The organism is Massilia putida (genome assembly GCF_001941825.1).
Lineage (GTDB): Bacteria > Pseudomonadota > Gammaproteobacteria > Burkholderiales > Burkholderiaceae_D > Telluria > Telluria putida.
Map to the genome: position 1 here is coordinate 4,406,696 of NZ_CP019038.1, position 111,552 is coordinate 4,518,247.

The following is a 111,552-nucleotide window of genomic DNA, read 5'->3' on the forward strand; positions in this document are numbered from 1 at the left end:
GTGAAGTTCATGTCCTGGATGACCAGGTCGACCGGCTCGCGCGCGAGGAGGGCGAGGCCTTCCTCGGGCGAGGCGGCACGCAGCGCGGCGATGTCGTGCAGCGAGAACAGGACGTCGAGCGCGATGCCGACGGCGGCGTTGTCATCGATGATCAATACGGTAGGCATGCCCGCTAGCATATCACTGCCGGATCAGACGCTGCGGGTCGCGGTGGCCGGCGAGATGCTGGCCGCGCGCCATGCCGGACCGTACGCCGCCAGCACGCCCAGCAGCCAGAAGCCGAGGGCGCCGAACACGAGATAGCCGGCCGGCAGGCGTGCCATCTCCAGTTTGCTGACGAGGAGCTGGTTCAGGGCGAGACCCAGTGCCACGCCGCCGAACACGCCGGCGCTCGTGATCATGAAGTTCTCCGTGATGAAGTAGCGCAGGATGTCGGTCTTCTTCGCGCCGAGCGCGCGGCGCACGCCGATCTGCTTGCGGCGCTGCGTGACCCACAGGCTGGCCATGCCGACGATGCCGCTGGCCGTGATCAGCAGGAGCAGCACGCTCACCGTGATCAGCATCCACTGCAGCGCGACGTCGGCGCGGTAGCGGTCCTTGCGGTCGTCGTCGGACGTCTTCATTTTCGTGATCATCGGCGTGGCCGACGATTTGCGCAGGGCTTCCTCGACTTCCTTCATCACGCGGTCGCGCTGGCCCGGCTCCGTGCGGATCACATACAGCTCGACCGGGCCGCCGCCGTACAGGCGCGCCGGGACGATGACGGAATACATGGCCGATTCGCCGACTTCGGCCTGGGTACTCATCAGCGTCTCGACGACGCCGACCACCAGGGCCGGCTGGGCATCGTTGCCGGTGCCGAAGAACATCGTCTTGCCGACCGCGGACTGGCCCGGCCACATCTTCTCGGCCAGCGCCTTCGTGACGATGACCTGCGGCGGCTGCTCGGTACTCGTGCTCTCGTTGTAGTCGAGGAGTTCCGCGGGCAGGAAGTCGCGGCCTTCGACCAGTTTCAGACCATAGGTCTTGATCAGCGAATCGCCCGAATAATAGACCGACGCGATGGCGGTGGCGCGGGCCTGGCGGCGGTCGACGGCCACGCTCGTGTTGCTGCCGCTGCGGCCCATCGGCATCTGGGTCGTGTGCGCGACGGAAGCCACGCCGCCGACGGCACGCAGCAGCGCGGTCTGGCGCTTGATGTTGGCCAGCTGCTGCTCGGGCGTGTCGTTCGACAGGGTGCGCACCGTGATGTAGAACGTCGAGTGTTCGTCGGCCAGGCCGGACGGCCGCGCGGCGACGGCGCGCCGTTCGTTGACGATGTGGGCGGCGTTGGCCAGGATCGCCAGGCTCAGGGCGACCTGCAGCGCGACGAGGATCGGGCCGGTCTTGTTGCGCAGCAGCGCCGACAGGATGGGACGGATTTCCATGGCTTCTCCTTATTGCGATCTCATTGCGACTTCAACTGGATGGCCGGCGTGACAAGGCAGGCGCGCCAGGTCGGCAGCAGGCCGGCAAGGATGGCGGCGCCGACCGACATCAGGAACGTGAGGATCAGCATCTGCCAATCCATGTGCGCCACGGCGGCAGTCTGCTTGCCCTGCATAGCGATGAGGGCCAGCGCGCCGAATGCGAGCACGAGCCCGAGCACGCCGCCGACGAGGCCCACGACGGCCGTCTCGATGAGGAACTGGCGGAAGATCTCGGCGCGCGAGGCGCCCAGCGCGCGGCGCACGCCGATCTCGGACGCGCGCACGGAGAACTTCGCCAGCAGCAGGCCGACGGTGTTCACGAGGCACAGCACGAGGAAGCCGAACGCGAGCCAGGTCTGCAGCTTGCTGTCCTTGCCGACGACCTTCGTGTACTCCAGCCATTCCGGCACGTTGAACAGGCGGTTCGGCGCGTTGCGTTTCAGGCGCCCCAGTTTGCGCTGGTCGGCGGCGTAGTTGTCGAGCCACGTCTGCAGATCGGCGCGGTCGCTTGCTGCCGCCGTCTCGAACCATGCCGTGATCCACGTGCATTCGGACGCGAGGCGGGCCGCGAAGCCGGCGCCGGAATTGCCCGAGCAGCTCATATTGCCGTTGTGCGTGACCTCGTGGCGGATGGCGCTGGCGAACGGGATGAAGAATTCCTCGCCCTCGCCGTAGCGCACCCCGCCGGCCAGGCGGTAAAAGCGCGGCAGCGCCATCCAGGTGTCGGTCACGCCGACCACGGTGAATGGGGCGCCCAGCAATGTCAGATGCTGGCCGACCGGATCGACGTTCCCGTACAGTTTTTCGGCGATGGCGCGCGACAGCACGACGACGTCGGCGCCGCGCGCATCGTCCTGTTCGGTCCAGGCCTGGCCGCGGATGAACGGGATGTCGAGCATGGCGAAGAAGTCGCGCGTGGGCGCGAGGCCCGTCATGTTGAACGGCGGGATGTCCTTGCGCGGCGGCTGCACGGGCGCCTGCAGGCCGTACAGCGCCGTGCGGCGCACGCCCTGGCCGCTTTTCAGCATGTTCTGCGCATCCTTGTACGTGATCTGGATGTCGATCGGTTCGTCGCCCGGCGCGTAGTCCTCCGGATTGCCCGGATCGAGCAGGGGCACGAACAGGCGGCTGCTCTTTTGCGGGATCGGGTCGCTCGACATCATGTGCAGGATCGTCAGCGTCGACACGCTGGCGGCCACGCCCACGGCCAGGGTGAGGATCATCAGTGCCGTAAGAAAGGGGTTGCGGCGCAGGCTGCGTACCCCGAGCTTGAAGTAATAGCCGAACATGGCGCGCTCCTTATGCGTTGACCGTGGCGGCCTTGGTGTCGACGAGCGTGGGCCCGCGGCGCACGAGGTCCGACACCTGGCCGTCGATGATGTGCACGTTGCGCGTCGTGCGCACGGCCAGCTCCGGGTCGTGCGTGACCATCAGGATCGTCGTGCCGGCCGCGTTGATCTCTTCCAGCAGCTCCATCACGCCGCGCGCCATCTGCGTATCGAGGTTGCCGGTCGGTTCGTCCGCCAGCAGCAGCTTGGGCGAACCGGCCAGCGCGCGCGCGATGGCCACGCGCTGCTGCTGGCCGCCGGACAGCTCGGCCGGATAATGCTTCATGCGCGAGGCCAGGCCGACCTTGGACAGCGCGTCCTCGATGCGTTTCTTGCGCTCGCTCGCATTGAAGCCGCGGTAGCGCAGCGGGACGTCGACGTTGTCGTAGAGGTTCAGGTCGGGGATCAAGTTAAAGCCCTGGAAGATGAAGCCCAGCTTTTCGTTGCGCAGGCGCGAGCGGGCGTTGTCGTCCAGGCCCTTCACGTTGACGCCGTCGAGGATGTACTCGCCCGACGTGAATTCCTCGAGCAGGCCGGCGATGTTCAGGAAGCTCGTCTTGCCCGAGCCGGACGGGCCGGTCACGGTGACGAATTCGCCTTCCCTGACTTCGATCTCGAAGCCGCGCAGCGCGTGCGTCTCGATCATGTGGGTGCGGTACACCTTGGAGAGATTGGTCATGCGCAGCATGGCTTGTCCTTTGGGTTCGTTATTGATTGATCGAGATACGCTGTGCGTTGTTGAAGGCGTCGGTGCCGGCAACGACGACCTTGTCGCCCTGCTTGAGGCCCGAGAGGATCTCGACGGCCGAGATGCTCGTGGCGCCCATGCGGATCGGCGTGCGCGTGGCGATCCCGTCGCGTACGACATAGGCATAGCGTCCGCCCTCGCTTTCGACGAACGGGCCGCGCGGCAGTGTCAAGACGTTCGGCTTTTCTTCGATGAGCAGGCGCGCCGTCACGCGCTGGCTCTGGCGCAGGCCCTTGGGCTGTTCGCCGTCGAAGCGCACGCGCGCCAGCACCATGCTCTTGACGACTTCCGGCGACAGCGCCGACAGCTTGCCCGTCGCGGTGCCCGAGGGCAGGGTAACCTCGGCGTTCATGCCCAGACCCAGGTCGGCCGCATACGTCTCGGGCACCTCGACCTCGACCTCGAGTTTCGACAGGTCGACGAGCGTCATCAGCGGCGCATTGGCCGCGACGACCATGCGGTCCTGCACGTTCAGGGTCCCGATGAAACCGTCGACGGGCGCGCGCACCGTCAGTTCGTCGACGCGGCGCTGCGCTTCTTCCATCGACAGGCGCGCGCGTTCCAGTTCATTGACCTTCGTCTTGAGCGCGAGCGCGACGTCCTCGCCCTCCAGCACGGACGCCTCGCTGGCGTGCTTCGCGCGGATCTGGGCCGACTGCAGCGCGTCCTTCGCTTTCTGGTAATCGATCTTGGCGATGACGCCCAGCTGGCCCACGCTGTCGTAGCGCTCCAGCGTGCGCTGGGCGGACAGGCGGTCGATCTCGGCGGTGTCGGCCTCCTTCTGGGCCAGCAGCTTCTGCTTGCGCGACAGGATCTGCTGGCGCGCCACCTCGGCCTTCAAGCCTTCGTAGGCCGACGTCTCGCGTTTCAGGACGTCCGTCAGGTCGGGCGATTCCAGCACGGCCAGCACCTGCCCCTTCTTGACGGTGTCGCCGGCGGCGACCTTCAGGTTGACGGTGGACGGCGCCTTGGCATACAAGGTCGGGCTGACGGCGGCGACGACGCGGCCGTTGACGGAGGCGTCGCGCACGAGGGTGCCGCGCGTGACCTCGGCGATGCGCAGGCGCGCCGCGCTGACGGACGCCTCGCTGCCGCGCCAGGTCGACACCAGGCCGGCGCACAGCGCGGCCACGATGACGGCGCTGCCGACCCACAGCACGCGGCGCTTGAGCCTGTAACCTGCCGGCGGAGCGATGACGGCGTCTTGTTCGGATGTATCGCGGATCATGATGTGGACACGGGTTGTGGACAGGGTTTGTATTTGCACGATCCATGCCAGAGGATAAACCGTTGATTTCATTGGGATCGAGCGCGGACACGGCCGCGTCCGCAGATGTCCGCGCGCGGCCCGGCCGGACAGTGCGGACGGTCTTGATATTCTGGAAAGTGGCCATAGTTTCTTGCCAATAATCATACGGTGCCGCCGTGGAAAGTCTGCATGACATCTTTCTTTTCCCGTCTATTGACGCTTCCCGACCCCGACCCCGACGACCACCCGTTCACGCCGGACGAGGTGACCGCCTTGCGCGCGGCCGTGCCGCCCGACGCCGACGATGTGCTGGACGACGCCACGTGGCGCGACCTGCTGCTGCACCGCTACACGGCGGCCATGCTGGCGCCCGGCACCAGCATCTTCGGCCGCCAGGTGCTGGAGCGCGACTTGCGCGGCGGCGTGAGCGACGACGCGGTGGCGGCGCGGCGCGCGCGTGTGCAGGCCCTGGTGGACGATCCCGCGCAACTGGACGCCCTGCGCCGCACGCTGGCGTGCCTGCGCCATGCCGACATCGACGTGGCCACCTTGCTGTTCGCGGACACGCAGCCGGTACGCCCTGGCTGGGTCGGCAGGCTGCTCTGGCTGCCCGTGCTGCTGGTGGCGTCGATCGCAGCCGCGCTGCTCGTATCGCCGTGGGGCTGGGTCGGCGTCGGCGTCGCGATGTACTTCCTCGTGATGGTGCACATGCGCTACCAGGACCGCATCGGCCGCTGGAGCCGCACCTTGCGCGCGCTGCAGATGCTGCTGCGGGCCTGCTCTCTGCTGGACGGCAGCGGTCTCGCGCTGGCGCGCGCGTTCGCGGGCCGCGCCGCGCCGGCGGGGCGCCTCTCCCGGTTGCTGGACCGCTCGTTGCTGGCCGCCTCCGGCGTGCCCGGCGCGCGCGAGTACGCGGACTGGTTCGCGGCCGCCGACGTGCGCCATTACTATCGCACGCTCGATGTCGTGTTCGGCCAGCGCGACTTTTTGCGCGCATGCTTCTGGCTGTGCGCGGAACTGGAAGCCGACGTGGCGCTGGCCCGTCACCTGCGCGGGCGGCAGGTCTGGTGCTGGGCGACGCGTAGCGATGCGCGCACGGTGGCGGTCGAGGGCGGCGTGCATCCGCTGCTCGACGAAGCGCGCGGACTGTCCGTAACGCTGGACGGCAAGGGCGCATTTTTGTCGGGCCAGAACGGCGTGGGTAAAAGCACTTTCTTGCGCATGCTGGGCCTGAATCTCGTGGTCGCGCGGGCGTTCGGCTTCGCCTACGCGCGCAGCGCGAGCCTGCCGGCGCTGCCGGTCGTGGCCAGCATGCAGAACGAGGATTCGCTGCTCGGTGGCCAGAGCTTATACATCGCGGAACTGGCGCGCGCGCGGTCGCTGCTGGCGCGGGCGCGCGGGGAACGGCCCGTCATCTGTCTGGTGGACGAAATCTTCCGCGGCACGAACCACGAGGAATCCGTATCGGCCGCGACGGCCGTCATCGACGAGTTGGCGCGGCATGCGCTGGTGGTCGTGTCGTCGCACAATCTCGTGCTGGGTTCGCTGCTGGCGCACGCGCTGGCGCCGTGGCGCATCGTGCCCGGCCCCGACGGCCTGATGATGGAGCGCGGCGTATTGGGCCGCACGAACGGCGTCGCGCTGCTGGCCGAGCACGGCTTCGACGCCGCCGTGCAGCGCAAGGCCGAAAAGGTTGCCGGCTGGCTGGCCAGCCAGCGCCAACAACTGGGGTCAGAGCCCGATTTTTGGAAATTGTCCAAAATCGGGCTCTGACCCCGGTTTGAGATGGCGCAATTAGTCGCGCGGCAGGGGCTTGCCTTTGGCGATGACTTCGTGGCAGTCGCCCTTGATGGTGGCGTTGTCGTAGTCGGTCCAGCCATAGCTGTCGACGTAGCGCTTGTGCTGCTTGAAGGCGGCGTTCACGAAGCTCCAGTCCAGGTGCTCGTCCGGGTAGCGGACGTCGCCCAGGTCGAGGAGCGTATGAAACATGTTTTCCGTCGCCAGCTTGGCCTTGCGGTGGCGGCGCAGCTGCGCGATCTTGTCCGGGAAGCGTTCCGCGTACGAATCCGAATACCAGGCGAACGCGGGGACGTGGAATTCGTATTGCGTGTTGTGGCCGTGGAAGGCGAGGCGGCAGCTGTTGTCGTACAGCGTCTGGCCGTGGTCGGCCACGTACAGCATGGCGGCCGGCTTGTCGGCGTCCTTCAGCGTCTTGACGACGTGGTCGAGGAACCAGTCCGTGTACAGGATCGAGCTGTCGTAGCTGTTGTTCAGCTTATCCTTGATCTTGATGTCCGTGTAGACGGGCTTGTCGACGCCGTACAGCGAGGGCAGCCATTTGTCGAACTGTTTCGGGTAGCGGTGGCTGTAGTTCCAGTGGCTGCCCAGCGTGTGCAGCACGATCAGTTTCTTCGGCGCCGGATCGGTCACGGCGTGTTTCAGCGGGCCGAACAGCACTTCGTCGTAATTCGAATTGTCCGTGAAGCCGCCCAGGTTCAGGAAGTCGACGACATCGGCCTCCTTCGCGAACACGGAGACCGGCGTGTCGAACTTGCCGAACGAGATCTGGTTCGACAGCCAGAACGTTTTATAGCCCGCCTCCTTGAACGCGGTCAGGAACGATTTTTCCGAGAACCCATCCTTGAGGCTTTGCGTGGCCGGCTTGCGCGAGATGATCACGGGCACCGACAGCCGCGTGGCGGACACGGACGTGATCACGTCGCGCAGCGGGACGACGTTCGCTTCCTGCGACAGCAGCGGGTTCGTCTCACGGTCATAGCCGTTGAGACTCCAGCGGTCGTAGCGCGACGATTCGCCGATCACCATGACGACGATCTGCGCCTCGTCGTTCGGCTCGGCCAGGTGGGCGTGGAAGCGGAAATGGGCGCTTCTGCGGTTGAGGTCGGCCAGGTAGACCCGCTCCTTGTAAAAGTCGACGCCGCGCGCGGCCAGGCCGAACGGCCAGGAATGGGCGAACATGTCGAGGTCGAACGGCAGCCGCATCCAGTGTGCCAGCGGCGGCAGCGATGCCGGACGGGGGACGCTGGACGCACGCGGCGGCACGGTCTCTTCGCTGGCGGAGTCGACGCTGTCGGGGGCGGACGCCTTCACGAGCCGGACGGCCGCCGCCGCCGGCGCGGCGCCTGCCAGCGGCGGCGGGGCGATGCCGTATTTCAGGCCGTAAGCGAACACGGCGGCCACCAGCGCCAGCACGCACAGCACGACGGGGCGGGAAATGTCTGCCCAGTCGAGGTCGCGCGTGCGCCAGCCCGCGATCCAGCTCGTGACGAACCACGCGAGCACGCCGATGAAGACGCCGATCAGCAGCCAGATCTTGTTGCCGAGGAATTCCATCGCTTCGGCCGGGCTCGTCTCCGCGATGATGCCGAGGTGGTGCGTGGAAATGCCCTGGCCGTAGAACACAAACAGGTAGAGTTCGACGGGCAGTGCCAGGAAGGCGGGCAGCAGCAGCCAGTGAAAATAAGCGGGGCGCTTGCACACGGCCCACACGCCCAGCCAGGCCAGCAGTTCGATGCCGGCCACCTGGCCGGGGTGCACGAGCGGCTGGCCGAACAGCGGCGCCACGTACGGTACGCAGGACAGCAGCAGATAAGTGAGCGCGACGTACAGGTTGCGCGGGCGTAGCAGAAATGACATCGAAGCGTGCGTGTGCGGCAGGGAGGGGGACGAAGTCGGCTATTATCCGATTTTTTTTGCCACAGGTAACGCTATTCCCTCTGCACAACGGATGAAATCAGGCGTACACTGGTTGTGTCGTTATCACGACAATCACACGGCCATTACACATTCTTCCGCCGCTGTCGCAGTGCCCAGTCAGCAAGTTTGTTGACCCGGCTCCGCTTCAGGTCTATACTCGCGAGTTCTCGAATTATTCTGCGCATGGTTTACGCATAACAGCCGCTCCCGCTGGTGAGTGGCTGTCGTCGCCTGTACGGACCCTGTCGGGACAAGGTTTCAGCCCCCGGGAAGCAAGAGCCCCGGGTCATCAACTAGTAGTCATTTTGTTGGATTTTTGAACGATGCCAACCATCAATCAACTGATTCGCAAGCCGCGTGAAGCCGCGGTTGTGAAGAGCAAGTCGCCGGCACTGGAAAACTGCCCGCAAAAGCGCGGTGTTTGCACCCGTGTCTACACGACGACCCCGAAGAAGCCGAACTCGGCACTGCGTAAGGTCGCCAAGGTTCGCCTGACCAACGGTTTCGAAGTCATTTCGTACATCGGCGGTGAAGGCCACAACCTGCAGGAACACTCGGTCGTGCTGATTCGCGGCGGTCGTGTGAAAGACTTGCCGGGTGTGCGTTACCACATGGTCCGCGGTGCACTGGATACCCAGGGCGTGAAAGACCGTAAGCAGGCCCGTTCGAAGTACGGTGCCAAGCGTGCCAAGGCTGCCAAGAAGTAATCTTCTTGCAATCTGGGTAAATTAATATTGAGTTAGTTGAGGCGGCCGGAAGGCCGAGTAAGTGAAGGGTCATGATGGCCTTTCGCGAGTGCGCAAGCACTCAACTGAAGACAAAAAGGAATTGAAATGCCACGTCGTCGTGAAGTACCTAAGCGCGAGATTCTGCCGGATCCGAAATTCGGCAACACCGATGTCGCCAAGTTCGTCAACGTTCTGATGCTGTCCGGTAAGAAGTCGGTCGCCGAACAGATCATCTACGGTGCATTCGACTACATCCAGTCCAAATCGGGCAAGGACCCGCTGGAAGTGTTCGCAACCGCCATCAACAACTGCAAGCCGATGGTCGAGGTGAAATCCCGCCGCGTCGGTGGCGCCAACTACCAGGTGCCGGTTGAAGTGCGTCCGGTCCGCCGTATGGCTCTGTCTATGCGTTGGTTGCGCGAAGCCGCAAACAAGCGTAGCGAGAAATCCATGCAGCAGCGCCTGGGTGGCGAGCTGATGGAAGCAGCCGAAGGCCGCGGCGGCGCGATGAAGCGTCGTGACGAGGTGCACCGTATGGCTGAAGCGAACAAGGCGTTCTCGCACTTCCGCTTCTAAGCAAGTGGCCAATCTCCTTGGGGGCAGAACGCCTCCGGGGTGGTGCGGCCATGCAGTATCCGTTGTTCAGGCCGAGCTCATTTTGATCACCAGAATGCTGCTCGGTTTTGTCCATTCAAAAGTTAGGAAAATTTATGGCACGCACTACCCCTATTGAGCGCTACCGTAACATCGGTATCTCCGCTCACATCGACGCCGGTAAGACCACCACCACCGAGCGCATCCTGTTCTACACCGGCGTGAACCACAAGATCGGTGAAGTGCACGACGGTGCAGCTACCATGGACTGGATGGAGCAAGAGCAAGAGCGCGGCATCACCATTACCTCGGCAGCGACGACCTGCTTCTGGAAGGGTATGGCCAACAACTTCGAGCCGCACCGCTTCAACATCATCGACACCCCGGGCCACGTCGACTTCACCATCGAGGTGGAGCGTTCGATGCGCGTCCTGGACGGCGCCTGCATGGTCTACTGCGCCGTGGGTGGCGTGCAGCCGCAGTCGGAAACCGTGTGGCGTCAGGCTAACAAGTACAAAGTCCCGCGTCTGGCATTCGTCAACAAGATGGACCGTACCGGTGCGAACTTCTTCAAGGTGTACGAGCAGATGCGTGCCCGCCTGAAGGCCAACCCGATCCCGCTGCAGATCCCGATCGGCGCCGAAGACAACTTCAAAGGCGTGGTCGACCTGGTCAAGATGAAGGCGATCTACTGGGACGACGCGTCGCAGGGCATGAAGTTCGACTACCGCGACGTGCCGGCCGAGCTGCTCGATCAGGCCAACGAATGGCGTGAAAAGCTGGTCGAGACCGCTGCTGAAGCGAGCGAAGACCTGATGAACAAGTATCTCGAAGAGGGCGAACTGTCCGAAGAAGAGATCAAGAAGGCACTGCGCGCACGTACCATCGCCGGCGAAATCGTCCCGATGATGTGCGGCACCGCGTTCAAGAACAAGGGCGTGCAGGCCATGCTGGACGCGGTCATCGAATACCTGCCGTCGCCGGTCGACATTCCGCCGGTCGCAGGTACCGACGAAGAAGACCAGCCGGTCACCCGCAAGGCCGACGACAGCGAGAAATTCGCTGCGCTGGCATTCAAGATCATGACCGACCCGTTCGTCGGCCAGCTGATCTTCTTCCGCGTGTATTCGGGCGTCATCAACTCGGGCGACACCGTCTACAACCCGATCAAGGGCAAGAAGGAACGCGTCGGCCGTATTCTGCAGATGCACGCGAACCAGCGCGAAGAGATCAAGGAAGTCCGTGCAGGCGACATCGCCGCAGCCGTGGGCCTGAAAGAAGCGACCACCGGTGAAACGCTGTGCGACCCGTCGGCACCGATCATCCTGGAAAAGATGGTGTTCCCGGAGCCGGTGATCCAGCAGGCCGTCGAGCCGAAGACCAAGGCCGACCAGGAAAAAATGGGTCTGGCACTGAACCGTCTGGCTCAGGAAGACCCGTCGTTCCGCGTGCGTACCGACGAAGAATCGGGCCAGACCATCATCGGTGGTATGGGCGAGCTGCACCTGGAGATCATCGTCGACCGCATGAAGCGTGAATTCGGCGTGGAAGCGACCGTCGGCAAGCCGCAGGTTGCCTACCGCGAAACGATCCGCAAGGCCGTCACCGACGTCGAAGGCAAGTTCGTCAAGCAGTCGGGCGGTCGCGGTCAGTACGGTCACGCCGTGCTGAACATCGAGCCGCAGGAGCCGGGCAAAGGCTTCGAATTCGTCGACGCCATCAAGGGCGGCGTGGTTCCGCGCGAATACATCCCGGCAGTCGAAAAGGGTGTGCGCGAGACGCTGTCGACCGGCGTGCTGGCCGGCTACCCGGTCGTGGACGTGAAGGTCACGCTGGTCTTCGGTTCGTACCACGACGTGGACTCGAACGAAAACGCGTTCCGCATGGCCGGTTCGATGGCATTCAAGGACGGCTGCCGTAAAGCCAACCCGGTCATCCTCGAGCCGATGATGGCCGTGGAAGTGGAAACGCCGGAAGACTACGCCGGTACCGTGATGGGCGACCTGTCGTCCCGCCGCGGCATGGTGCAGGGCATGGACGAGATCCCGGGCGGCGGCGGCAAGATCATCAAGGCCGAAGTCCCGCTGTCGGAAATGTTCGGTTACTCGACCGTGCTGCGTTCGGCAACGCAGGGTCGTGCGACCTACACGATGGAATTCAAGCACTATGCTGAAGCACCGAAGCATGTGATGGACGCCATCGTGACGGCAAAAGCCAAGTAATACACACCAACAGGCCGGGTGGTATCCCGCCCGGCCTGAACATGAGTTAGTTGAGGACGGCGCAGAAGGCGTAAACCCTGCTCCGTCCCACAATAAATAAAATAATTGTTCTTTTAAAGGAAGATCAAAATGGCAAAGGAAAAATTCGAACGGACCAAGCCGCACGTGAACGTCGGCACCATTGGTCACGTTGACCACGGCAAAACCACCCTGACGGCTGCAATCGCAACCGTTCTGTCGAAGAAATTCGGCGGCGAAGCCAAGGCGTACGACCAGATCGACGCGGCTCCGGAAGAAAAAGCACGCGGCATCACGATCAACACCGCGCACGTCGAGTACGAGACGGCCAACCGTCACTACGCTCACGTCGACTGCCCGGGCCACGCCGACTACATCAAGAACATGATCACCGGTGCTGCCCAGATGGACGGCGCGATCCTGGTGTGCTCGGCCGCTGACGGTCCGATGCCGCAGACCCGCGAACACATCCTGCTGGCGCGCCAGGTGGGTGTTCCGTACATCATCGTGTTCCTGAACAAGTGCGACCTGGTCGACGACGCGGAACTGCTGGAACTGGTCGAAATGGAAGTGCGCGAACTGCTGTCGAAGTACGAGTTCCCGGGCGACGACCTGCCGATCATCAAGGGTTCGGCGCGTATGGCGCTGGAAGGCCAGCCGGGCGAAATGGGCGAAGAGTGCATCATGCGCCTGGCCGAAGCGCTGGACACCTACATCCCGACGCCGGAACGTGCCGTTGACGGCGCCTTCCTGATGCCGGTGGAAGACGTGTTCTCGATCTCGGGCCGCGGTACCGTGGTGACCGGTCGTGTCGAGCGCGGCATCATCAAGGTCGGCGAAGAGATCGAAATCGTCGGCATCACCGATACCGTCAAGACGACCTGCACCGGCGTGGAAATGTTCCGCAAGCTGCTGGACCAGGGTCAAGCTGGCGACAACGTCGGCCTGCTGCTGCGCGGTACCAAGCGTGAAGACGTCCAGCGTGGTCAGGTTCTGGCCAAGCCGGGTTCGATCAAGCCGCACACCGACTTCACGGGCGAAGTGTACGTCCTGTCGAAGGACGAGGGCGGCCGTCACACCCCGTTCTTCAACAACTACCGTCCGCAGTTCTACTTCCGTACGACTGACGTGACCGGTTCGATCGTGCTGCCGGCCGACAAGGAAATGGTCATGCCGGGCGACAACGTGTCGATCACCGTCAAGCTGATCGCGCCGATCGCGATGGAAGAAGGTCTGCGCTTCGCAATCCGCGAAGGCGGCCGTACCGTCGGCGCCGGCGTGGTTGCCAAGATCCTGGCCTAATACGCTGAGGAGCCTGCCCTTGCAAGGGCAGGCCGCTACGCGGGCGCGGGACATGTCCCGCGAATTCCCCTCTGCGCCGTGGTTGCCAAGATCCTGGCCTAATCGCCTGATCAAGTAGTCGCAATGAGACAGAAGGGGCAGAGCGCAAGTTCTGTCCCTTCTGTCTGTGCAGTTCGAGGTGAAACGGTGTTATACTGCCGTCCCCTCCGCAGTACACGCAGTACCTAATACATGATTGCCGGCCCCGTGCCGGTTCGTTCTTTTTTAAGGAAATAGCATGTCCGCTCCGAATCAGAAAATCCGTATCCGCCTGAAAGCGTTCGACTACAAGCTGATCGACCAGTCCGCCCTGGAAATCGTCGACACCGCCAAGCGCACCGGTGCAGTCGTCAAGGGCCCGGTTCCGCTGCCGACCCGCATCCAGCGTTTCGACGTGCTGCGTTCCCCGCACGTCAACAAGACCTCGCGCGACCAGTTCGAAATCCGTACGCACCAGCGTCTGATGGACATCGTGGACCCGACGGACAAGACCGTTGACGCGCTGATGAAGCTGGACCTGCCGGCTGGCGTCGACGTCGAAATCAAGCTGCAGTAATAGTTTCAGCGCCACGGCGGCCTTGCCGCCGGCGCATGCAGAACGGCCCATCTGTTTCGGCAGATGGGCCGTTAGCATTTGTGGCGCCGGATTCGATGATCAAGCGCCATGCCTGCGGGCAATACTTTGCTGTCGGAATTTTTTACATCTTTTCGCTCCGCCCAACCGTGCGTTTCGTAACGTGCTGAATATCAACATTTTTTTCCTTGGATCAATTTTTGCTACATCGTAAATACCAAACCTAGTTTACGAAAGGAAAAAAATGAACAAGACCCTTCACACCCTGTTCGTCGGCGCCGCCCTCCTGCTGGCGGCGTCCGCCCAAGCGACGCCGCTGCTTAACAGTACCGGACTGAGCGGTACTGTGACTCACGAAAACTTCAATGTGAATGCCGGTGCCAACACGGCAGCCGCCGGCCAGTTCGGCAACATCACGTTCGGGCCCGGCGACTATATCAGCAATGACTACGCCGGCTCCTTCGCGAACATGAATGGAAGTGTGATCGCCAATTTCTACCCTTGCTGCACCGCCTCGACTTCTTTCACGTTCAACGCACCTGTGTCGGACGTCGCGTTTGCCTTCGTGACCAACCCGGGCACGTCGATGTTCTCTGCCTATCTGGGCAGCACGCTGGTCGAGACGTTCACTGCCGCAACCGGCTACAGCGGCACGTATTACGGCTTCGAAAACACCGTGTTCGACACCGTGCGTATCGACACCTCCGGCGCCGGTAGTAACATGGCGTACATCCTGGACGACATGCAATATCGCGCCGCCGCCGACGTACCCGAGCCGGCTTCGCTGGCCCTGGTCGGTCTTGGCCTGGCCGGTGTGCTCGTCGCCCGTCGCCGCCAGCGCGGTTGATTTCATACCACGCCCGACGCCCGCACCACAGGCCGGGCGCCGGCGAGCGCCGCCGGGGTGTCAACCCGGTGGCGCCCTCGGGTTGACTGGCGGATTACGGTCTATGCTGTGCGCATCCCCGCCGCCTGGGCCAGATCGGCCGCCAGCCGGTTATGCCGCTCCAGCACGACCGCCAGGTCGACCGTCCGCAACACCCCATCCTTCACGACCACTTTCCCGTCGATGACGCTGTGATTCACGTTGGCCGGCGTGCAGAACACGAGCGCCGCGACCGGGTCGTGCAGCGCGCCCGCGAAGCCGACGCCATCCAGCTTGAACATGACGATGTCGGCCGACATGCCCGGAGACAGGCTGCCGATGTCATCGCGGTTCAGCACTTTCGCGCCGCCCAGCGTGGCCAGTTCCAGCGCCTGGCGCGCCGTCATCGCGTCCGGACCGAAGCCTACGCGCTGCAGCAGCATCGCCTGGCGCACCTCGCCCAGCATGTGCGCGCCGTCGTTCGACGCGCTGCCGTCCACGCCCAGGCCCACCGGCACGCCCGCGTCGACCATCTTACGCACCGGCGCGATGCCGGACGCGAGGCGCATGTTCGAGCACGGGCAGTGCGCGACGCCGGTGCCCGTCCTTGCGAACAACCGCACCCCCGCGTCGTCCAGCTGGACGCAGTGCGCATGCCACACGTCGTGGCCCACCCAGCCGCAGTCCTCCGCATATTCCGCCGGCGTCATGTTGAATTTCTCGCGGCTGTAGGCGATGTCGTTGACGTTTTCGGCGAGGTGCGTGTGCAGCGACACGCCGTGGCTGCGCGCCAGCAGCGCCGCTTCCTTCATCAGGTCGCGCGACACGGAGAACGGCGAGCAGGGCGCCACGACGATGCGCTGCATGGCGTGGCGCGAAGCGTCGTGGTACGTCTCGATCAGGCGCTGCGTGTCCTTCAAAATCGCGGCTTCGTCTTCCACGACGCTGTCCGGCGGCAGGCCGCCTTTCGAGCGGCCCACGCTCATCGACCCGCGCGCCGCGTGGAAGCGCATGCCGATGGTGTGCGCGGCCTCGATGCTGTCGTCCAGGCGGCAATCGTTCGGGTAGATGTACAGGTGGTCGCTGCTCGTCGTGCAGCCGGAGAGGATCAATTCGGCCATCGCCGTCAGGGTCGACACGTGGACCATCTCGCCCGTCAGGTTCGCCCAGACGGGATACAGATTCGTCAGCCAGTTGAACAACTCGCCGTCCTGCGCGGCCGGGATCACGCGCGTGAGGCTCTGGTACATGTGGTGGTGTGTGTTGACGAGGCCGGGCATGACCACGTGGCCGCGCGCGTCGATCACCTCGTCGGCGCCTTGCGGGAGGTCGTCCGTCGTGCCCACCCGTTCGATCACATTGCCGCGCACGAAGACGGCGCCATCTGGAATTTCGCGGCGTTGTTCGTCCATCGTCACGAGGACGCGCGCGTTCTTGATCAGGAGAGTTTTGCTCATAGGTTTTCCACTTTTTGGTTTTCAACACTGCGGAAACAATGCGCGGGCACTGCGGAAACAATGTCGGAATAAAAAACCGCGCCGGCGCATGTCGATGACATGGCCGGCGCGGAACCGACTGCCGGACAGGGGCAGTATTCTGTTACGCCACCTCCAGGTCTTTCACCAGCAGGGGCTGGGGCACGTCCTCGTCGTCGTCGTGAACTTCGACCGGGCGGTTCGGCAGGATCAGGTTCAGCACGACGGCCATGATGGCGCCCGTGCTGATGCCGGAACCGAAGATTTCGTTGACGAACGCCGGCAGCTTGGCCAGCAGTTCCGGACGCACGCTGACGGCCAGGCCGCAGCCGATCGACACGGCGATGATGAGGCCCGTGCGCTTGTCGTGCTCGACCTTGCCCAGCATCTGCACGCCGGCCGCGAGAATCATCGCGAACATCATGAGGCCGGCGCCGCCCAGCACGGGCTGCGGGATCGTGACGACGACGGCGCCCAGCACCGGGAACAGGCCGGCCAGGGCCAGCATCACGCCCGTCAGCGCGACGACGTGGCGGCTGGCGACGCCCGTCAGCGAGATGACGCCGACGTTCTGCGCGAACGTCGACATCGGCGGCGCGCCCAGGGTCGAGGCGAAGGCAGAGCCGACGCCGTCGCACAGCACGCCGCGCTTGAGCAGGCTGCCGCGCATCTTGGTCTCGGTCGCCGCGCCCAGCGCCATGAAGGTGCCGGTCGTTTCGACCATCGTGACGACGTAGGCGAGGCCCATCGCGAGGATGCCGCTGACCGGGAAGGTCATGCCGAAGTACAGCGGCTGCGGCAGGGCGAACACGGCGGCGCGCCGGACGCTCGAGAAGTCGACCAGCCCCAGGCCCAGGCAGATGGCGTAGCCGACCGCGATGCCGATCACGATGGCGGATGCAGAGATGATGCCCTTGCCGAACTGGACGAGCGCGACGACGACGGCCAGCACGAACAGCGCGATGCCCAGATTCGTCGGGGCGCCGTAATCGGCGGCGCCCTTGCCGCCGGCCGCCCAGTCGACGGCGACGGGGACGAGCGACAGGCCGATCATCGTGACGACGACCGCCGTCACCTGATGCGGGAACAACTTGCGGATCTGCGGCATGAAGAAACTGCCCACGATCATGATCACGGACCCGGCGAGCGACGACCCGAGAATGCCCGCGACGCCGTGCTCGAAGCCGATGCTGATGGCCGCGCCGACGAAGGCGAAACTGGTGCCCATCACGCAGGGCAGGCGGATGCCGATCGGGCCGACGCCCTTGCACTGGATGATCGTGACGATGCCGGAGCCCAGCAGCGCCGCGTTGACGAGGGCGACGACCTGGTCCGCGGGCAATTTGAGGATGGCGCCGACGACGAGCGGTACCGCGATGATGCCGCCGAGCGCGGCAAGCATGTGCTGGGCCGCAAGAAGCGTCGTGGTGATGAGGGGCGGCCGGTCGTCGACCTTGTACAGCAGATTGTTCATGTGTGTCTCCGTCGAATGTTGTCCTGAGTACGTCGAGGTGATCCGGACAGTGGAGTACAGTCAACCACGGCAGGCAATCCGGGATCCGGATGCAACCGAAGTGCGGGTGGGGCCGGGGTGCGGCCGGGAACGCGATGACGTCTCCACAAAAGCTTAAGGCCACTCTGCGGCGGCTTTCTATTCAAATGATGATGCCGCCGCGTGCCGGCACTGTCAACGAATTTGTATACAGTTTATATCTGGGCGAAAGGTGAAGGATTCGCCCATTCACAGAGGGGAAATCGGCGATTTGTGTGCCTGTTGTATACAATTATTCACGACGGTTTTGCGTGAAAATATCAGATCGACGTCCCGTGCCGGCCTGTTAAGATGTTGCTTCGACATTAAGAAGAGCCGTTGCCATGTCTAAATCGCAGGCACATCGACTGCGTATCCGGCAAGGCTGGCTGCGTAATCGGGTAATCCCGATCAGTCGGTCCGGCAAGGTGATTGCATAGGTTAGCCACCTCGGACTGAATGCTTTGCGCTGTCTCGATGACGTGCAAAGGAAGGAGGGCGCAGCCGATACTCAGGACTTGCGCTCGATGCCGGCGGCGCCGCTGGCGCGTGCCAGGCTTGAGCGCGCGCCTGCCACCGCGCGCAGGCGTTCTTGAAGGTAGGCGCTCACGCGGGGATGCTGGCTGAAGGCGACGTTGAAGCGGATGTGCTGGTCGGGCGTGTCGTTAGCCGAGAACGCGGCGCCGCGCATCATCAGGATCTTGTTGCGGTAGGCGTCCTGCACCAGCAAGTCCACGTCCAGCCCTTCGGGCATGGTGCCCCACAGGAAAATTCCTGCGTCGCCGGGCTGCTCGAACAGCACGCCGGCCGCGCTCAGTTGCTGCATGCTGGCGTTGCGCGCGACCATGATCTTGCGTTGCAGCCGCTCCAGGTGCTTGCGCAGGTTGCCGGCCTTGAGCACTTCCAGCAGAACGTATTCGTTCAACGCAGGCAAAGTCATGATGGCGTGGATCTTGGTTCGCATCAGCAGCTTGAGCAGGGCGGGCGCCGCGGCCAAGTAGCCCATGCGCAGGGCCGGGCTCAGCGCCTTGCACAGGCTGGAGTAGTAGATCACGCCGTTCAGGCCGGACAGTGATGCCAGCCGCGTGCTGTGGCTCTGTTGGAAATGCCCGTGCACGTCGTCTTCGGCGATCAGGAAGCCATACTGCTGCGCCATGATCAGCACCTTGTGCAGGTTGGCGGCGCTACTGCTCCACCCGGTGGGATTGTGCAAAGCCGTCTGCACGAACAGCAGGCGCGGACGGTGCGCGTGGCAGGCGGCTTCCAGTTCGTCCAGGTCGAGGCCATCGGGGCGGCGCTTGATGGGCACCAAGCGCACGCCGTCCTGGCCTAGCCTGCCGAACATCAGGAAGTATCCGGGGTCTTCCACCAGCACCGTATCGCCGGGCTGTAGAAACGTGCGGCAGATCAGATCGATTGCATGGGTGCCGCCGAAAGTGGTGAGGATGTGGCTGGCGTCCGCAGCGATGCCGATCCCGCGCAACAGCAGCGCGATCTGCTCGCGCAGTTCGGCCAGCCCTTGCGGCGGACAGCGCGAGGCCATGCCGGCCGCGCTGCGCGCCAGGCCACGTTGCACGGCGGCCGCCGGTACCGCGTCCTGCAGCCAAGTGGGCGGCAAGGCGCCGCTGCTGGCCAGCAGCACGCCCGGCCGCTGGTCGTTCACTTGCTGGATCAGCCAAACCGGCTCCTGCTCCTGGCCCGCTTCCAGCGCCACCTCGTCGGGAATGGCGCGGCTGGCGTCAACTGGTGCGCGGACGAAGAAGCCCGCCGTGCCGTGCGTATCGATGACGCCTGCGGCCACCAGCCTGTCATAAGCCGCCACCACGGTGTTGGTGCTAACCGCGAGCTGCGTGGCGAGCTGGCGGATCGACGGCAGCTTGGTCCCGCCAGGCAGGACGCGTTGCGCGATCTGCTGGCGCAATGCGGCCTCAATCTGCTCGAACAGGGCGATGGGCGAGGAGCGGTCGATGGGAAACATGGTCGAAGTCTAGCGTAAAAGCATCACGGCCAGGAGCAGCAGGATGGCACCCATCACCAGATTGAATATGCGCTGGTTGCGGGGCGCTTGCAGCACGCTGCGGATCGAGACGCCGAACAGCGCCCACATGGTGTTGCACGGCATGCCCACCACGGTGCCGATCACGGACACCAGCAGCGCGCTGGCGAGCATGTTGCTCTGCGAAGGCATGAAGACCGATGCCACGGTGATCGCCTTGAGCCAGCTCTTGGGGTTCAGCGCCTGAAACAGCCCCGCCTGCGTAAACGACACGGCCTTCGGTGCGCTGGTTCCCGCCACCGAGACACCGGCAAGCTTCCAAGCCAAAAACATCAGGTACAGCGCGCCCGCGATCCGCAGTACCTGCTGCGCCATCGGGTACGCGACGAACACGCTGCCCAGCCCCACGCACATGAGCATGGTCTGCACGAAGATGCCGACCTGGATGCCGAGGATAACCGGCAGCGCACCGCGATAGCCGAAATTGGCGCCGGTGGTGGCAAGCATGACGTTGTTCGGTCCGGGCGTTGCGGACATCACAAAGCAATAGCTCATCAGGGGCAGGAGTTCGGTCATGGTATGCAGTCGTAGCGTTGAGAAAGCCCGAGTCTAGAAGCGTGGCACGGCAGGGACAAGGCACAAGGCGCCGTGTACGAGCACATGCTGTATCGGTCGAACCACTGCTACAGCGGCGATACAGGCCGCCCCGCCCGGACAAACCTCAGAAACGTCGTTTCATCTGTTACGGCCGCGTCGCCTCTTGATAAGCCAAATGCCGTCCTGATCTTGAATGACAGCCGTCCCGTGCGCCTGACCCATTGGGGCCCAACGCGGCGGGCTGGAATGCGTGTTCCTGTACGTGGGCCGTCCGGACGCGCTGGCCGCGGCGCCGGGCCACGCATAAGCAGCTGTTGTAATTACTGAAACACATCGGTGATAATCGCGCCTCAGGAGGAATCGCGATGGCGACCATGAAGCAGGTAGCGGAGCGTGCCGGGGTGTCGATCTCCACGGTGTCGCACGTGATCAACAACACGCGCGTCGTCAGCGATGACGTGCGTCAGCGGGTGCTGGGCATCATCGACGAGATGCGCTACATCCCCAGCGCCGTCGCCCGCAGCCTCAAGAACGACAAGACCTACACCATCGGTGTCCTCGTGCCGAACTCGTCCAATCCATATTTTGCCGAACTGATCCGCTGGATCGAGGACGCGGCATTCGAGCTCGGCTACAACATCATCCTGTGCAATGCGCACGGCGGCGGGCACAAGCAGACGGCTTATCTGCGCCTGCTGATGGAAAAGCGCATCGACGGATTGGTCCTCGTCGCCAGCGGCGCCGACGACGAACAGGATCTGCTGTTGCGCCACGAAGCCGTGCCCATCGTCCAGCTGGAGCGCGCGCTGCCCGGGCTCGATGCCGACCTGATCCAGGCCGGCGAGGAAGAGGGCGGCTACGACGCCACGCGCCATCTGATCGAGCTGGGGCACCGGGACATCGTCTGCGTGTCCGGCCCGGCCGACCTGCCGCGCACGCGCGAACGGGTGGGCGGGTTCATGCGCGCGATGGCGGAGGCCGGCCTGGCGCTGACGCCTGACCGCATCGTGCACGAGGAATTCACGAGCGCCGGCGGCCACGCAGCTTTTACGCGCCTGCTGGCCCGGCCGCAGCGGCCGGCGGCGGTGTTCGTCACGAGCGACCTGATGGCGCTGGGCGGCCTGTGCGCCGCGGGTGCCGCCGGCGTGCGTGTGCCGGCGCAGATGTCCGTCGTGGGCTTTGACGACATCGCCGGCGCCGGCTATGCGCTGCCGCCGCTGACGACGGTGGCGCCGCCCAAGCGCGACATGGCGAATCTCGCCATCGAGCTGCTGATCGACCGCATACGGGGCGAGCGCACGCCGCTGCGCAGCACGGCGCTGGCCAGCACCCTGGTCGTGCGCGCGTCGACGGCGCCGCCGCAGTAGTTACGCCGCGGCGCCGTCGGTGCCGGCCGGCGCGCGCGCGTCGTGCAGATGCAGCGTCTGCGTCGGGAACGCGAACTCGATCTCCAGGGCCGCGAACCGGTCGATGATCTGCAGATAGATCTCCTGCTGGATATCCATGTAACGGTTGAAATCCGCCGTCTCGACCCAGTACACGACGTCGAAATTCAGCGACGACGCGGCCATGCCGCTGAAGTGGGCGCGGTCGAACGTCACGGGCTCCTGCGCCTTGACGATCTCGGTCAGCATGGCCGGAATCCGGCGCAGCTTGGCCGTCGGCGTGTCGTAGGTGACGCTGACCGTGAACGCGGCGCGGCGCCGGTTCATGCGCGTCATGTTCTGCAGGCGGCTCTTGAGCAGGTCGGCGTTCGAGAACACGAGCTGCTCGCCGCCCAGGCTGCGCAGCCGGGTCGTCTTGAGACCCACGTATTCCACGGTGCCCAGGTATTTGTCGACGATGATGAAGTCGCCGATGACGAAGGGCTTGTCGAGCACGATGGACAGCGAGGCGAACAGGTCGCCAAGAATGTTCTGGACGGCGAGTGCCACCGCGATACCGCCGATGCCGAGCGAGGCGACGAGGGTCGTGATGTTGACGCCGAGATTGTCCAGCACCATCAGCAGCAGCACGGTCCACAGCACCGTCTGCGCGATGAAACCGACGGCCGCCGCCGACGTGGCGCGGGCCGGATCGCCGGCGCGGTTCTGGTAATAATCCGTCAGCCAGGCGCGCAGCGCGCGGTGGCCCCACAGGGCGGCCTGGATCAGGCCGGTGACGATGGCGACCCGCGTCGCGAACAGGTGCGCCTCCGGCGGCAGGACGAGGAACTTGCTGCCGGCGAACAGGCCCATGATGACGATGGACAGCAGTCGGGTGCCGTCGAGCGCTTCGACGGCGATGTCGTCGAGCCGGGTCTCGGTGCGGGCGGCCAGCTTGCGCATATGGTGCACACCCAGCCGCTTGGCGACGTACAGGGCCAGCGCCACCCCGGCCGCGATGCCGAGGGCCGTCATCCAGGCCAGTGTCGTGTTATTGAAGAACACCAGGTTCATCCGATCATCCTTTCGTGATACTTGCCGGGCCTCATTGTAAGGGCACCCTGTGACGCACAAGTTTTTTCGGATGGGTATTGCGCTTTGCTAAAACATGCTCGTATAATGCGGCTCCCCGGGCGGTTAGTTCAGCTGGTTAGAATACTTGGTCGACATCCAAGGGGTCGCAGGTTCGAATCCTGCACCGCCCACCAGAATTCCTCCAAATCGCAGGCCTCGAGCCTGTAGAGAAAAGACGCCAAGGTGTCTTTTCTGTGCCGTTCAGCTCGAACGGATTCTTTGATCTCCATGACTCTAGCGTAAAACGCAACAGGCCGCGTCAACTTCGCATTCTCTTGTTGCGTCGATCCGTGGCGCGCGCTATACTAGCCGGCTTCGGTGTGGGCCTATCTTTTTTCGGCCCACGCGTTTAAGAGGAAGTGTAAAAGCTTCCGATAGTCAACTAGCCCGCCCAATCGTAGGTGGGAATGGAGAAAAAATGAGCCTGGGCCTTCTCGGTCGCAAGGTTGGCATGATGCGCATCTTCACGGACGACGGCGATTCGATCCCCGTTACCGTGCTGGACGTGTCGAACAACCGTGTTGCGCAAATCAAAACTCCTGAAACTGATGGTTATGCCGCAGTTCAGGTCGTCTACGGTCAACGTCGCGCTTCCCGCGTGAACAAGGCCGCTGCCGGTCACTACGCCAAAGCTGGCGTCGAAGCAGGCACGATGCTGAAGGAATTCCGTATCGACGCCGCACAAGCCGCTGGTTTCAAAGCCGGCGACGCAGTCAACGTCTCGCTGTTCGAAGTGGGCCAGAAGATCGACGTGCAAGGCACCTCGATCGGTAAAGGCTACGCCGGTACCATCAAGCGTTACAACTTCTCGTCGGGTCGCGCCACCCACGGTAACTCGCGTTCGCACAACGTGCCGGGTTCCATCGGTATGGCACAGGATCCGGGCCGCGTGTTCCCGGGTAAGCGCATGACCGGTCACATGGGTGACGTCACTGTCACCACGCAGAACCTGGAAATCGCCCGTATCGACGCCGAGCGTCAACTGCTGCTGGTTAAGGGTGCCGTTCCTGGCGCCAAGAACGGTCAAGTGATCGTCAAGCCGGCAGTCAAAGTCAAAGCCAAGAAAGGAGCGTAAGAGATGGAACTGAAGCTCCTGAATGAGCAAGGCCAAGCTGGCGCCGCAGTCAACGCCGCCGACACCGTGTTCGGCCGTGACTACAACGAAGCCCTGATCCACCAGATCGTGGTCGCCTACGCCGCCAACGCGCGCAGCGGCAACCGCAAGCAGAAGGATCGTGAAGAAGTCTCCCACACGACCAAGAAGCCGTGGCGTCAAAAAGGTACGGGCCGCGCTCGTGCCGGTATGTCGTCGTCGCCGCTGTGGCGCGGTGGTGGTCGCATCTTCCCGAACTCGCCGGACGAGAACTTCACGCACAAGGTCAACAAGAAGATGCATCGCGCAGGTATCTGCTCGATCTTCTCGCAGCTGGCCCGCGAAGACCGCCTGAACGTCATCGAGAACCTGACCGTCGAAGCACCGAAGACCAAGCTGCTGTCGCAAAAGCTGCAGGGCATGGGTCTGGACTCGGTCCTGGTGATCACCGACACCATCGATGAAAACCTGCTGCTGGCATCGCGCAACCTGCCGAACGTGCTGGTTGTCGAGCCGAAGCATGCCGACCCGATGTCGCTGGTGTTCTACAAGAAAGTCCTGGTCACCAAAGCTGCTCTGGCCAAGATCGAGGAGATGTACGCATGAGCGCCGCAATCAAATTCAGCGAAGAGCGCCTGATGAAGGTGCTGCTGGCTCCGGTCATTTCCGAAAAGGCGACCTTCGTCGCGGAAAAGAACGAACAGATCGTGTTCAAGGTCCTGCCGGACGCGACCAAGCCGGAAATCAAAGCCGCCGTCGAACTGCTGTTCAAGGTGGAAGTGGAATCGGTGCAGACCGTGAACCGCGAAGGCAAGCAGAAGCGTTCGGGCCGTTTCACCGGTCGTCGCAACCACACCAAGCGCGCTTTCGTGGCCCTGAAGCCGGGCCAGGAAATCAATTTTGTCGAGGAGGCTAAATAATGGCACTCGTAAAGATGAAGCCAACCTCCCCAGGCCGCCGCGGCATGGTGAAGGTTGTGAACGCCGACCTGTACAAGGGTCGTCCGTTCGCAGCCCTGGTTGAGAAGAAATCGAAGACCGCCGGCCGTAACAACAACGGTCACATCACCACCCGCCACATCGGCGGTGGTCACAAGCACCACTACCGCGTGGTCGACTTCAAGCGCAACAAGGACGGTATCCCGGCCAAGGTCGAGCGCATTGAATACGACCCGAACCGCAGCGCGCACATCGCTCTGGTGTGCTACGCCGACGGTTTCCGCGCGTACATCATCGCCACCAAGGGCATGGCCGTGGGCGATACCGTCATGAACGGCTCGGAAGCGCCGATCAAGTCGGGTAACTGCCTGCCGATCCGTAACATTCCGGTCGGTACCACCATGCACTGCGTCGAAATGCTGCCGGGTAAGGGTGCTCAGATGGCCCGTACCGCAGGCGCCGGCGTCGTGCTGATGGCCCGCGAAGGTACCTACGCTCAGGTTCGCCTGCGCTCGGGTGAAGTGCGCCGCGTGCACATCGAGTGCCGCGCAACGGTTGGCGAAGTCGGCAACGGCGAGCACAACCTGCGCAAGATCGGTAAAGCCGGTGCAATGCGCTGGCGCGGTGTCCGCCCGACCGTTCGCGGTGTGGTGATGAACCCGATCGACCACCCGCACGGTGGTGGTGAAGGTCGTACGGCTGCCGGTCGTCACCCGGTGTCGCCATGGGGCCAGCAGACGAAGGGTAAGAAGACGCGTTCGAACAAGCGCACTTCTTCGATGATCGTTTCGCGCCGCGGCAAGAAATAAGGATAAGACATGACTCGTTCATTGAAAAAAGGGCCGTTCATTGACGCCCACCTGGTGAAAAAAGTCGAGACCGCGCAAGCGAACAAAGACAAAAAGCCAGTCAAAACCTGGTCGCGCCGCTCGACGATCACCCCGGACTTCATCGGTCTGACGATCGCCGTCCACAACGGTAAAGTGCACGTGCCGGTGTACGTGTCCGAGAACATGGTGGGTCACAAGCTGGGCGAATTCGCCCTGACCCGCACGTTCAAGGGCCACGCCGCTGACAAGAAGGCGAAGAAATAATGGAAACTAAAGCTATCCTCAAAGGCGTCCGCCTGTCGGAACAGAAAGGCCGCCTCGTCGCCGATCTGATCCGCGGCAAGAAAGTCGACGCCGCGCTGAACATCCTGCAGTTCAGCCCGAAGAAAGGCGCGACCATCATCAAGAAGGTGCTGGAGTCCGCAATCGCGAACGCCGAGCACAACGATGGTGCCGACATCGACGAACTGAAAGTGGTTCAGATCTATGTCGAAAAGGGCCCGATCCTGAAGCGCTTTACGGCACGTGCCAAAGGCCGCGGTGATCGCATTTCGAAACAATCCTGTCACATCTTCGTGACTGTCGGTAACTAAGGAGTCACACGATGGGTCAGAAAATCCACCCAACCGGCTTCCGCCTGGCGGTCACCCGTAACTGGGCATCGCGCTGGTACGCTGGCAACGGCAACTTTGCCGACATGCTGAAGGAAGACCTGGAAGCCCGCGCTTTCCTGAAGAAGAAACTGAAGAACGCCTCCGTCGGCCGCATCGTCATCGAGCGTCCGGCCAAGAACGCGCGCTTCACGATCTACTCGTCGCGTCCGGGCGTGGTCATCGGCAAGAAAGGCGAAGACATCGAAGTCCTGAAGTCGTCGCTGACCAAGATCATGGGCGTGCCGGTGCACGTCAATATCGAAGAAATCCGCAAGCCGGAAATCGACTCGCAGCTGATCGCCGACTCGATCGCCCAGCAGCTCGAAAAGCGTATCATGTTCCGCCGCGCCATGAAGCGCGCGATGCAGAACGCGATGCGTCTGGGCGCTGTCGGCATCAAGATCATGTCGTCGGGCCGTCTGAACGGCATCGAGATCGCACGTACCGAATGGTACCGCGAAGGCCGTGTGCCCCTGCACACCCTGCGCGCCGACATCGACTACGGCACCAGCGAAGCCTCGACCACGTACGGCATCATCGGCGTGAAAGTCTGGGTTTACAAGGGTGACCGTTCGCCGACCGGCGAAGCACCGGTGATCGACGTCCCGGCCGACGAGAAGAAGCCGCGCGGCCCGCGTCGCGACGACGGCAAACCGGCTGGCCGTGGCCGCCCGGGCGCCAAGCCAGGTACCGCACCAGCAGGCCGCCGCGCTGCCAAGCCGGCTGCTGAGAAAGCAGGAGAATAAGCATGCTGCAGCCATCCCGCAGAAAGTATCGTAAAGAGCAGAAAGGCCGTAACACCGGCATTTCGCACACCCGCGGCACCGCGGTCTCGTTCGGTGAGTTCGGCCTGAAGGCGGTTGCCCGCGGCCGTATCACTGCACGTCAGATCGAAGCTGCACGTCGTGCCATGACCCGTCACATCAAGCGTGGCGGCCGTATCTGGATCCGTATCTTCCCGGACAAGCCGATCTCGAACAAGCCGGCTGAAGTCCGTATGGGTAACGGTAAGGGTAACCCGGAGTACTACGTGGCCGAGATCCAGCCGGGCAAGGTCCTGTACGAAATGGACGGTGTCGCCGAAGAACTGGCGCGCGAAGCATTCCGCCTGGCTGCCGCCAAACTGCCGCTGGCGACGACGTTTGTCGTGCGTCAAGTCGGCCAATAACAGGAGTTAAGAATGAAAGCAACGGAACTCCGCGGCAAGGACCAGGCAGCTCTGCAACAAGAGCTGAATGAGCTGCTGAAGGCACAGTTCGGCCTGCGCATGCAAATCGCTACGCAGCAACTGACGAACACCGCCCAGCTCAAGAAGGTGCGCCGCGATATCGCGCGTGTCAAGACCGTGATGACCCAGAAGGAAGCCAAATGAACGACACCACTAAAACGGCGCTGAAGCGTACGCTGGTCGGCAAGGTCGTGTCCGACAAGATGGACAAGACGGTGACCGTGCTGGTTGAGCGTCACGTCAAGCACCCGCTGTACGGCAAGATCATCGTGCGCTCGAACAAGTATCACGCGCACGACGAGACCAACCAGGCCAAGACCGGCGACACGGTCGAGATCATGGAAGGTCGCCCGATCTCGAAGACGAAGGCTTGGACTCTGACCAAGGTTGTGCAGGTCGCACAGGTTCTGTAATGCCTGAAGAGGCGTTTTTTACAACGCCTTCAAAAAATTAGTCTTGCGTGGCCCGCTGGTATGTGGAATACTAGCGGGCTTCGTTCATGTGTTGCCGCAGTTCGTCCTTCGGTAACTGCGGCCTGCAACGAACATTGGAAAGTCCAATCACCCAAACGTACGCGCTTGCAATGAGTGCGGACGGCGGGACCAAGACTGACCGCAGGCCTACGGTTTTCCGTGGGGTTTCTTCGGCTTAAGTTGGGAAAGAAAATATCATGATTCAAACCGAAAGCCGGCTCGAAGTGGCCGACAATACCGGTGCAAAAGAAGTTCTGTGCATCAAGGTATTGGGCGGCTCCAAACGCCGTTACGCCAGCATTGGCGACGTGATCAAAGTCACCGTGAAGCAAGCTGCTCCGCGCGGCCGCGTCAAGAAAGGTGAAATTTACAACGCCGTGGTCGTGCGTACCGCTAAAGGTGTGCGCCGCCAGGACGGCTCCCTGGTGAAGTTCGACGGCAACGCCGCCGTCCTGCTGAACAACAAGCTGGAGCCGATCGGTACCCGCATCTTTGGACCGGTGACGCGCGAACTGCGTACCGAAAAGTTCATGAAGATCGTGTCCCTGGCACCTGAAGTTCTGTAAGGGAGTCGCAATGGATAAGATTCGTAAAAACGACGAAGTCATCGTTCTGGCCGGTAAAGACAAGGGCAAGCGCGGTGTCGTTCAGCAGCGCGTAGATGCTGAGCACGTCATCGTCGAAGGCGTGAACGTGGCCAAGAAGGCCGTCAAGCCGAACCCGATGACCGGCGTAACTGGTGGTATCGTCGACAAGACCATGCCGATTCACGTGTCGAACGTCGCGCTGTTCAACGCAGCGACCGGCAAGGCTGATCGCGTTGGCTTCAAAGAAGTGGATGGCAAAAAAGTCCGCGTCTTCAAGTCGAACGGCGAAGTAGTGAAAGGGTAATGAGAAATGGCCCGTCTCCAACAACTGTATAAAGACAAAGTCGTTGCCGAACTGACCGAAAAATTCGGTTACAAGTCGGTGATGGAAGTGCCGCGCCTGACCAAGATCACCCTGAACATGGGTCTGTCGGAAGCTGTCGCCGACAAGAAGATCATCGAGCACGCTACCGGCGACCTGACGAAGATCGCCGGCCAGAAGCCGGTCGTGACCAAGGCTCGCAAGGCAATCGCAGGTTTCAAGATCCGCGAAGGCTACCCGATCGGCACGATGGTGACCCTGCGCGGCGCCCGCATGTACGAATTCCTGGATCGCTTCATCACCGTGGCTCTGCCGCGCGTGCGTGACTTCCGTGGCGTGAGCGGCAAATCGTTCGACGGTCGCGGCAACTACAACATCGGCGTCAAAGAGCAGATCATCTTCCCGGAAATCGATTACGACAAGATCGATGCGCTGCGTGGCATGAACATCTCGATCACCACGACCGCTAAGACCGACGAAGAAGCCAAAGCGCTGCTCGCCGCATTCAAATTCCCGTTCCGGAACTAAGAACATGGCAAAACTTGCACTGATTAACCGCGAACAGAAGCGTGCAGACCTGGTGGAGAAATTCGCCGCAAAGCGTGCCGCTCTGAAAGCAATCATCGACGACCAGTCGAAGACCGAAGAAGAGCGTTACGAAGCACGCCTGAAGCTGCAGGCCCTGCCGCGTAACTCGGCCCCGTCGCGCCAGCGTAACCGCTGCGCCATCACCGGCCGTCCCCGTGGCACTTTCCGTAAATTCGGTCTGGCCCGTACCAAACTCCGCGAATTCGCCATGAAAGGCGAAATCCCGGGTATGACCAAAGCTAGCTGGTAATAGGAGAATAAGCAATGAGTATGAGCGATCCTATCGCCGATATGCTGACCCGTATTCGCAACGCGCAAGGCGTGCAGAAGACCACCGTCGAAATGCCGTCGTCGAAGCTGAAAGTTGCGATTGCCAACGTCCTGAAGGACGAGGGTTACATCGAAGATTACGCCGTGTCCACCGAAGGTGGCAAGGCTGAACTGAAAATCGGTTTGAAGTACTACGTCGGCCGTCCGGTTATCGAGCGCATCGAGCGCGTCTCCCGTCCTGGCCTGCGCATCTACAAGGGCAAAGATGAGATCCCTCAGGTCATGAACGGCCTGGGTGTGGCGATCGTCTCGACCCCGAAGGGTGTGATGACCGACCGCAAAGCACGCGCAACCGGTGTCGGTGGCGAAGTGATTTGCTACGTGGCTTAAGGAGTAGACGATGTCTCGAGTAGCTAAGATGCCAATCGCCGTCCCGGCCGGTACCGATGTCGCGATCAACGCGTCGTCGATCACCGTCAAGGGCCCGCTGGGCACCCTGACCCAGTCGCTGAACGGCATGGTCAAAGTGGAAAACAACAATGGCACGCTGACCTTCGACGTGATCGACGATTCCCGCGAATCGAACGCCATGTCGGGCACCCTGCGTGCACTGGTGAACAACATGGTGACCGGTGTCACCAAAGGTTTCGAAAAGCGCCTGACCCTGGTCGGCGTGGGTTACAAGGCCGCCGTCCAAGGCAACGCCCTGAACCTGTCGCTGGGCTTCTCGCACCCGGTCCTGCACGCGATGCCCGAAGGCGTCACCGCAGCGACCCCGACCCCGACCGAGATCCTGATCAAGGGTATCGACCGTCAAAAGGTCGGCCAGGTTGCCGCAGAAGTGCGCGCTTACCGCTCGCCTGAGCCGTACAAAGGCAAGGGTGTCCGTTATGCGGACGAAGTGGTGAAGCTTAAAGAAACCAAGAAGAAATAATCGGAGCTGACGATGGACAAGAAAGAATCGCGTCTGCGTCGCGGACGCCAAACCCGCATCAAGATCGCGCAGCTGGGCGTGAACCGCCTGTCGGTGCATCGCACCAACCTGCACATCTATGCGAACCTGATCAGCCCGGATGCGAAGGTCCTGGTTTCGGCTTCGACGCTGGAAGCAGAAGTGCGCGCCGAACTGGCTGGCAAGACCGGCGCGGGCGGCAACGTCGCCGCCGCTGCCCTGGTTGGCAAGCGCGTCGCAGAAAAAGCACTGAAAGCAGGGATCACCGAAGTCGCATTCGACCGTTCGGGTTTCCGTTACCACGGCCGTGTGAAGGCGCTGGCAGATGCCGCGCGCGAAGCTGGTCTGAAGTTCTAAGGAAGAATCGTCATGGCAAAAATGCAAGCGAAAATGGCAAGCGACAAGCCGGATGATGGCATGCGCGAGAAAATGATCGCGATCAACCGCGTCACCAAAGTGGTGAAGGGTGGTCGTATCATGGGTTTTGCAGCGCTGACCGTTGTCGGTGACGGCGATGGCCGCATCGGCATGGGCAAAGGCAAGTCGAAGGAAGTTCCGGTCGGCGTGCAGAAAGCGATGGAAGAAGCCCGCCGCAACCTGATCAAGGTGCCCCTCAAGAACGGCACGCTGCAGCACAGCGTCACCGGCCGCCACGGCGCGTCGTACGTGATGATGTCGCCGGCCAAGCCGGGTACCGGCGTGATCGCAGGTGGCGCAATGCGCGCAATCTTCGAAGTGATGGGCGTGACCGACGTCGTCGCCAAGTCGACCGGTTCGTCGAACCCGTACAACCTGGTTCGCGCGACCCTCGACGGTCTGGCAAAAATGAGCACTCCGGCCGACATCGCTGCCAAGCGCGGCAAGTCGGTGGAAGAGATCCTGGGTTAAGGGGAACAACTATGGCAAACACCATCAAAGTCAAGCTGGTCAAAGGCCTGATCGGTACCCGCCAGGATCACCGCGCCACCGTGCGCGGTCTGGGTCTGCGTCGTGTCAACTCGGTTTCCGAGCTGCAGGACACCCCGGCGATCCGCGGCATGATCAACAAGGTCAACTACCTCGTGAAAATTGTCGACTAAGCCGCGGCTTGGTCAACGGAGAAAATAATGCAACTCAATACCATCCAACCCGCTGAAGGCGCGAAACACGCCAAGCGCCGCGTCGGTCGCGGTATCGGCTCGGGCCTGGGCAAGACCGCCGGCCGCGGCCACAAGGGTCAGAAATCGCGTTCGGGCGGCTTCCACAAGGTCGGTTTCGAAGGCGGCCAGATGCCGCTGCAGCGCCGTCTGCCGAAGCGTGGCTTCAAGTCGCTGAACGCTACGTTCAAGGCTGAAGTGCGTCTGTCGGACCTGAACAACCTGGCCGTCGCCGACGTCGACGTCCTGGTGCTCAAGCAAGCCGGCGTGCTGCCGGTCGTGGCTCGCGATGTGCGCGTGATCCTGTCGGGCGAAATCACCAAAGCGGTGAACCTGAAAGGCATCAAGGCGACCGCTGGCGCGAAAGCAGCCATCGAAGCAGCTGGCGGTTCGGTCGCCTAAACGCGGCCGCTGCCTGATCGGAGCAAAAATTGGCGACTAATTCACAACTTGGTAAAAGTGCTGCTTCCGGCTTCCCATGGGGCCGGTTGTGGTTCTTGCTTGGCGCATTGGTCGTGTACCGTATCGGAGCTCACATCCCGGTCCCCGGGATTGACCCGATCGCCATGGCCCAGCTGTTTAAGCAGAACGAGGGCGGCATCCTGGGCATGTTCAACATGTTCTCGGGCGGCGCCTTGTCCCGCTTTGCCGTGTTCGCTCTTGGCATCACGCCTTACATTTCGGCTTCGATCATCATGCAGCTGGTGTCGATCGTCTCGCCGCAGATGGAGGCACTGAAGAAAGAGGGCGAGTCCGGACGCCGCAAGATCACCCAGTACACCCGTTATTTCACGGTCGTGCTGGCTCTGTTCCAGGCGTTCGGCATCGCCGTCGCGCTCGAGGCGCAGCAAGGCCTCGTGCTCGATCCGGGCGTGGCGTTCCGCTTCGTGACCGTCGTGACCCTGCTGACCGGCACCATGTTCCTCATGTGGCTCGGCGAGCAGATCACCGAACGTGGTCTTGGCAACGGTATCTCGATCATCATTTTTGCCGGTATCGCAGCGGGTCTGCCGAATGCACTGGGTAGTCTGTTCACCCTGGTGTCGAACGGTTCGATCGGCAGCTTCTCCGCGATCATCATCGTGATTCTGGTAGCCCTGGTGACTTACGCTGTCGTGTTCGTCGAACGCGGTCAGCGCAAGATCCTGGTGAATTACGCGAAACGCCAGGTCGGTAACAAGATTTACGGTGGCCAGACCAGCCACCTGCCGTTGAAGCTGAACATGGCCGGCGTGATCCCGCCGATCTTCGCTTCTTCGATCATCCTGTTCCCGGCCACGATCGTCGACTGGTTCACGCGCGGCAAAGATGTCAACAACCCGTTCATCGGGTTCTTGAAAGACCTCGCTGCCTCGCTGAGCCCGGGCGAACCGATCCACGCGTTGCTGTATGCGGTGGCCATCGTGTTCTTCTGCTTCTTCTACACGGCGCTGGTATTCAACAGCAAGGAAACGGCGGACAACTTGAAGAAGAGCGGCGCGTTTGTACCGGGCATCCGTCCGGGCGAGCAGACCGCGCGCTACATCGACAAGATCCTGATGCGCCTGACCCTCGCCGGTGCGGTCTACATCACGCTGGTATGCCTGTTGCCGGAGTTCCTGCAGAGCCAATGGAAAGTACCTTTCTACTTTGGCGGAACCTCGCTCCTGATCATCGTGGTCGTCACGATGGATTTCATGGCGCAAGTGCAGAACTACGTCATGTCGCAGCAATATGAATCGCTGCTGCGCAAGGCTAATTTCAAGGGCGGTATCCCGTCGCGTTGAGCGGCCGGCGCCTCCAGGAGTGAATAGACCGAATGGCAAAAGACGACGTCATCCAAATGCAAGGGGAGATTCTGGAGAACCTCCCGAACGCGACCTTTCGCGTAAAGCTGGAAAACGGGCACGTGGTGCTTGGACATATCTCGGGTAAAATGCGAATGAATTACATCCGCATTCTTCCGGGTGACAAGGTAACGGTGGAACTGACCCCTTACGACTTGTCCCGGGCCCGCATCGTGTTCCGCACCAAGTAAAACTAATCAAGTTATCGAATCTGGAAGAGAGTGCAAAATGAAAGTTAACGCTTCAGTCAAGCGGATCTGCCGCAACTGCAAGATCATCAAGCGCAAGGGCGTGGTCCGTGTGATCTGCGTCGAGCCGCGTCACAAGCAGCGTCAAGGTTAATTTCGAGGAATAACGAATGGCACGTATTGCAGGGGTCAACGTCCCCAATCATCAGCACACCGTCATCGGCCTGACGGCAATCTATGGCATCGGCCGTACCCGCTCGAAGCAGATCTGCGAATCGACCGGCGTTGCGACCAACAAGAAGGTCAAGGACCTGGACGACAACGAACTGGAAAAGCTGCGTGATGCAGTCGGCAAGTTCGTCGTCGAGGGCGACCTGCGCCGTGAGCTGTCCATGAGCATCAAGCGTCTGATGGATCTGGGTTGCTACCGCGGTATGCGTCACCGCAAGGGCCTGCCGGTCCGCGGCCAGCGCACCCGTACGAATGCCCGCACCCGCAAGGGCCCGCGCAAGGCAGCTCAATCGCTCAAGAAATAATCTAGGAACTGACCATGGCTAAGCAACAAAGCTCGGCGGCTGCAGCCCGCATCCGCAAGAAAGTCAAGAAGAACGTCGCGGAAGGCATCGCACACGTCCACGCATCGTTCAACAACACCATCATCACGATCACCGATCGTCAGGGCAATGCTCTGTCGTGGGCGACGTCCGGCGGCGCAGGCTTCAAGGGTTCGCGTAAATCGACCCCGTTCGCGGCCCAGGTCGCAGCCGAAGCAGCTGGCAAGGTTGCTCAGGAATACGGCGTGAAGAACCTGGAAGTGCGTATCAAGGGCCCGGGCCCGGGCCGTGAGTCCGCTGTGCGCGCGCTGAACAACCTGGGTATCAAGATCACCGAGATCCAGGACGTGACGCCGGTTCCGCACAACGGCTGCCGTCCGCCGAAGCGTCGTCGTATCTAATACTGCCCGGGCGGTTTGCGCCGCCCGTCGTAGTCGCGATACGCCACACGCCGTGGTGTAAAGAATCGCCGGTGCAGTTAACCCCGAAATGGGTTATACTGCCCGGCTATTGTCGCCTTGGGCCGTCCTGGTCCCGAGGTATTTTGTAAGCCACGTCCGGTCTCATCGAAGAACTGGACTAGCGCCTGTTGTGGTGTCAAGCCGCATCCGGGGCGTGATCATTCAAACAAAGGAAGTTTAACGTGGCACGTTATATCGGACCTAAAGCAAAACTGTCGCGCCGTGAAGGCACCGACCTGTTCCTGAAGAGCGCACGCCGCTCGCTCGATTCGAAGTGCAAACTGGACGTCAAGCCGGGCCAGCACGGCGTCAAGTCGGGCCAGCGTACGTCGGACTACGGCAACCAGCTGCGTGAAAAGCAGAAGGTCAAGCGTATCTACGGCGTGCTGGAGCGTCAGTTCCGCCGCTACTTCGCCGAAGCGTCGCGCCGCAAGGGCAACACCGGCGAGACCCTGCTGAAGCTGCTGGAATCGCGTCTGGACAACGTCGTCTACCGCATGGGCTTCGGCTCGACCCGCGCCGAAGCACGTCAGCTGGTCAGCCACAAGGCCCTGACCGTGAACGGCAACGTCGTGAACATCGCTTCGTACCAAGTCAAGACCGGCGACGTCATCGCCGTCCGCGAAAAGGCCAAGAAGCAGACCCGTATCGTCGAAGCCCTGTCGCTGGCCGACCAGGTTGGCTTCCCGAGCTGGGTGTCGGTCGATGCCAAGAAGATGGAAGGCACCTTCCGTACGTTCCCGGAGCGTAACGAGATCGCTGCCGACGTCAACGAAGCGCTGATCGTCGAACTGTACTCGCGTTAATCGACGACCCCGGGACGGCGTACGCCGTCCCTTGTCGTCTCCGCGCAGGCGGGGATCCATGCTGACGGGCCGAAGTCGGCTCAGTATGGATTCCCGCTTTCGCGGGAAATCAGGTCCGGCAGTGCCGGGCATGACGAAGTTTTATGCTTCGTCATAACACCGAATTCGCCTTACCGCCTGCTCGCAGAAGCAGGCGTTTCTACTGATGCCATCAGCCTTATCGGTGTAACGAGCCGAGGGTATTGAAGAGGACACTCATGCAAAATAGTTTGTTGAAGCCACGTATTATCGATGTCGAAACGCTCGGCGCCGGCCACGCGAAAGTCGTGATGGAACCGTTCGAACGTGGTTATGGCCACACGCTGGGTAACGCGCTGCGCCGCGTGCTGCTGTCGTCGATGATCGGCTACGCGCCGACCGAAGTGACGATCGCCGGTGTCGTGCACGAGTACTCGTCGCTGGACGGCGTGCAGGAAGACGTCGTCGACCTGCTGCTGAACCTGAAAGGCGTCGTGTTCAAAGTGCACAACCGCGACTCCGTGACGCTGACCCTGAAAAAGGAAGGCGAAGGCCCGGTCCTGGCATCGGATATCGACCTGCCGCATGACGTGGAACTGATCAACCCGGAACACGTGATCGCCCATCTGACGGCTGGCGGCAAGCTGGACATGCAGATCAAGGTCGAAAAAGGCCGCGGCTATGTGCCGGGTAACGTGCGCCGCCTGTCGGAAGACACGAACAAGACCATCGGCCGCATCATCCTGGACGCATCGTTCTCGCCGGTCCGCCGCGTGTCGTACGCCGTGGAATCGGCCCGTGTCGAACAGCGTACCGACCTGGACAAGCTGATCATCAACATCGAGACCAACGGCGTGATCACGCCGGAAGAAGCGATCCGCCAGTCGGCCCGCGTCCTGGTCGACCAGCTGAACGTGTTCGCTGCCCTGGAAGGCACGGAAGCCGCCGCCGAAGCACCGTCGCGTGCACCGCTGGTCGATCCGATCCTGCTGCGTCCGGTGGACGACCTGGAGCTGACCGTCCGTTCGGCAAACTGCCTGAAGGCCGAGAACATCTATTACATCGGCGACCTGATCCAACGTTCGGAAAACGAACTGCTCAAGACGCCGAACCTGGGCCGCAAGTCGCTGAACGAGATCAAGGAAGTCCTGGCTTCCCGTGGCCTCACGCTCGGCATGAAGCTCGAGAACTGGCCGCCGGCTGGTCTGGAGAAGTAATTTCGGTTGGGGCCGCGAGAAACCTACTGCGCGGGCGCATTTTGAGTCTGCGATGCTCGCCGTACCGTAAGTACGGCTGTGCTTCTCGACTCAAGCAGAGCCCGCTCGCTACGGTTTCTCGCGACCCTGATACGCTAGCTGTTTTTTTGTAATACCCGCCGAGAACAGGTCGTTCAAGGCGTTAACTCGAACCGGCCCGCGCCTCAACGGAGGCGATCGAAGAGCTCGGATTTAAACTTAACTCGAAAGGAAATACCATGCGTCACCGTCACGGCCTTCGCAAGCTGAACCGTACCTCGTCCCACCGTCTCGCCATGCTGCGCAACATGACCGTTTCGCTGCTGCGTCACGAAGCGATCAAGACCACCGTTCCGAAAGCCAAGGAACTGCGCAAAGTCGTCGAGCCGATCATCACCCTGGGCAAGAGCGACACCCTGGCCAACAAGCGCCTGGCATTTGCCCGCCTGCGTGACCGCGAAATCGTCCAGAAGCTGTTCGCCGAAATCGGCCCGCGCTACAACGCGCGTCCGGGCGGCTACATCCGCATCCTGAAGATGGGCTTCCGCGTTGGCGACAACGCGCCGATGGCATTCGTCGAGCTGGTCGACCGTCCGGAAGTCACCTCGGCTGAAGACGCGCCGACCGCCGAGTAATCGCGGTTCGAGCAACATGAAAAACCAGGCTCCGGCCTGGTTTTTTTTCGCCTGCAGCGCACTAAGCGCACCCGGTGTACCATGCTGATGCGTTGAACCAATAATCCGACCATGTTCCGATCTCCCTTCCTGTCGATTGTGCGCCTGCTGGCCGCGCTGCTGCTGGCCTGCTTCGCCTTCGCGCCCGCGGCCCAGGCCGATGACGACTTCCTGCCGCCCGACCAGGCATTCAAGTTTTCCGCGCACATGGCGGACGCGCACACGATCGTCGTCAACTATGCGATCGCCGACGGCTACTACATGTACCGCGAGCGCTTCCACTTCAGTGCGAACGGCGCGACGCTGGGCGAGCCCGCCATCCCGCCCGGCAAGATCAAGTTCGACGACACGTTCCAGAAAAACGTCGAGACCTATCACAACGGCATCGAGATCCGCATCCCGGTCGAGGCCACCGGACCATTTACATTGAACGCCACCGGCCAGGGTTGCGCGGACAAGGGCCTGTGCTATCCGCCGCAGGACACGTCCATCCAGCTGACGCCTGCTGGCGGCAGTGGGCCGCAGATGAGCGTCGCGCCGGGGCAATCGCTGCCGGCCGGGCAGGGCGGCTTCGCGTTCCCCGGCAAAGCGCCCGGGCCGGTGCCGCAAGCCGACGCGCCCGTCGCGCCGGCACCAGCGCAGGCACCAGCGCCGGCAAGCGGCAAGCCCGCCGCGCCGTCCGAGTTGTCCGGCATCGCTTCTCTGCTGCAGGGCGGCCGCCTGCTGGCCATCGTCCCCGCGTTCATCCTGCTGGGCCTGGGCCTCGCGTTCACGCCGTGCGTGCTGCCGATGGTGCCGATCCTGTCGTCGATCATCGTCGGCGAGGGTGGTCAGGTGCACCGCACGCGCGGCTTCGTGCTGTCGCTTGCCTATTCTCTCGGGATGGCGATCGTCTACACCGCGCTGGGCGTCGCCGCCGGCCTCGTCGGCGAGGGACTCGCGGCCGCGCTGCAGAATCCGTGGGTCCTGTCCGCCTTCGCGCTGCTGATCGCGGCGATGTCGCTGTCGATGTTCGGCGTGTTTCAGTTGCAGGTGCCCGCCGCGCTGCAGACCCGCCTGGCCAGCGCCTCCGGCCGCCAGGCGTCGGGCAAGCTGGCCGGCGTATTCGTGATGGGCGCCATCTCCGCATTGATCGTCGGCCCGTGCGTGGCCGCGCCGCTGGCCGGGGCGCTCGTGTACATCAGCCAGACGCGCGACGTCGTCATCGGCGGCGCCGCGCTGTTCGCGATGGCGATCGGCATGAGCATTCCGCTGCTGCTCGTCGGCGTGTCGGCCGGCTCGCTGCTGCCGCGCGCGGGCATGTGGATGGAGGCCGTGAAGCGTTTCTTCGGCGTGCTGATGCTGGCGATGGCCCTGTGGATGGCCGCGCCCGTGCTGCCGGGTCTGGTGCAGATGCTGCTGTGGGTCGCGCTGTTGCTGGGCTATGGGTTCTATTTGCTGCGCGGACGGGGACACTGGGCCGGCCTCGCCCTCGGCGCCGCCTGCGTCGTGCTGGGCGCCACGCAATTGGTCGGCGTGGCCAGCGGGGCGCGCGATCCGCTTGCGCCGCTGGCCCGCTTCACCGGCGGCGCGCCGGCGCAACCGCTCGCGTTCACGCGCATCAAGACCGTGGCGCAGCTCGATGCCGCGCTCGCCGCGACGGGCGGCCGCACCGCGCTGCTGGACTTTTATGCCGACTGGTGCGTGTCGTGCAAGGAGATGGAAAAGCTGACGTTCGTCGATCCGGCCGTCAAGGCACGGCTGGCGAACACCGTCCTGCTGCAGGTGGACGTGACGGCCAACGATGCGGACGACCGCGCGATGCTCAAGCGGTTCGGGCTGTTCGGGCCGCCGGGAATCATCCTGTTCGACCGGCAGGGGACCGAAGTTGCGGACAGCCGGGTGATCGGCTATCAGGATGCGAACAAATTCCTCGGGTCGTTGAGTAAGCTGCAGTAATCAACCGCAGCAAGCAACGTCGTCCTCGCGAAAGCGGGGCCATACTGCGCCGGCCCGGGATGCTCAGCATGGGGCGGAAAGAGCCTGGGGGGCTGTTCCCGCCCGTGCGGGAACGACGGTGATTCGTCAGCCTTGTGCAGTATGGCCGCGGTGTTGCCACCCGCCATGGCCGTGGCCGAAGCGCGCCGCCTTCTCGTCGAACGTTTTTTTCTGATCCGCGCTCAGCACGGAATAGAAGGTAGTCAGCGCACCTTGGCGCTGTTCCAGCGCCGCCGTGCGCTGCTTCTGCAACTCGATCATCTTCGCCATGCGTTCCGGCGCCGTCAGGTTGGCCCAGGCGGCGCGATCGTGCGACTGGCGTGTCGGCGGCTGCATCGACGCGACGAAGGCGTTCCACGCGTTTTCCTGGGCCGGCGTGATCTTCAGTTCGTCATGCAGCTTGGCGACACGTTGAGCGCGCAACTGGGCACGCTGTTCCGGCGTCAGTGTCTGGTGCTGCATGCCGTGGCGGGCTTGCGGTGCGGCCTGGTCCGTCGTCTGTGCATGGGCGCCCAGCGCGGCAGCGCCCAGGGTCAGCGCGGACAGAGCGGCAAGAAGGTGTTTGCGGTAGGTTTTCATCTCTGGTTTCCTAGTCAGGGGTCAACGTGGCAGACGGCCACACGTCGTCATCATGGGCGGCAGATGTAAGCGCAGCGTTTCCGCTGTCTCGTTCTTTGTATCAATTTGTTTCCCTGGAAGATCCATATACAAGCCGATACAAAGTGGCTGTTCAGGGCTCCGACAAGTCGCGATAATGACGACATGGACAATCCATCTACCATCCTGATCGTCGACGACGACCGCGATATCCGCTCGCTGCTGGCCGATTACCTGGAAGCGAACGGCTACCGCGCGCTCGCCGCGGCCGACGGCAACGCCATGTGGAAAATCCTGGACGAGTCGCGCCCGGACCTGATCGTGCTCGACCTGAACCTGCCGGGCGACGACGGCCTCACGCTGTGCCGCAAGCTGCGCGCGCATTCGACCATGCCGGTCATCATGCTGACCGCCCGCAGCGAGCCGCTGGACCGCATCCTCGGCCTGGAAATGGGCGCCGACGACTACCTGCCGAAACCGTTCGAGCCGCGCGAACTGCTGGCGCGCATCCGCAGCGTGCTGCGGCGCAGCCACGCGATGCCGCCGAACTCGCAGGCGGAAAACGTGCAGCAGATGAAATTCTCGGGCTGGACGCTCGACCTCACCGCGCGCCACCTCGTCAATCCGCAGGGCGTGATCATCATGCTGTCGGGCGCCGAGTTCCGCCTGCTGCGCGTGTTCCTGGAACACCCGAACCGCGTGCTGAACCGCGACCAGCTCCTGAACCTCACGCAGGGCCGCGACGCCGATCCGTTCGACCGCTCGATCGACATCCAGATCAGCCGCCTGCGCCAGAAGCTGGGCGAGGATGCGCGCATGCCCCAGATCATCAAGACCGTCCGCAACGGCGGCTATGTGCTGGCCGGCCAGGTTACGGTGGAGCCGAGCGCGTGAGAGCTTTCCTCGGCTCGATGACGGGCCGCGTGTTTGCCACCCTGCTGCTCGGCATCCTGCTCACGGCCGCGCTGACCCAGCTGCTGGCCGACGCCGAGCGCCAGCACGTCATCGACGAATTCCGCGACCTGCACAATCTCGACCGTGCCGAACAGCTGATCATGGCCACCGAGATCGTCCCCGAGTCCGCGCGCAAGGCCTACCTGGACGTGGCCAACCGCCCCGGCATGCGGCTCGTCGACGTCGACACTGTCCCGGCCGCGCTTGCGCCGGGCAATTCCGAATTCACCCAGGCCCTCGCGGCCCGCATGGGCAAAGGCTATGTGATGCGATCCCTCGCCGCGCGTCCGGCGGCGTGCGCGACGGCGCGCGAACAGCCCGTCGTATTCGGCCTGCTGCGCATGAAGTGGCGCGGCACGTGCGAGAGCATCAGCGTGCGCCTGCGCGACGGCGACGAGCTCGTGCTGTCCGTGCTGCCGCCGCGCTCGGCCACGTCGCCGCAGCGTACCGACTACACGTGGACCATTTCGATCTTCCTCGTCAGCGTCGCCTTCCTCGCCTACCTCGTGGCGCGCATGACGACGCGGCCGCTGAAGCAGCTGGCGCAGGCCGCGAAAGACCTCGGCAACGACATCAACCACCCGCCGCTCGACCTCACGGGCGCCGACGAGATCCGCCAGGCCAGCGCCGCGTTCAACGCGATGCAGGCGCGCATCCGCCAGTACATCTTCCAGCGCACGCAGATGCTGGCCGCCATCACCCACGATCTGCAGACGCCGCTCACGCGCATGCGCCTGCGCCTGGAAAAGGTCAGCGAGCCGGAATTGAAGGAGCGCCTGATCGGCGACCTGTCGGCGATGCAGGCGATGGTGCGCGAAGGCCTCGACCTCGCGCGCAGCATGGACACGACGGAAGCCATGCAGATGCTGGACCTCGACTCGCTGCTGGATTCCGTGGTCGCCGACGCGGCCGAGAGCTGCCAGCGCGTGACCCTGTCCGGCCATGCCGGCATGGCGCTGCTGGGCCGGCCGATGGACCTGCGCCGCTGCCTCGTCAACCTGATCGACAACGCCGTCAAATACGGCTACACGGCCAAGGTCAGCGTCGACCGCATCAACGGCGCGGCACGCATCCGCATCCGCGATACCGGCCCCGGCATCCCGGGCGGCGAGCTGGCGCGTGTGTTCGACCCGTTCTACCGGGTGGAAACGTCGCGTTCGCGCGAGTCGGGCGGGACGGGTCTGGGGCTCACGATCGCGCGCAACATCGCCGAGCAGCACGGCGGCAGCATCAGCCTCGTCAACCACCCGGAAGGCGGCCTCGAAGCGACCCTGATGCTGCCGGAATACTACCCAGGCAAGTAAGCAAAAAAATCGTCCCGACAGAAACAATGCTGTTACACCCGTGTGGGACAATTCTTGACGGAGGCTGGGCCTTGCCGGCCGGCGTCATCCTCATCGCATAAATAATATAAGAGATCGACCGCCGACGGCGGCACAGGGAGTGGAATGAAAAGCAAGAATATCGCGATTGTCGTCGGCATCGTCGTGGCCGTCGGCGCCGGTACATGGACCGTGAATCACGGGCCCGATTCGCACGCCGACGGTGCCGCCGCCCCGGGCGGCAAGGGCAAGGGTGAGCAGCCGCCGGCGGTCGTCAACGTCGTGGCGCCGCAGCGCGAGGACGTCGCCGTCGTGCAGCAGGCCAACGGCACCGTCACGCCGATCCGCACCGTCGACCTGCACCCGCAGACGACGGCCACCATCCGCCAGGTCCACATCAAGGAAGGCCAGTTCGTCAAACAGGGCGAGCTGATGTTCTCGCTGGACGACCGCGCCGACCGCGCCAACCTCGACAAGGCGCAAGCCCAGGTCGAGCGCGACCGCGCGTCGCTGGCCGACCTCGAGCGCCAGTTCAAGCGGAGCCAGGATCTGTTTGCCCAGAAATTCATCGCCCAGAGCGCCGTCGACACCCTGCACGCCCAGGTCGACCAGGCCCGCGCCACCCTGCAGTCCGACGTCGCGGCCGCGCGCGCGAGCAGCGTCGCGACGAGCTACACGGCCATCCGCGCGCCGATGTCCGGCCGTGTGGGCGGCATCAACGTCTATCCGGGCAGCCTCGTGCAGCCGGCGACGTCGCTCACGACGATCACCCAGCTGGACCCGATCACCGTCGCGTTCACCTTGCCCGAATCGAGCCTGCCCGGCCTGCTGGCCGCCCAGAAGCGCGGCAAGGTCGAGGTCGAAGCACTGCCGGGCGCCGACCTGCCTCCCGTCAAAGGCACGCTCAGCTTCGTCGACAACACCGTCGACCCGGCGGCCGGCACGATCAAGGTGAAGGCCGAGTTCGACAACCGCGAAACGACCCTGTGGCCCGGCCAGTACGTGAACACGAAGCTCATCGTGCAGACGCTCAAGAATGCCGTCGTGATCCCGCAGAACGCCATCATCACCAATGCCCAGGGCACGTTCGTGTACGTGCTGGAGAAAGACCAATCCGCACGCCTCGTGCCCGTGCAGCGCGTGTACGGCGCCGGCACGGTTGCCGCCGTGAGCGGTCTCGCCGGCAGCGAACAAGTCATTACCGAGGGCAAGCAGAACGTGCGTCCCGGCGCCCGGGTGCGGCTCGCCTCCGAGCTGGGCAAAGGTAAAGACGTCCACGTGGCCGACAAGGGCTGAACGCGATGAATCTGTCCGAACTGTGCATCCGCCGGCCCGTGATGGTCGTGCTGCTGTCGATCAGCCTGATCCTGGTCGGCATCCTGGCCTATTCCCACATCCCCGTCGCGGCGCTGCCCAGCTATAACACGCCCGTCATCAACGTCAATGCCAACCTGGACGGCGCCAGCCCCGAGACGATGGCGTCGTCCGTCGCGCTGCCGCTCGAAAAGCAGTTCTCGACGATCGCCGGCATCAACCTGATCACGTCGACGAGCACGCAGGGCAGCACGTCGCTCACGTTGGAATTCGATCCGTCGATCGACGTCAACGCGGCCGCCGTCGACGTCCAGGCCGCGCTGCTCGCGGCCCAGCGCCAGCTGCCGCAGGAAATGACGACGATGCCGTCGTACCGCAAGGTCAACCCGGCCGACGCGCCCGTGTTGTTCATGACGATGACGTCGCCGTCGATGAATCTGTCGGAGCTGAACGACTACGCGGAAAACCTCGTGTCGCCCGCGATCTCGACCTTGCCGGGTGTCGCCCAGGTGTCCGTCAACGGCGGCAAGCGCTTCGCCGTGCGCGTGCGCGCGAAGACCGACCTCATGAATGCCCGCAACATCACGATGGACGAGCTGGCGACGGCGCTGCGCTCGGCCAACTCGAACTCGGCGCTGGGCATCCTCGACGGTCCGCAGCAGACGCTGACCATCCAGGGCCCCGCGCAGATGATGAAGGCGGCCGATTTCGAGCACCTGATCGTCGCCACCCGCGACAACCTGCCGGTGCGCCTGAAGGACGTGGCCACCGTCGAGGACAGCTACCAGTCGACCCGCGCATTCGGCGCCTACAATGGCGAGCGCGCCATCGTGCTGCTCGTGCAGCGCCAGCCGAACGCGAACACGGTCGAAGTGGTCGACGGCGTGCGCCGCCTGCTGCCGCGTTTCCAGTCGCAGCTGCCCGCGTCCATCAAGATCAACCTCGTCAACGACCGCTCCAAGTCGATCCGCGAGGCGATCCACGACGTCAACTTCACGCTGGCGCTGACGGTCGGCCTCGTCGTGCTCGTGATCTTCCTGTTCCTGCACCGCGCGTCGGCCACGTTCATCCCCGCGATCACGATGCCGATCTCGCTGCTGGGCGCGCTGGCGTTGCTGTTCTGGCTCGGCTACAGCCTCGACAACATTTCTCTGCTGGGCATCACGCTCGCCGTCGGCCTCGTCGTCGACGATGCCATCGTCGTGCTGGAAAACATCGTGCGCCACATCGAGATGGGCAAGAAGCCGCTGCGCGCGGCGCTCGACGGCTCGCGCGAGATGGGTTTCACCATCTTGTCGATCTCGGTGTCGCTCGTCGCCGTGTTCATTCCGATCTTCTTCATGCCGGGCGTGATCGGCCTGCTGTTCCACGAATTCGCCGTCATCGTCGGCCTGGCCATCCTGGTGTCGGCCGCGGTGTCGCTGACGCTCGTGCCGATGCTGTCCTCGCGCTTGCTGCCGTCGCACGGCCACGACCACACGGAAGAGAAGAGCTTCATCGGCCGCCATTTCGAACGCGGCTTCACGCTGCTGCGCAACGCGTACGAAACGACGCTCGACGTGGCGCTGAAGCACCGCTTCGTCGTATTGATCATCGCGTTCGGTACGTTCGCGCTGACCGTCGTGCTGTACACGACCATTCCCAAAGGCTTCTTTCCGGAGGAAGACATCGGCCAGCTGCGTCTGACGACCGAGGCCGCCGAGGACATTTCGTCGTCCGCGATGGTCACGCTGCAGACGAAGGTCGCCGATGTGGTCCAGGCCGACCCGGCCGTGCAAGACGTCACGTCGTTCTCGGGCGGCGGCAACAGCGGCCGCATGTTCATCGTGCTGAAACCGCGCGACCAGCGCGACAAGATGCCGCAGGTGGTCGACCGTCTGCGCAAGGCCACGCACAAGATCCCGGGCGTCAACGTCTACATGGCACCGGTGCAAAACCTGCAACTGGGCGGCCGCCAGAGCAAGAGCCGCTACCAGTACACCTTGCAGAGCGTATCCGGCGCGGACATCAGCCAGTGGGCCAACGAGTACATGGAGCGCATGCGCAACAACCCGTTGTTCCGCGACGTCACCAGCGACACCCAGGACAAGGGCCTGCAGGCCAAGCTCGACATCGACCGCGACAAGGCCAACCTGCTGGGCGTGCAGCTGGGCGACATCCGCACGGCGCTGTACGCGGCGTTCGGCGAGCGCCAGGTGTCGACGATCTATTCGAGCGCGGCCAGCTATTACGTGATCCTGGAAACGGCCAACGAAGACCGCCAGTTCGAGGACGCGCTGTCGCGCCTGTCGGTGCGCAGCAAGACGGGCCAGCTCGTGCAGCTGTCCAGCGTGGCGACGGTGAAACGCACGGTCGGCCCCATCGCCGTCAACCACCAGGGCCAGTTGCAGGCGATCACGCTGTCGTTCAACCTGGCGCCGGACGCGCCGCTCGGCGACGCCACCGCCGCCATCGAACAGATGGGCCGCGACATGAAGCTGCCCGCGTCCGTCATCACGAAGTATGGCGGCGACGCGGCCGTGTTCCAGGATTCGCAGTCGAGCCAGCTGATCCTGATCGTGGCGGCCGTCGGCGTGATCTATGTGCTGCTGGGTGTGCTGTACGAGAGTTTTATCCACCCGATCACGATCCTGGCCGGTCTGCCGTCCGCCGCGGTGGGGGCGCTGCTGACGCTGCGCCTGTTTAATCTGGACCTGACGATGATCGCCATCATCGGCATCCTGATGCTGATCGGCATCGTCAAGAAGAACGCGATCATGATGATCGACTTCGCCCTCGACGCCCAGCGCAACCAGGGCATGACGCCCGAGCGGGCGATCCGCGAGGCGTGCATCCTGCGCTTCCGCCCGATCATGATGACGACCATGGCGGCACTGATGGGCGCGCTGCCGATCGCCCTCGGCCTGGGTGCCGGCGCCGAGCTGCGCCAGCCGCTGGGCCTGGCCGTGTGCGGCGGGCTGATCTTCTCGCAAGTGATCACGCTGTACATCACGCCGGTGATCTACCTGTACCTCGACAAGTACAGCGGCAGCGGGCCGATGACGGATGCGCAGGTCGTCGAGATGGAGCAGGGGCCGAAGGTGATGCTCAGCAAGGTCGCTTAACCGCGCCCCGCGAAGGCGGGGCCCATACTGAGCGGGCCAAGACACTCAGCGTGGGTTCCCGCGTGCGCGGGAATGACGTGGCGATGTGAAATGAGGGCATAACCCATTTCACATCGACCGATTCCTTGGCGCAAGGTTGATACACACTGTAACAACCTTTAAGCTACCCAGCTTGTACTCTGATTACAGATCCTTAACAGCGCGTGCGCAGAAAAACCAAACGGGTTAGACTGCGCCTCGTCAATATCTTTTTACTGCCCCCTGACCAGGGGCCTTCACTATTTTGCGTGACCATTCCCACATCCCCATGGAAGACAGCGATGTCTGCGTACATTGCGGCCAACCGCTGCCTGGACGGAAAGTGGTCACCTATGGTGAAAAAGGCCCGAACCGCACCGGTATCGCGATCACGATCGCGCTGCACCTGCTGCTCGTGGCCATCTGGTTGGTCCAGCCCAAGACGGAACGCCATGCGCCGCCGAAGGCCGGCGAAGCCGTCGTCTGGCTGCCCCCGCTGAAACCGAACAAGCCCGCCGCCAAGCCGGCCGAGCAGGCACCGAAAAAGACCGCGAAGGAGGCGCCATCGAAGCTGGCGCCGCCGCGTGTGATCCGCATGCCGCGCCTGCCGAACACGATCACCGTGCCGGACGTTAAGCCGGCGGAGGAAAAGCCGAAGCCGACCAAGGAAGAGACGAAGGCGCCGCCGCAGGAAGTCGACATGCAGGCCTATATCGACGCCCAGCGCAAGCGCCGCGGCGCGCCGGCCCAGACGGACCAGGCCGAGGAAAGCGAAGCGTCACGCGGCACGCGCAACGCGCTCGCGAACATCGCCGCCATCAACGGCCGCGGCGGCCAGGACCCGAACGAGACGGGCGGCGTGTTCAGCGTCACCAACAAGACGTTCAGCACGGCCGACCTGAAATTCCGCGGCTGGAACCCGAACTTCAAGCGCCGCTGGCTGACGGCCGTGACGGTCGAGCGCGGCAGCGAGCCGGACATCGAGACGGCCATCGTCAAGAAGATGATCGAACTGATCCGCAAGGAAAAGAGCGGCGACTTCGAGTGGGACTCGCATCGCCTGAACCGCGTCGTCACCTTGTCGGCAAGGCCGCAGGATACGCAGGAACTGATGAACTTCCTGTACAAGGAAATGTTCCCGGAATACAAACCGCCGCGATAAAACAAAAAACCGCGCCTCGGCGCGGTTTTCGTTTTACGCCGCGGCTTTCAAGCGCCGCGCCACATCCATCGCGAAATACGTCAGCACCCCATCCGCCCCGGCACGCTTGAACGACATCATCGTTTCCATGATGACCTTGTCCGGATCGAGCCAGCCGTTCTGGAACGCCGCCTGCAGCATCGCGTACTCGCCGCTGACCTGGTAGGCGAACGTCGGCACCTTGAACTCGTCCTTCACGCGGCGCACGACGTCGAGGTAGGGCATGCCCGGCTTGACCATGACCATGTCCGCGCCTTCCGCGATGTCCAGCGCCACTTCGCGCAGGGCTTCGTCGCTGTTGGCCGGGTCCATCTGGTACGTGTTCTTGTCGGCCTTGCCCAGGTTGGCCGCCGAGCCCACGGCTTCGCGGAACGGGCCGTAATAGCCCGACGCGTACTTGGCCGAGTAGGCCATGATGCGCGTGTGGATGAAGTCCTTCTCTTCCAGCGCCATGCGGATCGCGCCGATGCGGCCGTCCATCATGTCCGACGGCGCCACGATGTCGACGCCGGCCTCGGCCTGCGCGAGCGCCTGGCGCGTCAGCATGGCGATCGTCTTTTCGTTGACGATGTAGCCGTTCTCGTCCGGCAGGCCGTCCTGGCCGTGGGTCGTGTACGGGTCCAGCGCCACGTCCGTCATGATGCCCAGTTGCGGGAAGTGGCGCTTCAGTTCGCGCACGGCGCGCGGGACGAGGCCGTCCGGGTTCGTCGCCTCGACGCCGTCATACGTCTTCAGCGACGCCTCGACGACGGGGAATAGCGCGAGCACGGGAATGCCCAGCGCGACGGCTTCCTCGGCCACTTTCATCAACAGGTCGACGGACAGGCGTTCCACACCGGGCATCGACGCCACCTGCTGGCGCTGGTTCTGGCCGTCGAGGATGAACACGGGATAGATCAGGTCGGACGGCGTGACGACGTTCTCTCGCATCAGGGCGCGCGAGAACGGGTCGCGGCGCATGCGGCGCATGCGCACGGCGGGGTATTGCGAAGGCGTGATGATCGGCATGTCGGTTCCTGAGTTTATTGTTGTTCGGGATCGGCCGGATCGTCCTCCAGGCCGAGCAGTTCGATGATCTTGTCGTTGGCTTCGTCGATGCCGATGCGCTTGAGCGCCGAGAACAGCTGGACGGTGAACGGGAAGCCGTTGCCTTCCTCGTCGACATAGCTGTCCAGCACCTGCTGCGCCTGGCGCAGGGCGTTGACGGATTCGTTGCGGTTGAGCTTGTCGACCTTCGTGAGGATGCAGTGGATCGGCTTGCCCGTCGGGGCGAACCATTCCAGCATCTGGATGTCGAGCTCGGTGAACGGGCGGCGCGAGTCCATGATCAGGACGAGCGCGGCCAGCTGTTCGCGGCGCTGCACATAGTCGCCCAGCAGTCGTTGCCAGTGCAGCTTGGCATCGCCCGACACTTCCGCGTAGCCATAGCCCGGCAGGTCGACGAGCAGGCCCTGGATCTCATCGACGTTCGTCGGGTCCTTGCGGTGCATGGCGACGTGGGCGCCGCCGATCGAAAAGAAATTGATGTGCTGCGTGCGGCCGGGCGTCTTGGACGCGAAGGCCAGACCCTTCTGGTTCGTCAGAATGTTAATCGCCGTCGATTTGCCCGCATTGGACCGGCCGGCGAAGGCGATTTCCGGCACCTGCGTCTTGGGAAGATCCCGCAGCTGGTTGACGGTCGTGAAGAAACGGGCTTGCCAGAGTTTGGACATGAGGGAAGTGGAGCGAAAAAGACAACGAAGGTGAGGGCAGGAAACAAAGGCTATTGTACAATAGGGAGTTACCTGCCGCCGGCGAGCCTGAAGGACCGGACGCCGACGCGGAGGGCACGAGCATGACCGCTGCACTGTAACTGCAAGTCGGGCCTTTGGGCCCAGTTAATCTTTGACTTTTTCAGGGTGCTTGAATGAATCGTGTGTTTCAACCGGCCGCATGCGCGGCGATCGTGAAGTCCTTGCTGGCCAGTTTCCTCATCGTGGGCAGCGCTCTTGCAGCGGACGCGGCCCACGCGCCCCCAGCGGCCGCCAAGGCCGATCCGGCCAAGGGCGGTTCCCTCTACGACACCGGCGACAATGCCCGCGGCCTGCCGGCCTGCGCGTCCTGCCACGGCGCCGGCGGCAATTCGACCATCAACACCAATCCGAAGCTGGCCGGCCAGATTGACACGTACATCCACAAGCAGCTCGTCGACTTCACGACGCCGGCCCGCAACCAGCCCGTGATGACGACGTACGCCAAGATGCTGAGCGACGACGAAAAGAAAAACATCGCCGCCTATCTGGCCACGCAGCAGCCCAAGCAGGGCGCCGCCCGCAACAAGGACACACTGGAACTGGGCCGCAAGATTTATCGCGGCGGCATCGCAGACCGCGGCGTGGCCGCCTGCGCCAGCTGCCACGGCGCGACCGGTTCGGGCATCCCGGCCCAGTACCCGCGCATCGCGGGCCAGCACCAGGATTACACCGTCGCCCAGCTGCAGGCGTTCAAGACCGGCGCGCGCAACAACAGCCCGCAGATGGCCACGCTGGCCAAGCGCCTGTCGGATGACGAAATGAAAGCCGTGGCGGACTATATCGCCGGCCTGAAGTAATTGGCCGGTATTGCCGGACCACGATAATCGAGCCGACCAATCGGCCTACAATAAAAACTGGCGGGAACAACAGGGAAGGGCGACCGCGGAAGCGGGGCGCCCTTTTGTTGTATGCTCGCTGGTTGTTGTGTTTAGAGTGAAAGTCGATGAGCACCACCGGAATTGAACTGAAAACGCGCCGGCGCGGCGTGGCCGAAGCGGTCGAATTGCTGTCCTCGATGCGGTTCGCGATCACCTTGCTGGTCATGATCGCGATTGCCGCCATCATCGGCACCATCATGCAGCAGGACCGCGGCATGTCGGATTACGTGAACCAGTTCGGCCCGTTCTGGTTCGAGATCTTCCGCAAGCTGAGCCTGTACACGGTGTATTCGGCCTGGTGGTTCCTGCTGATCCTGGGTTTCCTGATCATCTCGACGAGCCTGTGCATCGCGCGCAATGCGCCGAAGTTCATCCGCGACATGCGCAGCTGGCGCGATGCCGTGCGCGAGGAATCGCTGCGCAATTTCCACCACCGGACCGAATGGACGGCCCCGCTGGACATGGTCCCGCTGGCCCAGCAGACCGCGTCCCGCCTCGTCGACGCCGGCTATAAAACGAAGATGGTCGACAAGCCGGGCGGCGTGCTCGTCGCCGCAAAGAAGGGCGCCGGCAACAAGTTCGGCTATATCTTCGCGCACACGGCCATCATCGTGATCCTGCTGGGCGGCCTGCTCGATTCGAACCTGCCGATCCGCTTCCAGGAATGGTTCATGGGGAAAACGCCGTATGCGGGCACGGGCCTGATCTCCGCGATCGCGCCGCAGCACCGCCTCGGCCTCGGCAACCCGACCTTCCGCGGCAACACCCTGATTCCCGAAGGCCAGGCCAGCGACACGGCACTGCTCCAGCAAGCCGACGGCGTCCTCGTGCAAGACCTGCCGTTCACCATCGAGCTAAAGAAATTCAACATCGATTTCTACTCGACGGGCATGCCGAAGCTGTTCGCCAGCGACGTCGTGATCCGCGACCACGAGACAGGTAAAACGTTCCCCGCGACCATCAAGGTCAACCAGCCGCTGATCTACCGCGGCGTCGCCGTTTACCAGTCCAGCTTCGAGGATGGCGGCAGCAAGCTCAAGCTGACGGGCTGGCCGATGACGGGCACCGGCGACAAATCGTTCGCCATCGAGGGCGAAGTCGGCAATGCGACCGAGCTCAAGCAGGGCACCGACACGTACTCCGTCGAGTGGTCGGGCTTCCGGCCGTTCAACGTCGAGAACACCAGCCAGAACAACGATGCGCGCGCCGTCGCGAAAGGTAAAAGTTTCGAGGAACAGTTCGCCCAGACCTTGTCCCAGCACTCGGGCTCGGCCGCGAAGAACGTCGGCAAGAAGGATCTGAAAAACGTCGGGCCCAGCGTGCAATACAAGCTGCGCGACAAGACGGGCCAGGCGCGCGAATTCCTGAACTACATGCAGCCCGTGACCCTCGAAGGCCATGAGGTGTTCCTGGCCGGCGTGCGCAGCAATCCGTCCGATCCGTTCAGCTTCCTGCGCATCCCGGCCGACGACCAGCACGGCTTGCGCGATTGGATGCGCCTGCGCGCCGCGCTCGCCGACCCGTCGCTGCGCGAGGAAGCCGCACGCCGCTACGCCGCCCGCGCGCTGCCGCCGGGCGATGCGGGCGGGGTGCTGGCCACGCAGCTGCAGGAATCGGCCGCCAAGACGCTGGCGATTTTTGCCGGCAACGGCGACCAGGGCGGTTATCTGGCCGTCTCGAAATTCCTCGAGCGCATCCCCGCGGCGGAGCAGGAAAAGGCGGCGACCGTGTTCATGAAGATGCTCAACGGCGCCATGTGGGAGCTGTGGCAGGCTGCGCGTGCGCGCGATGGCGAAGCGCCCGTGACGCCCACCGAGACTCACGGCCGCTTCCTGCAACAGGCGACGAACGCGTTGTCCGACAGCTTTTTCTATGGCGCGCCCGTGTTCCTGGCGCTGGACGATTTCAAGGAAGTCAAAGCGTCGGTGCTGCAGGTGACGCGCTCGCCGGGCAAGAAAGTGGTCTATGTCGGCTGTCTGTTGCTGGTGCTGGGTATTTTCTCGATGTTTTACATCCGCGAGCGCCGCATCTGGGTGTGGGTGAAGCCGGCCCCGGACGGCGGCACGCACGCGCTGATGGCGATGAGCACCCAACGCAGAACGCTCGATTTCGAGCGGGAATTCGACGACCTGAAGAACAAACTGCCGCAATCGGCGTAAGCTTGAAAGAGCAAGCAACAAAGGAGATACCCATGGACATTTCATCCGCATCGCAAGCGCAAGGCGCGGCGTACACCCGGCCCCCCGGCTTCTTCAAGCGCTTGAGCGCCATCGACTGGCTGTTCGGCGCCGGCTTGCTGGCGGCCGCGCTGTACGTCCTGAACCGCTTCGGCGCCTACATGGACATCTACGAGCAGGCGATCCTCGTGCTGGCCGCGCCCGTGTTCGCCTTCGTCGGCTGGACCTTCAAGCCCGTGCGCTGGCTGATGCCGCTCGTGGCCTTGCTGGCGTTGTGGGCCGTGCAGCTGTACGGCGGCTCGCTCGACGCGGCCAACCAGAAATTCTTCCTGAAATACATGCTGTCGAGCCAGTCCGCGATCCTGTGGATGAGCGCGCTGTTCGTGTTCTCGACCGGGTTCTACTGGCTCGGCCTGCTGACGCGCTCGCCGTTCGGTGGCAGCGTCGGCTCCAAGCTGTGCTGGGCCGCCGTCGTGCTGGGCTTTACCGGGATGATGGTGCGCTGGTACGAGTCGTACCTGATCGGCACGGACGTCGGCCACATCCCCGTGTCGAACCTGTACGAAGTGTTCATCCTGTTTTCGATGATCACGGCCATGTTCTACCTGTACTACGAACAGCGCTACAAAACGCGCCAGTTGGGGCCGTTCGTGCTGCTCGTGATCTCGGCCGCCGTCGGCTTTTTGCTGTGGTACACGGTGGCGCGCGACGCTGCCGAGATCCAGCCGCTCGTGCCCGCGCTGCAGAGCTGGTGGATGAAGATCCACGTGCCGGCCAACTTCATCGGCTACGGCACGTTCGCGCTGGCCGCGATGGTCGGTTCGGCCTATCTGCTGAAGTCGCACGGCATCCTGGCCGACCGCCTGCCGGCGCTCGAGGTGCTGGACGATGTCATGTACAAGGCGATCTCCGTCGGCTTCGCGTTCTTCACCGTCGCCACGATCCTGGGCGCGCTGTGGGCGGCCGAGGCCTGGGGCGGCTACTGGTCGTGGGACCCGAAGGAAACCTGGGCGCTGATCGTCTGGCTGAACTACGCGGCCTGGCTGCACATGCGCTTGATGTCCGGGCTGCGCGGCCGCGCGGCGGCGTGGTGGGCCCTCATCGGCCTCGTCGTGACGACGTTCGCGTTCCTCGGCGTGAACATGTTCCTGTCGGGGCTGCACTCGTACGGCAAGCTCTGACTCGGACTCTGAATATGTCCGATTATGTCCGTTGGCGGCAATTGGTAACAAATCGCCGCCCGGACGATCCTGCGGCGGCAGATGGTGTAACGTTGATATGTCGCGAGAAACACTATTTACAGCCGGAGCCGCCATGTTGATCAGAAAAAATCCGAACGGCATCGATTTGCCGTTCCCGTCCGAAATCACGCCGCGCGAGGTCTACGAAGGCCGGCGCGCCTTCCTCGCCAAGGTCGCGGCGACGGCCGTGGCCGGCTCCTCGCTGTGGGAAATGGCTAACCGCGAAGCCTTCGCGCAGGGCGCGGTCCAAAAGCTGCCGGCCACGCGGAATCCGGCCTTCTCGACGAACGAGAAGCAGACGCCGTTCGAGGACGCGACCCACTACAACAATTTCTACGAATTCGGCACAGACAAGGCCGACCCGGCCGCGAATGCGCACACTTTGCGCACCCGGCCGTGGACCGTGCAGATCGAGGGCGAGGTGAAAAAGCCGCTGACGCTCGACCTGGACCGCCTCGTGAAGCTGGCGCCGCTGGAAGAGCGCATCTACCGCCTGCGCTGCGTCGAGGGCTGGTCGATGGTGATTCCGTGGGTCGGCTACTCGCTCTCGAGCCTGATCCGCCAGGTCGAGCCGACCGGCAATGCGAAATACATCGAATTCACGAGCCTGGCCGACCGCAGCCAGATGCCGGGCGTACGCAGCCGCGTGCTCGAGTGGCCGTACGTCGAAGGCTTGCGCATGGACGAGGCCATGCACCCGCTCACGTTGCTGACGGTCGGCATGTACGGCCAGGTGCTGCCGAACCAGAACGGCGCGCCCGTGCGCGTCATCGTGCCGTGGAAATACGGTTTCAAGTCGGCGAAATCCATCGTCAAGATCCGCTTCGTGCGCGACCAGCCGCGCACCGCGTGGAACGGCATCGCGCCCGAGGAATATGGCTTTTATTCGAACGTGAATCCGAACGTCGACCACCCGCGCTGGTCGCAGGCGTCGGAACGGCGCATCGGCGAGGGCGGGCTGTTCACGCCCAAGCGCAAGACGCTGATGTTCAACGGCTATAACGAGGTCGCCTCGCTGTACACGGGCATGGACCTCAAGAAGAATTTCTGAGCGGGCCGGCCATGGCGTTCAATCCCACTCCGACCCAGCTCAAGGGGTTCAAGACGGTCATCTTCGTGCTGGCGCTGCTGCCGTTCCTGCGCATGGCGTGGCTGACGGCGACGGGCGTACCGGTCGATCCCGTCGAATTCCTCACGCACGGCAGCGGCGACTGGGCGTTGTACCTGCTGTGCGCGACGCTGGCCGTCACGCCGCTGCGCCGCCTGACGGGCTGGAACTGGGTGATCCGCTTGCGGCGCATGATCGGCCTGTTCACGTTCTTCTACGCCTTCATGCACTTCATGACCTTCCTGTGGTTCGACCATTTCTTCGACGTGGCCGCGATGTGGAAGGACGTGCTCAAGCGGCCGTTCATCACCGTGGGCTTCGCGTGCTTCGTGCTGCTGGTGCCGCTGGCCGCGACGAGCACGAACGCGATGATCAAGCGCCTGGGCCGCAACTGGGCCCGGCTGCACAAGCTGATTTATGTGATCGCGCCGCTGGCGATCCTGCACTACTGGTGGATGAAGGCGGGCAAGCACAACTTCGAGCAGCCCATCGTCTGGGGCAGCGTGGTCGCCGTGCTCCTGCTGCTGCGCGTGTGGTGGGGCGTCGGCCGGACGCGCGTCGAAAAAAGTACCGATAAACGTCCTGCACCTGCATCCGTGCGATCATGATCGGAGACGCTAATGCATACTGTCTGACATGAAATGGCCCCTCGCGCTGGTAATCGTCGTGGTGTTGGCCCTCGTGCTCGTTTTCGGCATGGGGCGGCCGCGCTATGGGCTGCTGGAACGGTGTCTCGACCTCGGCGGCCGCTGGAATGAACAGGCCGCCGCGTGTGCGGCGCAGATGTGGCCGGATGACCGGTCACGCGGGCGGGAGTGATTGATGCCGGGGGCATCAATCACGATCAGCGTTACTTGACGACGGTCTCGAGCGCAAACAGATCCGCCGGATTCTCCCGGCGACGGATCACATGCACCTGGTCGCCATCGACGAGCACCTCGGCCGCGCGGCCGCGCGTGTTGTAGTTCGACGCCATCGTGAACCCGTAGGCACCGGCCGCCATCATGGCCAGCACATCGCCCGGCTCGACGGCCAGGTCGCGGTCGCGCGCGAGCCAGTCGCCCGATTCGCACACGGGGCCGACAAGGTCATAGGTGACGGCCGTGCCGTCACGCTGCACGACCGGCTTGACGTCCATCCAGGCCTGGTACAGGGTCGGACGCGCCATGTCGTTCATCGCGGCGTCGACGACGCAGAAATTCTTTTCCTCGCCCGGCTTGAGGAACTCGACGGACATCAGCAGCACCCCCGTATTGCCGACGATGGAGCGGCCCGGCTCGAAAATCACCTTGATCGGCTGGCCGCCGTGTTTTTCGGCGCGCCACGCGTCCACGCGCGCGAACACGCGCTCGACGTAGTGGCCGATCGGCACCGGCGACGATTCGCCCGTGCCATAGTCGATGCCCAGGCCGCCGCCCACGTCCAGGTGGTGGATGTGGATGCCTTCGCCGGCCAGCGTGTCGATCAGCTCGATCAGCTTGTCCAGCGCTTCCAGCAGCGGCGCGTCGTCCAGCAGCTGCGAGCCGATGTGGCAGTCGATGCCGACGACGTCCAGGTGCGGCAGCTTGGCGGCGGTGCGGTAGGTGTCCAGCGCGTCCGAGAACGCGACGCCGAACTTGCTGGCCTTGAGGCCCGTGGCGATGTAGGGGTGGGTCTTCGGGTCGACGTTCGGGTTCACGCGCAGCGAGACGGGTGCGCGCTTGCCCATGCGGCCGGCGACTTCGTTGATGCGGTGCAGTTCCGGAATCGACTCGACGTTAAAGCACAGGATGCCCTTCTCGAGCGCCAGCGCGATTTCGGCCGCGGTCTTGCCCACGCCCGAGAAGATCACCTTGCCCGGATCGCCGCCGGCCGCGATCACGCGCAGCAGCTCGCCGCCCGAGACGATGTCGAAGCCCGCGCCTTCCCGGGCCAGCAGGTCGAGGATCGCCAGGTTGGAATTCGCCTTCATCGCATAGCAGACCAGCGCATCGCGGCCCGCGCACGGGCGCGCGTAGCCGGCGAAGTTTTCCAGCAGCTGGGCTTTCGAATAGACGTAGGTCGGGGTGCCGTGTTCGGTGGCGATCGTGGACAGGGGGACGCGTTCGGCGTGCAGGACGCCGTCTTGGTAGGTGAAGTGAGACATGGGGGTGCGTTTGCTTACTGTTGGGTGGCCGGCGGAGGCTGGTTCGGGGCTTGCGTATTGTTGGCGTTGGAGCCGGCGGCGGGGACGGTCACGCCGGCGGCGGGGGCCGGCGGCGTGATCTGGACGGCCGGCGCTGCCGTGGTATTCGTCGTGCCGGACGGGGCGGCGCCGGTGGGCGCGGCGCCGGGCCGGGTGGGCGGCTTGGGCATGTAGAGCGGGCCGGTCTGGCCGCAGGCCGACAGCGCTATCAGGGTCGCCAGGCTTGTCAGGAGCGCAAATGGGGACTTCACGATTAGAATCACGGTTTGATTAGCAGACCTTGGAGTGTAGCATGACCGAATCCGAATTTTTGGCCCTGGCCGAGTCCACCCTGGACGAGATCGAACAGGCATTCGACCGCCTGTTCGAGCAGGATATCGTCGACGTCGAGTGCAAGCGCAGCGGCAACGTGCTCGAGATCGAGTTCGTCGACAACGGCTCGAAGATCATCGTCAACAGCCAGGCGCCGTTGCAGGAGATGTGGATCGCGGCGCGCGCCGGCGGTTTCCACTACAAGCGCGTGGGCGATGAATGGCGCAATACGCGCGACGGCACGGAGTTCTTCACCTCGTTGTCCGATTTCGCCACGCAGCAGGGCGGGGCACCCGTCAAATTGCATTAATGGTTGATTGACCGGTAGGGTGGGCACCTGTGCCCACGCGTAACGCCAACCTATCGCAAACGTTACGCGTGGGCATGTTTCATCTGAGGCCCCGGCCTCAGATGCCGACCCTGCGTAAAAACGCCGGTTTTAAAACAATTCGTTGCGGACGGCGTCGCGCGACTTCTGTTCGGCCGCCGGCTGTGCCGCGCCGACGTCGAGCGACTGCACCCCCGTGCCCGGCGGGTTCTCGGCGTAATAGAACTCGTCGCCGTACTGCACGAGCCCCGGCGGCACCGGACGGTCGAGCACCGGCTCGTTCTTGAGCGCCTTCTGCATGAAGCCGATCCAGATCGGCAGCGCCAGGCCGCCGCCCGTTTCCTTGTTGCCCAGGTTGCGCGGCTGGTCGTAGCCGATCCACGCGATGCCCACCAGGTGCGGCTGGTAGCCCGCGAACCAGGCGTCGATCGAATCGTTCGTCGTCCCCGTCTTGCCCGCGATGTCCGGGCGCTTCAGCACCTGCGACGCCTTGGCCGCCGTGCCGTAGCGGGCCACGTCCTTGAGCATGCTGTCCATCAGCCACGCGTTGCGCTCGTCGATGACGCGGTTGGCGTCGACGCCGGCGCGGTCCGGACGGGCTTCCGACAACACCTTGCCATCCGCATCCGTCACCTTGGAGATGAGGTAGGGACTGATGCGGTAGCCGCCGTTGGCGAACACGGAATAGGCGCCGGCCATCTGCAGCGGCGTCGTCGCGCCCGCGCCCAGCGCGAGCGTCAGGTACGGCGGATTCTTATCGGGATCGAAGCCGAAGCGGGTCGCGTATTCCTGGCCGTAGCGGGCGCCGATCTTGTTCAGGATGCGGATCGAAATCATGTTCTTCGACTTCGTCAGGCCACGCCGCATCGTCATCGGGCCTTCGTACTTGTTGTCGTAGTTTTTCGGTTCCCACGCCTGGCCGCCCGTCGCCCCGGCGTCGAACGAGATCGGCGCGTCGTTGATGACGGTCGCCGGCGAGAAGCCCCGCTCCAGCGATGCCGAATAGATGAACGGCTTGAACGAGGACCCCGGCTGGCGCCAGGCCTGCGTCACGTGATTGAACTTGCTGCGGTTGAAATCGAAGCCGCCCACCAGCGCGCGGATCGCGCCGTCGTCCGGATTCACCGCGATGAAGGCCGATTCCACTTCCGGCAGTTGCGTGATGTTCCACGACGAGCCGCCGTCCTGCGTGACCCGGATGACGGCGCCGCGGCGCATGCGCCGGGTCTCGGCCGCTTTCGGCGACAGCCAGTCCTTAGCGAACGCCAGGCCGGCGCCGGTGATCGTGATGTCCTCGCCCGAGGCCAGCACTGCCTTCACCTGCGTGGGCGACGCCGACAGCACGACGGCGGCGACGATGTCGTCCGAATCCGGATGCTCGGCCAGTTCCGCCTCGATGGCTTCGTCGGCCTCGCCCTTGGTGGACGGGATCTCGATGTATTTTTCCGGGCCGCGGTACGGGTGGCGGCGCTCGTAGTCCATCACGCCGCGGCGCAGCGCCAGGTAGGCGGCGTCCTGGTCGGACTTGGTGATCGTCGTGAACACGTTCAGGCCGCGCGTATAGGTGTCTTCCTTGAACTGCTCGTAGACCAGCTGGCGCGCCATCTCGGCCACGTATTCGGCATGCACGCCGAACGCGGTGCTGTCCGTCTTGATCTTGAGTTCTTCGTTCTTTGCCTGTTCGTACTGGGCATCCGTGATGTAGTGCAGGTCGTGCATGCGCTGCAGGATGTATTGTTGGCGCACGCGCGCGCGCTTCGGATTGACGACCGGGTTGTACGCCGACGGCGCCTTGGGCAGGCCGGCCAGCATCGCCGCTTCCGCGACCGAGATGTCCTTCAGATCCTTGCCGAAGTAGATCTGCGCGGCCGACGAGAAACCGAATGCGCGCTGCCCCAGATAGATCTGGTTCATGTAGACCTCGAGGATCTGGTCCTTGGTGAGGTTCTTCTCGATCTTGTACGCGAGCAGGGCCTCGTAGGCCTTGCGCTTGAGGGTCTGTTCGGACGACAGGAAGAAATTGCGGGCCACCTGCTGGGTGATGGTCGATGCGCCCTGGCGCGTGCCGCCGGTGGCGTTGTGCACGGCCGCGCGCAGGATGCCCCAGTAGTCGACGCCGCCGTGTTCGTAGAAACGGTCGTCCTCGATCGCGAGCACGGCCTTCTTCATCACGTCGGGGATGTCCTTGAAGTGGACGAGGGTGCGGCGCTCCTCGCCGAATTCGCCGATCAGCACGTTGTCGGCCGTGAAGATCCGCAGCGGCATCTTCGGCCGGTAGTCGGTGAGGGTGTCGAGGGCCGGCAGGTTCGGATAAGCCATCGCCAGCGCGAACACGACCACCAGCACGCCGCAGACGGCCAGGCCCGCCAGCGTGGCGAGGATGGTCAACAGGATGCGCTTGGGGGTGTGTTTCGGCGGCGTGGACTGCGGCGCGGGGCTGGCCCCGTTTTGGGATGCTTTCATGCGGATGTGGCTCGCTTTATTGATCCGCTTCATTATAAGTCACGCTTGTATCTGAGGCACGCCTAGACAAGCGGACAACAGGTGTGAAAAGTCCTGCAATATTGATCGATATCAGAGTGTAACGAAGTGTCGCTTTCCTGCTTCGTCACTATATGTTCCCGTGTAGAAATTTCTTGTCCTGGCACAGCAGTATTGCTACGATTCAATACGGTGCCTGATATATGCGCATCGTATTTCTACATTTTCCAATAGTTCCCCGCGCGGGCGTTCAAAGCCGTTCCGGCATCCTGGAACGCAACAGTAGCAGAGAGGGAGTGCGCTCGTGATCAGTCTAGGTTCCTTGTTCGGACAAAAGAGCCCGCCCTTGGTCGGGCTCGACATCAGTACGTCCGGCGTGCGCCTGGTCGAGTTGTCGGATGGCGGCAAGGGCGAATTGCGGCTGGAGCGCCATGCGGCGGAGCCGCTGCCGCGCGGCGCCGTCGTCGACGGCAACATCGAAAACATCGACGCGGTGTCGGACGCGGTGCGCCGCGTCGTGCAGAAGAGCGGTACCCGCATCAAGCACGTGGCGCTCGGCATGCCGCCGGCCGCCGTCATCACCAAAAAGATCATCCTGCCGGCCGGCCTGCCGGAAGACCAGCTCGAAGTGCAGGTCGAGTCCGAGGCCAGCCAGTACATCCCGTTCGCGCTGGACGAGGTCAGCCTCGACTTCGACGTGATCGGGCCGGCCGCCAATTCGCCCGACGACATGGAAGTGATGCTGGCCGCCGCGCGCTGCGAAAAAGTCGAGGACCGCGTCGCCATCGCCGAAGCGGCGGGCTTGACGGCCCTCGTGATGGACATCGAATCGTATGCCGCCCGTGCCGCGCTGCAGCGCCTGCTGGATGCGGACAAAGGCCCGAACGACCGCATCGTCGCGCTGTTCCAGATCGGCGCCAACGCCACGCACCTGTCGGTGCTGCAGAACGGCGAGACCGTGTACGAGCGCGAGCAGCCGTTCGGCGGCCTGCAGCTGACCCAGGACATCGTGCGCGCCTACGGCCTCACGTTCGAAGAGGCGGAAACGCGCAAGAAGGCGGGCGACCTGCCGGACAATTATCGCGCCGACCTGCTCGCGCCGTGGCTGGAAAACGCCGCGCTGGAAGTCACGCGCGCGATTCAGTTCTTCTACACGTCGACGCCGTATACGCGCATCGACCAGATTCTCCTCGCCGGCGGCAGCACCCAGCTGCCCGGCCTGCCCGACATCATCGCGGGCCGCACGCGCATCGCCACGTCCGTCGTGGCGCCGTTCCACGGCATGCAGCTGGGCCCGAGCGTGCGCGAGCAGCAACTGCGGCTGGACGCGCCCGGCTATCTGGTCGCCTGCGGCCTCGCCCTGCGGAGGTTCGGCTGATGGTCCGCATTAACCTGCTCCCGCACCGGGAAGCGAAGCGCAAGCAGAAGCAGACCGCGTTCGCCGCGTTGCTGGCGCTGGGCGCCGTGGCCGGCGCCGCGCTCGTGCTGCTCGTGGGCGGCTACAACGCCAGCCGCATCGCCGTCCAGAACGAACGCAACCTGGTGCTCAAGAACGCCAACGCGGAACTGGACAAGAAGATCAGCAAGATCGCCAGCCTGAAATCGGAGATCGAGGCGCTCAAGGCGCGCCAGCAGGCTGTCGAAGACCTGCAGGGCGACCGCAACCAGCCCGTCTACCTGCTCGACGAACTGGTGCGCCAGACGCCGGAAGGCGTGTACCTCAAGGGCTTCAAGCAGGACGGCCAGCGCGTCATGCTGAACGGTTATGCGCAGTCGCAGGAGCGCGTGGCGGAACTGCTGCGCAACCTGTCAGGCGGCTCGCCGTGGCTCGAACGCCCGGACCTGACCGAAGTCCGCGCGGCCACGCTCGCGCAAAGCAAGACCGGGCGCAAGGTCGTCGAATTCACGCTGTACGTCGCGATCAAGCGCGCCCGCCAGAACGACGACGACGGCAAGCCGTCCACCGCAAAAACGGGCGCAAACGCGGCAACAACGGCAGGCACCAAGTCATGAACATCGATCTGAAACAGTCTTTCGCCGACCTGGCGGCCCAGTTCGAGGGCCTGCAGGGACGCCATCCGGGCCTGTGGCCGCTGGCGCCGCGCGTGTTGTGCGCGGCCGGCGTGATGGCGGCCGTCCTCGGCCTCGGCTACTTCTTTTACTGGAACGGCCAGTTCGAGGAACAGGATGCGCTGGCCGCGCAGGAACTCAAGCTGCGCGACGACTACAAAATCAAGATGGCACAGGCGATCAACCTGGACGCGCTGGAAGCCCAGCAGCAGCAGGTGAACCGCTACGTCGAGCGCCTGGAAAAGCAGTTGCCGAGCAAGGCCGAGATGGCGGCGCTGCTGTCCGACATCAACCAGGCCGGCATCGGACGCGGCCTGCAGTTCGAGCTGTTCAAGCCGGGCCAAGTCGTCGTCAAGGATTACTATGCCGAGCTGCCGATCGACATCAAGGTCACGGGCCACTATCACGACATCGGCGCATTCGCGGCCGACATGGCCAAGATGCCGCGCATCGTCACCTTGAACAATCTGACGCTCACTGCGGCTAAGGACGGCACGCTGTCGCTGGACGCCATCGCCAAGACCTTCCGCTACCTCGACCAGGACGAACTGGATGCGCAGGCGAAATCGCGCAAGGCCAAAATGAAGGGTAACGCCGGCAAGGAGTCCAAGGCATGAGCGCGCGCATCGTGATGGGGATGGCGCTGGCGTCCGCGCTGCTGGCCGGCTGCGGCGATTCCGACGTACGCGAGGTGCGCGACTGGATGGAACAGGTGAAGCACGACACGCATCCGACCGTGAAGCCGCTGCCCGAACCCAAGGATTTCCTGCCCTACGCCTATGGCGCAAAGGACGCCGTCGATCCGTTCGACCCGAACAAGCTGCTGGGCGAACTGGCCCGCGCGGCAGCGACCTCCGACAACCCGAACCAGCCGGACCTGAAGCGCCCGCGCGAGCTGCTCGAAACCTTCCCGCTCGACACCATGCAGATGGTCGGTATGATGGAGAAGGGCGGCACCCGCTACGCGCTGCTGCAGGTCGACCGCTCGCTGTACCAGGTCAAGACGGGCCAGCGCATCGGCCAGAATTTCGGCGTCGTCACGCGCGTGGGCGAAGATGCCGTCGATATCCGCGAAGTCGTGCAGGACGCCGCCGGCGAATGGACCGGCCGCATGACGAAGCTGGAGCTGCAAACCAAGGAGAACCATAAATGACCCGATTCCTTTCCGTCGAGGGCGGCGTGCTGCTGGCGTTGGCCACGGCCTGCGCCTGGGCCCAGGACAACGCGATCGAGTCGATCAGCGCCAACCAGCAAGGCGGCAATGTCGTCATCAAGGTGGCCATGAAGGAAGCTTTGACGCAGCCCCCGATCGGCTTTTCGATTACCAATCCGGCCCGCATCGCGCTCGATTTCGGCGCCACCGCCAACGCCACCGGCAAGAACGCACAGGACATCAACCTGGGCGACGTGCGCGGCGTGAACGTCGTGCAGGCGGGCGAGCGCACGCGTCTCGTGCTGAACCTCAAGCGGGTGCTGAACTACGCCGCCGCCATCGACGGCAAGAACGTCATCGTCACCGTCGAAGGCTCGGGCGCACCGGCGCGCGCCGTCGACGCGGCCGGCCAGGCAGCAGCTACGACCGCCGCCGCGGCGGCGCCGGCGCAACTGCTGCGCGACCTCGATTTCCGCCGCGGCAGCAACGGCGAAGGCCGCATCGTCGTCGACCTGCCGAACGGCCAGGTCGCCGTCGACGTACGCCAGGTCGGCCAGCAGATCCAGGTCGACTTCCTGAAAACCGGCGTGCCGCCCTCGCTGCGCCGCCGCCTGGACGTGACCGACTTCGGCACGCCGGTGTCGCGCATCACGACGACGCCACAGGGAGACAGCACGCACATGGTCGTCGAGACCCAGGGCAACTGGGAGCAGAGCGTCTACCAGAGCGACACCCAGCTCGTCATCGACGTCAAGCCCGTCAAGGAAGACCCGAACCGCCCGGCCGGCGGCGCCGCGGGTACGGGCTACCGGGGCGAGAAGCTGTCGTTCAACTTCCAGAGCGTCGAGGTGCGCCAGGCGCTGCAGGCGATCGCCGACATCTCGGGCCTGAACATCATCACGAGCGACTCCGTCACCGGCAACCTCACGCTGCGCCTGAAGGACGTGCCGTGGGACCAGGCGCTGGACGTCGTCCTGCAGGCCAAGGGCCTGGACATGCGCAAGAACGGCAACGTGCTGTGGATCGCGCCGAAAGAAGAACTGCTGACCAAGGAAAAGCTGGAACTCGAACAGCGGGCCCAGATCTCCGACCTGGAACCGCTGCGCTCCGAGATCTTCCAGCTGAACTACCAGAAGGCGGAAGCGTTCCGCAGCGTGTTCGGCCTGGATGCGGGCGGCGCCGCGAGCAGCGAAGGCGGCGGCAGGAACCGTGTGCTGTCCAAGCGCGGCAGCGCCATCATCGATCCGCGCACGAACCAGCTGTTCGTGACCGACATCGCGTCCAAGATCGAAGACATCCGCAAGCTGATCCAGAAGACCGACATCGCGACCAAGCAGGTGCTCGTCGAGGCGCGCCTCGTGGAAGCCAACGACGGCTTCTCGCGCAACCTCGGCGCCAAGCTCGGTTTCGCCGATCTGCGCGGCGTGCGCGGCGGCGACGCCGGCTACCAGGTCAGCGGCAACCAGCGCGTGGCCATCGGCGGCAACCTCACCGGCGTCGGCCAGACGACCGGTCAGGCGTCGGGCACCGACGTCTTCAACAACAGCCAGCTGGTGAACCTGCCTGCGGCCGGCATCAACGGCACGAACGCGCCGACGATCGCGTTCTCGCTGTTCTCGTCGGCCGCCAACCGCTTCCTCAACCTGGAACTGTCGGCGCTGGAAGCGGACGGCAAGGGCAAGATCATCTCCAGCCCGCGCGTCGTCACCGAAGACAACGTCCCGGCCATCATCGAGCAGGGCGTCGAGCTGCCGTACCAGCAGGCCACGAGCAGCGGCGCCACGTCGGTCACGTTCAAGAAGGCGAACCTCAAGCTGGAAGTCACGCCGCAGATCACGCCGGACGGCAACGTCGTGCTGGACGTGGACGTCGCCAAGGATTCGAAGGGCGAGTCGACCGCATCGGGCTTCGCCATCAATACGCAGCACGTGAAGACCAAGGTGATGGTCGAGAACGGCGGCACGGTGGTGCTGGGCGGTATCTACCAGATGACCGAAAGCCGCAACGACAACAAGGTGCCGCTCATCGGCGACATCCCCGTCGTCGGCAATCTGTTCAAGTCGACGTCGCGCGAGAACCGCAAAACCGAGCTGCTCGTCTTCATCACCCCGAAGATCGTGGCCGAACGCCTGCAGAACGGTCATTGAAACAATCATCAACAATAGCCAAGACATGAACAACTTCAAGAATGACGCAGCGCGCCGCCACGGCGTGCGCGCTGCCGGCCTGCTGATGGCCATGGTACTGACCGCGTGCGGCGGCGGTGGCGGCAGTCCGGGCGCGGTGAGCGGCGGTACGGGCTCGGGCAGCACGGGCACCGGTACCGGTACCGGCACGACCGCCACCGCGGCGCCGACCGTCGCGGTGGGCTTCACGAATGCCGCCGGCGCCTCGTCCAACGCACTCACCGGCGCCACGCCGCTGTCCGTCAAGGCCACCGTGCTGGATGCGGCCAAGAAGCCGGTCCCGAACGCGATCGTGACCTTCGCCACCGACAACTCGCTGGCCGTGTTCTCGCCGACGGCCGGCACCGCGCTCACGGACGTGAACGGCGTCGCGACCATCAGCATGCGCGCGGCCAGCCTGGCCGCCGGCGGCGCGGGTACCGTGACCGCCACGTCCAAGGTGGGCGACACGACCGCGAGCGGCACCGCGAACTATTCCGTCGGCGCCACCACGCTGACGTTCGGCACCTTGAGCGCCAGCCCCGCCGGCATCCAGGCCTACGGCTCGACCGTGCTGTCCGTCGACGTGCTGAACGGCTCGAGCAAGTACACGGACCAGCAGGTCAACGTCAGCTTCAGCTCCGCGTGCGTCACGGCCGGCAAGGCGACGCTGGCGGCGACGGTGCCGACCAATAACGGCACCGTGCAGACGGTGTACCGCGACAAGGGCTGCGCCAACAACGACATCATCACCGTGTCGGCCGCCGGCGTCGCCAAGTCGGCATCGACCACGCTGACGATCGCGCCGCCGGCCGCGGCCTCCGTGCAGTTCGTCGGCGCGTCGCCCACGAACCAGTCGATCGTGATCCAGGGCCAGGGCGGCAACGGCCGCACCGAGACCGCCACGCTGACCTTCAAGGTCGTCGACATCTTCGGCAATCCGCTCGCGGGCAAGCAGGTGAATTTCACGACGGCGTCGACGTCCGTCCGGGTCAACAAGGCGAGCGACACCACCGACGCGACCGGCCAGGTCGTCACCACCGTGAATTCGGGCAGCGTGCCGACGTCGTTCCGCGTCCAGGCCACGCTGCCGGGTACCGGTACCAACGGCGGCGCCGACATCTCGACCTTGTCCGACTCGATCGTCGTGACGACGGGCCTGCCGGTGCAGCGCGCGTTCTCGCTGAGCTCCGGTTCGTTCAACGTCGAGGGCTGGACCGTCGACAATCCGTCCGCCACCACCGTGCAGGTGATGCTGGCCGACGCTTTCGGCAACCCCGTCCCGGACGGCACGCCGGTCGTGTTCCAGACGAATATGGGCGCCATCGGCTCGTCCGATAAAGGCGGCTGCAACACGGTCAACGGCGTGTGCTCGGTCGTGTTCCGCACGCAGGCGCCGCGGGTGCCGACGGCAGGCGTGCCAGCCACGCCGTGCAATGCCGTCAGCCCGGACGCTACCCGGCCCGGCCTGGCCACGATCTGCGCCAGCTCGACCGACGGCACCAATACGGTGTACGCCAAGACCGCGATCTTCATGAGCGGCAGCTATGTCGCCAACGCCTACCTGGACGGCAGCCCGACGCCGATCACGGCCGGCACGATCGACCTGGGCACGATCAAGTCCAGCGACACCCGGACGTTCCGGCTGCAGCTGAACGACGTGAACAACAACCCGATGCCGGCCGGTTCCAAGGTCGAGATCACGAGCATGCTCAATGGTGTCGCCGCACCGGTCGTGCCGGCCACCGTGCCGAACGTGGCGCCGCATTCGGCCACCAATGTGGACGACCCGACCGGCATGACGGTCAGCAGCGCTCCCCAGGGTTACACGCACTTGTTCAGCATCGGCAGCCCGGCCGCGACCAATTGCACGGGCCCGGCCACGGCCACGTTCAACGTCACCGTGACGACGCCGGCTGGCTCGGTAACCAGTATTCCGTTTAAACTGTCGTTCACCTGCCCGTAAGTTTTCTTAGGGGATGCCCGATTGCAACAAAACGGCCAGGGCATACCTGGCCGTTTTTATTTGAACGCGTACACGTGTCTGACTGTAAGAACAACAATATCTTCCTCGTCGGCCTGATGGGAGCCGGCAAGACCACCATCGGCCGCCTGCTGGCGCGGCGCCTGGACATGACCTTCATCGATTCCGACCACGAGATCGAAGCGCGCACCGGCGCCACGATCCCCTGGATTTTCGAGATCGAAGGCGAAGCCAGTTTCCGCCGCCGCGAAGCCGACGTGATCCGCGAACTGACGTCGCAGAACGGCATCGTACTGGCCACGGGCGGAGGCGCCGTGCTGAATCCGGCCAGCCGCGCACTGCTGGCCGAGCGGGGCACCGTCATCTACCTGCGCGCGAGCGTCTCCAGCATCCTGCAGCGCACGGCGCACGATAAAAACCGCCCGCTGCTGCAGACGGCCGATCCGCGCAAAAAGCTGGAAGACCTGACCGCGCAAAGGGAACCCCTGTACCGCGAGATCGCCGACATCGTCATCGATACGGGCCGACCTAACGTACAATCGATGGTTCAGACAATACTGGACCAGCTCGAGGCCGACAACGCCGAGCGCGAGCGGACCAAAGCAAAGGCGACAATGAACGAACAGGCATGCATTTCCCTTAACGTCGAGCTGGGCGACCGCAGCTATCCGATCGCGATCGGCCGCGGCCTGCTGGACGACTCCTCCCTTTTGAACCGCCACATCGGCGGCAGCGGCAAGGTGGCCATCGTCACCAACACGACCGTCGCGCCGCTGTACCTGGAAAAGGTCGCGGCGCCGCTGCGCGCGGCCGGACGCGACGTCGTGTCCATCATCCTGCGCGACGGCGAAGAATACAAAAACTGGGAAAACCTGAACGAGGTGTTCGACGCGCTGCTCGCCAACAAATGCGACCGCAAGACGACCCTGGTCGCACTGGGCGGCGGCGTGATCGGCGACATGACCGGCTTCGCTGCCGCGACCTATATGCGCGGCGTGCCGTTCGTGCAGATCCCGACGACCCTGCTCGCGCAAGTCGATTCGTCCGTCGGCGGCAAGACCGGCATCAACCACCCGCTGGGCAAGAACATGATCGGCGCGTTCTACCAGCCGCGCGCCGTCATCGCGGACACCGCCACGCTCGACACCCTGCCGGACCGTGAACTGTCGGCCGGCCTGGCGGAAGTCATCAAGCACGGTGCGATCCTCGACGCCGGCTTTTTCGACTGGATCGAGGCGAACATCGGCAAACTGATGGCACGCGACCACGCGGCCCTCGCGCACGCGATCGCGCGCTCGTGCGAGATCAAGTCCGACGTCGTCGCACGCGACGAGCGCGAAGGCGGCCTGCGCGCCGTGCTGAACTTCGGCCACACCTTCGGCCACGCGATCGAGTCCGGCCTGGGCTACGGCGAATGGCTGCACGGCGAGGCCGTCGGCTGCGGCATGGTGATGGCGGCCGATCTGTCGCGCCGCCTGGGCCTCATCGACGATGCGACCGTCGACCGCGTGCGCGCGCTGGTGAAAGCGGCCGGGCTGCCGGTCGTCGCGCCGGATTTAGGTGTCGACCGCTGGATCGAGCTGATGGAAGTCGACAAGAAGAACGAGGGCGGTGCCATCAAGTTCATCCTCCTGAAACCGCTGGGCAGCCCGAGCATCACCAACGCCCCGCGCGAGCTGCTGGAAGCGACCTTGGAGAACTGTACGAAATGATCGACTTCGACGCCCACCTCGCTCCTTACGCGGCGCAGTCGTCGAAGAGCCGTGGGCGTCGCCATCCGGAACCGTCGCCGGGCTCGCGCAGCGAGTTCCAGCGCGACCGCGACCGCATCATCCACTCGACCGCGTTCCGCCGGCTCGAGTACAAGACCCAGGTCTTCCTCAACCACGAGGGAGATTTATTCCGCACCCGCCTCACGCACTCGATCGAAGTCGCCCAGATCGGGCGTACGCTGGCGCGCAGCCTGCGCCTGAACGAGGACCTCGTCGAAGCGACCGCTCTCGCGCACGACCTCGGGCACACGCCGTTCGGCCACGTCGGCCAGGACGTGCTGAACGAGTGCATGAAGGATTACGGCGGCTTCGAGCACAACCTGCAAAGCCTGCGCGTCGTCGACCATCTGGAGGAACACTACGGCGCCTTCGATGGCCTGAACCTGACGTTCGAGACGCGCGAAGGCATTCTGAAACACTGCTCGCTGACGAACGCGCGCCAGCTGGGAGACCTCGGCCAGCGTTTCATCGACAGGACGCAACCGAGCCTGGAAGCGCAGCTGACGAACCTCGCCGACGAAATCGCGTACAACAACCACGACATCGACGACGGCCTGCGTTCGGGCCTGCTCACGATGAAGCAGATGGAAGAGGTGGAGCTGTTCGCGCGCCTGCACCGCGAGGTGGTCCGGCAGTACCCGGGCCTGCCGGGCCGGCGCGAGCTGTACGAGACGATCCGCCTGATGATCACGGCGATGACGGCCGACTTGGCCGCGACGTCGGCCCAGCTGCTGGCCGACGCGGCTCCGCAAAGCATCGAGGACGTGCGCCTGTCGCCGCCACTGATCCGCTTTTCGGACGCGATGCGTGCCGAAACGACGGCGCTGAAGCGCTTCCTGCACGCCAACCTGTACCGGCACTACCAGGTGAACCGCATGCGCGTAAAGGCCAGCCGCATCGTGTACGAACTGTTCGATGCCTTCATGACCGATCCCGTGCTGCTGCCGCCGGATTACCAGGTGGCGTCGGGCGACACGATGAAGCAGGCGCGCAAGATTGCCGATTACATCGCGGGAATGACGGATCGGTATGCGATCAAGGAGCATCGGCGGATTTATTCGCTCGATACCTTCTGAAATACCGTCGTTCCCGGCACTGCCGGAAACGACTCCCCGCTTTCGCGGGGACGACGATGCGGGTGTCTACTCGCTGCGCGCGAACACCCGCAACCGATGCCCATCCGGATCCGCGGCCGTGAACGTATAACCGAAATCCACCTTGGTCGGCGCCTGCAGGATACGCAGCCCGGCGTCGCGCCATTTGCCGTGCAGCGCATCGACGTCGGCATCGGCGCCGACACGGAACGCCAGCTCGCTGCCGCTGCCGTGGAAGTCGGCGGCCGGTACCGTGTCGGACTTCGCCCACAGGCCCAGCATGCGGCCGTTTTCAAGCGGGAACAGGACGAACGTGGGCGAGCTCTCGACGTGCTGCGCGTCCAGCAGCTTGCCGTACAAGCGCGCGCTCGCTTGCGGATCGGCGACGTAGAGGATGGTGTAGGTCGGGGTCAGCATGGTGTTCTCCTTCGGTGGTTGACAGTGCGGCCAGTCTAGGCAGGAGCACTGTCAATTCCTGTCAGGAGCCGTACATTCGGGGGCTGAGCACTTTTTGAAGAAATGGCTTTGCGGCCATGGGCTTTGCCGCCATGTCCGCTACGGTCGACGCGCGATGTCGATGCGATTGATCCAGCCTTGCCATGATCCCGCGCGCAAATCCCGGGTTAGAGCCCTTTTACGAAACATGGCTCCACAACCATGTTTTCTACATTGCTGGCGGACGGCGCTCCGCGTCGAGTCGGAACATGCCGTCGCCCAGTCGTACCGGAAAAACCTTGCCCCGAAATGTGCTCTGACCCCGGATTTGGGCAAGATCCTTGCGGAAATTTCCAAAAATCGGGCTCTGACCCCGGTGTTAGTTGAACAGCGACGGCGCCGCCATTTGCCCCAGCAGCTTCTTGATCGGCGCCGGCAGCGGGGCGTCGGCGATGCCGGCGAGATCCCACCACACGTGGCCCGCCGGCGTGTCGGCGCGCCTGGTCAGGCCGATGCGGTAAGGCTGGATGTGCAGGCGGTAGTGCGTGAACCCGTGGACCAGCGGCAGCAGCGCTTCGACCTCGGCCACGTCGCCGAACTCGCCGGCGGCGCCGGCCAGCGTCGCCGCGGACACGTCGTCCGCTTCATCCAGCGCCACGTGGCCGTCGTATTCCGGCAGCGACAGCAGGCCGCCCCAGATGCCGGAATCGGGCCGTTGCTGCAGCAGCACCTGGCCATTGTCGACGACGGCCAGCATCAGCGCGCGCCGCTCCGGCGTCGCCTTTTTCGGCTTCGGCACGGGCAGCACGGACGTGCGGTCGGTGGCGAATGCCACACAGCGGCCCTGCAGCGGGCAGCGGCCGCAATCCGGTTTGCCGCGCGTGCACAGCGTGGCGCCCAGGTCCATCAGGCCCTGCGTGTATGCCTCGATGCCGTCGCCTTCCGGCAGCAGGGCGTCGGCGCGGCGCCACAGCGCGTCTTCCACCGGTTTGATGCCGGGGTATTCGTCGATGCCGAATACGCGCGCGAACACGCGCTTCACGTTGCCGTCCAGGATCGCGGCACGCGCACCGCTCGAAAACGCGGCGATGGCGGCGGCCGTCGAGCGGCCGATGCCGGGCAGGTCGGCCAGCAGCGCCGGGTCGCTCGGGAACACGCCATCGTAGTCCGCGACGACGCGCTTGGCGCACGCGTGCAGGTTGCGCGCCCGCGTGTAGTAACCGAGGCCGCTCCAGTGGGCCATGACGTCTTCCGCCGGCGCCGCGGCGAGGTCGTGCACGGTCGGGAAGCGCTCGAGGAAGCGCGCGTAATAGCCCAGCACCGCGGTCACCTGCGTCTGCTGCAGCATGATCTCGGACAGCCAGATGCGGTAGGCGTCGCGCGTGTTTTGCCAGGGCAGGGCGTGACGGCCGTGGGCGCGCTGCCAGTCGATGACGGCGCGCGAGAAGCTCGGGTCGGACAGGATTTCGGTGTCGGTGCTGCGTTTCATGAAGTCGTTACTCCGCCGTCAGGCGGCTCGCAATTCGGGCAGGCCGGCGCGCAGCGCATCGGCAACGAGACCGGACAGATCCGCCAGGCGCGCCTTGACCTGCTCCAGGTCGTGTTGGGCCGCCTCGAAGGCAGCGATTTTCTGTTCCAGGCTGTCGGTGGCGTCCAGGATGCGCTGGATCGACGCCTGGCGGTGGCGCAGCTGGTCGCGGTGCTGGCGGATCTGGGCTTCGAGCGGCGCCATGACCACCTTCAGCCATGCCTCCGCGTCGCCGTTCGCCTCGCGGAACGCGAATTTCACACGCGATGCGATGGAATCGAAGAAGCGTTCGAGCAGCGTGCCGCGGCTCGTGATGAGCAAGGTCGCGGTGCCGAACTGTTTGACATAGATGGCTTCGATGGCGTCGATCTCGCGCCGGTAGCGTTCCAGCGACAGCGCGGCCGGCAGCGCCAGCGCGAGCCCGTGCTCGGTGGAGAAGCGGCGCACCATCGTCTCCATCATCGCCGCGATCTCGGCGATCTTGCCGCTCGCGGCATCCAGGCTGGCGCGCGCCTGATCGAAGAACGTGCGCACCGGCGTGCGCATGCCGGTGGAAAAACGCGCGGCTTCCATCGCGGCGCGCACGGCGTCGACGTGCTCCTGCACGACGTCCATGCCGATGGTGGAATACAGCTCCGTCGACAGGGTCGTGAACACGGCGCGCGTGCCCTGCAGCTTGAACAGGCTCGCGTCGAATTCCTTCTTTTCCATCTCGACGCGGCGCATCATGTGCGCGATCACGCCCTGGTTCTTGCCGCGCAGGCCTTGCAGTTCCTGCAGCTGTTCGACGAGGTCGCGCCCGCGCGCGCCCAAGAGGGCGGACTGGGCGTCCGTCAGGGCTGCGAGGTCGTCCTGCAGCTGGCGGCGCAGGATGTCCTGGCGCGCCGGGATCAGTTCGTGGAACAGCGCCGATTCCAGCGCGCCCATGCGGCTCTTTTCGAACAGCGCATAGTCTCCCGTGATCTTGCCGACAAGGGCCTTCTGCGCCGAGACCGGGAACACCTGCGTGTCCGCCACGCCCAGCAGCCGGGCCGCGTCGTGCCGCTGGCGCGCGATGGCGGCGTCGTTGTCTTGCGGCGTCCGCAGTTCGTCCCACAGCGCGTCGATCTTGTTCAGCACGACGATGCGCCCCGGGCCGGATCCGATGTGCGTGCGCCAGACGTCGATGTCGCTCTTCGTGACCCCCGTCTCGGCGGCCAGGATGAACAGCACGGCGTGCGCGTTCGGGATCAGGTTCAAGGTCAGCTCGGGCTCCGTGCCGATCGCGTTCAGGCCCGGCGTGTCGAGGATCACGAGGCCTTGCTGCAGCAGCGGATGCGGCACGTTGATCAGCGCGTGGCGCCAGCGCGGGATCTCGACGAGGCCATCCGCGCCCAGCGTCGCCGCGAGGTCGGGGTCGTCGGGATCGTACAGGCCGTAGCGCTGGGCATCAAAGGGGGAGACGCGGCGCGTCAGGCTCACTTGCAAAAAGCTCTCGTGCATGCGCTCGGGCGCGGACAGGTCCAGCGGCAGCACGGTCCAGGCGTCAGGCACGTCGCGGTAGTCGCTCGTGGCCATGCGCTCGGCGCGCGTCTCGATCGGCAGCAGGCGGATGCAGGGGGGAAGCCGAGCATCCCAGGCGAATTCGGTCGGGCACATCGTCGTACGGCCGGGGCTCGAGGGCACGATGCGCTGGCCGTAGTCGGCGAAAAAGATGGCGTTGATCAGCTCGGATTTACCGCGCGAGAATTCGGCGACGAACGCGACCGACAGCCGGTCGTCGCGCAGCCGCGCGAGCGCGCGCGCGACCCGCTGTTCCGCCGCCCCGTCCAGCAGCTCGGCCGCCTGGGCCCAGCCGCGATACTGTTCCAGCGTCTGGGCGACGTGCGCGCGCCAGTCCGCATATTGTTGTAAGTCCTGCATTGTTCGCGCCTCGTCTTTGACCTTACCGCTGGCAGACCGCGCAATAGAACGTGGACCGCTGGCCCTGCTTGATCTGGCGGACCGGCGTGCCACAGTTGCGGCAAGGCACTCCTGCACGATCATAGACGAAATATGTCTGCTGGAAATAGCCCGATTGGCCGTTTACGGCAATAAAGTCACGCAACGTGCTGCCGCCTTGCACGATGGCGGCCGCGAGGATCTCGCGGATGGCGTCGGCCAGCTTGTCGTAGCGGGCCCGGCTGATCTTGCCGGCCGCCGTCTTCGGGTTGATGCCGGCGCGGAACAGGCTCTCGCAGGCGTAGATATTGCCGACCCCGACGACGATGTCGCCCGCCAGCAGTACCTGCTTGATCGGGGCGCTGCGGTTGCGCGTTGCCCGGTGCAGCAGGGCGCCGGAGAACTTGTCTTCGAGCGGTTCGACGCCGAGATCGCGCAACAGCACGTGCTGCTCCAGCTCGCCGTCGTCGTGGCCGTGCCAGAGGACGGCGCCGAAGCGGCGCGGGTCGTGCAGGCGCAGGACGCGACGGCCCTCGGGCCCGCGCACGACGAGGTCGAAGTGGTCGTGCTTTTTCAGCTCGACGCCTTCCGGCAGTACGCGCAGGTGGCCCGACATGCCCAGGTGGACGATCAGCGTGCCGTGTTCGAAGTTCAGCAGCAGGTATTTGCCGCGCCGGCCCGTGCCAAGGATGCGGCGCCCCGCGAGCAGCTCGCGCAAATTGGTGGGAAACGGCCAGCGCAGGCCCTCGCGGCGCAGCACGACGTCTTCGACGACACGGTCTTCCAGATGCGGTGCGACGCCCCGCCTGGTCACTTCGACTTCCGGTAATTCAGGCATGAATAGTGTCACTTAAAAATGGCCGGGGCGTCGTTGCAGCTCCTTGCCGTGCTACAGCAGTGTCTGCGTCGCTGCGCCTAGCCCTGACCATGTTGAAGCGACCCTTTGAAATGAGAGGAATGTAAATTCGTGTTGCAGCGGCGCACGCGCCAGGGGTGCATGGCGTAGAATCGGACAATCTCGACGACGTGGGACTTGCCTTGAAAAACGCTTTCGCCATTGTAACCCTCTCCGCATTGCTGTCGGCCTGTGCTGTGGCGCCCAAGCAGCAGCCGGCCCGGGACGTGTCCGACCAGCCGCTCGCCGCCGCCGAGGCCCGGGACCATCCCGAGCAAGCAAAGGAGCAGGCTGACGAAAAGCTCCCCAACGTCAACATGAGCCCGGCCATGATGGCCCAGCTGATGCAGGCCGAGATGGCATTCAAGAACGGGGACTGGCAAGGCCCGTACCTGACCATGATGAGCCTGGCCCAGCAGACGAAGGACCCGCGCCTGGCCAAGCGCGCCGCCGAGATGGCGCTGTCCGCCAAGCAGGCCGACGACGCCCTCGCTGCGGTGAAGCTGTGGCGCCAGTACGCGCCGGACTCCGAAGAGGCCAGCCAGTACTATCTGGGGCTGATCATCCTGTCCGACAACCTGGGCGAGGCGGAAAATATCTTGAAGCAGCGCCTCGCCGAGGCGACCCCGGCCGCGCGCGGCCTCGTGATGTTCCAGATGCAGCAATTGCTGCTGCGCGCGAAGGACAAGGACGCGGCCGTGGCCATGCTCGAGCGTCTCGTCGCGCCGTACGGCAACCTGATGGAAACGCACGTCGTGCTGGCCCAGGCGGCGCTGGCGAAAAACGACAAGGCGGCCGCGCGCCGCGAGGCGCAAGCCGCCTTGCAGATCAAGCCCGATTCCGAGATCGCGGCGCTGACGGCGGCCCAGGTCAGCGAGGACGAGGGCGGCGCCATCAAGGTGCTGAAGGATTTCCTCGCCATCCATCCGGAGGCGCGCGAAGTCCGCTCGGCCTATGCCCGCCTGCTCGTCAACGAAAAGCAGTACGAGGCCGCGCGCCAGGAATTCCTCACGCTGGACAAGGCCCAGCCCGACAATCCGGGCACCTTGTACGCCCTGGGCATCCTGTCGATGCAGATGAACGATCGTCCGTCCGCGGAAAAATATTTCAGCCGCTTTGTCGACCTGATGGACAAGGCGCCGGAAGACGAGCGCGACCCGTCCAAGGCCGTGATGATCCTGTCGCAGCTGGCCGAGGAGCGGGGCGATTACAAGGCCGCGATCGACTGGCTCGACCGCCTCGACAGCGAGGACCCGAAAGTCCAGTTCGGCGGCCAGCTGCGCCGCGCCCAGCTGACGGCCAAGGAGGGCGATGTCGCCGGCGCGCGCAAGCTGCTGAGTACCCTCAAGACGGACGACAAGACCGAGCAGGCGCAAATCGTGCTCGTCGACGCCCAGATCCTGCGCGACGCCGGCAAGCCCCTGGAAGCGTTCAAGTTGATGGAGCAGGGCGTCAAGCGCTTCCCGGACAATATGGATTTCCTGTACGACTACGCGCTGATGGCCGAAAAGATGGGCAAGACGGCCGTCATGGAAAAATCGCTGCGTAAAGTGATCGCCAAGTCGCCGGACAATATGCAGGCCTACAATGCCCTCGGTTATTCGCTGGCCGACCGCAACGTGCGTCTCAAGGAAGCGTATCGGCTGATCAGCAAGGCCCTCAATATGGCCCCGGCCGACCCGTTCATCCTGGACAGCATGGGGTGGGTGAATTACCGCCTGGGCAAGCTGGACGAGGCCGAGACCCATCTGCGCAAGGCATATTCCCTGCGCAGCGATCCGGAAATCGCCGTCCACCTGGGAGAAGTGCTGTGGAAGAAGGGCCAGAAGGACGATGCCCGCAAACTCTGGCGCGAAGCCCAGGCGAAGGACCCGAAGAACGACGCACTGAAGAGCACACTGGCGCGCCTGCACCAGACTCTGTGAAATAATGGCAATGACGGACGCTGCGGCGTCCGTCGGTTTATTGACCTGCTTATTCCATGCCGATGCACCCATTGTCTCGTCTCGTTTCCGCAGCCGCTGTCGCCGCTGCCCTGGCCGCATGCGCCACTACCAGCAATGTCCCGCTGACCAACCCGACCGCCCAGGTGGGCACTTACCGCGACACCATCGACCTGAACGGCCGCCTGGCCGCGAATTACCAGAAGGAGGGCCAGCCGCAATCGATCAACGGCAATTTCACGTGGGTGCAGCGGCCCGGCCGCATCGACGTGTCTCTGTTCTCGCCGCTGGGCCAGACCGTCGCCGAGATCACGGTGACGCCCGAGACCGCGACCTTGAAACAGTCCGGCCGTGAGCCGCGCGTGGAAAAGGACATCGACACGCTGACGGCGAAGTCGCTCGGCTGGACCTTGCCCGTGAGCGGCCTGCGCGACTGGCTGCAGGGCTATGCCGTCGACGCGTCCGGCAAGCGTTTTACGGCATCGCCCGCGCATGACAGCGTCGTCACGAACGATGGCTGGCGCCTGCGTTTCGTGGAATGGCAGAACGGTCCGAACGGCAGCCTGACGCCGCGCCGCATCGATGCCGAGCGCAGCACGACGGCCGTCGGCGATGCGCTGACGATCCGCATCGTCATCGATCCGGTGGCGTGACATGGCAGCGACCTCTTTGCACGACTGCCCGGCACCGGCCAAGCTGAACCTGTTCCTGCACGTCGTCGGCCGCCGGCCGGACGGCTACCACCTGTTGCAATCCGTCTTCCAGCTCATCGACCGCAGCGACACCTTGCACTTCGACCTGCGCGACGACGACCGCATCGTCCGCACGACGGATGTGCCCGGTGTCCCGGAAGAGCAGGACCTCGTCGTGCGCGCCCTGCGCGCGCTGCAAGGCGACTATGCGCGCCGCCACGGCCGCCTGCCGCGGGGCATCGATGTCGCGGTCGAGAAACGCCTGCCGATGGGCGGCGGCCTCGGCGGCGGCTCGTCGGATGCGGCCACGGCATTGATGGCGGCCAACTTCCTGTGGCAGGCCGGGCTGACGGATGCGGAATTGATCGCGTTGGGCTTGCCGCTGGGCGCCGACATCCCGTTCTTCCTGTTCGGCGAGACGGCGTTCGCGGAAGGCGTGGGCGAGGCGTTGCAGGCCGTGCCGGGGCCGGATTGCTGGTATGTCGTCATCGAGCCCGGTGTCGCCGTGCCCACTGTTGGGATTTTTACTGCTCCCGATTTGACAAGAGACACGAAAGCCATCACAATATCGGACTTTTCCAGACGACATGTCGAATCGAACGATTTGATTGGCTTCGGGAAAAATGATTTGCAGGACGTGGCAGCCCGCCTGTTCCCGCCGGTAGCCGAGGTGATCGAATGGTTGGGTGGTTACGGAGCGGCCAGGATGACTGGTTCGGGCTCGTGCGTGTTTTGCGCATTTTCCACAGAGCAGGACGCTGAACGGGTACTGAGTCAGGTGCCGGGGCGGTGGAAGGCGTGGAAAGCGAAGGCGCTGCAGCGACATCCGATGAAAATCGCTCTTGCAAATCAATGAGTTGTAGAATAAAATTTTGCCTGTCGACGCATTTGACGATATAATAATCGAGTGCAGCGACGAGCTGTAAGTTTCAGTGTAGGGGAATCGCCAAGCTGGTTAAGGCACCGGATTTTGATTCCGGCATACCAAGGTTCGAATCCTTGTTCCCCTGCCAAAGTTTCTTTGCCTGAGCTGATGATGACGAGTGCTCCAGCAGGCAGATAAAAAATGGAGCCGCCAATGAGCGGCTCATTTTTTTTTGCGGTTCCGCGTTAATCACCCGACGATTAGCGACTTTTCAAGTTTCTTTCAACGCTCTTTACATCTCTGGGACTCCCATGGCTTACGAAAACCTGATGGTTTTTACCGGCAATGCCAATCCGGCGCTAGCAGAAGGGGTCGCAAAAAACCTCGGCATTCCTCTTGGCAAGGCAGTGGTTTCGAAGTTCTCCGACGGCGAAGTGATGGTCGAAATCAATGAGAACGTTCGCGGCAAGGACGTCTTCGTTCTGCAATCGACCTGCGCTCCCACCAACGACAACCTGATGGAAATCATGCTGATGGTCGACGCTCTCAAGCGCGCATCGGCAGGCCGCATCACCGCGGCGATTCCGTACTTCGGCTATGCCCGCCAGGACCGCCGCCCGCGTTCCGCACGCGTCGCGATCTCGGCCAAGGTTGTCGCGAACATGCTGGAAGAAGCCGGCGTCGAGCGCGTCCTGATCATGGACCTGCACGCCGACCAGATCCAGGGCTTCTTCGATATCCCGGTCGACAACATCTACGCATCGCCGCTGCTGCTGGGCGACCTGCAGAAGCGCAACTACGACGACCTGCTGGTCGTGTCGCCGGACGTCGGCGGCGTGGTGCGCGCCCGTGCGCTGGCCAAGCGCCTCGGCTGCGACCTGGCGATCATCGACAAGCGCCGCCCGAAGGCGAACGTGTCGGAAGTCATGAACATCATCGGTGAAGTCGAAGGCCGCAACTGCGTGATCATGGACGACATGGTCGACACCGCCGGCACGCTGACCAAGGCCGCCGAAGTGCTGAAAGAGCGTGGCGCGAAGAAAGTCGTCGCCTACTGCACGCACCCGGTGCTGTCCGGCCCGGCGATCGAGCGTATCTCGAACTCGCCGCTGGACGAACTGGTCGTCACCGACACGATCCCGCTGAGCCCGGCTGGTCAGGCGTGCGGCAAGATCCGCCAGCTGACCTGCGCACCGCTGCTGGCCGAGACGTTCAAGCGTATCGTCAAGGGCGATTCGGTTATTTCGCTGTTCGTCGATTAATTCGGCGATGCATGGTGGGCACGGGGTGCCCACCCTACATGTTGCATGTTGTAGGGTGGCTTCCCGAGCCCACCAAAACGTAAGTCAGCCGATAACGCGGCGCGCATGGCGAAAAGCCGGCGCGCCGTTGGCGTATCAGAGTTTCAAAGAATTTCTTGAGCGTGCGCGAGCGCGCTCTTTTATCGATGTCCCTGGTCGCGGGGACATCACAATCCGGGCAACCGGGCCGGCATGCGCCGGCATTCGGACCCACACTTTGGAGTAACACCATGAAAGTAGTCGCATTTGCACGCACTCAGCAGGGGACCGGAGCGAGCCGCCGCCTGCGCAACGCCGGCCAGACCCCGGGCATCATCTACGGTGGCGCCGCTGCCCCGGAACTGATCGCCCTGGACGGCAACGCGTTGTTCCACGCGCTCAAGAAAGAAGCTTTCCACGGTTCGATCCTGGATCTGGAACTGGACGGCAAGACGCAGAAAGTCCTGCTGCGTGACTTCCAGATGCACGCATACAAGCAACTGGTCCTGCACGCTGACTTCCAGCGCGTCGACGCTTCGCAGCCGATCCACACCAAGGTCGCCCTGCACTTCGTCAATGCCGAGATCTCGCCGGCAGTCAAGCTGAGCGGCGCCATCGTGTCGCACGTGCTGAACGAACTGGAAGTGTCCTGCCTGCCGGGCCAACTGCCGGAATTCATCACCGTCGACCTGTCGACGCTGGAAGCCGGCCAGTCGGTCCACGTGTCGCAGCTGAAGCTGCCGGAAGGCGTCACCGTCGTCGCCCACGGCCAGGACCAGACCGTCGCCACGTCGTCGATCCCGCGCGGCGCCGCAACGGCCGAAGCGGCTGCAGAGTAATTCCTGCACTGACCGCCGGCTCGTCCGGCGGATCACATCAAACCCGTCGCGACGCGAGTCCGGCGGGTTTTTTGTTGCCCTATGTTTTAGATGAGTCCCAAGTTCAGCGCCTTGAGCGTGGCCGCGGCCCGCGACGAACACGCGAGCTTGCGGAAGATGCTTTCCACGTGCGTGCGCACGGTCGACGGGCTGATCTGCATGACCCTGGCCGCTTCCTTGTTGCTCTCACCCAGGCTGATGCGGCGCAGGACTTCGATTTCGCGGTCCGACAGCAGGCTCTTGCGGGTGGGCGCCGTGCGCGCCGAACCGGTCGCCGCCGGTACGCCGGCCGCCGGTGCGCCGGCCGCTTTGATCACGCAGCGCACGGCGTCCGCATCGAAGGTGCCGGTTTGTTCCGACAGCACGCGTGCGGCCTCATCGGGGGTATAGGCCGGACGCCACGGGCGCGGCATGCACAGCGCCACGTAGGCGCACGCGGCCGCCAGCAGGCGGTGCGGTGCGCCGAGCGCATCGGCGTCGAGGTTGCGGAAATAGCCGCTGCCGTCCAGCCGCTCGTACGCGTGTGACGCCAGTGCGGCTTCGAGACGCAGCGACGGGATCTGGACGCCGGCGCGCGCGGTCCAGTACGGCACCAGCCGGATCTTTTCCCAGTCGGCGGCGCTGAGCTTGCCGTCGCGTTCCCACACCGTGTTCGACACCGCCGCGCGACCCATGCCATGGATGAGGGCGGCGCGGTCCAGGCATTGCCGCTGGGCCGCGGACAACCCGGCGAGCGGCGCGGCCGCTTCCACCAACCCGGCCACGCGGCGCGAATAGCCCGTCAGCCAGGGCAGCTTCAGCTCGATCATGTCGGCCACGATGGCGAGCGGCACGCGCCGCGCGAGCAGCGGATCGTCGGCGGCCGGCGCCGGCGTGTCCAGCTCGTCCAGCCAGGCTTGCGCGCGACCGGCGAGCGTGCGCACGAGCGGCGCCGGATACTTGCGGTCGGCCATCGCCGTCATCATCCGCAACGCCTCGACCAGGCCGTGCGTGCGTGCGAGAATTTCCAGGTCGCCGGCCAGGCTCGCGTAATAGACGACGGTCGGGATGGCCGGTCCACGCAGCCGTTCCGGCAAGCCATTGCCGTCGTAATGTTCCCAGACATGGCGCAGGCCGGCCTCGACTTCCGCCGGCAGACCCAGCAGGCCGGCGATATCGCCCGACACCTCGCAGTGAATCCGCGCCAGCGGCGTCACGCTTGTCACGGTGAGTGGATGATTTGCCGGCAGCGTATGCGTGAGCATGGCGTCGCGCCCGCCGACGTCGTCGCCCAGCAGCGTGGCGAAGCCGGACGCATTGGCCGTGCAGCCGGACCAGCGCAGCAGCGACACGAGCCGCGCGTGGCAGCAGCCATCCGGCGCGGCGCCGTCGGCTTGCGCCAGGCGCGCGGCCAGGCGGGCGGCGCGGATCGAGCCGTCGGTCGGCTGGCCCATGGAGAGGTCGCCGACGAGGGCCATGGCATGGACCGCCTCTTCGACGGTGACGGTGTTGTCGATTTGCATTCCGTGACTGTAGTGACAATAACGTGCTGCCGCAACCCGCACCCGGACTTTCGGCAGGCGCCGGGGTCGGTCGATCGACCGATATTCGCGCCGGGGCCGATTCCCTACACTGGCTTCCATCGACAACGGGAACCTCGAAAAACCGTAACGAGCAGCAGATTCGGCAGGAAGCGCAGCTGTACGAGCCGTACAGCGAGCATCGCAGGCCGAATCGGCAACGCGTAGCAGGTTGTTCGAGGTTCCCATCCCGACAACGAACCATAAGGAGCCATCATGAAAGCATCGATTTCCACCACCCTGCGCAACCTGGCCGCCGCTGCCGCCATCGCCGCCGCCGGCACCGGCATTGCGCAAGCCGCCAACGGCGCCGAACAACCGTCCGTCGTCATCGTCCACGGCGCCTTCGCCGACGGCTCCGACTGGGCCAAGGTAATCCCGCTGCTGCAGGCCAAGGGCGTCAAGGTCACGGCCGTGCAGAACAGCCTGACGTCGCTGGCCGATGACGTCGCCGCGACGAAGCGCGCGATCGACAACCAGCCCGGCAAGGTCGTGCTTGTCGGCCACTCCTGGGGCGGCACCGTGATCACGGAAGCGGGCGCCGGCGACAAGGTTGCCAGCCTCGTCTACGTGGCCGCCTTCGCGCCGGACGCCGGCCAGGCCACCAGCGACCTCGGCAAGGACCTGCCGCCCGCGCCGGGCATCACCAAGCTGACGGTCGACAAGTTCGGTTTCGCCAGCCTGTCGCCGGCCGTGCTGAAAGAGTATTTCGCCCAGGACGTGCCTGCGCCGCACGCCGCCGTGATGGCCGCGACCCAGGGCCCGATCGCCGTGAAAGCGTTCGGCGACAAGACGACGGTCGCCGCCTGGAAGAACCACCCGAGCTGGTACATCGTCAGCAAGAACGACCGCATGATCCAGCCCGACCTGGAGCGCCGCTTCGCGAAGGCCATCGGCGCCAAGACGACGGAACTGCCGGCCAGCCACGTGCCGCAGCAGTCGCGTCCGGAAGACGTCGCCAAGGTGATCCTGGAGGCGGTGGCGGCGAGTAAATAAGAGCTGGCGCGGCCGCAGCGCGGCCGCGTTTTCCGGGGGAATCAAGCGATGCGTTTTACGCGATAATGACGCTTTACGCACGATTCTTACGCTTTATGCACATCCGCCTGATCGTCGGCCTCGGCAACCCCGGCCCGGAATATGAACAAACCCGTCACAACGCCGGCTTCTGGCTGGTCGACAACCTCGCGAACTCCTTGCCCGGTTGCCATTTGCAGCGCGAGTCGCGCTTCAATGCGATGGTCGCCAAGACATCGATCTCCGGCAAGGACGTCTGGCTGCTCGAACCGCTGACGTTCATGAACCGCTCCGGCCAGTCGGTGGGCGCGTTGGCGCGCTTCTTCAAGATCGGGCCGGAAGAGATCCTCGTCGTGCACGACGAACTCGACCTGCCGCCCGGCGTCGCCAAGCTCAAGCGCGGCGGTTCCTCGGGCGGGCACAACGGCCTCAAGGACATCACGGCCGCCCTGGGCACGCAGGATTACTGGCGCCTGCGCCTGGGCATCGGCCATCCGCGCACCTTGAACCTGCAGCAGGGCGTGGCCGACTTCGTGCTGCACCGTCCGCGCCGCGAAGAGCAGACGCTGATCGAGGAAGCCATCGACAAGAGCCTGCGCATCATCCCGATGGTGTGCGAAGGCAAGATGAATGCTGCGACGATGCAGCTGCACACGGACTGATCCCAGCGTCAGATGAGCCCGCGCGCCAGCGCTTTCAGCGTCGCGGCAGGGCGTGACCCCGACTCCAGTTTCTGAAAGATATTGTCGATGTGCATGCGCACGCTCGCCGGACTGATGCGCATGGCGCGGGCCGCTTCGCGGCTCGTCTCTCCCTGGCTGATGTGGCGCAGCACTTCGAGTTCGCGTTCGGACAGCAGACGGTCGCGCGTGGGCGGCGGCCCCAGCCCGGCCCGCGCCGCCGCGAGGACGGCCTCGACGGCATGCCGGTCGAAGCGTCCGGCCGCCGCTTGCGCCGTCATCAACGTCGACGCGGCCGCCTCGCCATGCGCCGGACGCCACGGGCGCGGCGAACACAGCGCGACGAACGCGGCGGCCGCGCCGAGCAGGCGTTCCTGCATGCCCATGACGTCGCCCCGCGCCTTGCGGAAATAACCGCTGCCGTCGAGGCGTTCGTAGATGTAGGACGCGAGCGTGGCCTCGCTCTGGATCGCGGGGATCTGCGAGCCCGCGCGCGCCGTCCAGAACGGCACCTTGCGCACCTGGTCCCAGTCGGCCGCATCGAGCTTGCCCGGGCGTTCCCACACGACGTTCGGCACCGCCACCTTGCCGATGCCGTGCAGCAGCGCGGCCCGCGCCAGCGGACTTTCTTCCAGCGCCAGCATGCCTGCCAGCGACGCGCTGCGCCGCGCCAATGCCGCGACGCGGCGCGAATAACCCGTCAGCCACGGCAGTTTCAATTCGATGACGTCGGCCACGATGGACAGCGGCACGCGCCGGTCGTGGCCGGGATAGTCGGCCGCGCAGGACGGTTCCCCGAGCATGTCGAGCCAGTCCTGCGCGTGCGGCGCCAGCCGCTGCAGCAGTGTGACCGGATATTTGACGCCGGCCCGCTCGCCGATCAGGCGCAGGGCGCCGGCCGTGCCGTGCGCCGGCGCCAGCACCTCCAGGTCGCCGGCCAGCCGCACGTAGAACACCGCGCGCGGGATGTTCGGGGCGAACAGCAGATCCTGCATGTCGCCGCGGTGATGGCTGCCGAACAGATGGCGCAGGCTGTTCTCGACGTCGCCCGGCAACCCGAGCAGCACGGCGATATCGCCCGCGACTTCACACTGCATCTGCGCCAGCGGCAGCACGTTGGCGAACGTGAGGCCGCTGTGGCCGGACAAGGTGCGCGTGACCATCGCATGGCGGCCGAGGACATCGTCGCCCAGCAGGTGCGCGAACCCGGCCGCCGTCGCCGTGCTGCCCGACCAGCGCAGCAGCGCCACCAGGCGCGTGCTCGTGCAGGCGTCGAGACCGTCGCCGTTCTCCTCCGCCAGCCGCGCGGCGAGACGGGCCGTGCGGATCGAGTGGTCCGGCGGCAGGCCCATGGACAAGTCGCCGACCATGGCCAGCACCTGCACGGCGTCTTCGACGGTAATGGTTTCATCGGCTTGCATGGCACTAATGTAACGGCCATTGCCAGGGCGTACAAGGCGCGCGAACTGTCGCGTGCGCGGCGTGGCGAGCGGACGTAAAAAAGCCCGCTTGCGCGGGCCTTCGATACGACGGGCGCGAACGGTCAGATCGCGCGGATATTGCTTGCCTTGTCGCCCTTCGGGCTGGGCGCGCGTTCGAACGAGACGCGCTGGTTTTCGGCCAGGCTTTTGAAACCTTCCGATTGAATGTCCTTGAAGTGCGCGAACAGATCGTCGCCGCCTGCGTCAGGCGCGATGAAGCCGAAGCCTTTGGAATCGTTGAACCATTTCACGGTGCCGGTTTGAGTAGCCATGTTGATACCTTCAGTAGATGTTGAGAGCGGAATGCCCGATATGCATCGCGACCAAGAGATGTAACCGAGGGGTATCAGACGGGAATGCCCGGACGGGCGAGACGGGAACGAAACCAACAATAACGACGACTTGACGAGGTGCCCGATGAAATATACAGGCGTTGTTCCGAATCGCCTAAGGATTTCGAATTTATTTTGACTGCCACGGATCGCGACGGCGGCTTTTGCGAAGATGGTGGAAGATAACGGTGCAGATAAACTATTCACATCCGACATGCAATTGCAGATCAGGCGTTATCGTCCGGACGACCGCAAGGCCGTCCTGGCAGCATTCCGCTCCAATGTACCGGCGCACTTTCCCGCGTCGGAAGCGTCATGGCTGCGTTCCGCCCTCGACGACCCGGACGGTCCGCTGTTCGTCGCGCTGGAGGCGGGCGGGATCGTCGGCTTCGGCGGCTACGAATTGTCCGAGTTTTATGACCTCGGCACCCTCGTGTTCGGCCTCGTGCGGGCCGACCGCCACGGCACCGGCATCGGCCGCGCGCTGCTGGCCTACCGCCTGCTGCACATGGCCGGCCGCAAGCTGCGGCCCCGCTACGTGACGGTGGATACGCATCCGCACACGGCCGGCTTTTTCCGGCGCTGCGGCTTCGTCGAGATCGCCCGCTGGCCCGGCGGCTACCGTTCGGGACGGGACCGCATCGACCTGCGTTTCGATCTCACGGACGAGGCCGTGGCCGCGTTGCGCGCGCGCGGGTGGCGCGATGCCTTTCGAAGCGACGCGGCTTCCTAGGCCGGTTCCGGCGACGACGATCCGGCTGTTCAGGTCGCGCCGGATGCGTTCCAGGGCGGGCCGCATGGCGCGGTCTTCGCGGGGTGTGCAGGTCGCGCGGCCGTGGCGGACGGTCAGGCGGCGCCTGACCAGGATCGCGTCGCTCTCGCGCGTGTAGGTGGCGCGATAAAAGATGCCGCCGGTGATCACGCTGGCCGGCCCGGGCAGCGCCGCGGCATGCAGGCCTGGCGGCAGGCGCAGGCGGGTCTCGTCTTCCACGTCGACGGCCGCGCAGACGAAGTCCAGGTGGCGTTCACGTTCGCGCATCAGGTTGTCCACGGCAGCCTCCACGGCGCCCGACGCGTGGTACGTCGTCGCCAGCGATCCGTTCGCGCGCGGGCGGTCGATGCCGATCGTCGCCACCGTGCGGATCTGCTGCGGCTGCAGCACCGGCGTCATCGCGAACGTGCCGCTCTTGAGCAACAGCACGGGCTTGCCCAGCAGGGCAGGCGGCAGGTGGCCGGCCTGGACGGATGTCGCCGCCGGGTCGACGAACAGGTCGAGGCCGGGCACGTACAGGAGCGCGCGGTCGAGCACGCCCAGCGCCGGCACGTCCGGCAGCTTGTACGCATTGCCGCCGTTGACGAGGGCCGGCGTGCTGGCGATGCCGACGGCCGTCAGCATCGCTTCCAGTTGCGCGATGCCGTTCTTGCCGCCGCTGTCGGGTACATTGTTCCGGACCCACCCGGCCAGCGCCAGCACGCGGGCGTGCGTGTCGGGCAGCCCGGCGGTGAGCTGGTGCGCCAGCGCCGCGCCGGCCGGGGAGGGTGGCGCCTTGCCGGCCGCGGTGGCGCGCACGGCGGCGGCGAAGGCCGGGTAATCGGGCAGGGTCGAGACGACCAGGCGCCGGCCGTAGTCGAGGACGCTGACCGCACCGGCTTCGGGGCGATCAATCGGCCCGTTCACGTAGCGCCACTGGTAGCGCCGCCGGCCCGGCGGACTGTCGCCCGGCACGGGCACGAAGCCGACGGCGTCCGCATGCAGCGGCATCGCAGGCGGCATGTCGTAGATCAGCGTGGTGTTCCGGTGCACGTGGGGCGGCATGACCGCCACGTCGTCGAACTGGCCGGGCAATGGCGGCGTGTGGCGCCGCACCACGTAGTGCACGATCAGCCGGTCGCCCGTCGCCGCAGTGGGAAACACGACCTCCTGGTCGCGGATGCCGCCTGGCGGCACGGGCATGCGCCGTCCGTCGGGCTTTTGCGTGTACGCCGCCACCGATACGAGCTCGTCCAGCGTCCTGCTGGAGCGGATGATGAACCGGCCGTGGTCCCGCACGGCGCCGGGCCCGGTGAGCGTGCGCTCGTCGTCCACCGTGAGCCGGTACGTGCCGTCGGGTTCGACGGTGTAATGGCGGACATGGCGCTCGACGATGACGGATGGATCGGTGCCGGTGCCGGCGCGCGCGGGACTGCCGGCCGTCAACAGCGCGACCATCATCGACAATAACAGGGCGCAATATCTACTGATCATGCGGGCTCCAGACGTGCGGACCGGAAGGGCGACCGGACCATGTTACGGAGGGCCGCCGGATGTCCCTTGAGCCTACGCAACCGAGCCCTTCCTGCGATAATTCCGGGATGAGCGCACTTACCTTCCACGCCGGGCCGCTGGCCCTCGCCCGGATCCGCGCGCACGGCTTGCGCGCGCAGGACGTCGCCGTCGTGCCCGCCGCGGCCGGCGGACCGAAGGGGCTCGTGTTCCGCGCCCTCGACCAGTGGGTGTTCGGCGACTGGTTCCCGCGCGCGCCGCGCGAGCGCATCCTGATCGGCGCGTCGATCGGCGCCTGGCGCATGGCGGCCGCCTGCCAGCGCGACCCCGTGACGGCTTTCGCGCGCCTGGGCGAGCTCTACAGTGGCCAGCGCTACACGTCGACCAAGCCTTCGCAGGAACAGATCGACGCCGTCGTGCAGGGCCTGCTGAACGAATTCGTGCGCGGCCACGAGGACGACATCGTCAACCACCCGCACCACCGCCTGCACGTGCTGACCGTGCGCGGCAAGCGCGCCCTGGCCGCGCCCGGCCATCGGCACGCCGAGATGCGCGGGTTCGCGGCGGCGGCCCTGCACAACCTGTTTTCGCGCGACAAGCTGGCGCACCTGATGGACCGCGTCGTGCTCGGCGACCGGCGCGCACGCACGCCCTGGCTGCGTGACCGTTTCGACAACTTCGCGACGCATTTTTCGGCCCTGACGCCGGACAATCTCGCGGCCGGCCTGCTCGCGTCCGGCACCTTGCCCATGCTGATGAAACCGGTGCGCGATATCGCCGGCGCGCCGCCCGGTCACTACTGGGACGGCGGCATCATCGACTACAACCTGGCGCTGCCGTATGCCCGCGTGGCGGAGCAGGCGTCCAGCGACATCGTGCTGTATCCGCATTTCTCGGAACACATCGTGCCGGGCTGGCTGGACAAGGCGCTGCCGTGGCGCCGCACGGCGCGCGGACCGAACCGTGGCTGGCTCGACAACGTTTTGATCGTGGCGCCGAGCCATGACTTCCTCGCCAACATGCCGCGCGGAAAACTCATCGACCGCAGCGATTTCAAGTTTTACGGGCTGGACCACGATGCCCGCATCCGCGCGTGGCGCCAGGCGATGGACGAGGGGGAACGGCTGCGCGACGAATTCGCGGCATTCGTCGACAGGCCGGACGTCGGGCGGATTCGTCCGCTTTAAACGACGCAAACCGGCTTGTTTGCGGTCTTCGCAGGCAAGCGGAGGTACAATACGAGGTTTCGTAAATTCGACCCTGAAAGCTTCCCATGAGTCTCAAATGCGGCATCGTCGGCCTGCCCAACGTCGGCAAGTCCACCCTCTTCAATGCCCTGACCAAGGCCGGCATCCCGGCTGAAAACTACCCGTTCTGCACCATCGAGCCGAACGTCGGCGTCGTCGAGGTGCCGGATCCGCGCATCGACCAGCTGGCCGCCATCGTGAAGCCGGAGCGCGTCGTCAAGGCTATCGTCGAGTTCGTCGACATCGCGGGCCTCGTGGCCGGCGCATCGAAGGGCGAGGGCCTGGGCAACCAGTTCCTGTCGCACATCCGCGAGACGGATGCCATCGTCAACGTCGTACGCTGCTTCGAAGACCCGAACGTGGTGCACGTGGCCGGCAAGGTCAGCCCGATCGACGACATCGAAGTCATTCAGACCGAACTGGCGCTGGCCGACATGGGCACCGCAGAGAAAGTCCTGCACCGCGAGCAGAAGAAGGCGCGCGCCGGCGACAAGGATGCCATCAAGCTGGTCGCGATCATCGAAAAGCTGCTGCCGCACTTGAACGAAGGCCAGCCCGTGCGCACGCTGGGCCTGGACGCCGACCAGATGGAACTGATCAAGCCGCTGTGCCTGATCACGTCGAAGCCGGCGATGTTCGTGGCCAACGTGTCGGAAAGCGGCTTCAAGGACAATCCGTTGCTGGACCAGCTGACGGAATTCGCGAACAAGCAGAACGCGCCGATCGTCGCGATCTCCGCCGCGATCGAATCGGAAATCGCCAACTTGGACGACGCCGATAAGCAGGAATTCCTGGCCGACATGGGCATGGAAGAGCCGGGCCTCGACCGTCTGATCCGCGCCGCCTTCAAGCTGCTGGGCCTGCAGACCTATTTCACGGCCGGCGTGAAGGAAGTGCGCGCCTGGACCGTCCCGATCGGCGCCACCGCCCCGCAGGCGGCGGGCGTGATCCACACCGACTTCGAACGCGGCTTCATCCGTGCGCAGACCATTTCCTTCGACGACTACATCGCGTACAAGGGCGAAGCCGGTGCGAAGGAAGCGGGCAAGATGCGGGCGGAAGGTAAAGAGTACATCGTCAAGGATGGGGATGTGTTGAACTTCCTGTTCAACGTCTGATCCAGTCCGCTCACACGAACAAAGCCCCGTGCACCTCTGGTGCCGGGGCTTTTTTCATGGCGTGCGGCACCGCGCGGCTCAGCTCGACCTCTCTGCCAAATCCTGCGCCAACCCGCATGGTCGACGGCGACGGATCGGTTACCGGTTTCGATGTCAACATGTGGCTGTTCAAGGGTACGTCCCTGTTGCGCGACGAGGGTGCTTCTATCCGCGCGCCGGCAACCTGGACTGGGCCGCCTGGCGCGTGACGATGACGGTCACCAACGGCACCATCAGCAACCTGGCCAATTCGAAGGGCATGCGGCGGCGGCCGTGCCGGAACGGGCCACGCTGGGGCTCCTCGGCGCAGGCCTTTTTTGCATCGCCGCATTACGCCGACGCGGCGACCATGTCAAGAATTAAAACATTAAAGTTATGTAATGAACGTGAAATACTCGTCAACTAATCTCCGGGCATTCCCTTTGTTGAGAACCCTGGAGAGTTGACGCATGAACCCGAATCCCGACCTGTCCCGCCGCCGCCTGCTTCGCCTGATGGGCGCCACCCCGATGCTGCCGCTGGGCGCCGGCGGCGTGGCCGCCTTGATGGCCGGCTGCGGCGGCAGCGACAACGACACCCCGACGGCCACCGCGCCGGCGCCGGCCGTGACCCTCGCGAGCGTGTCGTTCGGGTCGATGGCGGCGCCGTCGCTGGCCGCCGCCGCCGCGATGGCCACGACGTCGGTTGGTTCGACGATGACGGTCAACTTCAGCGACAGCAGCAAGCTCGATTTCAAATTGTCGTATCAACCGTTCTTCATCACCGGCGACATGGTCCCGAACGGCAGCGGCGGCACCATCCTGGCCGGCGGCTACTACGACATCAACAACAAGCCGATCGTCGACACGACGGTCGCGGGTAAAGAGCGCCAGTTCTTCTCGGACTCGCCGGACGGCACGTCGCTGCTGACCGTGCCGAACGCGAACGTGGCCGGCGTGAAGGGCAATCCGGTGTTCGCCGTCGTCCAGTTCGAATACACGACGTGGGCCCAGGACGGCAAGACGGACATGTACGGCAAGCTGCCGTCGCCGATCGCCGTGCTGACCCTCGACCAGGACAAGACCACCGGCAAGCTGACGCTGGTGAAGTACCACAACGTCGACACGTCCGGCGTGAACGGCCTGTGGATCACGTGCGGCGCCAGCCTGTCGCCGTGGGGCACGCACCTGTCGAGCGAAGAGTACGAGCCGAACGCCTACCTCGCGGCCACCGACGCCCAGTTCAAGGCCTTCAGCAAGAACCTGTACGGCGACGAGACGAAGGCGAACCCGTACAACTACGGCCACCTGCCGGAAGTGACCGTCAACACCGACGGCACCGCGTCGATCAAGAAGCACTACTGTCTGGGCCGCATCTCGCACGAGCTGGTGCAGGTCGTGCCCGACAACCGCACCGTGATCATGGGCGACGACGCCACCAACAGCGGCTACTTCGTGTTCGTGGCCGACAAGGAGAAGGACCTGTCCGCGGGCACGCTGTACGTGGCCAAGGTCGGCAGCGGCTTCTCGCTCGATCCGGCCGCGCCGGCCGCGCCGCTCACGTGGATCAAGCTGGGCGCCGCCACCAGCGCCGAGATCCGCTCGCTGGCCGCGTCGCTCAAGCCGGCCGACATCATGGACGTCAAGACCACCGACCCGGCGGATGCCAGCTACACGAAGGTCGCCGCCAACGGCCGCATCGAGTGGCTGAAGCTGAAACCGGGCATGGAAAAGGCCGCGGCATTCCTGGAGACGCACCGCTACGCCGCCCTCGTCGGCGCATCGATGGGCTTCACCAAGATGGAAGGCACCACCGTCAACATCAAGGACAAGATCGCCTACTCGGCCCTGCAGAACTGCCAGTCTTCGATGGTGGCCGGTAACGCGCTGAACGTGGCGGGCAACGGCATTTCGATCCCGAAGGCCCTGGTCGCGGGCGCCGTCATGATGCTGAACCTGAAGGGCGGCCAGAAGGACACGGCCGGCAACGCCATCAACAGCGAGTGGATGCCGTTTGACACGAAGGCCCTGCTGGTGGGCGAGGACACCGCCGCCGATGCGCTCGGCAACACGGCGAATCCGGACAAGGTGGCGAACCCGGACAACCTGAAGTTCTCGGAAAAGATGCGCACGCTGTTCATCGGCGAGGACAGCAGCCAGCACGTGAACAACTACCTGTGGGCGTACAACGTCGACACGAAGCAGCTCTCGCGCCTGTTGTCGGTGCCGGCGGGCGGCGAGTCGACGGGGCTGCATGCGGTCGACGACGTCAATGGCTGGACCTACATCATGAGCAACTTCCAGCATCCGGGCGATTGGGGCAGCATCCACGCCAACGTCAAGGGCACGCTGGACCCGCTCATCAAGGCCAATTACAAGGACAAGTTCGGGGCGGCCGTCGGGTATCTGACTGGCGAACTCGCACAGTTTAAATTGGCCAAGGCATAAAAAACCGTCGTTCCCGGCATTGCCGGGAACGACTCCCGCGCAGGCGGGGATCCATGCTGAGTTTGCAGCAACGGTACTCGTGTATGGCTTCCCGCTTTCGCGGGAATGAAGCTTTTACGTTAACGTTTAGAACAACCCCACAAATTCCCTCGCCGCCGAAAACGGATCCGCCGCCTGCACCACACTGCTGATCGCCGCCACCATATCGGCCCCGCGCGACACGAGCGGCCGCGCGTTCTCCGTCGTCATCCCGCCGATCACCACCACCGGCACGCACAGGCTGGCCTTGGCGTGCACGACTATGTCCGGCGCCGTCGTCACCTCATACTTCTTCACCAGCGACGGGTAAAAACCGCCGAACGCGACATAGCTCGCGCCCGCGCCCTGCGCGCGGTGCGCGAGTTCCAGGTCGCCGTAGCACGACGCGCCGACGATCTTGCCCGGGCCGACGGCGTCGCGCACGGACGCCACGGACGCATCGAGACCGCCCACGTGCACGCCGTCCGCATCGAGCTCGTTGCACAGCAGCACGTGGTCGTTGATGATCAGCGGCCGGCCGTTGCGGCGGCACAGCGCGAGCAGCGCCGCCGCCTGTTCGCGGCGCAGGTCAGGGCCCGCGTCCTTGTGGCGGTATTGGACCAGCGCGGCGCCGGCGCGCAGCGCCTGTTCCGTCACGTCCAGCAACCGGTCGGTGTCGTCCCAGTTCGGGGTCACCAGGTATAAACCTCGCATGTCTCTGTTCTCCTCAAGGATGGATGCGGCGCGGGATGTGCTGGCCCGGCGCGATCGCGTACGCGTGCGCGAGCGTGCGGTCGCACCAGCGCTGGCCGTGTTCCAGCGCCTGCGCCATCGTGTCGCCCAGCGCCAGGCGGGCCGCGATGCCCGAGGCCAGCGTGCAGCCGCTGCCGTGGAATTCGCCGCGCAGGCGCGGCCAGCGCCACTCCCGCGTTCCCGCCTCGCTCAGCCAGCGGTTGACGACGTCGGCGCCGTCGCCGTGGCCGCCCGTGACCAGCACGTGGGCGCAGGGCAGGGGCGCGCTGCCGTTCGGGACGATACCGAGCGCCGCCGCTTCCGGCAGGTTCGGCACGAGCAGCGTCGTGACGGCCAGCAGCGGCGCCAGCGCCGCCAGCGCGTCGCCGCGCGCCAGGCTGTGTCCGCGGCCGCTGGCCAGCACCGGGTCGAGCACCACGGGCAGATCCGGCCGATGCACACGCAGCATCCGCACGATGCCGGCGATGGCTTCCGCGTTCTCCCGGTTGCCGGGGATGCCGATTTTCACCGCGCGGATCGTCATCGTCTCGGCCAGCAGCACGGCCTGGCGCAGCAGCAGACCGGCGTCGACGGGCACGACTTCGCGCACGGCGTTGTTGTCCTGCACCGTCAGCGCCGTCACCAGCGGCAGCGCGTGCGCGCCCTGGGCGCCGATGGCCTCGATGTCGGCCTGGATGCCCGCGCCGCCGGACGGATCGAGTCCGGCGCACACGAGCACGCAGGGCCGCATGGCCGCGTCCATCAGATGCGGCCCGCCATCGGCGACGACGGCGAGGCCGCGAACCGGCGCGGCATGCGGCCCGCCAGATACGCTTCGCGGCCCGCTTCCACCGCGAGGCGCATCGCGCCGGCCATCCGCACCGGGTCCTGCGCGCCGGCGATGGCGCTGTTCATCAGCACGCCGTCGCAGCCCAGTTCCATCGCGATGGCCGCGTCGGACGCCGTGCCGACACCCGCATCGACGATCACCGGCACCTTCGATTGTTCGATGATCAGCGACAGGTTCCACGGATTGAGGATGCCCATGCCGGAACCGATCAGCGACGCGAGCGGCATGATCGCGGCGCAGCCGATGTCTTCCAGCATGCGCGCCTGGATCGGGTCGTCGCTGCAATAGACCATCACGTCGAAGCCGTCGCGCACCAGTTCGCGCGCGGCGACGAGCGTCTCCGGCATGTTCGGGAACAGCGTCTTCTCGTCGCCCAGCACTTCCAGCTTGACGAGGTTGTGGCCGTTCAGCAGTTCGCGCGCGAGCTGCAGCGTGTACACGGCGTCCTTGGCGTTGTAGCAGCCGGCCGTGTTGGGCAGGATCGTGTAGCGCGACGGCGGCACCACGTCGAGCAGGTTCGGTTCGTTCGCGTGCTGGCCGATGTTGACGCGGCGGATCGCCACCGTGATGATGTCGGCACCGGATGCTTCGGTCGCCGCGCGCGTCTGTTCCAGGTCGCGGTATTTGCCGCTGCCCACCAGCAGGCGCGAGTTGTATTCCTTGCCGGCGATGATCAACGGCCGGTCCGCAGAGGTTGCATTCGTCATGTCATTTCTCCCCAAGGTTGGATGAGGTCGAGATCAGCCGCCGCCGATGGCGCGCACCACGTCCACGCGGTCGCGCGCTTGCAGGGGCGTGTCGCGCCAGCGCTCGCGCGGCACGACCTGCCGGTTCACGGCCAGCGCGAGCTTCTGTCCCGCGAGGCCCAGCGACTCGACGAGGTCGTGCAGGCTGGTCTGCGCGGGTAGCAGGTGCGCGGCGCCGTTCAATTCGATTTCCAGCACGGCGTCACTCCTTGTGATAGAGCTCGGCGCCGCGCTTCATGAACTCGACGGCCTTCACCTGCATGCCCTGTTCCAGCGCGGCGTTGGCAGCGATGCCCTGGCCGGCCGCGTAATCGCGCACTTCCTGGGTGATCTTCATCGAGCAGAAATGCGGACCGCACATCGAGCAGAAGTGCGCCACCTTGGCGGAATCCTTGGGCAGCGTCTCGTCGTGGAAGGAACGCGCCTTGTCCGGGTCCAGGCCGAGGTTGAACTGGTCTTCCCAGCGGAATTCGAAACGGGCTTTCGACAGCGCGTTGTCGCGGATCTGCGCGCCCGGATGGCCCTTGGCCAGGTCGGCCGCGTGCGCCGCGATCTTGTACGTGATGATGCCGTCCTTGACGTCGTCCTTGTCGGGCAGGCCCAGGTGCTCCTTCGGCGTCACGTAGCACAGCATCGCCGTGCCGTACCAGCCGATGTTGGCGGCGCCGATGCCGGACGTGATGTGGTCGTAGCCCGGCGCGATGTCGGTGGTCAGGGGCCCCAACGTGTAGAACGGCGCCTCGTGGCACTGCTCCAGCTGCAGGTCCATGTTCTCCTTGATCAGCTGCAGCGGCACGTGGCCCGGGCCTTCGATCATCACCTGCACGTCGTGCTTCCACGCGATCTGCGTCAGTTCGCCGAGCGTCTTCAGCTCGGACAGCTGGGCTTCGTCGTTGGCGTCGTAGATCGAGCCGGGACGCAGGCCGTCGCCCAGGCTGAACGCGACGTCGTACGCTTTCATGATCTCGCAGATCTCTTCGAAATGCGTGTACAGGAACGATTCCTTGTGGTGGGCGAGGCACCACTTGGCCATGATCGAACCGCCGCGCGAGACGATGCCCGTCAGGCGGTTGGCCGTCATTGGCACGTAGGCGAGACGCACGCCGGCGTGGATGGTGAAGTAGTCGACGCCTTGCTCCGCCTGCTCGATCAGCGTGTCGCGGTAGATTTCCCACGTCAGGTCCTCGGCCTTGCCGTGCACCTTTTCCAGCGCCTGGTACAGCGGCACCGTGCCGATGGGGACGGGGCTGTTCCGGATGATCCACTCGCGCGTCTCGTGGATATGCTTGCCGGTGGACAGATCCATCACGGTGTCGCCGCCCCAGCGCGTGGCCCACGTCATCTTCTCGACTTCCTCGCCGATCGACGACGTCACGGCCGAGTTGCCGATATTGGCGTTGATCTTCACGAGGAAGTTACGGCCGATGATCATCGGTTCCGATTCCGGGTGATTGATGTTGGCCGGCAGGATGGCGCGGCCGCGGGCGATCTCGTCGCGTACGAATTCCGGCGTGATCTCTTTCGGAATGCTGGCGCCGAACGATTGGCCGGGATGCTGGCGGCCCAGCATCTGCGCCATGCGCTTGCCCGTCGGGCCGGCGGCCTCCATCGCGGCGAGATATTCCTGGCGGCGCAGGTTTTCGCGGATGGCGACGTACTCCATCTCGGGCGTGATGATGCCCTGGCGCGCATAGTGCATCTGCGTGACGTTGCGGCCCGGCGCACCGCGGCGCGGCTTGCGCTGCAGGTTGAAGCGCAGCTCGGCCAGCTTCGGATCGTTCAGGCGTTCGACGCCGTAGTGCGACGAAGGGCCGGCCAGTTCTTCCGTGTCGCCGCGCTCGCGGATCCAGTCGGCGCGCAGTGGCGCCAGGCCGGAGCGGATGTCGATGACGGCGTCGGGATCGGTGTACGGACCGGACGTGTCGTAGACCCACACGGGCGGATTCGGTTCATGGCCGAACGACGCCGGCGTGTCGGCCTGGCGGATCTCGCGCATTGGCACGCGGATGTCCGGGCGGCTGCCCGTCACGTAGATCTTGCGGGAATTGGGAAGCGGCGCGACGGCGGCGGCATCGACGGTGGCGCTGGCGGACAGGAATTTCGGATCGGCGTTCAAAGTGCACTCCTTGTTGGTCACTAAGGGGCACTTCTAAACCGTCGCGAACGGCAGCAGTTTTGTCCGAGACGCGCAGCCGTACGCGAGTACAGCGGGCATCGCAGGGAAAAATGCAACGCGCAGCAGGTTCAGGAGTACCCCGGGAGATCGGCGATCCAGCTGGAGGAGGTGCAAAGATGCGGGCAGACGAACGTGCACGCTTAGCTCTGTAGCTTCCCTTCGCTGGCATTATCCAGATCAGGTTCGGAGGGTATTTCTCACCCACGCCGCGTGACGGCGCAGGACCCCTAGCATTGGTGCCGCCCCGGTAAGCCGAAGCGACGGGACGGAGTGTACGCCGGTTTTATGCGCTTGGCAAACAGGAACAGCGAATGTGGATTGGTGCATACTATCGACCAGTATCCAGACCCCACAACGACGAACCGATCCATGGCCATCCTGACCCATCTGCTTCTGTACCCGATCAAATCCTGCGCCGGCATCGCCGTGCGGTCCGCGACCGTGCTCGACTCCGGCCTGTTCGCGCTGGGCGTGCACGACCGTGAATGGATGCTGGTGACGGACGACGGCCAGTTCCTCACGCAGCGCGAGCACCCGCGCATGGCGCTGATCCGGCCGTTGCCGGACGGTGGCAAGCTGCGCATCCATGCGCCCGGCATGGACGAACTGGCGCTGCCGCTCGCGTGGGACGAGGCGGCCGCCAAGCGCACCGTGCAGATCTGGGACGACAAGGTCGACGCCGCCGATTGCGGCGACGCGGCCGCCGCCTGGTTCTCGGCCGTGCTGGCTACGGCCTGCCGCCTCGTGCGCTTCCACCGCGACGTCGTGCGGCCGACGAGCACCAAATGGACGAACGGCGTGGAGGCCCAGACGCGCTTTGCGGACGGCTATCCGCTGCTGCTGATCGGCCAGGCGTCGCTCGACGACCTCAACGCGCGCCTCGTCGCGGCCGGCCGCCATGCGCTGCCGATGGACCGCTTCCGCCCGAACCTCGTCGTCGACGGCCTCGACGCCTGCGAAGAGGATTTCCTCGCCACGCTGACCGTCGGCGGCGTCGAGATCCGTCCGGTGAAGCCGTGCGCGCGCTGCCCGATTCCCTCGATCGACCAGGCGACGGGCATCCCGGGCCCGGACCCGCTCGATATCTTGCAGACCTACCGGGCCAATCCGCGCATGGAAGGCGCGGTGTGCCTCGGCATGAACTGCATCGTGACGGCGGGGGCCGGCGGCGAGCTGCATCTCGGGCAGGAACTGGAAACGGAAATCGCCTTTTAAACGTAGGGTGGACGGGTTTCCCGTCCATGCGTTCATGCGGCGCATGCATACCACGACGCTGATCCGCGCCGTTGCACGCGTGGACGGCGGAGCCTCCACCCTACATGCAGAAACCTCGTGTCAGGCGAACGTGGCGAGCATTTCGTAGGGATAGATGCCGCGCCGGTGGCCGTCGCTGAACGCGAGGTTCAGCGCATAGGCGCCGACCGGCTCGATCGCGGCCAGGCGCACGGCGTTGTCCGCTTCGACTTCGATCCCGGCCCGCCGCTGCGCGCGGCATGCCGAGCACGGGCACAGGGCGCGCAGCCGCGCGTGCGTGATCCGCGCCTCGCTGCCGTCCGGCCAGCGCAGCGCCAGCACGCCCTGCGCGGCGTGGTTCTCGATGGTCGCAGGCAGCGTCGTCATGCGGCCGCCCCGATCTGCTGGAGCGCCAGGCGCACGGACTTGCGCACTTCCGGGTCAAGGTCGTTCTCCGCCGCGCGCAGTGCGGGCAGCGCGGCCGGCGAACCGATCTCGCCCAGCGCCAGCGCCGCTTCCTTTCTCAGGTTGCCGATCGTGTGCGTGAGCGCCGATGTCAAGCCCGGCAGCGCATCCAGGTTGCGCAACCGGCCCAGGCTGCGGGCGGCGCGCAGGCGCACCTGCCAGTACGCGTCGTCCAGCGCCGCGATGAGGGCCGGGGCGGCGTCGCGCAGGCGCAGCTTGCCGAGCGTCGTCGCGGCTTCCTCGCGCACCTGCCAGGCGGGATCTAGCAGCGCCGCCAGCAGGGCGGCCAGCACGGCCGGCGTCTCGTCGGCAAACCCCAGCGCCCCCGCCGCGGCGCGCCGCACCTCCGGCACCGGATCCTGGATCGTCAGCCGCGTCAGCGCATCGACCGCATCGAGACGCTTCAGATAACCCAGCACGGCCACCGCCTCGCGCCGGACGAGCGGATCCGGGTCATCCAGCGCCGCCAAGGCGGGTTTGACGCTGTCGGCCACGCGCAGCTCGCGCACGCCGCGCAGCGCGGCCGCGCGCACGAATGGATCGCCAGTAGCGATGAACGGCAGCAGTTCCCGCGCCGATTCGGGCAGCTTCAGTTCCGACAGGCTCTGCGCGGCGGCCGCGCGCACGCCGGCGTCCTCGTCCGACAGCAGGCGCGCGAGGCCGCGCACGGTGGCCGGCGATTCGAACGCTTCCAGCGCGCGGGCCGCTTCCGTGCGCACGGAAGCGGCATCGTCGCCGAGGGCGGCCAGCAATAGCGGCACGTGGGCGTCGCCGTCCAGGTCGGCCAGGTCGAGCAGGGCGATGCGGCGCACGGTCGCGTCAATATCCCGCAGGCGCAGCGCCAGCGCGGCGAGTTCGGGGTCGTCGTAAAAATCGGAAGTCACGATGTGTCCTTGCATGGCAGAGTTCAGAGAGGGCCCAGTGGGCTCAGGCGCGCCAGCGGCGTGATGCTGGCCTGCGGGTGCAGCAGGTCCAGGCAGTGGCGCTTCAGGCGCGTGAAGTGGTTCGACGTCATCAGGTCGGGATGGCGCGGGCGCTCGAAGTCGAGGCGGATCTCGTCGATGATGCGCCCGGGCCGTGGGCTCATCACCAGGATGCGGTCGGCGAGGAACAGCGCCTCGTCGATGTCGTGCGTGATGAAGATGATGGTCGTGTTCACGCGCGCCCACACGTCCAGCAGCAGTTCCTGCATCTTCAAACGCGTCTGCGCGTCGAGCGCACCGAACGGTTCGTCCATCAGCATGACGCGCGGATGGTTGATGAGGACGCGCGCGATCTCCACGCGCTGCTGCATGCCGCCGGACAGCTGGATCGGATAGCGGTCTTCGAAGCCGGCGAGGCCGACGAGACCCAGCAGATCGCGCGCCCGTTCGCGCCGCTCGCGCCGGCCGACGCCCTGCATCTTGAGGCCGAAGGCGACGTTGTCGAGCACCTTCTTCCACGGGAACAGCGTGTGCTGCTGGAAGACGAGGCCGCGGTCCGGATGCGGCCCCGCGACGGGCGCGCCGTCCACGCGGATGCTGCCGCGGCTGGGCGTCCAGTGGCCGGCCAGCGCGCCGAGCAAGGTCGACTTGCCGCAGCCGGACGGCCCCAGCACGCAGACGAATTCGCCGGGCGCGATGGACAGCGACACGTCCTGCACGGCGTCGAACGCCTGCGCGCCTGCGCCGAGGCGGATGCCGAGCCGGTCGATCTCGATGGCGCCGCCCTGCGCCAGCCGCGCGCGTTCGAACGAAGTGGTCTGGTTCATCGTTTTGTCCTTTGCATGTGGTACCAGGGCATGGCGAGGTCGCCGATCTTCTTCACGAGCGCGCTGCTGCCCATACCGATGATGCCGATGAACAGCATGCCGACGACGATGTCCGGGTAGTTTTGGATCGTGTACGCGGCCCACGTGTAATAGCCGATGCCGAACTGGCCGGAGATCATCTCGGCCGTCACGAGGCAGAACCACGCCGTGCCCATGCCGATCGACAGGCCCGTGACGATGCTGGGCGCGGCCGCCGGCAGGATCACTTCCGTGAAAATGGGGAGGCGGCCGGCGCCGAGGCTGCGCGACGAGGCGACGAGGCGCGGGTCGGCGCCTTCCACGCCGTGGATCGTGTTGAGCAGGATGGGGAACAGCGCGCCGATGAACGTGATGAACACCATCGACAATTCCGACGACGGGAACATCAATATCGCCAGCGGGATCCAGGCGACGGCCGGAATCGGGCGCAGCATTTCCAGCGGCGGCAGCAGCACGTCTTCCAGCACGCGCGAGCGGCCGATGACGAGACCGAGCCCGATGCCGGCCACGCCCGCCGCCGCGAAGCCGGCGAACACGCGCCATACGCTGGCCTTCAGGTGCAGCGCCAGCTTGGGCGATTCCAGCAGCGCGGCGGCCGCGTCGAGCACGTCCTTCGGCGACGGCACGTTCTGGAACGTGACGAGGCCGAGGTTGAGGTGGTGCGTGGCGGCCCACTGCCAGGCCGCCACGCAGGCGGCGAGCGACAGCGCGCGCAGCAGCAGGCGGCCGGCGCGGCCCAGCAGGGCCGGGTCGAGTGTGCGGGGGGCGGTGGTGTCCATGTAGGCTCCTGAGTCACTTGAAACGTAAGCAGCGTCGTTCCCGCCGAGGCGGGAACCCAATTTCTTCGACTTCGAACGCAAAGCTTGGGTCCCCGCCTGCGCGGGGACGACGAGTCATCCGCTGACGGATAACGGAATCAGATCGATTTCCCGCCCTTGAGCGTCTCGAAATCGACCACCTTGCCCTTCACCTTGGCCGCCTGCGTCTGCGCATCCGCCTTCAGCAGATACGCACCGACGTCCTTGCCGTTGCCGTCCACGACGAACCACGCGTCGCCCGCCAGCAGCTTCAGGCCCGAGCCCTGGTCGTGGGCGTACACGGTGCGCACCTTCTTGCCCGCCTGTTCGAGCTTGCGCAGCTCGGCGATCGCGCTCGTCGCGCTCGCGTAGTGGCGCACGAGCGGTTCGCCCTGGACCCAGATCTGCGTGAGGTGGCGGTAGTCGGTGATCGGTTTGCCGGTGACGGCGTCCTTTGCCCTCAACGGCAGCTTGTCGTAGTTCTTCAGCTGCTTGTCGTAATCCAGGCCCGCCTGTTTGAACGCGGTGCGGATGTACGAATCGTCGATGAAGGTGTTCACGTCGATGTCGGCATCCGTGCGCTTCAGCAGGCGCAGGGTCTCGATCGAGGTTTTCACGGCTTGGCGGTATTCCGGCTTCCACGTGAAGTCGCGCGTCTGCAGGCCCACCGGACCGTGGAACAGGTAGTTCACTTCCGCTTCGATGCCGGTGACTTTCGCGATCAGCTCACTGTATTTTTCCGGCTCGGCCGCGATCAGGCGGTCGGCCTCGATGGCGGCGCGCAGGTAGGCGACGACGACCTCCGGATACTTTTTCGCATACGCCGCGTCGACGAGGCTGCCGTGCATCGTGGGCGCCTGGGCTTGCGAGCCGTCGTAGATCTTGCGGGCGAAGCCGCGGTGCGGGAACAGTTCGGCAAAAGGGACGAAGTCGGCGTGCGCGTCGACCTTGTTGCTCTGCAGGGCCGAGCCGGCGACTTCCGGCGCCTGCGTCGTGATGTTCACGTCCTTTTCCGGATCCCAGCCCTGGGCTTTCACGGCGCGCAGCAGCATCCCGTGGGCGGTGGAGGCGAACGGCACGGAGATCGTCTTGCCCTTCAGTTCCGCCAGTGATTGCACGGGCGAGTTCTTCGGCACGACGATGCCGTTGCCGGAACCGAGCGTGCTGCCCGACAGGACGGTGATGAAGAGGCTCTTCTTGCCCGCCTTGGCGTGCGCGGCGCCGTTGAAGGAGCCGGGGAAGTCGGCCATCGAACCGATGTCGAGTTTGCCGGCCACCATCTCGTTCGTCAGCGGCGCGCCCGACGTGAAATTCTTCCACTCGATGTCGTACTTGACGTCCTTGTACTTGCCGTCGTGCGGCAGGTATTTTTCCAGCAGGTGCAGCTCGCGGATCAAGAGGCCGCCGGTGGCGCAGTTGATGGTCGTGTCCTGCGTGCCGATGGCGACGCGGATCGTTTCGGCCGCGTTGGCGCTGCCGAAGGCGAGGAGCAGGGACAGGGCAAGGAATTTCATTGATTGTTCTCCGTAGGATGGTTCAGCGCAACAGATACGGGATATCGACGTGGACGGCGCCGGTCGGGCAATCCTTCTCGCACGGCATGCAGTACCAGCATTCGTCGAACTTCATGTAGGCCTTGCCCTTGACCATGTCGATGGCCAGCACGTCGAGGGGGCATACGTCCACGCACACGGTGCAGCCCTTGTGCGCGATGCATTTGTCGTCGTCGACGGTGACCGGGACGCTGGTGATGTTGATGGTGGTCGGCATGGGTTCTCCTGGTCAGGCCGCGAGGGCCTCGGTCTTGTGCACGCGCAGGCGGCGGTAGGCGTCCTTCTCGCTGTCGTCGAGCGGAACGATGTAGGGCGCGACGGGGCGCTTGAAGCAGGTCATCCGGTCGTCGTCCTTCTTGATCTGCACGTGCACGAACCAGTCGGCATCGTTGCGCTCTCGGTAGTCGACGCGGTTGTGGTACAGGCCCCAGCGGCTCTCCGTGCGGTACAGCGACGCGCGCGCGGCCATCTCGGCGCAGTCGCGGATCGCGTGGATCTCCATCGCGCGCATCAGTTCATGCGGATTCCTCGCCTGCAGGCGATCGAGGTCGGCGCGGATCGTCTCGAAGCGCTGCAGGCCGATCTCCATCTTGCGCGTGACCTTCGGCGGCTGCAGGTAGTCGTTGACCATGCGGCGCAGCTTGTACTCGACCTGGTTCGGCGGCAGCCCGTCCTCGCGCGCCAGCGGCGCCCATACGCGGGCGCGTTCGCGTTCGACCTGGGCCTCGTCGACTTCCGGCAGCGCGTGCGCGGCGCAGTAGGCGGCCGCGCTTTCCCCGGCCAGGCGGCCGTAGACGAAGGCGCCCAGCATGTAGTTATGGGGCACGCAGGCGAGGTCGCCGGCCGCGTGCAGGCCCGGCACCGTCGTGCGCGCATGCTCGTCGACCCACACGCCGGATGCCGAGTGGCCGCTGCACAGGCCGATCTCGGAGATGTGCATCTCGACCATCTGCTCGCGGTAGTCGGTGCCGCGTCCTTCGTGGAAGCGGCCGCGGCTCGGGCGCTCGTTCGTGTGCAGGATCGTCTCGATGGTCTGGATGGTTTCCTCGGCCAGGTGGTTCATCTTGAGGAACACGGGGCCGTTGCCGCCTTGGAGCTCGTCGTAGAACTCCTGCATCATCTGGCCGCTCCAGTAATCGCATTCGATGAAGCGCTCGCCCTTCGCATTGGTCGTGTGGCCGCCGAACGGGCCGGTCACGTACGCGCAGGCGGGGCCGTTGTAATCCTTGATCAACGGGTTGATCTGGAAGCACTCGATGCCGGACAGTTCCGCGCCCGCGTGGTAGGCCATGCTGTAGCCGTCGCCCGCGTTGGTCGCGTTCTCGTAGGTGCCGAACAGATAGCCGGAGGCGGGCAGGCCGAGGCGGCCGGCGGCGCCCGTCGCCAGCACGACGGAGGTCGCACGGATCACGTGGAAGTCGCCCGTGCGGCAGTCGAAGGCCATCGCGCCGGCGATGGCACCGTCGTCCGCGGTCAGCAATCGCGTGGCGACCAGGCGGTTGGTGATCGCGACGCGGGCCCGTTTCAGGCGGCGGTACAGCACCTTCTTGATGTCGTGGCCCTCGGGCATCGGCAGGACGTACGTGCCCATGTGGTGGACCTTGCGCATCGCGTAGTCGCCCGTCTCGTCCTTTTCGAACTTCACGCCCCAGCTGTCCAGCTCCTCGATCATGGCGTAGCTGTTCCGCGCGTAGGCCATCACGGTGGCCTGGTTGACGATGCCGTCGTTGGCGATGGTGATCTCCTTGACGTACTGCTCGGGCGTCGCAAAGCCCGGCACCACGGCGTTGTTGAGGCCATCCATGCCCATCGAGATGGCGCCGCTGCGCTTGACGTTGGCCTTTTCCAGCAGCAGCACGCGCAGCTGCGGGTTCGCTTCCTTGGCCTTGACGGCGGCCATCGGGCCGGCCGTGCCGCCGCCGATCACGAGCACGTCGACGGTTTGAATATGCGTTTCCATATCGGGTTCCTGGTGAAATAAGTGTCAGGGATGGCGCGGCAGGCGCAGGGCGTACTGGAACGCTTCGCCGCGGACGTACAGGTATTCGAAGTCGAGCGGCACGCCGTCCGCCGTCCACGTCAGACGCTCGATGCGCAGCAGGGCGGCACCCGGTTCCACGCGCAGCGCCTTGGCCAGCCCGATGTCCGCCGGGGTTGAGTACGCATTCGCGGCACCGATCTGGATGTCGGCATAGCCGAGCGCGATGCCGTAGTCGGCTTCCAGGATCAGGAAGATGTCGCGCCCGGCCAGGTTTTCGCCGCGCAGCCGCTCGCCGATCGCGGGCGGCAGATACGTGATCTCGAACGACACGGGTTCGCGGTCGAGCCAGCGCACGCGCTGGATTTCCGTCACCGGCGCGCCCGGCGCGATGCGCAGCCGCTCCGCGACGGCCGGCGGCGCTTTTACCTGCGCGTGCTTCACGACGCGGTTGACGATCCGGTGGCCCTTGCGCGACATGGCTTCGCCGAAGCCTTCCAGCCGCGCCAGCTCCTGGCTCGGACGGCTCGTTGCCACGAACGTGCCCTTGCCGGGCACCTTGACGATCACGCCTTCCTTCTGCAGATCGCCCAGCGCCTGGCGCACGGTGATGCGGCTGACCTTGAGGAGGGCGCCGATCTCGCTCTCGGACGGCAGGCGCGCTTGCGGCGCATAAGTGCCGTCGGCGATGCGTTCGCGCAGCCGTTCACGGACCTGCGAATACAGCGGGATGGCGGATTGTTCGATGGCGCGAAAGGTTGTCATTGTCCGTATGTCCTGTCATGACAAGTCATGATTGCCAGGATGGTATCGACGGGAGAACCGTGCGGGAACGAATGGTTTCGCGCTTATAAATCCGAAAAACGCCTGAGTCGGCGGGCGTATATCGATATGCGCCGGATGCGCTAGACTGCGCGGATGAATTTCCTGATCGTCCTGTTGCACGGCGTAGGCCAGACTCCCGCCCACATGGCGCCGCTGGCCGACCTGGTCGCCGCACATGCTCCGCAAGCGCGCGCCGTGGCGCCGCCGGCCGCCTGGCCCTGCGACCGCGGCGGCGAGGGCCATCAATGGTTTTCTGTCGACGGCATCACGGACGAGAACCGCCCGGGCCGCATCCGCGCGGCGCTGCCGGCGTTCGTCGCGACGATCGAAGGCTTACAGCGCGCGCACGGCGTGCCGCCGGAACGGACGGTGCTCGCGGGCTTTTCCCAAGGCGCGATCATGGCGCTGGCCGCGTGCCAGGACCGCTTCCTCGCGCGCCACGTGGTCGCCATCGCCGGTCGCGTCGCGCCGCTGCCGGAGGCCTGGGAGCGGCGCACGGCCGTCACCCTCGTGCATGGCCGCATGGACCGGACCGTGCCCGTGCAGCATAGCGAGCGGGCCTTCGAGCGTCTCGCCGCGCTGGGGGCGGACGTGCGGCTGGACGTCGTGCCGCGCGCCGTCCACCTGCTGGCGCCACCGTTGTTGGAACATGCATGGCAGGCCATTCAAATGACATCTTTGCAATGTTGATGCCCTGGCCTCATCATTTTCGTTTCCAAGCCGCGTAGATTCGCGTAAATTAGGAAACTTGCTGAAGGGGAACCACACATGCACGAGCGCGGCGCCAGTGTGCGCGAACTCATCGCCGAGAACGAGGCCTTGCGCCGCCAGTTGTCCAGCTTGATGGACCAGGCCGAGGGCAACCACGTCATCATGATGCGGCACCAGGCGTTCGACCTGGAAATCGTCGGTGCCAGCACCTTCACGGAATTGGTGGGGACGATCTTCCGCCTGCTGCCCGTCGTGTCCGACCTGGACGCCGTCACCTTGTCGCTCGTCGACACCGGCGCCGACATCTACACCGTGATGCTCAAACTGGGCGTGGATTTCGAGGCGTTCCCCAACCTGCTGTTCCACGACAACGCCGACGGGCTCGGATTCGATTTATCCAATGGCCGCGCGCCGAAGCCGCGGCTGGTGCCGTTCGACGCGGCCACGCAACGCCACGCCTTCCCCCATCCGCCCGCGGGCCTCGCCAGCGTGGCCATGGTGCCGCTGATGCGGAATAAACGGCTGATCGGCAGCTTGAATCTCGGCAGCCGCGACCCGGGCCGCTTCACGCCGCTGCTCGGCACGGACTTCGTCGAGCACATGGCGTCGATCATCGCGATCTGCCTGGAGAACGTGATCAGCAACGAGATGCTGAAGTACATCGGCCTCACCGATGCGCTCACGGGCGTCTACAACCGCCGCTACATGGACCGCCGCCTCGTCGAAGAGATTTCGCGCGCGCGGCGCCAGGCGTACCGGCTGTCGTGCATGTACATCGACATCGATTATTTCAAGCAGGTCAACGACACGTACGGCCACCTGGCCGGCGACGACGTGCTGCGCGAAGTGGCCGCCCGCATCAAGGCGGAGCTGCGCATGACGGATGCGCTGGGCCGCTTCGGCGGCGAGGAATTCGTCGTGCTGCTGATCGACGCGGACCTGGGCAGCGCCAGCATGGTCGCCCAGCGCATCCGCGCCAGCGTGGCCGAGCGGCCGTTCTTCCTGCAGGAAGGGCAATCGCTGGCGGTGTCGGTGTCGATCGGCGTGGCGACCCTCGACGATTTCGAGAGGGACCACGCGATCGAGGGCGTGGCGCAGCAGCTCGTCGCGCAGGCCGATCAGGCCTTGTATCAGGCGAAAGAGGGCGGCCGCAACCGGGTCGTGGCGTCAACGTAGGGTGGACGGCTTCGCGGTCCGCCCTACCGCAATAATCTGCCTTCCGCCCGGGTGACTGCGTTTCCGGTTCCCCGCAGCACGACCACATCCCCCGCCCGCAATTCCGTCTCCGGCGTCGGCTCGATGCGGTCGTTCCCGCGCCGTACGGCCGTGACTTCGGCCCCGACTTCATCCAGTTCCAGCTCCGCGATGCAGCGCCCGACGGCGGCGGCGTCGTCGCGCAGGGTCACCGAATGCAGGCGCACGTAGCTGTGTTCCGTGCCGTCCGCGACGTCGCTGGCGCCGTGGAAGAAGCCGCGCAGCGACGCATAGCGTTCGTCGCGCGCGGCCTGCACGCGGTGCACGACGCGGCGCAGCGGCACGCCCATCACGACGAGCGCGTGCGAGGCCAGCATCAGGCTCGATTCCAGCGCTTCCGGCACCACCTCGGTGGCGCCGGCTTTTTTCAGCACGTCCAGTTCGCGGTCGTCGTGGGCGCGCACGATCACGGGCAGCTTGGGCGCCAGCTCGTGCACGAGGTGCAGCACTTTCAGCGCGAGGCGCGTGTCGGCGAACGTGATCACGAGCGCGCTGGCGCGGTTGATACCGGCCGCGATCAGGGCTTCGCGCCGCGTGCAGTCGCCGTACGAGACGTTGATGCCGGCCGTGCGCGCTTCCTGCACGCGCTCGGGGTCGAGGTCGAGCGCGTACCACGGCAGCTTTTCTTCCGACAGCAACGTGGCGAGCGACTGGCCGCTGCGGCCGAAGCCGGCGATGATCACGTGCTTCTGCGCGGCCATCGTGCGGCTCGCGATCTGCGTCAGCTGCAGCGATTGCAGCATCCATTCGTTGGTGGCGACTTTCATCACCAGCTTGTCCATGTGGGCGATGACGAACGGGGCGGCCAGCATCGACAGCACCATCGAGGCGAGCACCAGCTGGATCAGGAACGGCGGGATCAGGTTGGACCCCGAGGCGAGGTTCAGCAGCACGAAGCCGAATTCGCCGGCCTGGGCGAGTGCGAGGCCGGTGCGCATGGCGACGCCGTCGGACGAGCCGAAGGCCTTGGCCAGCAAGGCGATCAGCACGAATTTCAACATCACGGGCAACGCGAGCAGCAGCAGGACCAGCGCCCAGTTCGCCATCACCAGCTGCACGTTCAACAGCATGCCGATGGTGATGAAGAAGAGTCCCAGCAGCACGTCGCGGAACGGCTTGATGTCTTCCTCCACCTGGTGTTTATAAGGTGTCTCGGAGATCAGCATGCCGGCCACGAACGCGCCCAGCGCCATCGACAGGCCCGCGTGCTCCGTGATCGCGGCGGCGCCCAGGGTCACGAGCAGCAGGTTCAGCATGAACAGTTCCTGCGAGCGGCGCTTGACGACGATGTTGAACCATTTGCGCATGACCTTCTGGCCGAAGAACAGCAGCAGCGCCAGCACGCCGGCCGCCTTGACGCCGGCCCAGGCGAGGGTCATCGCGAGTTCCTCGGGCGGTTTCGCCAGCGACGGGATCAGGATCAGCAGCGGCACGACGGCGAGATCCTGGAACAGCAGGATGCCGATGATGCGGCGTCCGTGTTCGCTTTCCAGCTCCAGCCGCTCGGTCAACAGTTTCGAGACGATGGCCGTGGACGACATCGCGAGCGCCCCGCCCAGCGCCAGCGCGGCCTGCCAGCCGACGTGCATCGAGGGTGGCAGGTAGCGCGTCAGCAGCGACGCGAGCACGGTGACGGCGATGGTCAGCACGACCTGCGCGAGCCCGAGGCCGAACACGATGCGGCGCATGGCGCGCAGCTGGGCCAGCGAGAATTCCAGCCCGATCGAGAACATCAGGAAGACGACGCCGAATTCGGCCAGCGCCTGCGTCGTGGAGCCGTTGTCGGCCAGGTTCAGCGCATGCGGGCCGATCAGCACGCCCACCGCGAGATAGCCCAGCATGGGCGGCAGATGCAGCATCCGGAACGCGACGACGCCCAGCACGGCGCTGCCCAGCAACAGAAGTGTCAGTTCGAGTCCGGAGGTCATGCGAAGACCCTGCGGGACGGCGTATTTATGTTGTTTGTTACGTCTGGCAAGTTTTTTGCTTTCCCAATTCGGCTATACTTTCGCTATGAGTGTAACCGATGAAAAAACAATGCTGACAAGTTTTAATGCGGCCCAGGCAACACGGGCGCTGGACCTGGCCCGCGCAGCGCTGGATGTCGAAGGCGAAGCGATCCGCAAGCTGGCCGAGCGCCTCGGCCGCGACGACAGCGTGCCGCGCGCCGTCGCGCTGATGATGGCCTGTAAAGGCCGCGTGGTCGTCACCGGCATGGGCAAGTCGGGCCATATCGGCCGCAAGATCGCGGCGACGCTGGCCTCGACCGGCACCCCCGCGCTGTTCCTGCACCCGGCCGAGGCGGCCCACGGCGACCTCGGCATGGTCACCTCGCAAGACGTGCTGATCGCCATCTCGTATTCCGGCGAAAGCAGCGAACTGGCCGTCGTCATCCCGGCCGTCAAGCGCATGGGCGTGCCCGTGGTCGCGATGACCGGCAAGCCCGAATCGACCCTGGCACTGGCGGCGGACGTGCATCTGGACGTCTCCGTCGAGAAGGAAGCCTGCCCGCTGAACCTGGCGCCAACCGCGAGCACCACCGCGACCCTCGCGCTGGGCGATGCGCTGGCCGTCGCGCTGCTCGAACTGCGCGGCTTCAGATCGGACGATTTCGCGCGCTCGCATCCGGGCGGCGCATTGGGCCGCCGCCTGCTGACTCATGTGCGCGACGTGATGCGCAGCGGCGACGCGGTCCCGCGCGTCAAGCCGGACGCGCTGCTGACCGATGCGCTGCTGGAGATCTCGCACAAGGGCATGGGCATGACGGCCATCGTCGACGACGCGGGCCGCCCGGTCGGCGTGTTCACGGACGGCGACCTGCGCCGCCTGATCGAGAAAGTC

The 111,552-nt window shown here is 64.8% G+C and carries 112 protein-coding genes, 2 tRNA genes and 1 riboswitch (2 of these 115 only partly in view); of the genes, 75 read left to right on the forward strand and 39 right to left on the reverse strand.

The window, feature by feature from the left end; translation table 11 throughout:
• The 5 genes in view from BVG12_RS21705 to BVG12_RS21725 are tightly spaced (at most 24 nt apart) and all read right to left on the reverse strand, a layout consistent with a single transcriptional unit that may run on beyond the window.
• On the reverse strand, positions 1-167 hold the start of the coding sequence (locus BVG12_RS21705) for a sigma-54-dependent transcriptional regulator (RefSeq protein ID WP_075794220.1). 1,168 nt of this gene lie to the left of the window's left edge; only the first 167 of its 1,335 coding nucleotides appear in the window; it begins with the start codon at positions 165-167; its stop codon lies beyond the left edge, outside the window.
• A 24-nt stretch (positions 168-191) separates the two neighbouring features.
• Complete coding sequence (locus BVG12_RS21710) at positions 192-1,427, reverse strand: ABC transporter permease (protein WP_075794221.1); 1,236 nt, start codon at positions 1,425-1,427, stop codon at positions 192-194.
• A gap of 20 nt (positions 1,428-1,447) precedes the next feature.
• Complete coding sequence (locus BVG12_RS21715; protein ID WP_075794222.1) at positions 1,448-2,758, reverse strand: ABC transporter permease; 1,311 nt, start codon at positions 2,756-2,758, stop codon at positions 1,448-1,450.
• Positions 2,759-2,768: 10 nt separating this feature from the next.
• Complete coding sequence (locus tag BVG12_RS21720) at positions 2,769-3,485, reverse strand: ABC transporter ATP-binding protein (RefSeq protein WP_075794223.1); 717 nt, start codon at positions 3,483-3,485, stop codon at positions 2,769-2,771.
• 19 nt (positions 3,486-3,504) lie between these two features.
• Positions 3,505-4,773, reverse strand: coding sequence for an efflux RND transporter periplasmic adaptor subunit (locus BVG12_RS21725; protein WP_075794224.1), 1,269 nt, complete (start codon positions 4,771-4,773; stop codon positions 3,505-3,507).
• Between the two features lie 210 nt (positions 4,774-4,983).
• Between BVG12_RS21725 and BVG12_RS21730 the strand changes: the two genes are divergently transcribed.
• Positions 4,984-6,567 (forward strand): MutS-related protein, encoded by a 1,584-nt coding sequence (locus BVG12_RS21730; RefSeq protein ID WP_075794225.1) that lies wholly within the window; start codon positions 4,984-4,986, stop codon positions 6,565-6,567.
• 21 nt (positions 6,568-6,588) lie between these two features.
• On the opposite strand, the gene BVG12_RS21735 is transcribed toward BVG12_RS21730, so the two are convergent.
• Entirely contained in the window at positions 6,589-8,451 is a 1,863-nt protein-coding gene (locus BVG12_RS21735) for a phosphoethanolamine transferase (RefSeq protein WP_075794226.1), read from the reverse strand.
• A 383-nt stretch (positions 8,452-8,834) separates the two neighbouring features.
• On the opposite strand from BVG12_RS21735, the gene rpsL reads away from it, so the two are divergent.
• The 6 genes from rpsL to BVG12_RS21765 all read left to right on the forward strand — a co-directional run bounded on the left by rpsL (position 8,835) and on the right by BVG12_RS21765 (position 14,835).
• On the forward strand, positions 8,835-9,218 hold the full coding sequence (gene rpsL / locus BVG12_RS21740) for a 30S ribosomal protein S12 (protein WP_036240557.1): 384 nt from the start codon (positions 8,835-8,837) through the stop codon (positions 9,216-9,218).
• 126 nt (positions 9,219-9,344) lie between these two features.
• Positions 9,345-9,815, forward strand: coding sequence for a 30S ribosomal protein S7 (gene rpsG, locus BVG12_RS21745; RefSeq protein WP_075794227.1), 471 nt, complete (start codon positions 9,345-9,347; stop codon positions 9,813-9,815).
• 134 nt (positions 9,816-9,949) lie between these two features.
• Complete coding sequence (fusA, locus tag BVG12_RS21750; RefSeq protein WP_075794228.1) at positions 9,950-12,055, forward strand: elongation factor G; 2,106 nt, start codon at positions 9,950-9,952, stop codon at positions 12,053-12,055.
• Between the two features lie 129 nt (positions 12,056-12,184).
• On the forward strand, positions 12,185-13,375 hold the full coding sequence (gene tuf / locus BVG12_RS21755; protein WP_075794180.1) for an elongation factor Tu: 1,191 nt from the start codon (positions 12,185-12,187) through the stop codon (positions 13,373-13,375).
• Between the two features lie 277 nt (positions 13,376-13,652).
• Positions 13,653-13,970, forward strand: coding sequence for a 30S ribosomal protein S10 (gene rpsJ, locus BVG12_RS21760; protein ID WP_005663509.1), 318 nt, complete (start codon positions 13,653-13,655; stop codon positions 13,968-13,970).
• Between the two features lie 262 nt (positions 13,971-14,232).
• Entirely contained in the window at positions 14,233-14,835 is a 603-nt protein-coding gene (locus BVG12_RS21765) for a PEP-CTERM sorting domain-containing protein (protein WP_075794229.1), read from the forward strand.
• Between the two features lie 101 nt (positions 14,836-14,936).
• Here the strand turns inward: BVG12_RS21765 and BVG12_RS21770 are convergent, their stop codons facing one another.
• The 4 genes from BVG12_RS21770 to BVG12_RS21785 form a co-directional block, all read right to left on the reverse strand.
• Positions 14,937-16,310, reverse strand: a complete 1,374-nt coding sequence (locus BVG12_RS21770; protein ID WP_075794230.1) for an 8-oxoguanine deaminase — start codon at positions 16,308-16,310, stop codon at positions 14,937-14,939.
• 142 nt (positions 16,311-16,452) lie between these two features.
• The gene (locus BVG12_RS21775; protein WP_075794231.1) at positions 16,453-17,802 is read right to left on the reverse strand and encodes a nucleobase:cation symporter-2 family protein; all 1,350 of its coding nucleotides are present in this window, start codon (positions 17,800-17,802) and stop codon (positions 16,453-16,455) included.
• A 568-nt stretch (positions 17,803-18,370) separates the two neighbouring features.
• Positions 18,371-19,837 (reverse strand): aminotransferase-like domain-containing protein, encoded by a 1,467-nt coding sequence (locus tag BVG12_RS21780; protein ID WP_075794232.1) that lies wholly within the window; start codon positions 19,835-19,837, stop codon positions 18,371-18,373.
• A 9-nt stretch (positions 19,838-19,846) separates the two neighbouring features.
• On the reverse strand, positions 19,847-20,431 hold the full coding sequence (locus BVG12_RS21785) for a LysE family translocator (RefSeq protein ID WP_075794233.1): 585 nt from the start codon (positions 20,429-20,431) through the stop codon (positions 19,847-19,849).
• A gap of 386 nt (positions 20,432-20,817) precedes the next feature.
• Here BVG12_RS21785 and BVG12_RS21790 point away from each other — a divergent pair, with 386 nt between their 5' ends.
• Positions 20,818-21,819, forward strand: coding sequence for a LacI family DNA-binding transcriptional regulator (locus BVG12_RS21790; protein WP_075794234.1), 1,002 nt, complete (start codon positions 20,818-20,820; stop codon positions 21,817-21,819).
• Here BVG12_RS21790 and BVG12_RS21795 read toward each other — a convergent pair whose 3' ends face one another.
• On the reverse strand, positions 21,820-22,890 hold the full coding sequence (locus BVG12_RS21795) for a mechanosensitive ion channel family protein (protein ID WP_075794235.1): 1,071 nt from the start codon (positions 22,888-22,890) through the stop codon (positions 21,820-21,822). It abuts the gene before it with no gap.
• Between the two features lie 117 nt (positions 22,891-23,007).
• On the opposite strand from BVG12_RS21795, the gene BVG12_RS21800 reads away from it, so the two are divergent.
• The 30 genes from BVG12_RS21800 to dsbD all read left to right on the forward strand — a co-directional run bounded on the left by BVG12_RS21800 (position 23,008) and on the right by dsbD (position 39,720).
• Positions 23,008-23,084 (forward strand) — tRNA-Val (locus BVG12_RS21800).
• Between the two features lie 284 nt (positions 23,085-23,368).
• Positions 23,369-24,025: a 50S ribosomal protein L3 gene (gene rplC, locus BVG12_RS21805; RefSeq protein ID WP_075794236.1), complete on the forward strand. Its 657-nt coding sequence runs from the start codon at positions 23,369-23,371 to the stop codon at positions 24,023-24,025.
• A 3-nt stretch (positions 24,026-24,028) separates the two neighbouring features.
• Positions 24,029-24,649, forward strand: coding sequence for a 50S ribosomal protein L4 (gene rplD / locus BVG12_RS21810; RefSeq protein WP_036240331.1), 621 nt, complete (start codon positions 24,029-24,031; stop codon positions 24,647-24,649).
• Positions 24,646-24,963, forward strand: a complete 318-nt coding sequence (rplW, locus tag BVG12_RS21815) for a 50S ribosomal protein L23 (RefSeq protein ID WP_036240333.1) — start codon at positions 24,646-24,648, stop codon at positions 24,961-24,963. Before rplD ends, rplW begins: the two co-directional genes overlap by 4 nt.
• Complete coding sequence (gene rplB / locus BVG12_RS21820) at positions 24,963-25,790, forward strand: 50S ribosomal protein L2 (RefSeq protein ID WP_036240335.1); 828 nt, start codon at positions 24,963-24,965, stop codon at positions 25,788-25,790. The genes rplW and rplB overlap by 1 nt, the downstream gene beginning before the upstream one ends.
• Positions 25,791-25,799: 9 nt before the next feature.
• On the forward strand, positions 25,800-26,075 hold the full coding sequence (gene rpsS / locus BVG12_RS21825; protein WP_056449183.1) for a 30S ribosomal protein S19: 276 nt from the start codon (positions 25,800-25,802) through the stop codon (positions 26,073-26,075).
• A complete protein-coding gene (rplV, locus tag BVG12_RS21830) occupies positions 26,072-26,404 on the forward strand; it encodes a 50S ribosomal protein L22 (RefSeq protein ID WP_179966292.1) in 333 nt (110 codons plus the stop codon). The genes rpsS and rplV overlap by 4 nt, the downstream gene beginning before the upstream one ends.
• A gap of 11 nt (positions 26,405-26,415) precedes the next feature.
• The gene (gene rpsC, locus BVG12_RS21835; RefSeq protein WP_036240339.1) at positions 26,416-27,210 is read left to right on the forward strand and encodes a 30S ribosomal protein S3; all 795 of its coding nucleotides are present in this window, start codon (positions 26,416-26,418) and stop codon (positions 27,208-27,210) included.
• Between the two features lie 2 nt (positions 27,211-27,212).
• On the forward strand, positions 27,213-27,632 hold the full coding sequence (gene rplP, locus BVG12_RS21840; protein WP_005663456.1) for a 50S ribosomal protein L16: 420 nt from the start codon (positions 27,213-27,215) through the stop codon (positions 27,630-27,632).
• Positions 27,633-27,644: 12 nt separating this feature from the next.
• Entirely contained in the window at positions 27,645-27,836 is a 192-nt protein-coding gene (rpmC, locus tag BVG12_RS21845; RefSeq protein ID WP_056449176.1) for a 50S ribosomal protein L29, read from the forward strand.
• The gene (gene rpsQ / locus BVG12_RS21850) at positions 27,833-28,105 is read left to right on the forward strand and encodes a 30S ribosomal protein S17 (protein WP_075794237.1); all 273 of its coding nucleotides are present in this window, start codon (positions 27,833-27,835) and stop codon (positions 28,103-28,105) included. The genes rpmC and rpsQ overlap by 4 nt, the downstream gene beginning before the upstream one ends.
• A 257-nt stretch (positions 28,106-28,362) precedes the next feature.
• Complete coding sequence (gene rplN, locus BVG12_RS21855; RefSeq protein ID WP_036240346.1) at positions 28,363-28,731, forward strand: 50S ribosomal protein L14; 369 nt, start codon at positions 28,363-28,365, stop codon at positions 28,729-28,731.
• 10 nt (positions 28,732-28,741) lie between these two features.
• Positions 28,742-29,056, forward strand: coding sequence for a 50S ribosomal protein L24 (rplX, locus tag BVG12_RS21860; RefSeq protein ID WP_036240348.1), 315 nt, complete (start codon positions 28,742-28,744; stop codon positions 29,054-29,056).
• 6 nt (positions 29,057-29,062) lie between these two features.
• Positions 29,063-29,602, forward strand: coding sequence for a 50S ribosomal protein L5 (gene rplE / locus BVG12_RS21865; RefSeq protein WP_075794238.1), 540 nt, complete (start codon positions 29,063-29,065; stop codon positions 29,600-29,602).
• Positions 29,603-29,606: 4 nt separating this feature from the next.
• Positions 29,607-29,912: a 30S ribosomal protein S14 gene (gene rpsN, locus BVG12_RS21870; RefSeq protein ID WP_075794239.1), complete on the forward strand. Its 306-nt coding sequence runs from the start codon at positions 29,607-29,609 to the stop codon at positions 29,910-29,912.
• Between the two features lie 14 nt (positions 29,913-29,926).
• Positions 29,927-30,322 carry a 30S ribosomal protein S8 gene (gene rpsH, locus BVG12_RS21875; RefSeq protein ID WP_036240352.1) on the forward strand — a complete coding sequence of 132 codons (396 nt, stop codon included), beginning with the start codon at positions 29,927-29,929 and terminating at the stop codon, positions 30,320-30,322.
• A gap of 10 nt (positions 30,323-30,332) precedes the next feature.
• Positions 30,333-30,866 carry a 50S ribosomal protein L6 gene (rplF, locus tag BVG12_RS21880; RefSeq protein ID WP_075794240.1) on the forward strand — a complete coding sequence of 178 codons (534 nt, stop codon included), beginning with the start codon at positions 30,333-30,335 and terminating at the stop codon, positions 30,864-30,866.
• Positions 30,867-30,878: 12 nt separating this feature from the next.
• Complete coding sequence (rplR, locus tag BVG12_RS21885; RefSeq protein WP_075794241.1) at positions 30,879-31,241, forward strand: 50S ribosomal protein L18; 363 nt, start codon at positions 30,879-30,881, stop codon at positions 31,239-31,241.
• Between the two features lie 12 nt (positions 31,242-31,253).
• Positions 31,254-31,772 (forward strand): 30S ribosomal protein S5, encoded by a 519-nt coding sequence (gene rpsE, locus BVG12_RS21890; protein ID WP_036240359.1) that lies wholly within the window; start codon positions 31,254-31,256, stop codon positions 31,770-31,772.
• Between the two features lie 11 nt (positions 31,773-31,783).
• A complete protein-coding gene (gene rpmD / locus BVG12_RS21895) occupies positions 31,784-31,963 on the forward strand; it encodes a 50S ribosomal protein L30 (protein WP_036240361.1) in 180 nt (59 codons plus the stop codon).
• Between the two features lie 27 nt (positions 31,964-31,990).
• Positions 31,991-32,422, forward strand: coding sequence for a 50S ribosomal protein L15 (gene rplO / locus BVG12_RS21900; protein WP_036240364.1), 432 nt, complete (start codon positions 31,991-31,993; stop codon positions 32,420-32,422).
• 29 nt (positions 32,423-32,451) lie between these two features.
• Positions 32,452-33,786 (forward strand): preprotein translocase subunit SecY, encoded by a 1,335-nt coding sequence (secY, locus tag BVG12_RS21905; protein WP_075794242.1) that lies wholly within the window; start codon positions 32,452-32,454, stop codon positions 33,784-33,786.
• A gap of 32 nt (positions 33,787-33,818) precedes the next feature.
• On the forward strand, positions 33,819-34,037 hold the full coding sequence (gene infA / locus BVG12_RS21910; protein WP_005663428.1) for a translation initiation factor IF-1: 219 nt from the start codon (positions 33,819-33,821) through the stop codon (positions 34,035-34,037).
• Positions 34,038-34,074: 37 nt separating this feature from the next.
• Positions 34,075-34,188: a 50S ribosomal protein L36 gene (gene rpmJ / locus BVG12_RS21915; RefSeq protein WP_005663407.1), complete on the forward strand. Its 114-nt coding sequence runs from the start codon at positions 34,075-34,077 to the stop codon at positions 34,186-34,188.
• A gap of 16 nt (positions 34,189-34,204) precedes the next feature.
• Positions 34,205-34,570: a 30S ribosomal protein S13 gene (gene rpsM, locus BVG12_RS21920; protein ID WP_036240369.1), complete on the forward strand. Its 366-nt coding sequence runs from the start codon at positions 34,205-34,207 to the stop codon at positions 34,568-34,570.
• Positions 34,571-34,584: 14 nt separating this feature from the next.
• On the forward strand, positions 34,585-34,989 hold the full coding sequence (gene rpsK, locus BVG12_RS21925) for a 30S ribosomal protein S11 (protein ID WP_036172227.1): 405 nt from the start codon (positions 34,585-34,587) through the stop codon (positions 34,987-34,989).
• 242 nt (positions 34,990-35,231) lie between these two features.
• Positions 35,232-35,855, forward strand: coding sequence for a 30S ribosomal protein S4 (gene rpsD, locus BVG12_RS21930; protein WP_075794243.1), 624 nt, complete (start codon positions 35,232-35,234; stop codon positions 35,853-35,855).
• Between the two features lie 257 nt (positions 35,856-36,112).
• Positions 36,113-37,090 (forward strand): DNA-directed RNA polymerase subunit alpha, encoded by a 978-nt coding sequence (locus BVG12_RS21935; protein WP_036240374.1) that lies wholly within the window; start codon positions 36,113-36,115, stop codon positions 37,088-37,090.
• Between the two features lie 257 nt (positions 37,091-37,347).
• A complete protein-coding gene (gene rplQ / locus BVG12_RS21940) occupies positions 37,348-37,743 on the forward strand; it encodes a 50S ribosomal protein L17 (RefSeq protein WP_075794244.1) in 396 nt (131 codons plus the stop codon).
• Between the two features lie 111 nt (positions 37,744-37,854).
• Complete coding sequence (gene dsbD / locus BVG12_RS21945) at positions 37,855-39,720, forward strand: protein-disulfide reductase DsbD (RefSeq protein ID WP_075794245.1); 1,866 nt, start codon at positions 37,855-37,857, stop codon at positions 39,718-39,720.
• 126 nt (positions 39,721-39,846) lie between these two features.
• Here dsbD and BVG12_RS21950 read toward each other — a convergent pair whose 3' ends face one another.
• Positions 39,847-40,338, reverse strand: a complete 492-nt coding sequence (locus BVG12_RS21950; protein WP_075794246.1) for a Spy/CpxP family protein refolding chaperone — start codon at positions 40,336-40,338, stop codon at positions 39,847-39,849.
• Between the two features lie 183 nt (positions 40,339-40,521).
• Between BVG12_RS21950 and BVG12_RS21955 the strand changes: the two genes are divergently transcribed.
• The 5 genes from BVG12_RS21955 to BVG12_RS21975 all read left to right on the forward strand — a co-directional run bounded on the left by BVG12_RS21955 (position 40,522) and on the right by BVG12_RS21975 (position 48,230).
• Positions 40,522-41,250, forward strand: a complete 729-nt coding sequence (locus tag BVG12_RS21955) for a response regulator (protein WP_075794247.1) — start codon at positions 40,522-40,524, stop codon at positions 41,248-41,250.
• A complete protein-coding gene (locus BVG12_RS21960) occupies positions 41,247-42,614 on the forward strand; it encodes an ATP-binding protein (RefSeq protein ID WP_083685302.1) in 1,368 nt (455 codons plus the stop codon). The genes BVG12_RS21955 and BVG12_RS21960 overlap by 4 nt, the downstream gene beginning before the upstream one ends.
• Before the next feature lie 144 nt (positions 42,615-42,758).
• Positions 42,759-43,928: an efflux RND transporter periplasmic adaptor subunit gene (locus BVG12_RS21965; RefSeq protein ID WP_075794249.1), complete on the forward strand. Its 1,170-nt coding sequence runs from the start codon at positions 42,759-42,761 to the stop codon at positions 43,926-43,928.
• A gap of 5 nt (positions 43,929-43,933) precedes the next feature.
• Positions 43,934-47,050, forward strand: coding sequence for an efflux RND transporter permease subunit (locus BVG12_RS21970; RefSeq protein ID WP_075794250.1), 3,117 nt, complete (start codon positions 43,934-43,936; stop codon positions 47,048-47,050).
• A 361-nt stretch (positions 47,051-47,411) separates the two neighbouring features.
• Complete coding sequence (locus BVG12_RS21975; protein ID WP_229503681.1) at positions 47,412-48,230, forward strand: hypothetical protein; 819 nt, start codon at positions 47,412-47,414, stop codon at positions 48,228-48,230.
• Positions 48,231-48,263: 33 nt separating this feature from the next.
• On the opposite strand, the gene hemB is transcribed toward BVG12_RS21975, so the two are convergent.
• Both hemB and yihA read right to left on the reverse strand, forming a co-directional pair.
• Positions 48,264-49,277 (reverse strand): porphobilinogen synthase, encoded by a 1,014-nt coding sequence (hemB, locus tag BVG12_RS21980; RefSeq protein WP_075794252.1) that lies wholly within the window; start codon positions 49,275-49,277, stop codon positions 48,264-48,266.
• Positions 49,278-49,291: 14 nt separating this feature from the next.
• Entirely contained in the window at positions 49,292-49,981 is a 690-nt protein-coding gene (yihA, locus tag BVG12_RS21985; protein WP_075794253.1) for a ribosome biogenesis GTP-binding protein YihA/YsxC, read from the reverse strand.
• A 194-nt stretch (positions 49,982-50,175) separates the two neighbouring features.
• Here yihA and BVG12_RS21990 point away from each other — a divergent pair, with 194 nt between their 5' ends.
• From BVG12_RS21990 to BVG12_RS22015, 6 genes are all read left to right on the forward strand, one after another.
• Complete coding sequence (locus tag BVG12_RS21990; RefSeq protein WP_075794254.1) at positions 50,176-50,859, forward strand: c-type cytochrome; 684 nt, start codon at positions 50,176-50,178, stop codon at positions 50,857-50,859.
• 146 nt (positions 50,860-51,005) lie between these two features.
• Complete coding sequence (locus BVG12_RS21995; protein WP_075794255.1) at positions 51,006-53,099, forward strand: cytochrome c biogenesis protein ResB; 2,094 nt, start codon at positions 51,006-51,008, stop codon at positions 53,097-53,099.
• A gap of 32 nt (positions 53,100-53,131) precedes the next feature.
• A complete protein-coding gene (ccsB, locus tag BVG12_RS22000; RefSeq protein ID WP_075794256.1) occupies positions 53,132-54,298 on the forward strand; it encodes a c-type cytochrome biogenesis protein CcsB in 1,167 nt (388 codons plus the stop codon).
• A gap of 133 nt (positions 54,299-54,431) precedes the next feature.
• Complete coding sequence (gene msrP / locus BVG12_RS22005) at positions 54,432-55,409, forward strand: protein-methionine-sulfoxide reductase catalytic subunit MsrP (RefSeq protein ID WP_075794257.1); 978 nt, start codon at positions 54,432-54,434, stop codon at positions 55,407-55,409.
• 11 nt (positions 55,410-55,420) lie between these two features.
• A complete protein-coding gene (gene msrQ / locus BVG12_RS22010) occupies positions 55,421-56,074 on the forward strand; it encodes a protein-methionine-sulfoxide reductase heme-binding subunit MsrQ (protein WP_075794258.1) in 654 nt (217 codons plus the stop codon).
• 28 nt (positions 56,075-56,102) lie between these two features.
• Positions 56,103-56,285, forward strand: a complete 183-nt coding sequence (locus BVG12_RS22015) for a hypothetical protein (RefSeq protein ID WP_036239466.1) — start codon at positions 56,103-56,105, stop codon at positions 56,283-56,285.
• A gap of 31 nt (positions 56,286-56,316) precedes the next feature.
• Here the strand turns inward: BVG12_RS22015 and lysA are convergent, their stop codons facing one another.
• Together lysA and lptM are read right to left on the reverse strand one after the other, a co-directional pair.
• Positions 56,317-57,591, reverse strand: a complete 1,275-nt coding sequence (gene lysA / locus BVG12_RS22020; protein WP_075794259.1) for a diaminopimelate decarboxylase — start codon at positions 57,589-57,591, stop codon at positions 56,317-56,319.
• 14 nt (positions 57,592-57,605) lie between these two features.
• Positions 57,606-57,881 (reverse strand): LPS translocon maturation chaperone LptM, encoded by a 276-nt coding sequence (gene lptM, locus BVG12_RS35240; RefSeq protein ID WP_075794260.1) that lies wholly within the window; start codon positions 57,879-57,881, stop codon positions 57,606-57,608.
• A 41-nt stretch (positions 57,882-57,922) separates the two neighbouring features.
• Here lptM and cyaY point away from each other — a divergent pair, with 41 nt between their 5' ends.
• Positions 57,923-58,252 (forward strand): iron donor protein CyaY, encoded by a 330-nt coding sequence (gene cyaY, locus BVG12_RS22030; RefSeq protein ID WP_075794261.1) that lies wholly within the window; start codon positions 57,923-57,925, stop codon positions 58,250-58,252.
• Positions 58,253-58,381: 129 nt separating this feature from the next.
• Here cyaY and BVG12_RS22035 read toward each other — a convergent pair whose 3' ends face one another.
• Complete coding sequence (locus BVG12_RS22035; RefSeq protein ID WP_075796498.1) at positions 58,382-60,733, reverse strand: penicillin-binding protein 1A; 2,352 nt, start codon at positions 60,731-60,733, stop codon at positions 58,382-58,384.
• A gap of 322 nt (positions 60,734-61,055) precedes the next feature.
• On the opposite strand from BVG12_RS22035, the gene BVG12_RS22040 reads away from it, so the two are divergent.
• The 8 genes from BVG12_RS22040 to BVG12_RS22075 all read left to right on the forward strand — a co-directional run bounded on the left by BVG12_RS22040 (position 61,056) and on the right by BVG12_RS22075 (position 70,971).
• Positions 61,056-62,129, forward strand: coding sequence for a pilus assembly protein PilM (locus BVG12_RS22040; protein ID WP_075794262.1), 1,074 nt, complete (start codon positions 61,056-61,058; stop codon positions 62,127-62,129).
• Positions 62,129-62,764, forward strand: a complete 636-nt coding sequence (locus tag BVG12_RS22045; RefSeq protein WP_075794263.1) for a PilN domain-containing protein — start codon at positions 62,129-62,131, stop codon at positions 62,762-62,764. Before BVG12_RS22040 ends, BVG12_RS22045 begins: the two co-directional genes overlap by 1 nt.
• Positions 62,761-63,438 carry a type IV pilus inner membrane component PilO gene (locus BVG12_RS22050; RefSeq protein ID WP_075794264.1) on the forward strand — a complete coding sequence of 226 codons (678 nt, stop codon included), beginning with the start codon at positions 62,761-62,763 and terminating at the stop codon, positions 63,436-63,438. The genes BVG12_RS22045 and BVG12_RS22050 overlap by 4 nt, the downstream gene beginning before the upstream one ends.
• Entirely contained in the window at positions 63,435-63,974 is a 540-nt protein-coding gene (locus BVG12_RS22055; RefSeq protein ID WP_075794265.1) for a pilus assembly protein PilP, read from the forward strand. Before BVG12_RS22050 ends, BVG12_RS22055 begins: the two co-directional genes overlap by 4 nt.
• A complete protein-coding gene (locus BVG12_RS22060) occupies positions 63,971-66,121 on the forward strand; it encodes a type IV pilus secretin PilQ (protein WP_075794266.1) in 2,151 nt (716 codons plus the stop codon). Before BVG12_RS22055 ends, BVG12_RS22060 begins: the two co-directional genes overlap by 4 nt.
• 25 nt (positions 66,122-66,146) lie before the next feature.
• The gene (locus BVG12_RS22065; protein ID WP_075794267.1) at positions 66,147-68,105 is read left to right on the forward strand and encodes an Ig-like domain-containing protein; all 1,959 of its coding nucleotides are present in this window, start codon (positions 66,147-66,149) and stop codon (positions 68,103-68,105) included.
• A 74-nt stretch (positions 68,106-68,179) separates the two neighbouring features.
• A complete protein-coding gene (aroKB, locus tag BVG12_RS22070; RefSeq protein ID WP_075794268.1) occupies positions 68,180-69,835 on the forward strand; it encodes a bifunctional shikimate kinase/3-dehydroquinate synthase AroKB in 1,656 nt (551 codons plus the stop codon).
• Positions 69,832-70,971: a deoxyguanosinetriphosphate triphosphohydrolase gene (locus BVG12_RS22075; protein ID WP_075794269.1), complete on the forward strand. Its 1,140-nt coding sequence runs from the start codon at positions 69,832-69,834 to the stop codon at positions 70,969-70,971. Before aroKB ends, BVG12_RS22075 begins: the two co-directional genes overlap by 4 nt.
• A gap of 66 nt (positions 70,972-71,037) precedes the next feature.
• On the opposite strand, the gene BVG12_RS22080 is transcribed toward BVG12_RS22075, so the two are convergent.
• The 4 genes from BVG12_RS22080 to mutM form a co-directional block, all read right to left on the reverse strand.
• The gene (locus tag BVG12_RS22080; RefSeq protein WP_075794270.1) at positions 71,038-71,406 is read right to left on the reverse strand and encodes a VOC family protein; all 369 of its coding nucleotides are present in this window, start codon (positions 71,404-71,406) and stop codon (positions 71,038-71,040) included.
• 397 nt (positions 71,407-71,803) lie between these two features.
• Positions 71,804-72,913, reverse strand: a complete 1,110-nt coding sequence (gene mutY, locus BVG12_RS22085) for an A/G-specific adenine glycosylase (RefSeq protein WP_075794271.1) — start codon at positions 72,911-72,913, stop codon at positions 71,804-71,806.
• 18 nt (positions 72,914-72,931) lie between these two features.
• The gene (locus BVG12_RS22090) at positions 72,932-74,854 is read right to left on the reverse strand and encodes a dynamin family protein (protein WP_075794272.1); all 1,923 of its coding nucleotides are present in this window, start codon (positions 74,852-74,854) and stop codon (positions 72,932-72,934) included.
• A gap of 22 nt (positions 74,855-74,876) precedes the next feature.
• A complete protein-coding gene (mutM, locus tag BVG12_RS22095; protein WP_075794273.1) occupies positions 74,877-75,710 on the reverse strand; it encodes a bifunctional DNA-formamidopyrimidine glycosylase/DNA-(apurinic or apyrimidinic site) lyase in 834 nt (277 codons plus the stop codon).
• 200 nt (positions 75,711-75,910) lie between these two features.
• Between mutM and BVG12_RS22100 the strand changes: the two genes are divergently transcribed.
• The 6 genes from BVG12_RS22100 (at position 75,911) to BVG12_RS22125 (ending at position 81,386) form a co-directional block, all read left to right on the forward strand.
• The gene (locus BVG12_RS22100; RefSeq protein WP_075796499.1) at positions 75,911-77,692 is read left to right on the forward strand and encodes a tetratricopeptide repeat protein; all 1,782 of its coding nucleotides are present in this window, start codon (positions 75,911-75,913) and stop codon (positions 77,690-77,692) included.
• 62 nt (positions 77,693-77,754) lie between these two features.
• Entirely contained in the window at positions 77,755-78,363 is a 609-nt protein-coding gene (locus BVG12_RS22105) for an outer membrane lipoprotein LolB (RefSeq protein WP_229503928.1), read from the forward strand.
• A 1-nt stretch (position 78,364) separates the two neighbouring features.
• Entirely contained in the window at positions 78,365-79,258 is an 894-nt protein-coding gene (gene ispE / locus BVG12_RS22110) for a 4-(cytidine 5'-diphospho)-2-C-methyl-D-erythritol kinase (protein ID WP_075794275.1), read from the forward strand.
• Positions 79,259-79,338: 80 nt separating this feature from the next.
• Positions 79,339-79,415 (forward strand) — tRNA-Gln (locus BVG12_RS22115).
• A gap of 163 nt (positions 79,416-79,578) precedes the next feature.
• Positions 79,579-80,529, forward strand: coding sequence for a ribose-phosphate pyrophosphokinase (locus BVG12_RS22120; RefSeq protein ID WP_036239428.1), 951 nt, complete (start codon positions 79,579-79,581; stop codon positions 80,527-80,529).
• Positions 80,530-80,798: 269 nt separating this feature from the next.
• A complete protein-coding gene (locus BVG12_RS22125; RefSeq protein WP_075794276.1) occupies positions 80,799-81,386 on the forward strand; it encodes a 50S ribosomal protein L25/general stress protein Ctc in 588 nt (195 codons plus the stop codon).
• A gap of 86 nt (positions 81,387-81,472) precedes the next feature.
• Here the strand turns inward: BVG12_RS22125 and BVG12_RS22130 are convergent, their stop codons facing one another.
• The gene (locus BVG12_RS22130; protein ID WP_083685306.1) at positions 81,473-82,927 is read right to left on the reverse strand and encodes an HD domain-containing phosphohydrolase; all 1,455 of its coding nucleotides are present in this window, start codon (positions 82,925-82,927) and stop codon (positions 81,473-81,475) included.
• Between the two features lie 273 nt (positions 82,928-83,200).
• Here BVG12_RS22130 and BVG12_RS22135 point away from each other — a divergent pair, with 273 nt between their 5' ends.
• Both BVG12_RS22135 and pth read left to right on the forward strand, forming a co-directional pair.
• Complete coding sequence (locus BVG12_RS22135) at positions 83,201-83,980, forward strand: alpha/beta fold hydrolase (RefSeq protein ID WP_075794277.1); 780 nt, start codon at positions 83,201-83,203, stop codon at positions 83,978-83,980.
• Between the two features lie 95 nt (positions 83,981-84,075).
• Positions 84,076-84,660 carry an aminoacyl-tRNA hydrolase gene (gene pth, locus BVG12_RS22140; protein ID WP_075794278.1) on the forward strand — a complete coding sequence of 195 codons (585 nt, stop codon included), beginning with the start codon at positions 84,076-84,078 and terminating at the stop codon, positions 84,658-84,660.
• Between the two features lie 8 nt (positions 84,661-84,668).
• Here pth and BVG12_RS22145 read toward each other — a convergent pair whose 3' ends face one another.
• Both BVG12_RS22145 and BVG12_RS22150 read right to left on the reverse strand, forming a co-directional pair.
• Positions 84,669-86,099 carry an HD domain-containing phosphohydrolase gene (locus tag BVG12_RS22145; protein WP_075794279.1) on the reverse strand — a complete coding sequence of 477 codons (1,431 nt, stop codon included), beginning with the start codon at positions 86,097-86,099 and terminating at the stop codon, positions 84,669-84,671.
• A 122-nt stretch (positions 86,100-86,221) separates the two neighbouring features.
• Positions 86,222-86,431, reverse strand: a complete 210-nt coding sequence (locus tag BVG12_RS22150; RefSeq protein WP_075794280.1) for a cold-shock protein — start codon at positions 86,429-86,431, stop codon at positions 86,222-86,224.
• A 274-nt stretch (positions 86,432-86,705) separates the two neighbouring features.
• Here BVG12_RS22150 and BVG12_RS35875 point away from each other — a divergent pair, with 274 nt between their 5' ends.
• The 3 genes from BVG12_RS35875 (at position 86,706) to ychF (ending at position 91,119) form a co-directional block, all read left to right on the forward strand.
• Positions 86,706-87,224 (forward strand): GNAT family N-acetyltransferase, encoded by a 519-nt coding sequence (locus BVG12_RS35875; protein WP_075796501.1) that lies wholly within the window; start codon positions 86,706-86,708, stop codon positions 87,222-87,224.
• 1,619 nt (positions 87,225-88,843) lie between these two features.
• On the forward strand, positions 88,844-89,941 hold the full coding sequence (locus BVG12_RS22165; RefSeq protein ID WP_075794281.1) for a patatin-like phospholipase family protein: 1,098 nt from the start codon (positions 88,844-88,846) through the stop codon (positions 89,939-89,941).
• An 86-nt stretch (positions 89,942-90,027) separates the two neighbouring features.
• Positions 90,028-91,119 (forward strand): redox-regulated ATPase YchF, encoded by a 1,092-nt coding sequence (gene ychF / locus BVG12_RS22170; RefSeq protein ID WP_075794282.1) that lies wholly within the window; start codon positions 90,028-90,030, stop codon positions 91,117-91,119.
• Positions 91,120-91,129: 10 nt separating this feature from the next.
• Here the strand turns inward: ychF and BVG12_RS34205 are convergent, their stop codons facing one another.
• Positions 91,130-91,279, reverse strand: coding sequence for a hypothetical protein (locus BVG12_RS34205; RefSeq protein ID WP_156895708.1), 150 nt, complete (start codon positions 91,277-91,279; stop codon positions 91,130-91,132).
• A 90-nt stretch (positions 91,280-91,369) separates the two neighbouring features.
• Here BVG12_RS34205 and BVG12_RS34210 point away from each other — a divergent pair, with 90 nt between their 5' ends.
• Positions 91,370-91,564 (forward strand): hypothetical protein, encoded by a 195-nt coding sequence (locus tag BVG12_RS34210; RefSeq protein ID WP_156895709.1) that lies wholly within the window; start codon positions 91,370-91,372, stop codon positions 91,562-91,564.
• A gap of 43 nt (positions 91,565-91,607) precedes the next feature.
• Positions 91,608-93,584, forward strand: a complete 1,977-nt coding sequence (locus tag BVG12_RS22175; protein ID WP_075794283.1) for a PhoX family protein — start codon at positions 91,608-91,610, stop codon at positions 93,582-93,584.
• Between the two features lie 126 nt (positions 93,585-93,710).
• On the opposite strand, the gene thiE is transcribed toward BVG12_RS22175, so the two are convergent.
• From thiE to thiC, 5 genes are read right to left on the reverse strand one after another with little or no spacing between them, the layout of a single operon-like run.
• The gene (gene thiE / locus BVG12_RS22180; RefSeq protein WP_075794284.1) at positions 93,711-94,316 is read right to left on the reverse strand and encodes a thiamine phosphate synthase; all 606 of its coding nucleotides are present in this window, start codon (positions 94,314-94,316) and stop codon (positions 93,711-93,713) included.
• 13 nt (positions 94,317-94,329) lie between these two features.
• Positions 94,330-95,085, reverse strand: coding sequence for a bifunctional hydroxymethylpyrimidine kinase/phosphomethylpyrimidine kinase (gene thiD / locus BVG12_RS22185; RefSeq protein ID WP_075796502.1), 756 nt, complete (start codon positions 95,083-95,085; stop codon positions 94,330-94,332).
• An 11-nt stretch (positions 95,086-95,096) separates the two neighbouring features.
• Positions 95,097-95,891, reverse strand: coding sequence for a thiazole synthase (locus tag BVG12_RS22190; RefSeq protein WP_075794285.1), 795 nt, complete (start codon positions 95,889-95,891; stop codon positions 95,097-95,099).
• Between the two features lie 33 nt (positions 95,892-95,924).
• A complete protein-coding gene (gene thiS / locus BVG12_RS22195; RefSeq protein ID WP_075794286.1) occupies positions 95,925-96,128 on the reverse strand; it encodes a sulfur carrier protein ThiS in 204 nt (67 codons plus the stop codon).
• Between the two features lie 4 nt (positions 96,129-96,132).
• The gene (thiC, locus tag BVG12_RS22200; protein ID WP_075794287.1) at positions 96,133-98,046 is read right to left on the reverse strand and encodes a phosphomethylpyrimidine synthase ThiC; all 1,914 of its coding nucleotides are present in this window, start codon (positions 98,044-98,046) and stop codon (positions 96,133-96,135) included.
• A 197-nt stretch (positions 98,047-98,243) separates the two neighbouring features.
• Positions 98,244-98,345: riboswitch (TPP riboswitch) on the reverse strand.
• 130 nt (positions 98,346-98,475) lie between these two features.
• On the opposite strand from thiC, the gene BVG12_RS22205 reads away from it, so the two are divergent.
• Entirely contained in the window at positions 98,476-99,321 is an 846-nt protein-coding gene (locus BVG12_RS22205) for an MOSC domain-containing protein (RefSeq protein WP_075794288.1), read from the forward strand.
• A 120-nt stretch (positions 99,322-99,441) separates the two neighbouring features.
• On the opposite strand, the gene BVG12_RS22210 is transcribed toward BVG12_RS22205, so the two are convergent.
• From BVG12_RS22210 to BVG12_RS22245, 8 genes are all read right to left on the reverse strand, one after another.
• On the reverse strand, positions 99,442-99,726 hold the full coding sequence (locus BVG12_RS22210; protein WP_075794289.1) for a DUF971 domain-containing protein: 285 nt from the start codon (positions 99,724-99,726) through the stop codon (positions 99,442-99,444).
• Positions 99,723-100,688 carry a HEAT repeat domain-containing protein gene (locus tag BVG12_RS22215; protein ID WP_229503682.1) on the reverse strand — a complete coding sequence of 322 codons (966 nt, stop codon included), beginning with the start codon at positions 100,686-100,688 and terminating at the stop codon, positions 99,723-99,725. The genes BVG12_RS22210 and BVG12_RS22215 overlap by 4 nt, the downstream gene beginning before the upstream one ends.
• 23 nt (positions 100,689-100,711) lie before the next feature.
• On the reverse strand, positions 100,712-101,554 hold the full coding sequence (locus BVG12_RS22220) for an ABC transporter ATP-binding protein (RefSeq protein ID WP_075794291.1): 843 nt from the start codon (positions 101,552-101,554) through the stop codon (positions 100,712-100,714).
• A complete protein-coding gene (locus tag BVG12_RS22225) occupies positions 101,551-102,372 on the reverse strand; it encodes an ABC transporter permease (protein ID WP_083685308.1) in 822 nt (273 codons plus the stop codon). The genes BVG12_RS22220 and BVG12_RS22225 overlap by 4 nt, the downstream gene beginning before the upstream one ends.
• Positions 102,373-102,509: 137 nt before the next feature.
• Positions 102,510-103,904 carry an ABC transporter substrate-binding protein gene (locus BVG12_RS22230; protein WP_075794292.1) on the reverse strand — a complete coding sequence of 465 codons (1,395 nt, stop codon included), beginning with the start codon at positions 103,902-103,904 and terminating at the stop codon, positions 102,510-102,512.
• 22 nt (positions 103,905-103,926) lie between these two features.
• Positions 103,927-104,160 (reverse strand): 4Fe-4S dicluster domain-containing protein, encoded by a 234-nt coding sequence (locus BVG12_RS22235; protein WP_075794293.1) that lies wholly within the window; start codon positions 104,158-104,160, stop codon positions 103,927-103,929.
• Positions 104,161-104,172: 12 nt separating this feature from the next.
• Positions 104,173-105,903: a fumarate reductase/succinate dehydrogenase flavoprotein subunit gene (locus BVG12_RS22240; protein WP_075794294.1), complete on the reverse strand. Its 1,731-nt coding sequence runs from the start codon at positions 105,901-105,903 to the stop codon at positions 104,173-104,175.
• Positions 105,904-105,927: 24 nt separating this feature from the next.
• Positions 105,928-106,686 carry a GntR family transcriptional regulator gene (locus BVG12_RS22245; protein WP_075794295.1) on the reverse strand — a complete coding sequence of 253 codons (759 nt, stop codon included), beginning with the start codon at positions 106,684-106,686 and terminating at the stop codon, positions 105,928-105,930.
• Positions 106,687-106,839: 153 nt separating this feature from the next.
• On the opposite strand from BVG12_RS22245, the gene BVG12_RS22250 reads away from it, so the two are divergent.
• Positions 106,840-107,436: a prolyl oligopeptidase family serine peptidase gene (locus tag BVG12_RS22250; RefSeq protein ID WP_083685310.1), complete on the forward strand. Its 597-nt coding sequence runs from the start codon at positions 106,840-106,842 to the stop codon at positions 107,434-107,436.
• A 78-nt stretch (positions 107,437-107,514) separates the two neighbouring features.
• Positions 107,515-108,633, forward strand: coding sequence for a GGDEF domain-containing protein (locus BVG12_RS22255; RefSeq protein ID WP_075794296.1), 1,119 nt, complete (start codon positions 107,515-107,517; stop codon positions 108,631-108,633).
• 23 nt (positions 108,634-108,656) lie between these two features.
• On the opposite strand, the gene BVG12_RS22260 is transcribed toward BVG12_RS22255, so the two are convergent.
• Positions 108,657-110,639 carry a monovalent cation:proton antiporter family protein gene (locus BVG12_RS22260; RefSeq protein WP_075794297.1) on the reverse strand — a complete coding sequence of 661 codons (1,983 nt, stop codon included), beginning with the start codon at positions 110,637-110,639 and terminating at the stop codon, positions 108,657-108,659.
• 85 nt (positions 110,640-110,724) lie between these two features.
• Here BVG12_RS22260 and BVG12_RS22265 point away from each other — a divergent pair, with 85 nt between their 5' ends.
• Positions 110,725-111,552 carry the 5' portion of a KpsF/GutQ family sugar-phosphate isomerase gene (locus BVG12_RS22265; protein ID WP_075794298.1) on the forward strand. 195 nt of this gene lie beyond the right edge of the window, so the window shows 828 of its 1,023 coding nt (coding positions 1-828); it begins with the start codon at positions 110,725-110,727; its stop codon lies beyond the right edge, outside the window.

What these genes read in the sequence shown, in the direction of transcription:
- BVG12_RS21710 (WP_075794221.1), bottom strand. Translation starts at nt 1,427, where the DNA reads ATGGAAATCCGTCCCATCCTGTCGGCGCTGCTGCGCAACAAGACCGGC.
- BVG12_RS21715 (WP_075794222.1), bottom strand. Translation starts at nt 2,758, where the DNA reads ATGTTCGGCTATTACTTCAAGCTCGGGGTACGCAGCCTGCGCCGCAAC.
- BVG12_RS21720 (WP_075794223.1), bottom strand. Translation starts at nt 3,485, where the DNA reads ATGCTGCGCATGACCAATCTCTCCAAGGTGTACCGCACCCACATGATC.
- BVG12_RS21725 (WP_075794224.1), bottom strand. Translation starts at nt 4,773, where the DNA reads ATGATCCGCGATACATCCGAACAAGACGCCGTCATCGCTCCGCCGGCA.
- BVG12_RS21730 (WP_075794225.1), top strand. Translation starts at nt 4,984, where the DNA reads ATGACATCTTTCTTTTCCCGTCTATTGACGCTTCCCGACCCCGACCCC.
- BVG12_RS21735 (WP_075794226.1), bottom strand. Translation starts at nt 8,451, where the DNA reads ATGTCATTTCTGCTACGCCCGCGCAACCTGTACGTCGCGCTCACTTAT.
- rpsL (WP_036240557.1), top strand. Translation starts at nt 8,835, where the DNA reads ATGCCAACCATCAATCAACTGATTCGCAAGCCGCGTGAAGCCGCGGTT.
- rpsG (WP_075794227.1), top strand. Translation starts at nt 9,345, where the DNA reads ATGCCACGTCGTCGTGAAGTACCTAAGCGCGAGATTCTGCCGGATCCG.
- fusA (WP_075794228.1), top strand. Translation starts at nt 9,950, where the DNA reads ATGGCACGCACTACCCCTATTGAGCGCTACCGTAACATCGGTATCTCC.
- tuf (WP_075794180.1), top strand. Translation starts at nt 12,185, where the DNA reads ATGGCAAAGGAAAAATTCGAACGGACCAAGCCGCACGTGAACGTCGGC.
- rpsJ (WP_005663509.1), top strand. Translation starts at nt 13,653, where the DNA reads ATGTCCGCTCCGAATCAGAAAATCCGTATCCGCCTGAAAGCGTTCGAC.
- BVG12_RS21765 (WP_075794229.1), top strand. Translation starts at nt 14,233, where the DNA reads ATGAACAAGACCCTTCACACCCTGTTCGTCGGCGCCGCCCTCCTGCTG.
- BVG12_RS21770 (WP_075794230.1), bottom strand. Translation starts at nt 16,310, where the DNA reads ATGAGCAAAACTCTCCTGATCAAGAACGCGCGCGTCCTCGTGACGATG.
- BVG12_RS21775 (WP_075794231.1), bottom strand. Translation starts at nt 17,802, where the DNA reads ATGAACAATCTGCTGTACAAGGTCGACGACCGGCCGCCCCTCATCACC.
- BVG12_RS21780 (WP_075794232.1), bottom strand. Translation starts at nt 19,837, where the DNA reads ATGTTTCCCATCGACCGCTCCTCGCCCATCGCCCTGTTCGAGCAGATT.
- BVG12_RS21785 (WP_075794233.1), bottom strand. Translation starts at nt 20,431, where the DNA reads ATGACCGAACTCCTGCCCCTGATGAGCTATTGCTTTGTGATGTCCGCA.
- BVG12_RS21790 (WP_075794234.1), top strand. Translation starts at nt 20,818, where the DNA reads ATGGCGACCATGAAGCAGGTAGCGGAGCGTGCCGGGGTGTCGATCTCC.
- BVG12_RS21795 (WP_075794235.1), bottom strand. Translation starts at nt 22,890, where the DNA reads ATGAACCTGGTGTTCTTCAATAACACGACACTGGCCTGGATGACGGCC.
- rplC (WP_075794236.1), top strand. Translation starts at nt 23,369, where the DNA reads ATGAGCCTGGGCCTTCTCGGTCGCAAGGTTGGCATGATGCGCATCTTC.
- rplD (WP_036240331.1), top strand. Translation starts at nt 24,029, where the DNA reads ATGGAACTGAAGCTCCTGAATGAGCAAGGCCAAGCTGGCGCCGCAGTC.
- rplW (WP_036240333.1), top strand. Translation starts at nt 24,646, where the DNA reads ATGAGCGCCGCAATCAAATTCAGCGAAGAGCGCCTGATGAAGGTGCTG.
- rplB (WP_036240335.1), top strand. Translation starts at nt 24,963, where the DNA reads ATGGCACTCGTAAAGATGAAGCCAACCTCCCCAGGCCGCCGCGGCATG.
- rpsS (WP_056449183.1), top strand. Translation starts at nt 25,800, where the DNA reads ATGACTCGTTCATTGAAAAAAGGGCCGTTCATTGACGCCCACCTGGTG.
- rpsC (WP_036240339.1), top strand. Translation starts at nt 26,416, where the DNA reads ATGGGTCAGAAAATCCACCCAACCGGCTTCCGCCTGGCGGTCACCCGT.
- rplP (WP_005663456.1), top strand. Translation starts at nt 27,213, where the DNA reads ATGCTGCAGCCATCCCGCAGAAAGTATCGTAAAGAGCAGAAAGGCCGT.
- rpmC (WP_056449176.1), top strand. Translation starts at nt 27,645, where the DNA reads ATGAAAGCAACGGAACTCCGCGGCAAGGACCAGGCAGCTCTGCAACAA.
- rpsQ (WP_075794237.1), top strand. Translation starts at nt 27,833, where the DNA reads ATGAACGACACCACTAAAACGGCGCTGAAGCGTACGCTGGTCGGCAAG.
- rplN (WP_036240346.1), top strand. Translation starts at nt 28,363, where the DNA reads ATGATTCAAACCGAAAGCCGGCTCGAAGTGGCCGACAATACCGGTGCA.
- rplX (WP_036240348.1), top strand. Translation starts at nt 28,742, where the DNA reads ATGGATAAGATTCGTAAAAACGACGAAGTCATCGTTCTGGCCGGTAAA.
- rplE (WP_075794238.1), top strand. Translation starts at nt 29,063, where the DNA reads ATGGCCCGTCTCCAACAACTGTATAAAGACAAAGTCGTTGCCGAACTG.
- rpsN (WP_075794239.1), top strand. Translation starts at nt 29,607, where the DNA reads ATGGCAAAACTTGCACTGATTAACCGCGAACAGAAGCGTGCAGACCTG.
- rpsH (WP_036240352.1), top strand. Translation starts at nt 29,927, where the DNA reads ATGAGTATGAGCGATCCTATCGCCGATATGCTGACCCGTATTCGCAAC.
- rplF (WP_075794240.1), top strand. Translation starts at nt 30,333, where the DNA reads ATGTCTCGAGTAGCTAAGATGCCAATCGCCGTCCCGGCCGGTACCGAT.
- rplR (WP_075794241.1), top strand. Translation starts at nt 30,879, where the DNA reads ATGGACAAGAAAGAATCGCGTCTGCGTCGCGGACGCCAAACCCGCATC.
- rpsE (WP_036240359.1), top strand. Translation starts at nt 31,254, where the DNA reads ATGGCAAAAATGCAAGCGAAAATGGCAAGCGACAAGCCGGATGATGGC.
- rpmD (WP_036240361.1), top strand. Translation starts at nt 31,784, where the DNA reads ATGGCAAACACCATCAAAGTCAAGCTGGTCAAAGGCCTGATCGGTACC.
- rplO (WP_036240364.1), top strand. Translation starts at nt 31,991, where the DNA reads ATGCAACTCAATACCATCCAACCCGCTGAAGGCGCGAAACACGCCAAG.
- infA (WP_005663428.1), top strand. Translation starts at nt 33,819, where the DNA reads ATGGCAAAAGACGACGTCATCCAAATGCAAGGGGAGATTCTGGAGAAC.
- rpmJ (WP_005663407.1), top strand. Translation starts at nt 34,075, where the DNA reads ATGAAAGTTAACGCTTCAGTCAAGCGGATCTGCCGCAACTGCAAGATC.
- rpsM (WP_036240369.1), top strand. Translation starts at nt 34,205, where the DNA reads ATGGCACGTATTGCAGGGGTCAACGTCCCCAATCATCAGCACACCGTC.
- rpsK (WP_036172227.1), top strand. Translation starts at nt 34,585, where the DNA reads ATGGCTAAGCAACAAAGCTCGGCGGCTGCAGCCCGCATCCGCAAGAAA.
- BVG12_RS21935 (WP_036240374.1), top strand. Translation starts at nt 36,113, where the DNA reads ATGCAAAATAGTTTGTTGAAGCCACGTATTATCGATGTCGAAACGCTC.
- rplQ (WP_075794244.1), top strand. Translation starts at nt 37,348, where the DNA reads ATGCGTCACCGTCACGGCCTTCGCAAGCTGAACCGTACCTCGTCCCAC.
- dsbD (WP_075794245.1), top strand. Translation starts at nt 37,855, where the DNA reads ATGTTCCGATCTCCCTTCCTGTCGATTGTGCGCCTGCTGGCCGCGCTG.
- BVG12_RS21950 (WP_075794246.1), bottom strand. Translation starts at nt 40,338, where the DNA reads ATGAAAACCTACCGCAAACACCTTCTTGCCGCTCTGTCCGCGCTGACC.
- BVG12_RS21955 (WP_075794247.1), top strand. Translation starts at nt 40,522, where the DNA reads ATGGACAATCCATCTACCATCCTGATCGTCGACGACGACCGCGATATC.
- BVG12_RS21965 (WP_075794249.1), top strand. Translation starts at nt 42,759, where the DNA reads ATGAAAAGCAAGAATATCGCGATTGTCGTCGGCATCGTCGTGGCCGTC.
- BVG12_RS21970 (WP_075794250.1), top strand. Translation starts at nt 43,934, where the DNA reads ATGAATCTGTCCGAACTGTGCATCCGCCGGCCCGTGATGGTCGTGCTG.
- hemB (WP_075794252.1), bottom strand. Translation starts at nt 49,277, where the DNA reads ATGCCGATCATCACGCCTTCGCAATACCCCGCCGTGCGCATGCGCCGC.
- yihA (WP_075794253.1), bottom strand. Translation starts at nt 49,981, where the DNA reads ATGTCCAAACTCTGGCAAGCCCGTTTCTTCACGACCGTCAACCAGCTG.
- BVG12_RS21990 (WP_075794254.1), top strand. Translation starts at nt 50,176, where the DNA reads ATGAATCGTGTGTTTCAACCGGCCGCATGCGCGGCGATCGTGAAGTCC.
- BVG12_RS21995 (WP_075794255.1), top strand. Translation starts at nt 51,006, where the DNA reads ATGAGCACCACCGGAATTGAACTGAAAACGCGCCGGCGCGGCGTGGCC.
- ccsB (WP_075794256.1), top strand. Translation starts at nt 53,132, where the DNA reads ATGGACATTTCATCCGCATCGCAAGCGCAAGGCGCGGCGTACACCCGG.
- msrP (WP_075794257.1), top strand. Translation starts at nt 54,432, where the DNA reads ATGTTGATCAGAAAAAATCCGAACGGCATCGATTTGCCGTTCCCGTCC.
- msrQ (WP_075794258.1), top strand. Translation starts at nt 55,421, where the DNA reads ATGGCGTTCAATCCCACTCCGACCCAGCTCAAGGGGTTCAAGACGGTC.
- BVG12_RS22015 (WP_036239466.1), top strand. Translation starts at nt 56,103, where the DNA reads ATGAAATGGCCCCTCGCGCTGGTAATCGTCGTGGTGTTGGCCCTCGTG.
- lysA (WP_075794259.1), bottom strand. Translation starts at nt 57,591, where the DNA reads ATGTCTCACTTCACCTACCAAGACGGCGTCCTGCACGCCGAACGCGTC.
- cyaY (WP_075794261.1), top strand. Translation starts at nt 57,923, where the DNA reads ATGACCGAATCCGAATTTTTGGCCCTGGCCGAGTCCACCCTGGACGAG.
- BVG12_RS22035 (WP_075796498.1), bottom strand. Translation starts at nt 60,733, where the DNA reads ATGAAAGCATCCCAAAACGGGGCCAGCCCCGCGCCGCAGTCCACGCCG.
- BVG12_RS22045 (WP_075794263.1), top strand. Translation starts at nt 62,129, where the DNA reads ATGGTCCGCATTAACCTGCTCCCGCACCGGGAAGCGAAGCGCAAGCAG.
- BVG12_RS22050 (WP_075794264.1), top strand. Translation starts at nt 62,761, where the DNA reads ATGAACATCGATCTGAAACAGTCTTTCGCCGACCTGGCGGCCCAGTTC.
- BVG12_RS22055 (WP_075794265.1), top strand. Translation starts at nt 63,435, where the DNA reads ATGAGCGCGCGCATCGTGATGGGGATGGCGCTGGCGTCCGCGCTGCTG.
- BVG12_RS22060 (WP_075794266.1), top strand. Translation starts at nt 63,971, where the DNA reads ATGACCCGATTCCTTTCCGTCGAGGGCGGCGTGCTGCTGGCGTTGGCC.
- BVG12_RS22065 (WP_075794267.1), top strand. Translation starts at nt 66,147, where the DNA reads ATGAACAACTTCAAGAATGACGCAGCGCGCCGCCACGGCGTGCGCGCT.
- BVG12_RS22075 (WP_075794269.1), top strand. Translation starts at nt 69,832, where the DNA reads ATGATCGACTTCGACGCCCACCTCGCTCCTTACGCGGCGCAGTCGTCG.
- BVG12_RS22080 (WP_075794270.1), bottom strand. Translation starts at nt 71,406, where the DNA reads ATGCTGACCCCGACCTACACCATCCTCTACGTCGCCGATCCGCAAGCG.
- mutY (WP_075794271.1), bottom strand. Translation starts at nt 72,913, where the DNA reads ATGAAACGCAGCACCGACACCGAAATCCTGTCCGACCCGAGCTTCTCG.
- BVG12_RS22090 (WP_075794272.1), bottom strand. Translation starts at nt 74,854, where the DNA reads ATGCAGGACTTACAACAATATGCGGACTGGCGCGCGCACGTCGCCCAG.
- mutM (WP_075794273.1), bottom strand. Translation starts at nt 75,710, where the DNA reads ATGCCTGAATTACCGGAAGTCGAAGTGACCAGGCGGGGCGTCGCACCG.
- BVG12_RS22105 (WP_229503928.1), top strand. Translation starts at nt 77,755, where the DNA reads ATGCACCCATTGTCTCGTCTCGTTTCCGCAGCCGCTGTCGCCGCTGCC.
- ispE (WP_075794275.1), top strand. Translation starts at nt 78,365, where the DNA reads ATGGCAGCGACCTCTTTGCACGACTGCCCGGCACCGGCCAAGCTGAAC.
- BVG12_RS22120 (WP_036239428.1), top strand. Translation starts at nt 79,579, where the DNA reads ATGGCTTACGAAAACCTGATGGTTTTTACCGGCAATGCCAATCCGGCG.
- BVG12_RS22125 (WP_075794276.1), top strand. Translation starts at nt 80,799, where the DNA reads ATGAAAGTAGTCGCATTTGCACGCACTCAGCAGGGGACCGGAGCGAGC.
- BVG12_RS22130 (WP_083685306.1), bottom strand. Translation starts at nt 82,927, where the DNA reads ATGCAAATCGACAACACCGTCACCGTCGAAGAGGCGGTCCATGCCATG.
- BVG12_RS22135 (WP_075794277.1), top strand. Translation starts at nt 83,201, where the DNA reads ATGAAAGCATCGATTTCCACCACCCTGCGCAACCTGGCCGCCGCTGCC.
- pth (WP_075794278.1), top strand. Translation starts at nt 84,076, where the DNA reads ATGCACATCCGCCTGATCGTCGGCCTCGGCAACCCCGGCCCGGAATAT.
- BVG12_RS22145 (WP_075794279.1), bottom strand. Translation starts at nt 86,099, where the DNA reads ATGCAAGCCGATGAAACCATTACCGTCGAAGACGCCGTGCAGGTGCTG.
- BVG12_RS22150 (WP_075794280.1), bottom strand. Translation starts at nt 86,431, where the DNA reads ATGGCTACTCAAACCGGCACCGTGAAATGGTTCAACGATTCCAAAGGC.
- BVG12_RS35875 (WP_075796501.1), top strand. Translation starts at nt 86,706, where the DNA reads ATGCAATTGCAGATCAGGCGTTATCGTCCGGACGACCGCAAGGCCGTC.
- BVG12_RS22165 (WP_075794281.1), top strand. Translation starts at nt 88,844, where the DNA reads ATGAGCGCACTTACCTTCCACGCCGGGCCGCTGGCCCTCGCCCGGATC.
- ychF (WP_075794282.1), top strand. Translation starts at nt 90,028, where the DNA reads ATGAGTCTCAAATGCGGCATCGTCGGCCTGCCCAACGTCGGCAAGTCC.
- BVG12_RS34205 (WP_156895708.1), bottom strand. Translation starts at nt 91,279, where the DNA reads ATGTTGACATCGAAACCGGTAACCGATCCGTCGCCGTCGACCATGCGG.
- BVG12_RS34210 (WP_156895709.1), top strand. Translation starts at nt 91,370, where the DNA reads ATGACGGTCACCAACGGCACCATCAGCAACCTGGCCAATTCGAAGGGC.
- BVG12_RS22175 (WP_075794283.1), top strand. Translation starts at nt 91,608, where the DNA reads ATGAACCCGAATCCCGACCTGTCCCGCCGCCGCCTGCTTCGCCTGATG.
- thiE (WP_075794284.1), bottom strand. Translation starts at nt 94,316, where the DNA reads ATGCGAGGTTTATACCTGGTGACCCCGAACTGGGACGACACCGACCGG.
- thiD (WP_075796502.1), bottom strand. Translation starts at nt 95,085, where the DNA reads ATGCGGCCCTGCGTGCTCGTGTGCGCCGGACTCGATCCGTCCGGCGGC.
- BVG12_RS22190 (WP_075794285.1), bottom strand. Translation starts at nt 95,891, where the DNA reads ATGACGAATGCAACCTCTGCGGACCGGCCGTTGATCATCGCCGGCAAG.
- BVG12_RS22205 (WP_075794288.1), top strand. Translation starts at nt 98,476, where the DNA reads ATGGCCATCCTGACCCATCTGCTTCTGTACCCGATCAAATCCTGCGCC.
- BVG12_RS22210 (WP_075794289.1), bottom strand. Translation starts at nt 99,726, where the DNA reads ATGACGACGCTGCCTGCGACCATCGAGAACCACGCCGCGCAGGGCGTG.
- BVG12_RS22220 (WP_075794291.1), bottom strand. Translation starts at nt 101,554, where the DNA reads ATGAACCAGACCACTTCGTTCGAACGCGCGCGGCTGGCGCAGGGCGGC.
- BVG12_RS22225 (WP_083685308.1), bottom strand. Translation starts at nt 102,372, where the DNA reads ATGGACACCACCGCCCCCCGCACACTCGACCCGGCCCTGCTGGGCCGC.
- BVG12_RS22230 (WP_075794292.1), bottom strand. Translation starts at nt 103,904, where the DNA reads ATGAAATTCCTTGCCCTGTCCCTGCTCCTCGCCTTCGGCAGCGCCAAC.
- BVG12_RS22235 (WP_075794293.1), bottom strand. Translation starts at nt 104,160, where the DNA reads ATGCCGACCACCATCAACATCACCAGCGTCCCGGTCACCGTCGACGAC.
- BVG12_RS22240 (WP_075794294.1), bottom strand. Translation starts at nt 105,903, where the DNA reads ATGGAAACGCATATTCAAACCGTCGACGTGCTCGTGATCGGCGGCGGC.
- BVG12_RS22245 (WP_075794295.1), bottom strand. Translation starts at nt 106,686, where the DNA reads ATGACAACCTTTCGCGCCATCGAACAATCCGCCATCCCGCTGTATTCG.
- BVG12_RS22250 (WP_083685310.1), top strand. Translation starts at nt 106,840, where the DNA reads ATGAATTTCCTGATCGTCCTGTTGCACGGCGTAGGCCAGACTCCCGCC.
- BVG12_RS22255 (WP_075794296.1), top strand. Translation starts at nt 107,515, where the DNA reads ATGCACGAGCGCGGCGCCAGTGTGCGCGAACTCATCGCCGAGAACGAG.
- BVG12_RS22260 (WP_075794297.1), bottom strand. Translation starts at nt 110,639, where the DNA reads ATGACCTCCGGACTCGAACTGACACTTCTGTTGCTGGGCAGCGCCGTG.